Here is a 115,343-nt window from a genome sequence, read left to right as displayed (position 1 = left end):
CAGCCCGGCCCGTACTGCGCCGACGGGGCCGGGAGCGCCAGGCCGCCGCCCACGCAGAGCCGCGCGGCCGAGCCGGGCGGGTCGGCCGCACGGCCCCCAGGTGAACGCGCCCAGCGCGATCCTCGCGTTGAATCCTGCTTCCCGTAGGGGAGCCGGACCTAGTGCCGGGCCCGGTCTTCTGCGAGCGGCCCCAGACGGTCCCGGTCGGCCGGGACCGCCCGTTCGCGCCGCTCGCGCAGGTGACCGCGGCTCGGGTGGCGGCGGCTCCGTTGGTCAGGGCAGTCCCCGGTCCCCGCCCACCGGCGGACCGCCCACGCCCCGTCCGCCGTGCCTGGCCCGGCGGTGACCACCCTCCAACAGGGCCCGCCCCAGGTCGCCACCGGCCGTGCCGCCGTGCCGCCGTGCCGCCGTGGTGAGTGTGAGTGAGTGCCGGTACTGCCGACGAGGGGACGCAGACGGCTTCGGAGTCAGGGGAACGGAAGTTTGCCTGTCGAATGTGTGACCTTTGCAGGTGGGGCTCGTTGGATGCGATGACGGATCTTCGACACCGGGCCGGGGGGACGGGGTGGGCGGGCTGCGGAAGGTGGCGGCGCCGTTTGTGGTGCCCGGCCCTTCGGGGGTGGCGATCCGGGCCCGGCTGCGGGTCTCGGACACGGACGCGGCCGTATTGGCCGAGGTCGGTACGTTCCTGGGAGCGCTGGCGTCCCGGGATCTCGCAGCACGCTCACGGCAGGGTCTGGCTCACGATGCCACCGCGTGGGCTGCTCGTAAGCGGGAGTTGACCGGGTCCTCGTCGGCGCGGTGGGCAGGCAGCATCACAAAGGCCACCCATGACCAGTAGGCGCTGGCCCGGCGCGGCCAGATGGCGGAGATGGCCTGGCTGCGAAGGCAGATCACGCGGATCGAGGCCCGGCTGGCCCGCCCGCTGGGCGCCAAGGCGCACAAACGCGAAGGACTGGTACGCGGGTACGGCTCGCGGGCGGAGTGGCACGCCAAGTCCCGCCGCCGGCACACGCTGAAGGACCGGCTCGCCGGTCTGGAGGCGGACTGGGCGGCGGGCCGGGTGCACGTGGTGCGGGGCGGCAAGCAACTCGCTCATCTGCGTCACCGCCTGGGCCAGGCCGGGCTGGAGGAGGCGGCCTGGCGGGATCGGTGGCGGGCGGCGCGGATGTTCCTGGCCGCCGACGGGGAGTCCGGCAAACGCTTCGGAACGAGACCATCCGCATCACCGACAGCGGGCAGGTCTCGATCAGGCTGCCCGCCGCCCTGGCCCATCGGGCCAACGCCCCGCACTGCCGCTACGTCCTCGACGTCACCGTGGTGTTCAGGCACCGGGGCGAGGAATGGGCGGACCGGATCAGCGCGAACCGGGCGGTGGCCTACCGCATCCACCACGACCCGGTCCGCCGCCGCTGGTACATCACCGCCTCCTGGCAGCGCGCGGCTGTCCCGGTCCTGCCGATCGGCGCGGCCCTGGCCCGGGGGGTGGTGGCAGTGGACATGAACGACGACCACCTCGCCGCCTGGCACCTCGACGTCCACGGCAATCCCGTCGGCGAACCGCAGCGCTTCTTCTACGACCTGTCCGGCACCACCGCGCACCGGGACGCCCAGATCCGCCATGCGCTGACCCGGCTGCTGCACCACACCCGCCGCCGCGCAGCCGAGGCGATCGCGATCGAGGACCTGGACTTCACCGACGGAGCCAGCCGGGAGCAGCACGGCCGTAACAAGCGGTTCCGGCGTCTGGTCTCCCGCTTCCCCACCGCGAAGCTGAAGGCGCGGCTGGCGTCGATGGCTGCCGAGCAGAACATCGCGATCGTCGCGGTCGATCGGGCGTACACCTCCCGGTGGGGTGCCCAGCACTGGCAGCAGCCCCTCACCACACCCAACCGTGACACCACTCGCCACGACGCGGCTGCCGTGGCGATCGGACGGCGCGCCCTTGGGTATCCGATCCGGCGACGGACGGCACCGTCCCGTAACGACCAGAGCGATCGTTACGGGCATCGGACGGTCCAGGCCCGACCGGAGACCCGACGGCGCGAGGAAACCCGCCCCCGCCTACCCGGACCACGATCCCGAGTCGTGCTGCCCGGACGCGGAGCGAAAGCGGGCGACCAGCGTGCCCAACACCGTTCGGAGCACGCGGCTGAGCATGAGCCCTGGCAACAGGACTCACCCCCGCTCAGTCTTTAGGAACGGTACCCCCAGGAGAAACCCAGGTCGTCGCCTGATGCGAGGCTGCCGTGGAAAGATGGCGCAACCCACCCATACCGAGGAGATGACCGCGTGCCTGGCACAAACCTGACCCGCGAAGAGGCGCAGCAGCGGGCGAAGCTGCTCGCCGTTGACTCGTACGAGATCGAACTCGACCTCTCCGGCGCGCAGGAGGGCGGCACCTACCGGTCCGCGACCACGGTGCGCTTCGACGTCGCGGAGAACGGGGCGGAGTCGTTCATCGACCTGGTGGCCCCGGCCGTGCACGAGGTGATCCTCAACGGGGACTCCCTCGACCCCGCCGAGGTCTTCGCGGACTCCCGGATCGCCCTGCGCGGCCTGCTGGAGGGCCGCAACATCCTCCGGGTGGTCGCCGACTGCGCGTACACCAACACCGGTGAGGGCCTGCACCGTTTCGTCGACCCGGTCGACGACCAGGCCTACCTCTACACCCAGTTCGAAGTGCCGGACGCCCGCCGGGTGTTCGCGAGCTTCGAGCAGCCGGACCTCAAGGCGACCTTCCAGTTCACCGTGAAGGCGCCGGAGGGCTGGACCGTCATCTCCAACTCGCCCACGCCCGAACCGCAGGACAGCGTCTGGGTCTTCGAGCCGACGCCGCGCATCTCGACGTACATCACGGCGCTCATCGTCGGCCCGTACCACTCGGTGCACAGCGTCTACGAGAAGGACGGCCAGTCCGTCCCGCTCGGCATCTACTGCCGTCCCTCGCTCGCCGAGTACCTGGACTCGGACGCCATCTTCGAGGTGACCCGGCAGGGCTTCGAGTGGTTCCAGGAGAAGTTCGACTACGCGTACCCGTTCAAGAAGTACGACCAGCTGTTCGTGCCGGAGTTCAACGCGGGCGCGATGGAGAACGCGGGCGCGGTGACCATCCGCGACCAGTACGTGTTCCGGTCGAAGGTGACGGACGCGGCGTACGAGGTGCGCGGGGAGACCATCCTGCACGAGCTGGCCCACATGTGGTTCGGCGACCTCGTGACCATGGAGTGGTGGAACGACCTGTGGCTGAACGAGTCGTTCGCCACGTACACCTCCATCGCCTGCCAGGCGCACGCGCCCGGGAGCCGGTGGCCGCACGCGTGGACCACCTTCGCCAACTCCATGAAGACGTGGGCCTACCGGCAGGACCAGCTGCCGTCCACGCATCCGATCATGGCCGAGATCCGGGACCTGGACGACGTCCTGGTCAACTTCGACGGCATCACGTACGCCAAGGGCGCCAGCGTCCTGAAGCAGCTCGTCGCCTACGTCGGCATGGACGAGTTCTTCCGGGGCGTGCAGGCCTACTTCAAGCGCCACGCCTACGGCAACACGCGCCTGTCCGACCTGCTGGGCGCCCTGGAGGAGACCTCCGGCCGGGATCTGAAGACGTGGTCGCAGAAGTGGCTCCAGGCGGCCGGGATCAACATCCTGCGCCCGGAGATCGAGACGGACGCGGAGGGTGTCGTCACGTCCTTCGCCATCCGCCAGGAGGCCCCGGCCCTGCCCGCCGGCGCCAAGGGCGAGCCGACGCTGCGCCCGCACCGGATCGCCGTCGGCCTGTACGAACTGGACGACGCCAGCGGCAAGCTGGTCCGCGAGGAGCGGATCGAGCTGGACGTGGACGGCGAGCTGACCGCCGTACCGCAGCTGGCCGGCAAGCGCCGCCCGGCCGTGATCCTGCTCAACGACGACGACCTGTCGTACGCGAAGGTCCGCCTGGACGAGCAGTCCCTGGCCTTCGTGACGGAACACCTCGGCGACTTCGAGTCCTCCCTGCCGCGCGCCCTGTGCTGGGCGTCGGCCTGGGACATGACCCGCGACGCCGAGCTGGCCGCCCGCGACTACCTCTCGCTGGTGCTGTCCGGCATCGGCAAGGAGTCCGACATCGGCGTCGTGCAGTCGCTGCACCGCCAGGTGAAGCTGGCGGTCGACCTGTACGCCGACCCGGCCGCCCGCGAGGCGCTGCTGGCCCGTTGGACCGACGCGACGCTGGCCCATCTGCGGGCGGCGGCGCCGGGCAGCGACCACCAGCTGGCGTGGGCGCGCGCGTTCGCCGCGACGGCCCGCACGCCCGAGCAGCTGGACCTGCTGGACGCGCTGCTGGAGGGCTCGCAGACGATCGAGGGCCTGGTCGTCGACACGGAGCTGCGCTGGTCGTTCGTCCAGCGGCTCGCGGCGGTGGGCCGGTTCGACGAGACGGAGATCGCGGGCGAGTACGACCGTGACCGTACGGCCGCCGGTGAGCGTCACGCCGCCACGGCCCGGGCGGCCCGTCCGACCCCGGAGGCCAAGGCGGAGGCGTGGGCGTCGGTCGTCGACTCCGACAAGCTGCCGAACGCCGTGCAGGAGGCGGTCATCGCGGGCTTCGTCCAGACCGACCAGCGTGAGCTGCTCGCCCCGTACGCGGACCGCTACTTCGAGGTGGTCAAGGACATCTGGGAGTCCCGCTCCCACGAGATGGCCCAGCAGATCGCGGTCGGCCTCTACCCGACGGTCCAGGTCTCCCAGGAGACCCTGGACAAGACGGACGCCTGGCTGGCCTCCGCCGAGCCGAACGCGGCCCTGCGGCGGCTGGTGTCGGAGTCGCGCGCGGGCGTGGAGCGCGCGCTGCGGGCACAGCGGGCGGACGCGGCGGCGGAGTAGCCGTTGGCTCATCACGGCTGTGGGGGCGCCCGGCACTGTGCCGGGCGCCCCTTCCTTTTTCGGAGGCTGATGAGAAGTCAGAGGCTAATGGCCGATTCAGGGACTGATGAGAAGTCAGAGGCAGATGGCGCGTCAGAGGCTGATGAAGGGCGAGTGCTCGATGAGCAGGAGCCCACGCAGGTACGAGCGGATGCGCGCCAGGCCTCGGAGTCGCGTCGGTACGGGTGCGGGCATGGTTCCCCCAGGAGTAAGGTACGTCTCATGGCGTACCTGAGGGAAGGTACGTCACGAGGCGTACCTTGTCGAGAGGTGGAGTGATGGGGTCGAGCGAGCTGCCGCACCCGCGCGCCGATGACCTGGAGGTGGGGCCGGTCCTGCTGGCGCTCGCCGACGACAACCGGCGCCGGGTCGTGGCCGAACTCGCCGCACGGCCGGACGAGGAGCGGCTGTGCGCCTCCTTCGAGCTGCCGGTGAGCAAGTCCAGCCGCACCCATCACTGGCGAGTGCTGCGGGAGGCCGGCCTGGTGTATCAGCGCGACGCCGGCAACCGGCTGTACATGCGCCTGCGCAAGGACGACCTGGACCGCAGGTTCCCCGGCCTGATCCAGGCCGTCATCGCCGCGGACCAGGGCCCGCGCTGACGTATCCCTCGGGCCTGGTGTCGCGCCGGGAAGCAGCAGGCCGTGGCGCCCGGCCGAAGGCGAGGAGGCTCGGGGCCGCCGCCTTCCGCCGCGGGCCGAGCTGTCCCGCCACCGTCGCCCCGAACGCCAGCGCCATGCCCGCCAACTGCACCGGCGTCAGCGCCTGGCCGAGCGCCGCCCAGCCGACGACGGCCGCGGTCAGCGGGGAGAGCGGGCCGAGGAAGGTCACCTGGGTGGCGGTGAGACGGCCGATGCCGCGGAACCACAGCCAGTAAGCGATCGCCGTGTTCGCGACGGCGAGATAGAGGTAGCCGCCGATCGCCCGGCCGTCCAGCGCCGGCGGCGCGCCCTCGACGAGGAAGGCGAGGGGCGCGATCAGCAGGCCGCCCGCGGTCAGCTGCCAGCCGGCGAGGGCCAGCGGGCCGACACCTTCGGGGCGCCCCCACCGCTTGATGAGCACGGTGCCGGTGGACATGGACGCGGTGGAGGCGAGGGCCGCCAGCACGCCCAGCACGTCCAGCGCCCCGGCCGCCTCGAACACGACCAGGCTGACACCGAACGCGGCCGCGACCCCCGTGAGCAGCGTGCGCGGCGTCGGCCGCTGCCCCAGCAGCAACGCCGCGAGGCCGACCACGAACAGCGGGCCGACGGAGCCGACGACCGCCGCCATACCGCCGGGCAGCCGGTACGCGGCGAGGAACAGCAGCGGGAAGAAGGCGCCGATGTTCAGCGCGCCCAGCACCACCGACTTCCACCACCAGGCACCGCGCGGCAGCACCCGGGCGAGGGCGAGCAGCAGCAGACCGGCCGGCAGGGCGCGCAGGAGGCCGGTGAACAAAGGGCGGTCGGCCGGGAGGAACTCGGTGGCGACAGCGTAGGTCGTGCCCCAGGAGATGGGGGCGAGGGCCGTGAGGGTGATGAGAGCCGGGCGGGAGGTGGCCATGAGAGCACCCTTCAAGTAGGTCGATGGAAAGTAGCTTAGCTCTAAGCAACTTTCCGTCAAGCTACTTTCTTGCGGGTGACCCGGAAGGGCCGGATACTCGTGCCATGAGCGAACGCCCCGAGCAGCACAGGGACCCCGTCGACGCGATCATCGACCAGTGGGCGAGGGTGCGGCCCGACCTCGACACCGCCGCCATGGAGGTCTTCGGCCGCATCTACCGGCTCTCGCGCGCGATGGGCGACCGGACGGAGAAGGCGTACGCGCAGTTCGGGATCGGCCGCGGGGAGTTCGACGTCCTCGCGACACTGCGCCGCGCCGGTGAGCCCTACACGCTCTCGCCCCGCCAGCTCTCCGCGACGCTGATGCTCACGACCGGGGGCATGACGGGGCGCCTGGACAAGCTGGAGCGCGCGGGCCTGCTGCGCCGCTCCCCCGATCCGCACGACCGGCGCGGCCTGCACGTCACCCTCACCGACAAGGGTCTGGAGCTGATCGACGAGGCGGTCGGCGCCGGACTCGCCGTCCAGACGGAGGCACTGTCCGGCCTCGACGCCGAGCAGGCCGGACAGCTGGCGGAACTGCTCAGGGAGCTGCTCCGGACGACGGAGGGCCGGCAGGACTGAGCCGGCGCCCGCCCACGCCGCGTAGCCGTGGGGCCGCACCGGCACGGTCGTACGGCGGTCGCTCGCCCAGCAGGGAGCCGCGAGGAGCAGGACGGCGGTAGCCGATGCCGGTGACCTGGCCGAGCGCCTCGGCGGGGGTCGTGCATGCCCAAGTCGCGGCCGAGGGCGCCGCCCCGGTCGCCGTACGGCCGCATGCGCGGCGTGCGTACGACGGGGACGGCGCCCTCGGAAAAGGTGCGCGGCGGACTCGAAACGAGCCCTGGTCAGACCTTCGCGTCGGCCTCGGTGCCGGTCTTGGTCGTGATGTTGGAGCTGGTCGGGTCCTTCTTCTTGTGCGACTTGTCCCCGACCATCACCAGACCGGCGATGACCAGGTACAGCACGATCGGGGCCACGACGAAGAGGCCCAGCGTCTCGATGACGCTCAGGCCCGGGCCGGGGTCGTCACCGTCGTCGCGCGTGAGCGCGGAGGCGGGCGACGACATGAGCAGCATCATCAGCGTCGTACCGGCGGCCAGGGCGCCGGCGCGCAGGGCGTTCTTCTTGTCCACGGTGCCAAAAGTATCCAACGCCGGTCGGGGCCGCGCGGCCGGGGTGCCGTAAGAGGCGCTGTATGAGGTGCCGCGAGAGCCGTCCTCAGGCGCCCGACCCGTCGGCCGGCTGCCGCAGTACCTCGATGAGGGCGTGCAGCCGGGGCGAGGCGGCCAGATCCTCCAGGGTCACGGGGCGTCCCTCCGCGTCCGCGATCGGCAGCCGCCAGTTCGGGTACTGGTCCCACGTCCCCGGGAGGTTCTGCGGGCGGCGGTCGCCCACCCCGTCCGGGAGCCAGACGCCGACCATGCGGGCCGGGGTGCGCAGCAGGAAGCGGTGGACGGCCTGGATCTCGGCCTCCTCCGAGGAGGTGTCGGTGCCTCCGGTGCCGTCCAGCAGGCCGAGCTCGGTGAGGAGGGCCAGCCACTCGGCGGTGTCGGAGGCGGCCTCGGCGCGCTCCTCCTCCAGGGGGCGGGTCAGCAGGCCCAGGCTGTCGCGGAGTTCGACGTGCTCGCCGGTGAGGCGGGCGGCCGTGGAGGGCAGGTCGTGGGTGGTGGCGGTGGCCAGGCAGTCGGCGCGCCAGCGGTCGGGGGGCAGGGGGCGGCCGTCGCCCTCCCAGTCGCGTTCGAACCACAGCACGGACGTGCCGAGCACTCCGCGCTCGCGCAGCGCCTCGCGCACGCCCGGTTCGACGGTGCCCAGGTCCTCGCCGATGACCAGCGCCCCGGCCCGGGAGGCCTCCAGGACGAGGACGGCGAGCATGGCCTCGGCGTCGTAGCGGACGTAGGTGCCCTCGGTCGGGGGCCGGCCCTGCGGCACCCACCACAGGCGGAACAGGCCCATGACGTGGTCGATGCGCAGGGCTCCGGCGTAGCGGAACAGGGCGCGCAGCAGCTCGCGGAAGGGGGCGTAGCCCGACTCGGCCAGGCGGTCGGGGCGCCAGGGCGGCAGGCCCCAGTCCTGGCCGCGGGCGTTGAAGGCGTCCGGCGGGGCGCCCACCGACATGCCGGCGGCGAAGTACTCCTGCTGGGCCCAGGCGTCGGCGCCGCCGGGATGGACGCCGACCGCGAGGTCGTGCACGATCCCGACCGGCATCCCGGCCTCGCGTCCGGCGCGCTGCGCGGCGGTCAGCTGGCTGTCGGTGAGCCAGGCGAGCCGGGACCAGAAGTCCACCCGGTCCATCAGGCCGTTGCGGGCCCGGGCGGTCTCGGACGAGCGCGGGTCGCGCAGGCCGGTCGGCCAGCGGTGCCAGTCCGAGCCGTGCACCTCGGCGAGCGCGCACCAGGTGGCGTGGTCCTCCAGGGCCTGGCCCTGCTCGGCGAGGAAGTCGCAGTAGGCGGCGCGTCTGCCGGGGCCGAGCGGCACCTCGCACAGCAACTCGAGCGCCTCCCGCTTGAGCTCCCACACGGCGTCCCGGTCGATCAGGGCGCCCTGCTCCAGCACGGCTTCGCGCAGCCGGCCGGAGCGCTCCAGCAGCGCGCGCAGCCGCTCGCGGTCCTCGACGTACGCGGATTCGGGGACATCCTCGATGCGCAGGTGCACCGGGTCGGGGAAGCGGCGGGAGGAGGGCCGGTACGGGGAGGGGTCGGTGGGGGCGCCGGGCACGGCCGCGTGCAGCGGATTGACCTGGACGAATCCGGCGCCGAGCGACCGCCCGGCCCAGCCGGCCAGCTCGCCGAGGTCGCCCAGGTCGCCCATGCCCCAGGAACGGCGGGACAGCAGGGAGTAGAGCTGGACGAGGAGTCCGTAGGAGCGTCCGGTGGGGGTGGGCAGCCGGGCCGGGGCGATGACCAGGTGGGCGGTGGCCGTGCGGCCGTCGGGGACGGTGGCGGTCAGCCGGTGGACCCCGGGCGGGAGGTGCTCGGCCGAGGCGCGGGTCTCGCCCTGCTCGGTCTCGATGAGCAGCCGGCTTCCGTCGGGGAGCGCGGCCAGGGCGGCCGGGGGGCCGGCGCCCCAGCCGACCACCGTGGGCGGCAGCAGCCTGATGCCCTGGTCCCGCTCCCGGGCGGCGAGCGCGGCGCGGACGGCGCCGGGCGTGCTCGCGTCCACGCCGAGAGCGGCCAGGGTCAGGGTGACCGCGGCGGCCGAAGCCGCGACCGTACGGTCCGGGGACGGGCTGTACGAGGTGGCGACGCCGTGCAGTTCGGCGAGGCGGGACAGGTCCTCGGAAGGCGGTTCGGCCGGCCGTTCGGTCATCTACGACCTCGAGAAGTCCGGGACGAAGGTGAAGGCGGAGGGTTCGCTGGTGAGGGGGGCTGATTCGGCGAGCGGCGGCTCGCTGGTGAGGGGCTCGGCGTCGGGCAGCGGCGTCTCGCTGGTCAGCGGGGGCTCGGCGCAGGTGTTCTCGGAGCTGAAGACGCAGTAGTGGGGGTCTTCGTAGCGGGGATCGTCATAGTGGGGGTCGAGGTCGGCGGACGTGTCCGCCACGGGTTTGGACGGGTCCGCCACGGGTTTGGACGGGGCCGGGAGCGGAAGGAAAGTCATCGCAGCCACGGGGGGCCTCCTTGTCGGGTACGACATTCAACGGTTATCGCAGCCCTACCCAGTCGGCGCGAAGGCAGACACCCCAGGCCGGACATCGTGCTTCTGCTCACATTCCACTGCCCTCCACTCCTTCCAGATTCCGGCAATCCAGTGATAACGGCCACTCTCGTTGACACCTTCACCGGGCGGGTGGTGGGCTCGTTCTCCCGGTCGAACACACCTGGAGGGGGCCTGTGGGACTGCGGCGTGGGAAGCGGGCGGTGGCTCTCGCCGTCGCCGTCGTCGCCGGAACCCTCGGCTCGGTGCCCGCCGCGGTGGCGGCGCCGCCGGTCCCGGGCACGACCGCGACACCCACCTCGGACACCGCCGGGCCGGACCTCTCCGTCTGGCCGCGCCCCCAGTCCCTGCGCGCGAACGGCGCACCGGTCGCGGTCACCGACGAGGTCGCCCTGATCACCGGCCCGTCGGCGGACAGGTACGCCCTCGAAACCCTGCGCGAGCTGCTGCGGCAGGCCGGAGCCCGTCGCATCACCGACTCCGCCCGGCCCGGGGCGCTGGTCGTGCGGCTGCGCACGGAGCCCGTCCGCCGGGGCGACCGCCACGCCCTCCCGGCCGGGGGGTACGAGCTGTCCGTGGGCGGGGACGGCGTCCTGCTCACCGGCACCGGCAACGACGGCCTGTTCCACGCGGTGCAGACGCTGCGGCAACTCGTGCGTCCCGACGGCACGATCACCGCCGCCGTCGTGCGCGACTGGCCCGGCACCGCCGTGCGCGGCATCACCGAGGGCTTCTACGGCACCGCGTGGACGCACCGGCAGCGGCTGGAGCAGCTCGACTTCATGGGGCGCACCAAGCAGAACCGCTACCTGTACGCGCCGGGGGACGACCTGTACCGGCAGGCGCGCTGGCGTGAGCCGTACCCGGCGGAGCAGCGCGCCGGGTTCCGGGAGCTGGCCGAGCGGGCGCGCCGCAACCACGTCACACTCGGCTGGGCGGTGGCCCCGGGCCAGGCGATGTGCTTCGCGTCGGACGCCGACGTGCGGGCGCTGACCCGCAAGCTCGACGCGATGTGGGCGCTGGGCTTCAGGGCCTTCCAGCTCCAGTTCCAGGATGTCAGCTACAGCGAATGGCACTGCGACGCGGACGCCGACCGGTTCGGGTCCGGCCCGCGGGCGGCCGCGCGGGCGCAGGCCCGGGTGGCGAACGCGGTGGCCCGGCACCTGGCGGAACGGCACGCCGGCGCCGCCGGTCTGTCGCTGATGCCGACCGAGTACTACGAGGACGGCACGACCGACTACCGGCGGGCCCTGGCCGGCACGCTGGACCCGGGTGTCGAGGTGGCGTGGACGGGCGTCGGGGTGGTGCCCCGCACCATCACGGGCGGTGAACTGGCCGACGCCCGGGAGGCGTTCCGGCATCCGCTGGTCACGATGGACAACTACCCGGTCAACGACTACGAGCCCGGCCGTCTCTTCCTCGGCCCCTACCGGGGCCGCGAGCCGGCGGTCGCCACCGGTTCGGCGGCCCTGCTCGCCAACGCGATGCAGCAGCCCGAGGCGTCCCGCATCCCGCTGTTCACCGCCGCCGACTACGCGTGGAACCCGCGCGCCTACCGCCCCGGTGAGTCCTGGCGCGCCGCGATCGCCGACCTGGCGGGCGGGGACCGGCGCCGCGAGGAGGCCCTGACCGCGCTCGCGGGGAACGACGCCTCGTCCGTCCTCGGCGAGGAGGAGCCGGCGTACCTGCGCCCGCTGACCGAGGCGTACTGGCGGGCCCGCACAGCCGGTGGCACCACCAGTGACGGCGCCGCGAGGAGGCTGCGCGAGGCGTTCACGGTGCTGCGCGAGCTGCCCCGGCGGCTCACGGGCACCGCCCTCGCCCCGGAGGTCGCCCCCTGGTCTCGGCAGCTGGCCCGCTACGGCGAGGCGGGCACGGCGGCGCTCGACATGCTGGACGCGCAGCGCGCCGGGGACGCGGCGGCGGCCTGGACGGCGTACCGCAGGCTCGGCGCGCTGCGGGACCGGCTGGAGCCGGCACCGGTCGAGGTCGGCACGGACGTCCTGGACGCCTTCCTGCGGCGGGCGCAGAAGGCGTACGCGGCCTGGTCGGGCATCGACCACGAGCCGCCCCCGAGCCCCGGCGACCCGGGCGACGGCCGTACCCTGCGCTTCCTCGGCCCCCGGTCCCTGACGGCCGTGACGGCGCTCACCGACCCCGGCACCGAGGGGGACGTCGAGGTGCACGTGCCGGGCCGGGGCTGGCGGCGGGCCGGCCGGCTGGCCGCTTCGGGCGCGACCGAGACGCGGGTCGGACAGCGGGTGGACGCCGTACGGGTCACCGGTCCCGCGCCGTCCCGCGTAAGCCACCTGGTGCCGTGGTTCGCGGACTCCCCCGCCACCTCCCTGGAGCTGACGCGGGACCGGGTGGACGCCGAGACCGGCAGGACGCGGCGGCTGACGGCCGGGCTGGGCTCGCTGCGCCCCGCCGACGCCCGCGGCAGGCTCACCGTCGAGGCGCCCGAGGGCGTGCGGGTGAAGGTGCCCGGGACCGAACTGGCCGTGCCGCGCGGCACGAAGGTGGAGGTCCCCGTAGAGGTGACCGTGGAGCGCGGTGCGCCGAAGCGGTCCTACGACATCCGGCTGGGGTTCGCGGGAGCGACCCGCACCCTCACCGTCCGGGCGTTCCCGCCCACCGGCGGACCCGACCTGGCCCGCACCGGCACGGCGCGTTCCTCGGGTGACGAGACGCCCGACTTCCCCGCGTCGGCGGCGAACGACGGCGACCCGGGCACCCGCTGGTCGTCCCCGGCCGACGACGGCGCCTGGTGGCAGGTCGAGCTGCCGCGCCCGGCGCGGCTCGGTCGGGTCGTGCTTCGCTGGCAGGACGCCCACCCCTCGGCGTACCGCGTCCAGGTGTCGCCGGACGGCCGCCGCTGGCGCACGGCGGCGGCGGTACGGGACGGCAGGGGCGGCCGGGAGAGCGTCCGCATGGACGAGCGCGACGTGCGCTTCGTACGGGTGCAGGGCGAGAAGCGGGCCACGCCGTACGGGTACTCGCTGTGGTCGGTGGAGGCGTACGCCGTCACGGATTGAACCCCACCCTTCGGTTCCGGGTGAGAAAGAGGGGCGCCGACTATGTACTCAGTACATATACTGAGTACATAATGATCGGCATGAGCACCCGCCACATCCTGCTGGGCCTGCTCGCCACGGGTCCGAGCCACGGCTACGACCTCAAGCGACGCCACGACGAACGCTTCCCGCAGGCCCGCCCGCTGGCCTACGGGCAGGTCTACACGACCCTCCAGCGCCTCGTCCGGGACGGCCTCGCCGAGATCGAGGGCACCGACTCGGACGGCGGCCCGGAGCGGACGATGTACCGCACCACGGACGAGGGGACGCGCGAACTGTCCCGCTGGGCCGGGGACATCACGCCGCCCGCGCCCTTCGTGGCGAACGAGATCTTCGCCAAGGTAGTCGTCGCGATCCTCTCGGGCGGCGACCCGGCCGCGTATCTGAGCGCCCAGCGTGCCGCCCACATGGAGCGGATGCGGGAGCTCACCGCCCTCAAGGCCGCGAAGGGCGCGGACCTGGCGACCGTGCTCGCGGCGGACTACGCCCTCAACCACCTCGACGCCGACCTCCGCTGGATGAGCACCACGGCGGCCCGGCTCACCACCCTGACCGCGGAGGTCGACGCAGCATGAACAGACCCGTGCCTCTTCTCACGGCCAGTGGCCTCACCAAGGCGCACGGCAGGACGCCCGCCCTGCGCGGGGCGTCGGTCGAGCTGCACGCCGGTGAGATCCTCGCCGTGACCGGCGCGAGCGGCAGCGGGAAGTCGACGCTGCTGCACTGCCTGGCCGGGATCGTCCGACCCGACGAGGGCTCGGTGACGTACGACGGCCGGCGGCTGGCGGACCTGCCCGAGAAGCGGCTGAGCGAGCTGCGGCGGACCGAGTTCGGCGTGGTGTTCCAGTTCGGGCAGCTCATCCCCGAACTGACGGCCCTGGACAACGTCGCCCTGCCGCTGCTGCTGGCCGACACCGGCCGAGCCCGGGCCCGGACTCTGGCCGGTGAGTGGCTGGAGCGGTTCGGCGTACGCGGGCAGCAGGACCTGCGGCCGGGCGAGATGAGCGGCGGCCAGGCCCAGCGGACCGCGTTGGCCCGGGCCCTGGTCACCGGCCCGAGGGTGGTCTTCGCCGACGAGCCGACGGGGGCCCTGGACTCGCTCGCCGGCGAGCAGGTCATGACGGCCCTGGTCACCACGGCCCGCGAGTCGGGCACGGCGGTCCTGCTCATCACCCATGACGCCCAGGTGGCGGCGTACGCGGACCGGGAAGTCCAGCTGCGGGACGGCGCCGTGGCACCGCTGGGGGTGACGGCATGAGGGCTCTGCGCGCCGATCTGCGTCTCGCCTGGGAGCTCACCCGTGGTTCCGACCGCGGGGAGTGGTGGCGGGTGACGCTGACGGCGACGGGCGCCGCGCTCGCGACGGGTTTCGCGCTGGCCGCCGTCGCCCTGGCCTCGCTGCGGGGCAGCTACCGGGTGCCCGTCGCCGCGGGCCTGCTGGACGAGCCCGGTACGCGGTCCGGTGTGATCGTCGGCCTGCTGCTTCTGCTCGTGCCGGTGCTGGGGTTCCTCGGCCAGTGCGCCCGGATCGGCGCCGTGCACCGCGACCGGCGGCTGGCCGGGCTGCGGCTGGCCGGGGCGACGCCCTGGCAGGTGCGGCGGATCGCCGCGCTGGAGACCGGGCTGGCCTGTCTGCTGGGCTCGGCGGTCGCCACCGTCCTGTCGGTCCTGGCCCTGCTGCGCCAGTGGGACCGGCCGCCAGCCCTGGCCTGGGTGGGGATCGCTCTGGTCGCCATCGCCGTACCGGGGCTGGGTGCGACGGCGGGCGCACTGGCGCTGCGCCGGGTCGTGGCCTCCCCGCTCGGCTGGGTGCGCCGGGTCGGGCCGCGCAGCGGACGGGGGCCCGGGCTGCTGTTCCTGGCCGGGGTGCTGCTCGTCGGCGTGCTGGCGCTGCTGACCGTCGGCACGACCTCCCCGGCCGCCTCCAACCGGCCGAACGGCGGGCTGCCGCTGACGATGGCGGGCGTGGTCCTCGCGGTCGGCGCGGGCGCGGTGTGGCTCTCCGGGGCCACCGCGAAGGCGACCGGCCGGATCCTCGCGGCCCGGGCCAGGTCGGCGGCGACGCTGATCGCGGCGGAACGACTGCGCGACGACCCCTGGTCGGCCGCCCGCACGCACGCGGCGGTACTGCTGGTGACGGTCGTGGGCACCGGCTTCCTGGGCATCCGGCAGGTCATGAGCGACGTGCTGCGCACCCAACGCTTCTCCGAACCCGCGTCCTACTACACCACCGGCCTCGACCTCACCGGCGCCGCGATCGCCATCGCCCTCGCGATCACCCTGACCGGCCTCGCCGTCGGCACCGCCGAGTCCCTGGCCACCCGCCGCCGGGGCCTGGCCGCGCAGGCCGCCGCCGGGGTGCCGCGCACGGTGCTCGGCCGGGCCCTGCTGCTGGAGACCGCGCTGCCGCTCGCCCCCGCCGTGCTGCTCTCGGGCCTGGGCGGGACGGCCATCGGCACCTGGTACGCCCTGCTCGCCGGCCGGCCGGTGCCCTGGGCGATCACCCTGGTCCCGGTCGCCGTCTACGCCGCCTGCCTGCTGGCCGCGGCCACCTCACTGCCCCTGCTGCGCCGATCGGTACGCCCGGGGGAGCTGCGGTACGCCTGAGCGCCCCTCCTCATGACGGTCCGGCCCGGGGGAACGGGGGTTCCCCGGGCCGGTCGGCCGGCCGCACGCGGCAATACGAAGGCCCGGATCCTCGTCAGGCGGAAATGCCGTCGATCCGGGCCAAGGCGTCGTCCGCGCCGTACGGCTGCAAGTACGGCAGCCAGCGCGGGTCCCTATGGCCGGTCCCGATGATGCGCCAGGCCAGGCCGGAGGGCGGAGCGGGTTTGTGGCGCAGCCGCCAGCCGATCTCGAAGAGGTGACGGTCGGCCTTCACGTGGTTGCAGCGGCGGCAGGACGCCACCACGTTGTCCCAGACGTGCTTGCCCCCGCGGCTGCGCGGGATGACGTGGTCGACGCTGGTTGCGACGCCACCGCAGTACATGCACCGGCCCCCGTCACGGGCGAACAGCGCCCGGCGGGTCAGTGGAACGGGCCCCCGATAGGGAACCCGGACGAATCGCTTGAGCCGGACCACGCTGGGTGCGGGGACTGTGACGGTCGCGCTGTGCAGAAAGGCGCCGGACTCCTCGAGGCATACGGCCTTGTTCTCGAGGACGAGGACGAGCGCGCGGCGGAGCGGTACGACACCTAGCGGCTCGTACGACGCGTTGAGGACCAGGACGTGCGGCACGGATGCCTCCTTGGACGCCGGCGGCGCGTGGCTCGCGCCGGGACGATTCGTAGCCAGTCTCCCCTCATGCCTGGTGAAAGCGCCACCATGTCCCCGTAACGGGCTGGGAGTGTTTTCGACCACATCCCATTCATCCCCAGGATCATGGCGTGTTCAAGCCCAGGTGAGCACGGTCTCTCCTTCACACATCCCGTGGGAGCACACACAATGCCCCGTTAGTGTGGTGGTTCTGCCCTTTCGGTGACCCAGTCGTGACCTTGACCCCCTGAACCACCGCACCGGGGCGGACCGCTGTACTTGGAGGTACCTGCCGTGTCCCTGTCCGCTGTCCTGCTCGCCGTCGGCCCGTCGCCGTCGCCGACCCCCTCGGTTACGGAGACCCCGAGAGTGCCCTCCCTCCAGGACGCTCAGGAGAAGGCGACGAACGCCGCCGGCTGGGTCGAGCAGAACTGGTCGACGTGGCTCGCGATCGGCCTGCGGGTCCTGCTGATCGTGGTGATAGCGGCTGTGCTGAGGGTCGTCGTCCGGCGTGCGATCACCAAGCTGATCGACCGCATGAACCGGACCGGCCAGTCCGTGGACGGCTCCGGGCTCGGCGGGCTGCTGGTCAACGTCGAGCGCCGTCGCCAGCGCTCGCAGGCGATCGGCTCGGTACTGCGCTCGGTGGCGTCGTTCCTGATCATGGGCACGGCCGCGCTGATGGTCCTGGGCACCTTCCAGATCAACCTGGCCCCGCTGCTGGCCTCGGCCGGTGTGGCCGGCGTGGCGATCGGTTTCGGCGCCCGCAACCTGGTGACGGACTTCCTCTCGGGCGTCTTCATGATCCTGGAGGACCAGTACGGCGTCGGCGACACGATCGACGCGGGGGTCGCCTCCGGCGAGGTGATCGAGGTGGGCCTGCGCGTGACGAAACTGCGCGGCGACGGCGGCGAGATCTGGTACGTCCGCAACGGTGAGGTCAAGCGCATCGGCAACCTCTCGCAAGGCTGGGCGACGGCCAACGTCGACGTCACGGTGCACGCGGGCGAGGACCTGGACAAGGTCAAGGCCACCCTGGACGAGGTCGCCGGGAAGATGAGCGCCGAGGAGCCCTGGAACGAGCTGCTGTGGGGCCCGATCGAGGTGCTCGGCCTGGACAGCGTCCTGCTGGACTCCATGGTCGTGCGCATCTCCGCCAAGACCATGCCCGGCAAGTCCCTGACCGTGGAGCGCGAGCTGCGCTGGCGCATCAAGCGGGCGTTCGACGCGGCGGACATCCGCATCGTCGGCGGGGCCACGGCCACGGCCGAGGAGACGCCCGCCGACCCGACGGCGGGGATGGCGCCCCCGTCGGTGTACGCGAACTCGTCGTCCCCGCAGTCGGCGGCGGCGTCCCCGCTCACGCCCGTCGCACCGCCGACGAGCACCACGAAGTAGCCGACCCGCCGCACGAAGAGGGCGGCACCCGGGTTTTCCGGGTGCCGCCCTTTCGCATGCCCGTCGCATGCCCGGATGCGCATGCCCGCGTTGGCAAGCCCGGGTAACGACTGCGTTGCCTGGACTGTCCCCTATTGACGCCCGCGCGGCGCCGGGCTTACCTTCCTCCCCACCGATAGGAAACTTTCCTAACAGTGATCAGCCGCAGGTCGGCCAATGGACTTCCCCGCCTGATCACTGAGAAGCTGAGCAGCCGAAGGGCAGGTGTGGACACGCATGGCAGGAACCGCCGGCACGCCGGGCACCCCGCGCGTCCTGCGCGCCATGAACGACCGGGCCGCCCTCGACCTGCTGCTGGAGCACGGACAGCTGTCCCGCACCCGGATCGGCAAGCTCACCGGCCTGTCGAAGCCGACCGCCTCCCAGCTCCTGGCCCGCCTGGAGGCCGCGGGCCTCGTCCTGGCCACCGGCACCACCGAAGGCCGGCCGGGCCCGAACGCCCAGCTGTACGAGGTCAACCCGGCGGCCGGTTACGCCGCCGGACTCGACGTCACCCCCCAGCGGATCCTGGCCGCTGTCGCCGACATCACCGGCCGTACGGTCGGCCGCCACGAACTGCCCACCCCCGGCAGGCGCACCGGCACCCCGGTCGTCCAGCAGGTCACCGACGCCCTGGACGGCGCGGTGAAGGCGGCGGGCCTCGCCCGGGGCGACATCCATCGCCTCGTCATCGGCACACCCGGCGCCTTCGACCCCACCACCGGCCGCCTGCGCTACGCCTCCCACCTCCCCGGCTGGCACTCCCCCACCCTGCTGGACGAGCTCGCCGCCGCCCTGCCGATGCCGTTCGAATACGAGAACGACGTCAACCTGGTCGCGCTCGCCGAACAGCGCCTCGGCGCGGCCCGGGACCACACGGACTTCGTGCTGCTGTGGAACCAGGAGGGCCTGGGCGCAGCCCTGGTCCTGGGCGGCCGGCTGCACCGCGGCTGGACCGGCGGCGCCGGCGAGGTCGGCTTCCTGCCGGTGCCGGGCACGCCCCTGGTCCGCCAGGTCACCAAGGCCAACAGCGGCGGCTACCAGGAGCTGGCCGGTTCCCAGGCCGTCCCGAGGCTGGCCCGCGAACTCGGCATCGAGGACATCCCCGCGGGCCCGTACGCCGAGGCCGCCGCACACCTGGTGGCCCGGGCCGCGCAGACCGACGACGAACCGCACCGCCGTCTCCTCCGGACCTACGCGACCCGGCTCGCCACCGGTCTGGCCTCCCTGGTCTCGGTCCTCGACCCCGAGCTCGTCGTGCTGAGCGGCGACTCCCTCACCTCGGGCGGCGAGACGCTGCGCGCCCTCGTCCAGGCCGAGCTGGAGGAACTGGCCGCGTCCCGCCCACGCCTGGTCGTGGGCAACGTCCGTGAACACCCCGTGCTGCGCGGCGCACTGGAGAGCGCGCTCGCGACCACGCGCGACGAGGTCTTCGACACCTCCCGCTGACCCCACCCCCCTCCCCGGTATTTCCCTTCTTCCCCGTACCCCAGGGAGCTCTGCCATGCCCGGAATATCCAGAAAAGCGGCTATCGCCCTCGCCGTATCCGCTTCCATCGCCCTCCTCGCCACGGCCTGTACGGGCCAGGCGGACTCCGGCGCCTCCGACGACGCGTCCAAGGAGACGACCCTCAACTTCTGGCACGCCTGGAGCGCGCCCTCCGAGGTGAAGGCCGTCAAGGACCTGGTCGCCGGCTTCGAGAAGACACACCCCAACATCCATGTGAACGTCGTCGGCAACATGACCGACGACAAGATCAACCAGGCCCTGCGCACCGGCGGCGGCAAGGCCCCGGACGTGATCTCGTCCTTCACCACGAACAGCGTCGGGAAATTCTGCTCCTCCGGTGCCCTGGTGGACCTGAACCCGTTCTTCGAGAAGTCGGGCATCGACCCGGAGAAGACCTTCCCGAAGGCGATGAACCAGTACACCCAGTTCGAGGGCAACCGCTGCGCGGTCCCGCTCCTCGGCGACGCGTACGGCCTCTACTACAACAAGACGGCGTTCGAGAAGGCGGGCATCGCCGGCCCGCCGAAGACCTGGTCCGAGCTCGAGAAGGTCGCCGAGAAGCTGACGATCCCCCAGGGCAACACGTACAAGCAGCTCGGCTTCATGCCGAACTACCACGGCTGGGAGACCACCACCGAGCACTACCTCGGCCAGTTCTCCCCCACGTACTTCGACAAGGACGGCAAGTCGAACGTGGCCAAGGACCCGGCTTTCGCACAGGCCTTCACGGTCCAGAAGAAGCTGGTCGACGCCCTCGGCGGCTACCGCAAGCTGGAGACCTACCGCTCCAGGCTCGGCGACGAGTGGGGCCCGAAGCACCCCTTCCACACCGGCCAGGTCGCCATGCAACTCGACGGCGAGTGGCGCCTGGGCATGGCCCTGGACACCAAGCCGAAGTTCGAGATCGGCGTGGCCCCGCTGCCCGTCCCCGACGACCAGGCCGACCAGTACGGCAAGGGCTACATCACCGGCACCATCGCCGGTATCGCGGCGACCAGCACGAAGCAGAACGCGGCCTGGGAGCTGGTGAAGTACATGACGACCGACACGGACGCGGTGGTGAACTTCTCCAACGCCATCCACAACGTGCCGTCGACGCTCGCGGCGCTGAAGTCCCCGAAGCTGAAGTACGACCCGCGCTTCAAGACGTTCCTGGAGATCGCCGCGAACCCGGACTCCACCACGGCCCCCGCCTCCGTCAACGGCGGCGTCTACCTCACCACGATCCAGGAGTTCGGCTACGACTACGAGAGCGGCAAGGCCACCGACCTCAAGGCCGGTCTGAAGAAGACGGCCCAGCAGATCGACACGGACATCGCGCAGGCGAAGTAGGCCATGAGCACCGTGAACACCGTGAGCACCCACGCATTGCGCGCGAAACACCGCCGTTCGACGCTGCGCACCCTGGCCTTCCTCTCCCCCTGGCTGATCGGCTTCTCGGTCTTCTTCGCCTACCCGCTGCTCTCCACCGTCTACTTCTCCTTCATGCACTACGACGGCTTCAAGCCGCCGACGTGGTCGGGCACGAAGAACTGGACGTACGTCTTCGAGCACTACCCCTTCTTCTGGCCCGCCCTGCGCAACACCGTGTGGCTGGTCCTCGTCATGGTCACGCTCCGGGTCGCCTTCGGCCTGGGCGTGGGTCTGCTGATCACCAAGATCAAGACGGGCACGGGTGTCTTCCGCACCCTCTTCTACCTGCCGTACCTGGCCCCGCCCGTGGCGGCCACCATGGCCTTCGCCTTCCTCCTCAACCCCGGCACGGGCCCGGTCAACTCGATCCTGGAGAAGACCGGGCTCCCCGCCCCCGGCTGGTTCAACGACCCCACCTGGTCGAAGCCGGCCCTCACGCTCCTGGCCCTGTGGGGCATCGGCGACCTGATGGTCATCTTCATGGCCGCGCTGCTGGACGTACCGAAGGAGCAGTACGAGGCGGCCGAACTTGACGGCGCGACACCCTGGCAGCGCTTCCGGTACGTCACGCTCCCGAACATCTCCCCGATCGTCATGTTCGCGGTCGTCACCGGCGTGATCCAGACCATGCAGTACTACACACAGCCGCTGATCGCCGGAAAGGTCGCCTCGGGCGTGATCCAGGGCGCGGGCACCCAGTTCGAGCCCGGCTACCCGGACAAGTCGACCCTCACCCTCCCCCAACTCGTCTACAACCTGGGCTTCCAGCGTTTCGACTACGGCTCCGCCTGCGTGGTCGCCCTGGTCCTCTTCGCCCTCTCCATGGCCTTCACCGCACTTCTGATGCGGCGCAAGGGCGGTCTGATCCAGGCAGGTGACCGATGACCCAACTACTCGACAAGCCGGCGGAGCTGAAGGCACCGCCCTCCCCCGCCCAGCGCACGGCCCACCGCAGGGCCTTCCTGGAATGGATCGCGATCCACTCCCTGGGCATCGCGGCGGCCCTGTTCTTCACCCTCCCTTTCGTCTTCGTCGTCCTCACCTCACTCATGAGTGACAGCCAGGCGCTCAGCCGCGACCTGATCCCGCACACCTGGGAATGGGACAACTACCGCAGGGTCTTCGACACCCCCGGCTTCCTCACCTGGTGGCGGAACACCCTGTTCTACGCGGTCGTGGGCACGGCGCTCACGGTGGTCTCCTCGATCCCGGTGGCCTACGCGCTGGCGAAGTTCCGCTTCCGGGGCCGCAACCTGGCCCTGATGCTGGTCATCTCGATGATGATGCTGCCGCCCCAGGTGATCATCATCCCGATGTACCTGTTCTGGGCGAAGCAGCTGGACCTGTCCGGCACGCTGTGGCCGCTGATCGTCCCCATGGCGTTCGGCGACGCCTTCTCGATCTTCCTGCTGCGCCAGTTCCTCACCACCATCCCCGACGAGTACCTGGACGCGGCCAGGGTGGACGGCTGCGGCGACCTGCGCACCCTCCTGAAGGTCGTTCTCCCGATGGCGAAACCGGGCATCGCCGCAGTGGCCCTCTTCCAGTTCTTCTACGCGTGGAACGACTACTTCGGACCCCAGATCTACGCCTCGGAGAACCAGGGCGCCTGGACCCTCTCCTACGGCCTGGAGTCGTTCAAGGGCGCCCACCACACCGACTGGAACCTCACCATGGCCGCCACCGTGCTGGTGATGGCCCCCGTGATCCTCGTGTTCTTCTTCGCCCAGAAGGCGTTTGTAGAGGGAGTCACGCTCACAGGAGTAAAGGGTTAGACACATGAAACTCACCGTGGTCGGCGGAGGCTCGACCTACACCCCCGAACTCGTGGACGGCTTCGCCCGCTTGCGGGACACCCTGCCCGTCGAGGAACTGGTCCTGATGGACCCGGTGCAGGACCGCCTTGACCTGGTGGGCGGCCTCGCCCGCCGCATCTTCGCCCGCCAGGGCCACCCCGGCCGCATCACCACCACGACCGACCTCGACCAGGCGGTCGACGGCGCGGACGCGGTCCTCCTCCAGCTCCGCGTGGGCGGCCAGGCGGCCCGGGAACAGGACGAGACCTGGCCCCTGGAGTGCGGCTGCGTGGGCCAGGAGACGACCGGCGCCGGCGGCCTGGCGAAGGCCCTGCGCACGGTCCCGGTGGTCCTGGACATCGCGGACCGGGTACGCCGTACGAACCCCGACGCCTGGATCATCGACTTCACCAACCCGGTCGGCATCGTGACCCGCGCCCTGCTCCGGGCGGGCCACAAGGCGGTGGGCCTGTGCAACGTGGCGATCGGCCTCCAGCGCAAGTTCGCGGGCCTGCTGGGCGTCGAGCCCCCGGAAGTCCACCTGGACCACGTGGGCCTCAACCACCTCACCTGGGAAACGGGAGTACGTCTCGGCGGCCCGGAAGGCGAGGACGTCCTGCCCAAACTGCTGACCGACCACGGCGACACGATCGCGGCGGACCTGCGCCTGCCCCGCCCGCTCCTCGACCGCCTGGGCGTGGTCCCCTCGTACTACCTGCGCTACTACTACGCGCACGACGAGGTCGTACGAGAACTCGGGACGAAGCCCTCCCGCGCGGCCGAAGTGGCCGCCATGGAACGTGAATTGCTCACGCTGTACGCCGACCCGTCCCTGGACGGGAAGCCGGCCCTGCTCGCCAAACGCGGCGGTGCCTACTACTCGGAGGCGGCGGTGGACCTGGCGGCGGCCCTGCTGGGCGGTGGCGGCAGCCCGTACCAGGTGGTGAACACGTACAACCGGGGCACGCTCCCCTTCCTCCCCGGCGACGCGGTGATCGAGGTCCAGGCGGCGGTGGGCCCGCAGGGCGCCTCCCCCCTCCCGGTCCCGTCCGTGGACCCCCTCTACGCGGGCCTCATGGCGAACGTGACGACGTACGAAGACCTGGCCCTGGATGCGGCTCTGCACGGCGGCCGGACCCGCGTCTTCCGCGCCCTCCTCTCGCACCCCCTCATCGGCCAGTACGAGTACGCCGAGCCGCTCACCGACCGACTGATCGCACACAACCGGGAGCACCTCGCGTGGGCCTGACCGCACGTGTCCTCGCCATCGACGCCGGCAACAGCAAGACGGACGTCGCGATCGTGACGGCGGCCGGAGAGGTCCTGTCCACGGCACGCGGCGGCGGCTTCCGCCCGCCCGCGGTGGGCCTGGACACGGCGATGACCACGCTCACCCACACGGTCACCCAGGCCCTGACCAGCGCCGGACTCACCACCGTCGACCACGTCTCGGCGTGCCTCGCCAACGCCGACTTCCCGGTCGAGGAGGACCAGTTGGCGGCAGCGCTGCACGCGCGCGGCTGGGGCCGGACGGTGACGGTCCGGAACGACACCTTCGCCATCCTCCGGGCCGGTGTGACGGAACCTCGGGGTGTCGCGGTCGTCTGCGGCGCGGGCATCAACTGCGTCGGCATGCGCCCCGACGGCCGCACGGCCCGCTTCCCGGCACTGGGCAGGGTCTCGGGCGACTGGGGCGGCGGCTGGGGCCTGGCGGAGGAGGCCCTCTGGCACGCGGCACGCGCGGAGGACGGCCGTGGGCGCCCCACGGCCCTGGCCCGCACCCTCCCCGCCCACTTCGGCCTGCCGTCCATGTACGCCCTCGTCGAGGCGCTGCACCTGGGCGCCGTGGAGCAATCCCGTCGCCACGAGCTGACGCCGGTCCTCTTCGCGACGGCGGCGGACGGCGACCCGGTCGCCCGCACGATCGTCGAACGGCAGGCGGACGAGGTGGTCGCGATGGCCGTGGTGGCCCTGACCCGACTGGACCTGCTGGACGAGCCGACGCCCGTCCTCCTGGGCGGCGGGGTCCTGGCCGCCCAGCACGCGCAGCTCAACGGCAGGATCGCCGAGGTGCTGTCCGACAGAGCGCCCAAGGCGACCCCGCAGGTCGTCACGGCCGGCCCCGTCCTCGGGGCGGCGCTGCTGGGGCTGGACGAGATGGGCGCCGGGGAGGGGGCACAGGAGCGGTTGCGGGCGCACCTGGGGGCGTGAGAGAGGCTCGTTCACGGGCCCGGCCAGAGCCCTGTGGGACAGCGGAGATGGACAGACGAAGGCACCCGAACACGCGAGGGCGCATACTAGGGGCAATGACAAAGCCTGCTGCACCGAAGCGCCATCTGCCCACCAGCCCCTTCAGGGCCCCGGTCATTCCAGCTCCCAAGCACTTCGCTGTGGGCGACCAGGTCACACACGACATGTACGGCCTCGGCCGGGTCATCGGCATCGAGGACGGCATCGCGGTCCTCGTGGATTTCGGCTCTGCCCAGCACCGGATCCTGAGCCCGTACGCCAAGATGACCAAGCTCTGACACCGCTGTGCCCGGTCACGGCACACCAGGTCCCTCCCGGGCCCTGGCACCAGAAGGAGACCTCCCATCGATCTGACCTCGCTCTTCTCCGCCCCGGAAGGGGCACCCCGCAGCACGGCCACGGCCTCGCCGCCGCCCACCACGAACCCCTTCCAGGCCCCGGACTTCGGAGAGGACGACGGCGCGACAGCACCGGAGCCCCTCAACGGCGACCGGCACTGACCCCAAACCTGTCACGCGAGGGCATGAAAGCGCCCCTCACCAGCGGTTTCCTTGCCGATGAGGGGCAGTGCCAGGCGAGCTGCGTGCAGAGCGTGAGCCCACGATCACCGTTCCGGGTGGTCAGAGGTTCGCAGTAATGGCGCGGAAGACGGCAGGGGTGACCCGTTCTTCGACGATCTCGTCGAAGGCGGCACTGTCCTCGTCGGCGCCCTCGAAGTCGATGTAGTTGAAGCCCACGCCCTTGCTCTGTAACGCGAGCGGGCCTTTGCGACAGACGACGGTCGGTATCTCGTTCTTGGACCTCGTATGGGAGTAACACTCATCGGCTCCGAACGTCCTGGCGTCCGTTTCTAGGACGACCGCCTGTCTCCGGTGCGCGGCCCTGGACTCGGCGACGTACCGGGTGAGCAGTTTCGGGTCGGCCACTGCGAGGATCTCGACGGCGAAGGCGCCCCAGCCTTCGATGTGCCCCTCGTACCCGCCGTTCTGCGGCAGCTCGAACGAGTAGTCGCACTTGCCGTCGGAGGCGAGCCCGGCGCCCGCCTTCCCGCCGAGGGCGCCCTCCTCGGAGAGCTTGACCCAGTCCGACTCCCGGCTGAACTCCTTCGCCTGCGGCAGTATCGCTTTGATCTCGGCGTCAGTGACGAACGAGCAGGCGTCCGGCCGGCGCGCCGGATCGAGCACCGTGCCGGCGGGCATCGATGACGGTTTCCTCCTGTCCGGGTGCCGCGTTCCGTACCTCGATCTCGGCCCCGCAAGCCGCCAGCGCGAGGCACGCCAGCACCGTCACCACGCCCGCCCCGGTCCGCCGTGCACACATCGCACTCCTTGACTGAGCCATGGCCCCCCTCGATCACCAAGCTGCCTACCCCCGGACACGGGAGGCCAGGCGATAGCGAGGTCATGCTTGCATGACGGGTGCACCTTGATGCGCGTCAATTCCGTGACACCGGACGCGCCCGGCGCTTCGAGGACTCCGTACGGCCTCCGCCAACCGAAGATCGCTACGTCAGGCCTCCGCCCCCCAGTCCCACAAGGCCTGGAGGACAGGCCCGAGGCGGTGTCCACTCCGGGTGAGCGCGTAGCGCACGCGCGGCGGCCACCCCGGTCGACGGTCGCGCTCCACGACTCCGGCCTCGCACAGCTGTGCCAACCGGTCGGACAGCACCTTGTCCGACAGCATGGGCAAGGCCGCACGCAGCTCGCTGTAGGAGCGGTCACCACGCAGCAGCTCGCGAACCACCAGCGTCGTCCAGCGGCCGTGCAAGGCCGCCAGCGTGATCTCCACCGGGCACTCCGGAGTAGGCGCGGTGACGTTCGCGCGCGGGTCGTCGGGGAGCCCTGCCCGGTGACCAACCGTTCGGTGAGTCACGACGTCGCCTCCTAACGTGTCGGGCACTTGGATTCTCCCAGCCCGGAAGGACGTCTGTCGATCATGCGAGAACTGGCCGATCGGCCCGAGGAAGTGCCCGCGGTGTTCGCCGAACGGTTCAACAGCGGCGACCCCACCGCGTTGGCGCAGGTCTACGAGGACACGGCTGTGCTGATCCCGCAGCCGGGAACGCCGGTGACCGGCCCGGACCTGCACGCCGCCAACGGTCACCTGCAGAAACTCGGAGTTCCCATCTCGGTCCGTCCGCGGCACGTGTACCGCAACGGAGACCTGGCGCTGCTGATAGTCGACTGGGTCATCGACGGGACCGACGGGGATGGACAGGCCGTGCACGTCGAGGGCACTGCCACCGATGTCGCCCGGCAGGGCCCGGACGGTCGTTGGCGGTACGTCATCGACAACCCCTTCGGCACCCGTACACAGCAGTTCACGCCGCGAGAGGCACCTGCTCGCCCTCTTCCGGGACCTGGTAGTGAGCCCAGATCTGGTTCAACTCGTGCTGGTAGTAGAGCGGGTACAGACCGGCCACGATGAGAAGGATGAGGCCGATCCACGGATTGCAGCTCCGCTCCATCCCGGCCGACTGCTGCATGCGTGCAATGCGCAGACCGGTGTTGTAGACCGACACGAAGGGGGGAATGATCAGCAGCCAGCCGACCGTCAGAGCCAGGAGCGCCGGCACCGGATTGACCTCGATCCGGTGATCGAAGTCCTGGGCTTCGCGATTCGCCTTGTCTTGCCTTTGTTCTCTCGGTTTCTACGCCCACCGATGCGAACGCTGATGTGGGGCGGCGCAGGGTAGGCGGGACGTGTGGGCGGCGCCCGAGAAGTGATGGGAGCGAATGCTCCCCCGAAAGGGGCAGGCGTGGGGTGAGTGATCCTCACCGGTGGAACATTCGCTCCGATCACCCTCCGGACAGCCACGGTGAGGAGCGAAGAATGAACACGTCCGTCTCTGTGTACGGTGGTCCGACCGCGCTGATCGAGTACGGCGGCCTGCGCTTCCTTACCGATCCGACATTCGACTGCCCCGGCTCCTACGACCAGGGGCTGACGAAGACGGCCCCCGCCGCGGCCGCCCCTGCTGACCTGGGCCGAATCGATGTGGTGCTGCTCTCACACGACGAGCACATCGACAACCTGGACTGCTCCGGTCGGGCACTGCTGGGGTACGTCCCCCTCACGCTCACGACTCCGAGCGGTGCGCTCCGCCTGGGCGGCGCCGCGCGGGGCCTGAGCGACTGGGAGTCGATGGAACTGGACCGCCCGGGCGGAGGCAAGCTCACGGTGACGGGCGTCCCGGCGCTGCACGGCCCCGGCAAGAGGGAGGAGCTGGAGCCGATCGTCGGCCAAGTGGTCGGGTTCGTACTGACCGGCGAGGGCCTGCCCACCGTCTACGTCAGCGGGGACAACGCCCAGCTGGACTTGGTCAGGGAGATCGCCGACCGCTTCGCCCCGGTCGACACGGTCGTCCTCTTCGCGGGGGCTGTCCGCACGCCTCTTCTCGGCCGTCAGCTCCTCACCCTCGACAGCGCCCAGGCGGTGGAAGCCGCCCGCATCCTCGGCGCCCGCCACATCGTCCCCGTCCACTACAGCGGCTGGTCCCACTTCACGGAGGGCCGTCAGGAGCTGGTGGCGGCGTTCACGGCGGCGGGGCTAATTGATCGCGTACAGCTGGATTGATTGAACACTGAACCGCGTTTGCGTAATGAAATAGTCGTAATGGGTTCTCACTCTCGTCAGGCTGGCATATGCAAGAGTCTTGCGCATATGCGGAGTCGCCGTCCGTTGCATGTGGATCGGATCATCATGCGCACAGCCCTGCTCCCGCCCTGATGCCCACTTCCATGCAACAGCGCTGCTCACATGGGTGACTCGGAGGCACGCGCGGGCGCACTGAAAGATCCGGCCGTGCTTCCGCTTCCTGCCTGAGGGGGATTCGGGTCCCGTTTGGGTGGATCTTCCTGGACACAGGCATATTCGAGCGGCAAGCCTGTAGTGGCTGTCGATCATTCGGGACAGCGAACGTTTCCTCTGATTCCGGAGACCTTCCTTGACGGATTCCCGGTGCCCCGAGCCCGTCCTTACCGCCATTACGGACGTGGCCTGTCCGTCGCCGTTCCCGGACGGTGACTTCGTCGCTACATTCGATCCTCGACTGTTCCGCGAGGGTTCAGACACCGCCCTGGCCCTGCTGGAAGAGCATCTCGCTGACCACTCCGTGCGCGGGTTGAACCTCACCGACCCGGCCGTGCTCCTGGGAGCCGCCCGCGCATTGATGACCACCGAGTCCAGGCACGTCGCAAAGTTCGACGCAAAGCGGCTCGGCGCCATTCTCGACCTGTACATCAGAACCGGTATCCCGGTGCACTCGCCGGGTTACATGGGACGTCAGTTCTCCGGGGTCGTGCCCCTCGCCGCGGTTGTCGACCTGGTCAGCTCCGTCGTCAACCAGCCTTCCTCCTTCTACGAGGCCGGCCAGCTGCCCAACGTCGCGGAGCGGATCATGGCGGAGGAGCTGAACCGGTTCATCGGCTGGGAGCCGGGCACCTTCGCCATGGTGACCACCTCGGGCGGGTCGCTGGCCAACCTCACCGCCCTGCTCGCGGCACGCAACCAGCACTTCCCCTCGTACTGGACGGAGGGAACCGCGGCGCAGGGTGGTGGAGGCCGACCCGCGATCGCAGTCGGCGCTGACGTGCACTACAGCGTGGAGCGGGCGGCCGGGGTGATGGGCATCGGCGCCGGGCAGATCGTCCGGCTGCCACTCAACGCCCGGCGTCAGATCTGCGTGGAGCGCGCCCGTGCCGCTCTCGACGAGGCCAGGGCGCGTCGGCTCAAAGTGTTCTGTCTCGTGGCCTCGGCGGGTACCACGGCCGTCGGCGCCTTCGACCCGCTCGACGAACTCGCCGCTCTCGCCCGGGAGCGGAACCTGTGGCTTCATGTGGATGGCGCGCACGGGGCGAGTCTGCTGGTGTCGGACCGGCTCCGGGACCGGCTGCGCGGAATCGAGCAGGCCGACTCTCTGACCTGGGACGCGCACAAGATGATGTACGTGCCGGCCCCGTGCACCATGCTCTTCTACCGGGACCGGCAGCACAGCCTCGGCGCGTTCCGCCAGAAGGCGAGCTACGTGTTCGACGAGAAACCCGACATCTACACCGAACTCGACAGCGGCGACAAAAACTTCGAGTGCACCAAGCGTCCGATGATCATGACGCTCTGGACCCTCTGGGCCATGTTCGGGCCGTCCCTCTTCGCGCAGAAGACTGAGTATCTATGTCGGCTGACCAAGGAAGCCCACCGCATTCTTGAGAGCGAGCCGGATTTCCGTACGCTCCACGTCCCCGAAGCCAACATCCTCTGCTTTCGGCATCATCCGGCCGAACTGGAAGACAAAGACGTGCACCGATTCCAGGTGGCGATCCGCGACCGCGTCAAACAGCGCGGCACCTTCTTCGTCTCCAAGGTCGATGTGGACGATGTCGCCGCCTTGCGCGTCGTCATGATGAACCACCAGATCACGACCAGGCATTTCCGTATGCTGCTCGACGAGATCCGCCGTGCCGGGCAGGAACTGCTCGGCACCGAACGGACGCCGCACCAACGAACAGGGCATGAATGATGACCACCACTGCCGTCCCGCAGGCCATCACGGCTCCCGGGAACGCCGATAATCCCGTTGAATTGATCAACTGGCTCATCCCGGACTGGGAATGGAAGCCCGAATCCGTCACCGCCGTGACGAATCTCCCGTCCTTCGCGAGTAAAATGCGGGAGTGCGCGCGCGTCCTCGGGACGCCGTACAGCGAACTCCCGCACGAGGTGCAGGACGCCCTGGTCCTGCGCCGGCTTCAGCAGATGGTCCACACCGTCCAGCTCAATCCGCTCTGGCGCAGCAGGCTGCACGGCGCCGGGGTCACGGGAGCGCCGCAGAGCTTCGAGGAATGGCAGGCGATTCCGCTCGCCGACAAGAACGTCCAGCGCGACTTCTTCATGGGCGGCCGAGAGGGCATGGTCGTACCGCTCGACCACGGTGGTTTCGAGATCGTGGCGAGCGGCGGCACCTCCAGCGGCAGCCCGCTGGAGACGGTGTACTCGCTGCGGGAGCTGTGGGACACGTACCAGGTCGCCGGTCATTTCATGGGCACGTACCAACTCGCCTCCCGGCTCACCGGTGCCGGGCCGAAGTGGCTGTACACCACGCTGGCCGACTACCAGATGTGGAGCAGTGGGACCATGGTCGGCGGGGTGCTGCAGAACGTGCCCGGCGTCAACTACGTCGGCGCAGGGCCCGTCACCGCGCCGGTCCTGGAGCACATGTTCTCCTACCCGGGGCCCAAGGCCCTGATGGGGATCACCGCCGGTATCGCCGTCCTCAGCGATCTCGGCGCGGGCATGAACCAGGCGGCGCGGGAGAGTTTCCGCCTCGCCCTGTACGGCAGTGGGGTGCTGCCCGAACGCAAACGAGCCGACCTTCGGGCCGTCTACCCGAACGTCGAGATCCTCAGCTACTTCGCGGCCACCCAGGCGGAGACCATCGGGCTCCAGCTGGACCCCGCCGCGGCGGAGCTGTCCGCCGTGCCCGGCCTGCACCTGGTGGAAATCGTCGACGAGCAGGGGCGCTGGGTCGCCGAGGGCTCCGAGGGCGAGCTGGTCGTCACGCGGCTGCACGCCCACGAGGCGCCACTGCTGCGGCTCAAACTGGGTGACCGGATGATGCGCAGACCGCGGCGGGACGGCCCGGGGCTGAAGGCGCAGCAGTTCGAGTTCGCGGGCCGCACCGGTGACGTACTGCACCTGAACGACAGCCAGTACTCGGCCTCACGGGCCCTTACCGCGCTGGGCGAGGACCTGCGGGTGGCCGGTGCCGTGGATCTGGACGCCGTGGCGCACGAGATCCAGTTCGTCAATCACCGCGAAGCGAAGATCCTCACGCTCCTCGTGTCCGTGGACGACCCGCAGGGTGCGGCATTCCGTCTGGACTCCGCCCTCGGTCCGTATGGCCTGCGGCACGTCTTCCTGAACGCGCTGCCCCACGCCCTGTCGCTGTTCAACGACGGCGAGGCGAATCCGGTGTCCATCGAGAAGACCGGATACGACTTCCGTGTCCAGTTCGTGTTCAAGGGGTCATCCGAGATCGAACGCACCGAGGTCGGAAAGGTGCCCCTGGTCCGGGACCGTGGGCAATAACCGCAGGGCAACAGCGAAACATCTGTCAGAACAGGAGTGAGAAATGAAACCGCAGGTGAACATCATCGCCCTGGTGGACAGTATCGGGGCGCTCTCCGACCGTACTTTGCACAACGGCAATCTGTCGCTCATGGACGACGGTCCTTTTCAGAGCACCGGCCAGGGAACTCCGGACCTGTGCACCGTCGTACGGCCGGGCCAGATTGTCCAGTGGCAGGCCCTCGCCGTCGACCTCCAGACACCGGTGGAGATCAAGAGCATCACCTTCCTCGATTCATCAAACGGACACGGCGAGTCCCGGCCGTCCGACTGGTCCGGTGAAAGCGAACAGCTCGATCTCGACGTCTGGGCCGGGATCGTTCCGCCCTTCATGGGCATCGGCGTGCCCTACAAGTACCGCCTGGAACTCCAGATGTACGAGGGAAAGAACAGTGTCCTGTTCATCGATTCGCCCGCATTGATGTGCGCGTGACCGACCACTCGACGAGAAAGGCAGGTTCATGCCTCAGCAGCTAGGCATCATCGTGCTCGTGGACACCGCCAACGCGCTGGCGGAACGGACGCTGAGCGGCAACACCTACTGGTTCGACAACGCGAAACTGTACGGTTCCGAGAACCAGGGCACAGAGAACCTGGTCACCGCCATTCACGGCTCCTACTGGCAGGACGGCTCGCAGGCGACGGAGCAGGTCCTCAACTGGCTGCCCTACAGCCTCGGTTCCATTCCCCCGAGCGTGCCACGCGGCTACGCGGCCGATCGGTCTCAGCGCAGCGACGAGGAGGTGCTGGCCAACCTGCAGTCCTTCGCCAACGGCTCCGGCGCCCCTGACGTCGCCGAACTGGAGCACATCCGCAAGGCACTCGGCATGCGGGCCAACACTCACGGCCGCGGCAGCCGCGGCCAGAAGGTGCTTGACGTCACCGGAAACATCGTCACCGAGGGCAGCAGCCAGGCGCACAGCTACCCGCCGCCGATCATCACCGACGTCTTCGGCCAGGCCGTCGAGGAGAAGATCATGTATCCCGCCGAATACGGCTCTCCCGACCTGGTGACCGACGGCTGGTACTGGGCGGCCTCCGTCGACACCTCGCGGCCCGGCACTTACACGTACGAGATGCGGATCCAGCTTCACGACCTGGTGCAGCGCGGCCGTGAGGTGATCTGGGAACCGGTGAACTTCACCTGTCGATCCAGCCTGAAGATCACCAGCGAGCCGAAGCGCAACGCCTTCACCAAGGCGGGCATGGGCTATCTCCCCATCGCGCCCATGCAGGCCCCGACCACCATGCCACCCACTTCGCCCAGGGCACCCCACGGATCCACAGCACCTACCTCACCCATGGGACCTGCGACACGCACGGCCCCCACGGCGCCCACCACTCCTACAGCACCCATGGCCCCCCAGCACTGAGGAGCAGCAGATGGCCACGTCCACCAAGCACAAGCGGACGACCACCGCCCGGCCGATCACCATCACGGCTGTGGTCGACGTCGTCGGCGTACTGGCAAGCGACAGCACCAGCGGTGAGGTCTATTTGTACGACACCAACAAGGCCAGTGGCTCGACGGGTTTCGGTACGGAGGAGCTGAAGACCAAGGTCAAGCGCGGAGACCAGGTGCTGTGGACCACGATCGCGCTGGAGTGTGAGGCACACGTCGCGATCCACGGAATCGACATCGACAAGAACGTGTGTGAACCGGAGCGCATGGTGTATCCGGACACCGACGTCACCTACTGGACGGGCACTGTGAAGAAGGACATCGACGGTGCGGTCCCCTACCGGATCACCTTTCAGGTGGGGACGAGGAACGAACCCATCATCGCCGCCCTCTCGCCCGCCCTGGTCGGTTAGCCAGGGTGAGCGGCGGGCCAGACGGTGCACCCGAAGGAGACACGCTGATGAGCACCACCCCCAACCCCGCGGAACAGAAGCAGAACCCCGGCCAGCTGAACTCGGTCCAGCTCAACATCGTCACGCTCGTCAACATGGAAAAGGCCGTCGCGATGGGGACCCTGCGCGACGCGATGTACATGATGGACAACAGCATCGGCGGCGAGGGCCAGGGCACACACAAACTGGAGACCGTCTGCAAGCAGGGCCAGGTCCTCAACTGGATCATCCGCCCCATCGACATGCAGAAGCGACTGGACGGAAGCTGGCCGCCCATGCCCAAGATCAACAACATCGTCGTCCTGGACATCGAGAAGGGCGACGAGGATGACGTCGCCGAAAACAAGCTGCTCACCGAACTCAAGATCTACGGCGGCCCGGACCGCATGCGTTCCCCGATGACCCCGGTCTACTACTACTGGGCCGGCGTCGTCCTGAGCACCGCGAAACCCGGACTGTACCGGTACCGCTTGGTGGTGGAACTGGAGCAGGAGGGCGGGAAGGAACGGGTGTACCTCAACACCGAGGAACACCCCGCCCTGCGTGTGGTGGCGGTATGACGGCGCCCCCGGTCCACGACTGGCAGTGAGGATGTGACGTGGTGGCGCTGCGGGTGGGTCTGACCCGCCGACTGACGTCTCGACTGTCCTTGTTCGGGATTTGTCGGCCCGCCGAGTGTCACCACTGACCAGCACCCAACACCAACCACCAGACCAGCACCACCGACGCTCACCTCCACCGACACCAGCCCGAGAGATCGCACACAGGCACTCGTGCTGTCGGCGTCTCGTGGACTCCCCCGCTTACCGTGGGAGCCGTGACGCCGCCTTCCGATGACGCTTCCGGGCCCGAGCTGCTGCCGGTTCCGGTGCGTGTCGTACTGCCCGCCGACCCAGTGCTGCGGCAGCCGCAGCAGGAGGTGTGGCTGAGTTCACATGCAGCCCGGACATCGTCGTGCCCGCCGCTCACTGTGAGATCGTCTACGAGATCCCGATCAACCGGTAGGCACAGGCTTTCGCGTGGGCGGGCTGTCCCGGTGCTTCGGTGCGTCCACGTCATGCGAGCGGTGAGGGCGGTCAGCCCTGCCGTTCACGTCGTGACAGTGGCCCAACCCCGTAGAACGCTGCCATTGACTGATCACCCCTGGGCCGTCCCTGGGCCGTGCGAGGGTGCCCGAGGTCGACCAACGGCGACCGGCAGTGACAGTCGAGTCTCAGCCGCTCACCACGAACCCCCAGGTCACAGCCCCCCACCCCTACGCGTTTCCACCCAGGGGTAGCGGTACGGCAAGATGGGGTGTATCTGCCCACTGCCGTATTCAAGCTGCCGGACGGTTTCTCTTGGCTGAGTTCATTTACACCATGCGCAAGGCGCGTAAGGCGCACGGCGACAAGGTGATCCTCGACGACGTGACGACCAGCTTCTACCCGGGAGCGAAGATCGGCGTCGTCGGCCCGAACGGCGCCGGCAAGTCGACCATCCTCAAGATCATGGCCGGGATCGAGCAGCCGTCCAACGGTGACGCCTTCCTCAGCCCCGGCTACACGGTCGGCATCCTGCTCCAGGAGCCCCCGCTGACCGAGGACAAGACCGTCCTGGAGAACGTCCAGGAGGGTGTCGCCGGGATCAAGGGCAAGCTCGACCGGTTCAACGAGATCGCCGAGCAGATGGCGACCGACTACACCGACGAGCTCATGGACGAGATGGGCAAGCTCCAGGAGGACCTCGACCACGCCAACGCGTGGGACCTCGACGCCCAGCTGGAGCAGGCCATGGACGCCCTGGGCTGCCCGCCCGGCGACTGGCCCGTCGTCAACCTGTCCGGCGGTGAGCGCCGCCGCGTCGCGCTGTGCAAGCTGCTGCTGGAGCAGCCCGACCTGCTGCTGCTCGACGAGCCCACCAACCACCTCGACGCCGAGTCCGTGAACTGGCTGGAGCAGCACCTGGCCAAGTACCCGGGCACCGTCGTGGCGGTCACCCACGACCGGTACTTCCTCGACAACGTCGCCCAGTGGATCTGCGAGGTCGACCGCGGCCGCCTCTACCCCTACGAGGGCAACTACTCGAAGTACCTGGAGACCAAGGCCGCCCGCCTCAAGGTCGAGGGCCAGAAGGACGCCAAGCGGCAGAAGCGCCTCAAGGAGGAGCTCGACTGGGTGCGGTCGAACGCCAAGGGGCGGCAGGCCAAGTCCAAGGCGCGTCTCGCCCGTTACGAGGAGATGGCCGCCGAGGCCGACAAGATGCGGAAGCTGGACTTCGAGGAGATCCAGATCCCGCCGGGCCCGCGCCTGGGCAACGTCGTCGTCGAGGTCAACAACCTCACCAAGGGTTTCGGCGAGAAGCTGCTCATCGACGACCTGAGCTTCACGCTGCCGCGCAACGGCATCGTCGGCATCATCGGCCCGAACGGCGCCGGCAAGACGACGCTGTTCAAGATGATCCAGGGCTTCGAGGAGCCCGACTCCGGTTCCATCAAGGTCGGCGACACCGTCAAGATCTCGTACGTCGACCAGAGCCGCGAGAACATCGACCCGAAGAAGACGCTGTGGGCGGTCGTCTCCGACGAGCTGGACTACATCAACGTGGGCCAGGTCGAGATGCCGTCGCGCGCGTACGTCTCCGCCTTCGGGTTCAAGGGACCGGACCAGCAGAAGCCGGCCGGTGTGCTCTCCGGCGGTGAGCGCAACCGGCTGAACCTCGCGCTCACCCTCAAGCAGGGCGGCAACCTGCTGCTCCTCGACGAGCCGACCAACGACCTGGACGTCGAGACCCTCTCCAGCCTGGAGAACGCGCTGCTGGAGTTCCCCGGCTGCGCCGTGGTCGTCTCCCACGACCGGTGGTTCCTGGACCGCATCGCCACGCACATCCTCGCCTACGAGGGCGAGTCCAAGTGGTTCTGGTTCGAGGGCAACTTCGAGTCGTACGAGAAGAACAAGATCGAGCGGCTCGGCCCGGACGCCGCGCGTCCGCACCGCGCCACCTACAAGAAGCTGACCCGGGGCTGATCTTGCGGCACATCTACCGCTGCCCGCTGCGCTGGGCGGACATGGACGCGTACGGCCACGTGAACAACGTGGTGTTCCTCCGCTACCTGGAGGAGGCCCGTATCGACTTCCTGTTCCGTCCGGAGAAGGACTTCAAGCAGGGGTCCGTGGTGGCACGCCATGAGATCGACTACAAACGGCAGCTGGTCCACCGGCACACCCCGGTGGACATCGAGCTGTGGGTCACGGAGATCAGGGCGGCGTCCTTCACCCTCACCTACGAGGTGAAGGACGACGACCTGGTCTACGTCCGGGCCTCGACGGTGATAGTGCCGTTCGACTTCGAGGCCCAGCGCCCGCGCCGGATCACCTCGGAGGAACGCGAGTTCCTCCGGGAGTACATGGACGACGACGAGGAGGAGGCCGTCGCCGCATGACGGTGCTCCACCTCGCCGACGAGGGGGAGGCGGCGGATCTCGCGGCCTTCCTCTCCCGGCTGCTCCACTACGACCGCGGGGCCGCGGTGCGCCTCCAGGCGGCCGGCACCGCCCTGGCCGTGTTCGGGCGGCCGCCGTCCTTCGAGGTGCTGGCCGTGCGCGCGGTGCGGCTGTCGAAGCCGTACGAGGACGGCCTCGACGTCACCCTTGACGTGACCGTGTCCGCCGGTGAGCTGCTGGAGTCGGTGGACGAGAAGGGCGCCACGGCCGTCGTGCCGGGCGCGGTGACCGGGCCGCCGTGGGCGGGCGTGCTGCCGCCGCGCGGCGGCTGGCGACCCGAGCCGGGGCTGCCGGCGCCCGAGGCGCTGCGGACCCTCGTGGCCGCCGCCGTCGCCGAGTTCCGCTCCCGTACGCAGGAGTTGCCGGACGAGCGGCGTACGAGGGCCGAGCTGGACCGGATCGGGCGGGACATCTGGTCCCGTACGGTCGGCGACACCCGGCTCCCGGTCCGGGCCGTGCACGCGGCACAGTCGCTCGGCTTCCTGCGGCCCGGAGTGCCACTGGGCCTGTTCTCGTCGGGCGCGTGGCTCAGGCTGCGCACGCCGTACGGGTCGGTCGCCGTACGGCGGGCCGGGCTGGGGGCGCTGGACGTCAGCGTCCGCTGACCGTCACCGCGCCCCTGCGTGTCAGGTCAGCCCGGGCTGTTCACCATCGAGGCCGCCGCGTACGTCAGGTAGTTCCACAGCGTCTGCTCGTGTTCCTCGGAGAGCCCGAGCTCCTCGACGGCGGCCCGCATGTGCTTCAGCCAGGCGTCGTGCGCCGCACGGTCGACCGTGAAGGGCGCGTGCCGCATCCGCAGGCGCGGGTGGCCGCGGTTGTCGCTGTACGTCGTGGGGCCGCCCCAGTACTGGATGAGGAAGAGCGTGAGGCGCTCCTCGGCCGGGCCCAGGTCCTCCTCGGGATACATGGGCCGCAGCAGCGGGTCCTCGGCGACTCCCTCGTAGAAACGGTGGACGAGCCGACGGAAGGTCTCCTCCCCGCCGACCTGCTCGTAGAAGGTCTGCTCCTGAAGCGTGCCGCGCCGAATCTCTCTCACGCTCTCCATGCTCTCAGACGCGGGGACATAGGACTCAAGGCCTAGGACCGGCCCCGTGCCCTTACTGTGGGGGTATGGGCGGGCATGCACCCGACAGGGAAATGGACGATCTCGCCGCCTCCGCGCGGGCGGCGTTGGTGCGCCGGATCGAGGCGAGCGGAGCCTTGGCCGCCGACCCGGTGTGGCGGGAGGCGTTCGCGGCGGTCCCGCGTCACCTCTTCGTGCCGTACTACTACGTCGGGGTCGCCGGCGGCTACGAACGCCGGTGGGGCCAGAGCCCCGACCCGCGGGGACGGGAGCGGTGGATACGGGGCGCCTACGAGGACACCCCGCTGGCGACCCGGCTGCGCGACGGCGAACTGCTCTCCTCCAGCAGCCAGCCGTCCCTGATGGCGGACATGCTGGCCGCGCTGCGCGTGGAGGACGGGAACACGGTCCTGGAGATCGGCGCCGGCACCGGCTACAACGCCGCGCTGCTCGCCCACCGGCTGGGCGACGACCGGGTCACCACCGTCGATCTCGACCCGGAGATCACCGAGTCGGCCCGCCGGCACCTGGCCGCGGCCGGGTACCACCCGGTCGTCGTCACCGGCGACGGCTCACGGGGCGTGCCCGAGCGCGCGCCGTTCGACCGGATCATCGCCACCTGCGCGCTGAGCACCGTGCCGCGCGCCTGGCTCGCCCAGAGCCGCCCCGGTGGCCGGATCCTGATACCGCTCGCCACGGGCCTGGTGGTGCTCACGGTGACGGACGCCGACCACGCCGAGGGGCGCTTCCTGCACACGCCCGCCTACTTCGTGCCGCTGCGCGGCGGGAGCCGGCCCGGGGGCGAGCCGCTCCAGCTGGGCGGCGTACCGCGCCGGGCCAGGGAGGACGACCTGTTCCGGTTCCTGCTGGGCCTGACCCGCGGCACCCTCGACCCGCAGGAGGCGCACTCACTGTGGGAGCAGGAGGGCAGGCCGCAGCGCGAGCGCTACGGCATCACCGTCAGCGGGGACCGGGAGTGGGCCTGGCTGGACGACCCGGAGGGGCCGTACGCCTGGCCCCTCCCGTCCTGAGCCCGGCTCGTGTCCTGAGCGGGGCTCAGCCGCGGCGGATCGTGATCGTCGTCCAGGCGCCCACGTGCACCCGGTCGCCGTCCTGGAGCGGCACGGGGACGAACGGCTGGATCGGGTCCTCCGAGCCGTTGACCGTCGTGCCGTTCGTCGAGTTCTGGTCGACGACCGCCCAGCTGCCGTCGGGCTGCTGGACCAGCACCGCGTGCTGGTGCGAGACGCCCGGGTCCTCCGGCGGCACCGAGAGATCGATGTCCGGGGTGTCGCCGGTGGAGTGCCGACGGCGGCCGATCGTGATCTGGTTGCCGGTGAGCGTGCGCTGCTGCTCGGGCGAGTACGCGGGCAGGTTCAGGCCCGCGGCCTCGGGGCCGGAGCGCTGCATCATCGCCATGAAGTACTCACGGTCCGGGCCGATGGTCGCGGTCCAGGTCGCCGGTCCCTGAGGAGCCTGGGGCTGCTGCGGGAAGCCGCCGGGGCCGGGCGGGGCCTGGGTCGCGCCGGGCTGCGGGTAGCCGTAGCCACCGCCCGGACCGCCGCCCGGACCGCCACCGGGGCCGGGCGGGGCCTGGGTGGCGCCCGGCTGCGGGTAGCCGTAGCCACCGCCCGGACCGCCACCGGGACCGCCGGGGCCACCGGGTCCGCCAGGGCCGCCACCCGGGCCGGGGGACGACGGCGGGGAGATCACCCAGTCGTCAGCGCCACCGCCGAAGGACTGACCGCCCTGCTGCGGACGCTGGGTCTCCTGCGGGAACCGGGGCGGAGCCGGCGGGCCGGACTGCTGGAAGCCCTGCGGAGCACCGCCGGGGCCACCCGGACCACCGGGACCAGGACCACCGGGGCCGGGCGGAGGCGGGACCGGCCGCGAGGGGTCGGGGCCGAATCCGGGCGGACCGGGAGGACCGCCGGGACCACCAGGACCGGGACGACCGCCGGGGCCGGGGTGGCCCGAGGGGTCGCTGCCGAACGGCGGGATCGGCTCGGCCGGGCGGTTCACCTGCGACGGGCGGGAGCCCTGGTACTCGTACGAGTCACCGCCGCCGTACGAGGGACCGGACGGGCCGGGGGGACCAGGAGGACCGGACTGACCGGGCTGGCCCGGCGGCTGGAAGCGCACGCCCGGGCCGGGCGGCGGCGGGGGCGGTGCGGCGGGGGTGTACGAAGTCGCCGTGTTCGTCAGGAAGTTCCACCGGCACTCCTCGCAGAACGGCGCGCCGCCCTCACGCGGCGTACGGCACTGCGGGCAGAGCTCCGGCTCGGCGTTCGGCACGGCGGACAGGTGCGGAGGACGCCCACCGGGCTGACCACCGGGTCCGCCGGGAGGGCCACCGGGGCCGCCCGGGCCACCAGGGGGCGGGAAGCCGTAGCCGCCGGGCGGGGGCGGCGGTGGAGGAGGCGGAGGCACGGCACCCGCCATGCGGTGACCGCAGACCTCGCACCAGTCGTCGGAACCCGACTGGTGTCCGTTCGGGCAGGTCGGCATGTCGGCGCGTCCCTCCTTCGATCTCTTCTAGGTCACTTCTTCACGCGAACAGTCTTGGTGGACCGGGTCTCGAGCGTCATCTCGTCGGCCTCTTCGACCTTCGCCTTCAGTCGCACAGTACCGGTCGCGGCATCGACCACGTCCACCACCTTCGCAAGCAGTTTCGCAGTATCGGCGTTCCCGGAGGCACTCGCGAGCTGAACGGCCCTGCCCAGTTTGGCCGTTGCTCCATCCATATCTCCCGACTTACGAAGATCCAGCCCTTGTTGGATGACCTGTGCCAGTTCCGCCTGCCCGGTGTAATGGGCGACCTGAGGGTTGATCGACGTGGAGGCGACCATGTCGTCCGTCCACACGGCACGGACCAGGCCCTGCGCGCCGAGGTTCTGGGCGGTGCCGTCGGGCTGCGGAATGACCAGCGAGATCCGGGCCGCCAGCATCTCCTGACCGATGTTCGCGGCCGGGACCTCGACGCAGACGTGGTAGTCACGGGACTCGTCTCCCCAGGAACCCAGGGGGTAGTCGCCCGCACGCGGCCCCGCCTCGGTGCGCCGGCCGGTCAGTTCCTCGACCGTGGGCGCGACCTGCTTGACGAACTTCACAGTGGTGTCGACCGGGGTCCACAGCCGCAGGGAGACGTCCGCGACCTCCTTGCCCATCGCCGTCTCCATCATCTGCGTGAAGTCGGCGGCGAGCCCGGCCGGGTCGGCGACGATGTCGGCGGTGCCGAGCAGGGCGGAGGCGATCCCTGTGACTTCTTTCACTTCCCAGTCGGTGCCCACGCCGCGCGCGTCACAGGTGAAGCGCCCTGCGCACGCGTCGAGCGCGGCCTTCAGGTCCTGGGGTGACTCGTGTTCGTTGCGGCCGTCGGTGAGCAGGATGCCGTGCCGGATGGCGACGTCCGCGGAGGACAGCAGGCGGTCGGCCAGTCTCAGCCAGGTGCCGATGGCCGTGCCGCCGCCCGCGCTGAGCGAGCGCAGCGCGCGTTTGGCCTGCTCGCGGGTGGTGGCGTCGGCGACCGCGAGGCGACCGCCGCCCGGGTAGACCTCCTTGGCCACGTGTGTCCCGCCGATCACGGCGAAGTGCACGCCGTCGCGCAGGGTGTCGATCGCGGCGGCCGTGGCGTCGCGGGCGTTGCGCATCTTGGTCGCCGGGTAGTCCATCGATCCGGAGCAGTCGACCATGATCGCCACGGCCGCGGACGGGCTCTGGCCGGGCGAGAAGAGGTGGGGCGCCGAGACCGCGGTGCCGATCGTGCCGCCGCCGGTCGCCGTCACCGTGACGATGGCGTTGACCTCGCCGGCACCCTCCGGCAGGTACTCGTTCTGATAGACGTCCACCGAGAACTGGGGCACGTTCGACTTCGAGAAATTGGCCATGCCTGCTTCTCTCCCCCTCGAAAACCCCCGCCGGAGCAGGGTGATGACGGTAGGCGGACCGGTCCCCTCCGGTCCGCTGAGGCATCCCCGTAACGCGGCCTCAGGCCGATCCTGCCCCCTGGGAGACGGCCGGGAACGGCACGAGGGCCACTGTTACGTTGTCGTGGCCCCCACCGTCCAGGGCGTGACCGACGAGCACCCGGGCGCTGTGCAGCGGTTGCGCGGCGGCGTCGAGCGGGACGACCCGGGCCATCTCGTCGGCCGCCTCCGCGTAGTTCCACAGGCCGTCCGTGCAGACCACGACCACGCCGGGCCGGTCGGGCTTGAACGCGGCGGTGTGCGGCTCCAGTTCGTAGGCGTCCGCACCGAGCCAGCCGGTGATCGCGTGGGCGCGCTCGTCGGCGTAGGCCTCGGCCTCGTTCATCAGGCCCGCGGCGACCATCTGCGCGGCCCACGAGTCGTCCTCGGTGAGCCGGGCGGGGGGTGCGCTCCGGTCGACCGGGACCCAGTAGGCGCGGCTGTCGCCGACCCAGCCGACGATCAGCAGGCCGGAGGTGACCACGGTGCCGACGATGGTGCACGCGGGCGCATTCTGGTGCGGGGCCTGTTCGCGGGCCGTGGCGGGTTCGGCGGCGAGCGAGTTGACCGCGCGCGAGGCGGCGATGATCGCGTCGTGCATCGCCTGCTGCGGGTGCGTGCCGCGTGGCAGGGCGTCCAGCAGTGACTCGCTCGCCGCCTTCGACGCCGCCATCGAGGCGTCGTCGGGGCGGGTCGCCGAGGAGACTCCGTCGCAGACGATCGCCACGGAGGCGGGTGAGCCGTCCGGCAGGGCGGTGCTGCCGATGGCGAACGCGTCCTCGTTGCGGTGGTGGCGCAGGCCGCGGTCGCTGACCGCGGCCACCGGGCCGGACTCCTGCTCCATGTGGTCCCGTTCGCGCGGCTGGGCGTGGCCGCAGTTCTCGCAGTAGCCGTCGTCGTCCACGCGGCCGGCCCGGCAGGCCACGCAGGCCTTGCCGCCGGCGCCCGCGGCCTGGGCCGCCGGGTCGGCGGACACCCGTGGGTCCGGTGCCTGGAGGAGGTACTCGTCGGGCTGCTGTGCCTGGTAGGTCTCGGACTGTGCCGGATACCCCTCCGGCCGTGGGGCGTAGCCGCCGGGCGGGGCGGCGTGCCCCTCGGTCCGGGGCGGATGGTCGAAGCGGACCCCCTCGGCCGGCGGGGCACCGGGGAGCGGGGGTGCGTCCGGCCCCGGGGCGGGCCAGGGCGCGCCGGCGGGCGGCACCGACGGCGGCTCGGGATACGCACCGGCCGCAGCGCCCTGCGCGGGCACCGAGCCGTTCATGGTGATGGTCGGGTTGTCCTGAGGCCGTACCGGCACGGCGGACAGGTCATATCCGCACGCGCCGCAGAAACGGTCACCCGATTCGAGGGGTTCCTCGCAACTCGGGCAGGCGGACAACTGGGGCATCTGCGACATCAACTACACCCACGTCCGGGGGCGGTAACGATTGGCACGTTCCACCAGGTCGATCCTCTCCTCGCCGCCGCGCGCCAGCCGGGCCAGCGTGCGATACGAGCGTTCCAGGCCGAAACGCAGGCCCCGCTCGTCCAGGCCGCTGCCGAGCAGCGTCCGTCCTCCGGCGGCGGGAGGGGCGGAACCCTGGCCCCCGGAGAGTACCCAGTCCAGCGCGCAGCCGAGGACTTCGGCCGACAACTGCTCCCGGCGCGCCGGGTCCAGACCGTACGCGTCCAGGGCCTCGACCTGCGCCGCGGCGGCCGTGAGGTCCTCCAGGAACGGTACGTCGGAGGCGGTCGCCGTGCGCTGCCGCAGCCGCGCCCGGACGGCGGCCACACGGGCGGCCGTGTAGTGGATGGAGGACTCCGGGACCGACTCCAGCGTCCGTACGGCGCTGCGCCGGTCCCCGGTCGCCAACTGCACGCGGGCCAGGCCGAACGCGGCGCTCACATAGCTCGGGTCCGTCGACCACACCAGCCGGTAGTACTCGGCGGCGTTGTCGAGCTGGCCCAGCACCTCCGCACACAGGGCCAGCGCCAGCTTGGGCGCGATCTCGCCGGGAAAGGCGTCGTAGATCGCGTCGAAGGCGAGCGCGGCGCCCTCGTCGTCACCCGTGACCAGCGCGGCCACGCCCCGGTACCAGACCACCCGCCAGTCGTCGGCCCGTTCGCCCTCCAGCGTGACCAGCGCCTCCAGCGCGGCGGCCGGATCACCGGTCTCCAGCCAGCCCCGGATCTGCCGCAGCCGCGTCTCGATCGACGGGGCCGGAGCCGCCGCGAGGGCGCCGAGCAGCTCGGCCGGGGCGGAGGTCATCAGGCCCGCCAGGAAACCGGCGTTGGGGTCGGACGGGTCGACGCGGGGCACGGGGAGGGCGAGGGAGGCGGCGCGGGTGTCGACAGGTTTGACGAGGCCGTGGAGGCTGGGCAGGCCCGGCGCACTGCCGGGGACCGGCCCTGTCGCGGCTCCTCCGGGCCCGGCGGCGAGCTGGGCGGCGTGGGGTTGGGCAGGGACGGCCGGCAGCGTCGCCGCCGTAGCGGAGTTGCGCCGTTTGCGCACCACCCTCGCCCCCAGCCGGGACACCTCACCGTCCAGCTTCGGGAACAACTCCGTGTCCGTGACCCGCAGCTCGGGCCCGAACAGCGTGGACAGGGCGGGCCGGGCACGGCCCGTCTGGAGGGAGACGACCTCCCGAAGGACGCCCGTCAGCTGCTCGGTCATCTCCTGCGCGGAGGCGAACCGGCGGGCCGGGTCGGGGTCCGTGGCGCGGACCAGGAGGCGGTAGAACGACTCGTACTGCCGGAACACCTCGATGTTGTCCGGGTCGGGCAGGGAGTCGACGTAGACGTTCGTATAGCCCTGGAAGTCGAAGGTCAGGACCGCGAGCGTGCGGGCGACGGTGTAGAGGTCGCTCGCCACCGACGGGCCGGCCTCGGCGACCTCCGGCGCCTGGTAGCCGACCGTGCCGTAGATGGCCGACTCCTCGTCGTCCATCCTGCGCACCGCGCCCATGTCGATCAGCTTGAGCTGGTCCTCGGTCTGGATCGCGTTGTCGACCTTGAAGTCGCAGTACAGCAGGTTGCGGCTGTGCAGATGACCGAGCGCCTCCAGGGCCTCCAGGCCGTACGCACAGGCTTGCTCCACCGGCAGCGGATCGCGCCTGCCGTGCGGGGTGCGACGGGCGTTGGCGATCTCCTTCAGCGACTTGCCGCCGACGTACTCCATGACGATGTAGCCGTCGAGGGAGCCCGTGCGCTGGTCCAGGTGCTCCACGAAGTTGTAGATCCGCACGATGTTGGCGTGCTCGATCTCCGCGAGGAAGCGCCGCTCGGAGATGGCCGCGGCCATCGCGTCCTGGTCACCGGTGTCCAGCAGGCCCTTGAGGACCACCCAGCGGTCGGAGACCGCCCGGTCGACGGCCAGGTAGACCCAGCCCAGCCCGCCGTGCGCGAGGCAGCCGACCACCTCGTACTGGCCGTGCACGACGTCCCCGGCCTTCAGCTTCGGAACGAACGAGTACGGATGCCCGCACTTGGTGCAGAAGCCCTCCGTACGCCCCGGCCGGTCGCCGCGCGCCCGGCCCACCTGAGCGCCGCAGTCGGAGCGCGAGCAGAACCGCTTCCGCTCGGGCACTTCGGGGTTGTCCAGGACCATTTCGCGCGGGTCGGGCCGCGGGATCGGCGGGACCTGGACCAGTCCCGCGCCCAGTCGGCCCCGCGACGAGGAACCGGCGGCGGAACCGGAGCTGCGCACCGACACCGAGCGGCCCGTCGCCTTGCCCGACAGGGAGCGCGAGAGGCGTCCCGACACCGAGCGGCGGGACTTCGACGACTGGGACGACGTACGGGAACTGCGGCTGCTGGAGCGGGAGCTGCCGCTGCGCCCCGAGCCGTGTGAGCCGCCCTTGCCGCCGGCGGTGATGCCGGTGGGGGGTGACCCGACCATGCCTCCCCCAGAGGGGGGACCCCCAGCGGCGACGACCGGGGCGAGGCCGCAGGTGTCGCAGTACAGTTCGCCGCCGCCCACGTCCTCGTAGCTGCCGCCGCAGGCGGGGCGCTGACAGGTGCGCTGCGGCTCGCCCGGTGTTCCGCCCGGTGCCTGGCCCGGTGACCGGCTCGGCGGTTCGTTGGGTGGTTCGTTCGGTGCCTGACTCACGGACTCCCCCTTGTCGCTCATGCGCCCGGCCCCCTCCGGTCGTCCTCCGGCACACCCTGGTCCGGCACCCGCGGGCCGCCGAGCAGATCCGCGGCGGCCTGCTGGTAGCGCAGCACGGCCTGTTCGGCGGCGCGCAGGTCGCAGGGGGCGCTCCACAGCATGCGGCGGGCCTTCTCGTACCGCTCCACCAGCAGCGTGTCCTCGGCGAAGCCGTGCCGGGCGACCTTCGCCTTGTACGCGTCGAGCCGGCCGCGCAGTTCGGCACGGACCGCCAGGGGTGCGGTGACCGCGGTCAACGACTCGCGGGCGCGCAGCAGTTCTTCCTCCGCCTTCTGCTCCAGCGACTCCAGGAGCGGGGACAGGCGGTGCCACTGGGCCTGTCTGCGGTACTCCGCGGCCGCGGCCAGCTGCTCCTGCAACGCCGTCGGCGGTCCGCTGACGACCGGCACCTCCGTCGCGGCGATCTTCGCGAGGACCTCGCCGCGGGCGGTGCGCGCCTCGGCGAGCGTACGGTCCGCGCGGCTGAGGACGTCGCGCAGTCTGACGATCCGCTTCTCGGCGTCCTGGCGCACCGTCAGGACGGCGTCGATCTCCCGGCGCACGTACTCCAGGGCGCGTGCCTCCCGGTCGTACACCGTCGTGTCGGGCCTGCCGCCGCCCGGAGCCGAACTGCCCTCCGAGGCCTGCCAGAACGCCAGCGGGTCCGACACGACCTGCTCGCGCAGTTTCGTGAGCGTGCGGGTGATGCGCTCCAGGTCGTCACCCGCCGGGTGCTCGCCGGGGCGCACGCCGACCGAGTGCGCGAGCCTGCGGGTGCGCTGGAGCTCGGCGGCCAGCAGGTCGATCCGGGCCGGCAGCGCCGACCAGACCGCGTCGGCCGCGACGACCATGTCCAGGCTCGTCGCGTACAGCTCGTTCATCCGGTCGACGAGGGTGGCGAGCGAGTAGCGTTCGCTGAGCCTGTTCCCCGTGCCGTGCAGGGTCGGGGCGTTGGCCGTTGCCGTGGCGCTGCCCGCGACCGTGACCGAGTCGCCGCTCAGCAGCTCGGTGAGCTCCACCAGGTCCTCGCGACTGGACCAGCGGCGGCGGGCCCGGATCTCCCGGGCGGTGCGCAAGGCGGCCGTGTACGCGTCGAAGTACGTCCACAGCAGCGTGATCGACGCCTCTGTGGACGTCCAGCGTTCCTGGGTGACGCCCGTGAGCTCGGCGCCTTCCAGGAGTCTGCGGCCCGCGTGGTCCTGGAGGGCGAGGAGCGAGGTCTCGATCGCCTCGTGCTCCGCGCCGAGCCGCGCCAGCGCACGGTCCACCTCGTCCCGGTCCATCACCGGCCCGGTGGATCCCGTGACGCCCATCGATCACCTCTCGCTGCGGTTGTGCCGGTTGGGGGGTCGGTGCGGTTGTCAGGTCGTGCGCAGGTACTGCGGTGCCGGTGGTTCCGACTTCTCCGAATTCTTGCCCAGTGTCGCCGACAGCCATTTGTCGTACGACGCCTGCCAGCCGGTCGCGGTGTCCTTGCGGTAGTCCACCAGGATCTGGTTGACCCGGCGTACCAGGTCGTGGGCGTCCTTCTTCATCGCCACGCCGTAGTACTCGGCAGTGAAGGCATCGCCCTTGAGCTCGACCGTCGGATCCTGTGCCGCCTGGCTCGCGGCGAGCGCGCCGTCGGTGACCACCGCGTCGGCCTCGCCGAGCTGGAGCCTGACCAGGCAGTCGAGTTGGTTCGGGACGGTCTCGGAGATGTCGGTGGTGGCGGGGAGTTTGCCGCTCTTCTTGTCCGCTTCCAGCGTGGAGTACGCCGTGGAGCCCGTGGCCGTGCAGATCCGCTTGCCGGCGAGCGTGCCGTCGTAGCCCTTGATAGGCGAGGACTTGGGGGCCAGGACCTGCTGTCCGGTCTTGAAGTACGGCGCGGAGAAGGCGACGTCCTCGATGCGCTCGCAGTTGATCGTCATCGTGCGGACGACCATGTCCACGCGGCCGTCCCGGATCGCCGGGATGCGCTCGTTGGTGGGGATCGCCTTGAACTGGACCGCGTTCCGGTCACCGAGTATGTCCTCGGCGATGCGGTGGACCAGGTCGATGTCGAAGCCCTCCAGCTCCCCGCGCTTGCCGCTGTTGGGGTCGCGGTAGCCCCAGCGGTAGCTGTTCTGGTCGACGCCGACGATCAGCTTGCGCTTCCCGCCCTGGCGGTTCTTGATCGCCTGGATGGTGTCGCCGTCGGCGGAGGAGGGCGGCAGGGTCTGCTTCTCGGGGTCCTCGCAGTCCGCTTCGGCCTTCTCGGCCTTGATCGTGGCCGACTGGGCGACGGCCTGGTCGGCCACGCTCCTTGGTCCGGACAGCGGGACGCACAGGGCGAAGACCGCCACCAGGGCGCAGACGACCGCCATCGCGGCCACCCCGCCCCAGCCCTTCAGACTGGCCCGCAGACGTCGTGCTCGCATGGTCGCGCCCCCTTTCACCCGTGTCCCGTTCATCGGTACTCCGACAGCCTGCGGCCGATACCGAGCACCGCGCCGGCGGCGCCGAGCACCGCGAGGACGGCCGCGCCCGCCGACAGGCCCGTCAGGGCGTCCCGGCCGTCGTCGGCCGCGCGCTTGAACTCGGCTTCCTCGTGCGCGAGTGCCCTGCGCAGGTTCGCGTCGACGCTGTCGAAGCACTCGCCGGTCGTCTTCCCGGTGCCGACGACCTTGTCCAGCGCCTGCTGGTAGTTGCCGTTCTCGTCCTGCTCGCGGGCCGCGGTGTGGCGCTTCTTCCACTCCGCCATGTTGCCCACGGCAGCCGTGACGGGGTTTGCGCCCGATGGGTCGTCGGCGAGCTTCCGGGCGGCCGCCAGCTGCTTGCCCAGGGCGTCGATGTCCGTGCGGAAGTCGTAGTCGTAGGCGTCGTAGGTCTGTTCGCCGACCTTCTTCGTCTCGGCGCCGCGGGACACCAGGGTCAGGTTCTCGTTGCCCCGTGCCTTGAGGGAGGCGATACGGGCGTCGTGCAGCACGTTCAGGGAACGGACGCCGTGCTCGTAGGAGTCGTTGAGTCCCGCGCGGGCGACGCTGTGGCCGACGACCAGCCAGAGGAGGACCACGGTCGCGGTGGCCGTGGCGGCGACCAGGCCCTGGTTCAGGACACGGTTCGTGCGCTGGTAGTTGCGGTGCTGGGCCCAGGCGAGGGCGGCCAGGGCGGCGAGGCCGAGCGCGATGGCGGCCCAGGGGTAGGGCGTGGCGTCCGCGTAGTCCGCGCGCAGGCGCTGGTTCTCCTTCGTGTACAGGTCCTCCGCCGCCGGGAGCATCTGCTCCTGCATCTTCTCGTTGGCGTAGCGGAGGTAGGCGCCGCCGACCGGGAAGCCCTGGCGGTTGTAGGTGCGGGCGCGCTCGACCAGGCCCTTGTACTCCGGGAGGAGTCTGTTGAGCTTGGCGATGGTCGCCGCGGACGGGGAGTCCGGGTCCGAGTTGGCGGCGGCGTTGACGAGTTTCTCCGCGGCCGTGCGGATGTCCTTCTCGTAGCGGTCGCGGGAGGCGGCCGTCTCCTGGCCGCCGGCGAGGAAGCCGCTGGAGGCGGCGGTGTTGGCGTCCGCGAGGGAGCGGTAGATGTCGGCCGCGTCCGAACTGAGGGGCTGACTGCTGGTGAGGACGTCGTCAGCCGCTGCCGCGCGGTCGGTCATCTGCCAGGCGGTGACGGCGCCGAAGGCGACGACGAGAAGCGCGAGGAGGGCGCCGACGATACGGAGGCGGCCGGGCTCCGTGATGGCGGCGGCGCGGAGTCGGTCCAGGCCCTCGGCGAAGGCGGTGCGGCGGGGCTGGGGCTCGGTACCGCCGTGCGGAGCTTGCGGCGGTTGCGTGGCTTGCGCGGGTGCTGGTTGCGCCGGTACCGCCGGGAGGGTGGGCAGGCCCGGGCCTGTTGGTGGTGTGCTGCTCGTCGGCAGGTGTGTCACTGTGACCTCCCCCATGGTCATCCGTCGCCGCAAGTATCCCTTCCGGCACTGACATCCGCACCGCCCTTGCCTCGATCTTGATCTGATCGCAGCGCGAGGCACCACCCCTTGCCCGGATACACGTCGCGGGCGTCGGTTCGGTTCCCGCCGGGCATGCGCGCGGCTACTCCACGTAGCGGCGAAACCCTTGCGCCGCCGCCGTGAAGCCGCACGCTGCGTAGAAGCGGTGGACGTACTCGTCGTCCGCTGCGAGCAACTGCACCTTGTAGCAGCCGGCCGACTCCCCCAGCCGCACGGCGGACTCCATGAGCCGACGCCCGACGCCCCGCCGCTGGAAACGGCCGGCCACCACGACGTTCTCCACGAACAGGATGGCCCGGCCACCACGGGTGAGGTTCGGCATCACGATGCAGTCCGCCGTCCCGGCCACGGCACCGTCGGCCTCGGCGACCAGGACGGTCCGCCCCTGCTGACCGGATATCGCCGCCCAGACGGCGTCCGCTGCCGCCTGGGACAACGGCGCGTCGTCCGGGTTCAGTTCGCCGTAGAGGCCCAGCAGCCCCGCCAGGTCCGCCTCGGCCGCCGCCCGCACCGTGATCTTCATGCACTGAGCCTAGAACCAGGGCCGGCCTGGGACGTGGCCTTCCGTGGAGCGTGAGCCTCAGCGGGGCGTGAGCCTCAGCGGGGCGTGAACTTCACTCACCCGTCGGAGTCTCCCTGCGGCGGAGCACGATCAGGGTCGTTCCGCCGATCAGGACCAGGGTGATGGCTATGCCGGCGATGAGGGGCGTGACGCCCGAGCTGCCGGTTTCGGCGAGGTTGGTGTCCGTCGCCGTGCCGCCCACCGAGGCCGGGCTCGGTTCACTGAGGGTCTGCGTGGCCGTGCCGGTCCCGCTGCCCTGGACCTGGCAGTCCAGCATGCCGGTGAAGCGCTGGGTGAAGCCGCCCGGGCCGCGGATCGTGAAGTCGTACGCCTGGTCCTCCTGGAGCGGAACCGTCACCGTGCGGGACTCGCCCGCGGCGATGGTGTGCTCGAGGCCCGCCAGTTCGAAGGTGAACGGCTCGTCGCCCTTGTTGGACGCGATGATGTCCACGCCGCCCTCGGCGCAGTTCTTCGCCGCCGACAGCGCCGGGATCGCGCCCTTCTTCGCCCAGGTCGCGCCCGCCGTCGCCGATACCGTCGACTCGCTGGAACCGGCCAGGATCTGCGTCTGGCTCCGGCTCTCGGAGGCGAAGGCACGGCCGACCGGCACGGTCGTCGAGGCCTGCACGGTCAGTTCCGCGGTGCCGGCCGCCGCGTCCTCGGGCACCTCGAAGAACACCTGTCCGCCGTCGGACGTGGAGGTGACGGCCTTGCCCTGCCTGTCGACGATCCGGACCCCGCTCGTGGCGGCGTCCGCGGGCGGGCTCACCGTCACACTGCCGGCGTTGGTGTGCACCGTCACCGGGCCCAGACGCTCCCCCGGCCGACCGGAGACCGCCGGCGGGTCGAGGGTGAGCGAGGCCCGGGGTTCGGGCCGGCTCCGGGCGGTCTTCTCCAGGTAGTCCGCGAGCTGTTCGGCCTGCGGGTCGAGGGCGTCGACCGCCACGTCGTCCGAGTGACGCCAGATCGCCACCTGCGTGCCGGCCGCCGCGTCCTGCTCGGTCAGCGCACCGCGAACGCCCGCCTTCCGGGCCAGCGCCGCGAGGTCGTTCACCTGCGGGTAGGAGTTCTGCAGGATCCAGTGGATCCGGCCGGCGTCCTTGTTGGCGCCCAGGGACGTGCCGCTCCAGGGCGTCTCGTGGTACTCGGCGTCCCGCTGCGTCGGGTTGTGCAGGTCGACGCAGTACGTCTGGAGCATGCCGCCGCCCTCGACGGACATCTCGAACAGGCCCGCCGACACCTGCTGGTCCCCGGAGGCGCCGTGTATCACCGCGGTGCCGTACGTCTTCAGCCCGGCTATCGTCGCGGTCGCTCCGCCCTGACTCGGCGTCGTCTCCTCGGCGGTCGCCTGGCCGGCGCCGGCCAGCACACCCGCGGCGACGAGCCCGGACACGAGCGTCGCGGCACCGAGGCGGACAGCCCCTCGCCTGCGTACGAACACCGCAGAGAACGAAGCAAACACCAAATTCCCCTTCGAGCAGGACCCGTCGATGTGGGGGGTACGGTCCCACCAGCAGAATCACAAGCCTCACGGGCCGCAAGAGCCCCGAAAGCCATGCCCGGCATCCTAGGTACGTGGCGGACGCCGCTCGCCGGTGAGGCAGTCGGACGAGTGATCCGACTCGGAATCGTTATCGCCAAGAACCCTTGTGAGCAGGGCTTATCGACAAGTCCACCCCGATTTTTGGTGCGCACTCGCCGATAAGCCGCAGTTCGGGCAGGCTGGCGGGTGATTGACGTCACGTCAATGCAGCAGGCTCCGGCGGTTGTTGAGCCGAGGCACCGGCCCGGTCCGGTGAATCCTCCTGCGGCGTCTCCCAGTTGGGCTCCGACTGGGTCGGTGCCGGTGCCGTTTCCGGCTTTCCTCCGCGGCGGAACGCCGAGGTGCCCCACGCCAGGTCGTGCCCGATCGCCACCGCGTCGATGTCCGCCGACGTCCAGCTCTGCCCCTCGCGCACGTCGGTCCGCACCTTCAGCCTGCCCTGGACGATCACGGGCTCGCCGACCGTCAGCGACGCCGCCGTGTTCGTGGCGAGCTGGCGGTTGGCCCACACCGTGAAGAAGTTGGTGTGCCCGTCGGTCCACATGTTCTTCTCGCGGTCCCAGTAGCGCGCGGTCACCGCCAGCCGGAACCTCGCCGACGGGCCGGACGCCATCTCCCGGTACACCGGCTGCGTCGCCACCCTGCCGACCGCGCAGACCATCGTCTCGTTCATCGCGAACCCCTCCCTCGCCCGGATCTGCGACACCGGGCCGACGCGTACGGGCCCGTCCCGTACGGCTGTGTCCGCCAGACTGCCGCCGCCGGGCCGAGCCCGCTGAGCGCTGTGGACCACCGCCCGCCTGTGGACAACGCCGCCACCCGAACGGGTGACACCGAGCCGTGTGTGACGCGGAGCGGCGAGGGACGCCACGTTCCGAATGACGCCGGCCCGGCGTCAGCTCCCCGCCCCCACCACCCTCCCGTACTGCTCCCGAACCTCCCGGTACCGCAGCAGCTCCGCCGCCACCGGATCCAGCACCCGGGCCCTCCCGCACCCGGCCGCCGCCTCCCGCAACCGGCGTTCCGCCTCCAGGCCGTAGCGCCGGGCCGGCCCCCGCGCCGCCATCCGGCAGCTCCACTCGATGAGCGGCCCGCCGACGATGCCGATCAGCATCAGCAGCACCGGTACGCCCAGGTTCGGCGACATGACCCCGACGATCTGGCCCACCAGCCACAGGCCGCCGAGGAACTGGAGGATGGTCATGGACGCCTGGGACAGGACGGCCATCGGCCACCACCCCGGCCGCGGCGGCCGCCCCGTCGGCACTCCCGCGCGCACGCTCAGCTCGTCCAGCGCCTCGGGCAGCCCCTGGGAACCGCGGACGGCCGCCTCACGCACCGCCTGCGCCCAGGGCGCGGGCAGACCGGCCGAGGCCCGGTCCGCCACCGTCCGTACCGCCTGCTCGACCCGCTGCCGGGCGGTGGCCTCCTCGTCGGCCTGCGTGCGCGAGGGGAGCCGCCCCGTGGCCGGCTCGCCGCGGTCCTGGTACCAGCGCCACAACCGCAGCCAGGGCGTGCCGCAGGCGCGGTTGGCGTTGCGCAGCCACGCGCGTTCGGCGGCCTCGCCCGCCGCCGTGGCGCCCACGGCGTCCGCGAGCCGGTCCGCGAACTCCTCCCGGGCCTGTTCGCTGAGCCCGGTCCGGCGCTGCGTGGCGTAGACGGGCCACAGCCGGGCCGCCGCGATGTCCACGTCGGCCGAGATGCGGCGGGCCGGCGCCGTGCGCTCCGCGACGAACTGGCCGAGCGCCTCGCGCAGTTCACCGACGCCGTCCCCGGTGAGCCCGGACAGCGCGAGCACGGTCGCACCCGGTTCGCCGTACTCCCCGAGGACGATGCCGTCCTCGTCGAGGAGCCGCCGCAGATCGTCGAGGACCTGCTCGGCGGCCTCCCCGGGCAGCCGGTCGATCTGGTTGAGGACGACGAACATGACCTCCGCGTGGGCCGCCATGGGCCGTAGATAGCGCTCGTGGAGGACGGCGTCGGCGTACTTCTCCGGGTCGACGACCCAGATGACCGCGTCGACGAGCGCCAGGATGCGGTCCACGTGCTCCCGGTGCTGTACGGCCGCGGAGTCGTGGTCGGGCAGGTCGATGAGGACGAGTCCCTGCAGCTGGGACTCCCCGCCCACGGTCGGCAGCGGACGCCGACGCAGCCGGGGCGGGATGCCGAGCCGTTCGATGAGGCCGGCGGCGCCGTCGCTCCAACTGCACGCGATGGGCGCCGCGGTGGTGGGACGGCGTACTCCCGTCTCCGAGATGGCCACCCCGGCAAGGGCGTTGAACAGCTGCGACTTGCCGCTGCCCGTGGCACCCGCGATGGCGACGACGGTGTGCTGACCCGAGAGCCTGCGCCGCGCTGACGCCTCGTCGAGCACCCGGCCCGCTTCCGCCAGTGTCCGGCTGTCGAGCCGGGTGCGGGAGAGCCCCACCAGTTCGCGCAACGCCTCCAGCCGGGAGCGCAGCGGCCCGTCGTACACCAGCGGGGACACCGCCAGTGGGACGGCGGGACGGCTGTCCCTCACGGCGTACTGGTTTCCTCCAGTGGTCTCGTCGACCCGCCGCGCGATGAGCCCGTCGTCCCAGGCACCCGTGGAGTCCGTACGGGGATCCGTACGCGCATCCGTACGCGCATCCGTACGGGAGGAGGAATCGCCGTCCGGCACGCGCGCGTGGGCGTCGTCCGCGCTCTCGCCCTCGGAGGCGTTCCCGGGGCCCTTCTCCGATGGGTTCTCGGCGGCTCCCGCCTTGTCCGCGTCGCCCGGCTGGTCGGCGCGCTCGGTGTGGTCCTGGTCAGTGACGGCGGTCACCGGTCACCTCTCCTTCTGCAGTACGGACAGGGCGGCGATGAGTTCGGCCTGGGGCTCCGGATGGATGTCAAGGGCGTCGAGCGGGGCGAGCCGGCGCTCGCGCTCGGCGTGCAGGACCCGTTCGACGTGCTCGGTGAGCAGCCGTCCGGCCCGGTCGCGCAGCCTCAGCGCGCCGTGGGCGCCGATCCGCTCGGCGAGCCCCTCCCCGGCCATCCGTCCCCGGCGGCCGCCCAACAGGGAGGTGGCGACCAGGGCGGCGACCAGCTCGGGGTCGGGCGCGAGGTTCCGGTCGAGCTCGCGCACCTCGTCCTCGGCGTACTCCTCGAGCTCCCGCCGCCACCGCCGAACGGCGAGACCGATCCGGTGCTCGGCGCTCTCCGCGGCGGGTTCGCGGTCGGCGAGCCCGGGTGCGGCCGCCGCGGGTTCGCGCCGCCAGGCGCCGTCGATGCGCTCGTCGGCGGCGGTGACGGCGCACAGCAGCAGCGCGCTCAGGTTCTCCGCGAGCGCGTCGAGGAGTTCGCCGGCGGTGCAGTCCAAGGGGAAGGCGCGCCACCGCTTGAGCGCGTCCCCGGCGAGCACCGCCCCGGCCTGCAACCGGCCCCGCACGCGCGTGTGCTCGCTGTCGTACGCCCCGTCGACGGCGGCGGTGAGTCGCAGCGCGGCGGCGTACTGCGCGGCGGCGGCACCGGCCAGCTCGGGCATCCGGGACTTGAGGGAGTCGAGGACGCCGTACGCGGTGCGGGCCATGACCTGCTGCCGGGCCGCCGGATCCTGGGCCTGGTGGAGCAGCCAGGTGCGCAGCTGGGCCACGGCGCTGGCCGGCAGGAGCCCGCCGCCCCAGGCCGACTCGGGCAGTTCGGGCACGGTGAACCGCGGCACCTCGCCGAGTCCGGCCTTCGTGAGCAGGGCCCCGTACTGCCGCGACACCTCGGCGACCACCTGGTGGGGCACCCGGTCCAGGACCGTGACGAGCGTGACGTCGTACTCCTTGGCGGTGCGCAGCATGTGCCAGGGGACGGCGTCTGCGTAGCGGGCGGCCGTGGTGACCATGATCCAGATGTCGGCCGCGCAGATGAGCTCGGCGGCCAGGACGCGGTTGTCGGAGACCAGGGAGTCGATGTCGGGGGCATCGAGGAGAGCGAGGCCAGGCGGCAGCGTCTCGGTGGTCTCCACGCGCAGCACGCGCGCGGGGTTCTCGCCCGGGAGCAGCAGATCGTCCGTGGGGTCCTGCTGGGGTACCCACACGCGTGTGAGGTCGGGCAGCACCCGCATCCCGCTGAACCAGTGATGGTCCTCCGGATGGCAGACCAGCACGGGCGTCCGTGTCGTCGGCCGCAGCACCCCGGCCTCACTGACCCGGCGCCCCACGAGGGAGTTCACCAGCGTGGACTTCCCGGCTCCGGTGGAGCCCCCCACGACGGCAAGAAGTGGCGCTTCGGGGTCTCTCAGCCGGGGCACCAAGTAGTCGTCGAGCTGGGCGAGCAGTTCGTCGCGGCTGGCACGCGCGCGTGGGGCCCCCGCCAGGGGCAGCGGGAAGCGTGCGGCGGCGACACGGTCGCGCAGGGCGGAGAGTGCGTCGAGCAGCTGAGGCCGTACGTCCAAGGTCACCACATGCGAAGAATGCCCAATTTTAGGGGAATTCTGAAGCATATGAGCATGTCTGCGCGCCGATAGAACACAAGGGACGGAAGGGACTACTGGGACACGGGCCCACGCGAGGCATAACGAGTGCACAACACCCGATGCGTCTGGAGCCAAAAGCGGTGCACGATTCGTACCTGCCTGCGATTATCAGGACCGCTTCACCGAACCTCCACATCGAGCCACGGAGGCGAAGCAACAGGGACAAGGACGCGGGAGCCCTATCCTTGTCCCCGGCAACGTCACGGATCGGCCCACACCAGGGCACCACGACAGAGGCCACCACACCGGCCCCCGTAGCTCAGTGGATAGAGCAGGCGCCTTCTAAGCGCTTGGCCGCAGGTTCGAGTCCTGCCGGGGGCGCAAGTCTCCGCCCTCCCATCGGGAGGGCGTTTTCGCGTCCGCGCTCCCGTTGCCGCTGAGACACCTTGTTACGGGTTGCCAGGCCCCCGGAATGCCGACCCAGGTGTCGTGGAAGAAGCCGTACGGCGCAGCGGTGGTCGGGTGACTGGGGCAGGCTTCCCACGTCACCACCCGAGCGCGATCATGACCCCTGGAACCGAACCGTGGACCGAACCACGGGCTGTGAAGGGGGCATGCCGTGCGGCTGCGCTGCGCTGTGCTGGACGATTTTCAGAAGGTGGCGACCGAGGTCGCCGACTGGTCGGTGATCTCGGACGACGTGGAGGTCGTGTCCTTCGACCGGCACATCGACGGCGAGGAGGCCCTGGCCGCCGCCCTGGCCGACGTCGACATCGTGGTGACCCTGCGCGAGCGCGTGCCGTTCCCCGGGTCGCTGATCGCCCGGCTGCCCCGGCTGAAACTGCTCATCGCGTCCGGCATGCGCAACTCGGTCATCGACTACGCGGCCGCCGAGGCGCACGGTGTCACGGTGTGCGGCACGGCCAGTTCCTCCACCCCGCCCGTCGAACTGACCTGGGCGCTGCTGCTCGGCCTCGCCCGCGGCATCGTCGAGGAGAGCGGCGCCCTTCGCTCCGGCGGCCCCTGGCAGAGCACGGTCGGCGCCGACCTGCACGGCCGACGCCTCGGGCTTCTCGGTCTGGGGAAGATCGGCAGCCGCGTCGCACAGATCGGCCTCGCCTTCGGCATGGAGGTCCACGCCTGGAGCCAGAACCTCACCCGCGAGCGCGCCGACGAGGTCGGCGTGGAACTCGCTCCCTCCCAGGCCGACTTGCTCGCGAACAGCGACTTCGTGTCGGTCCACCTCGCCCTGAGTGACCGCACCCGCGGCCTTCTCGGCCCCGCCGAACTCGCCCTCCTGAAGCCGACCGCCTATCTGGTCAACACCTCGCGCGCGGCGATCGTCGACCAGGACGCTCTGCTCGGCGCCCTGCGCTCGGGCCGTATCGCGGGCGCCGGCGTCGATGTCTTCGACGTCGAGCCCCTCCCGGCCGACCACCCGATGCGCACGGCCCCCCGCCTCCTCGCCACGCCGCACCTCGGCTACGTCTCCCGGGCCAACTACGCGACGTACTACGGCCAGGCGGTCGAGAACATCCGGGCCTTTCTGGATGGTTCACCCGTACGGCTCCTGGCGCCCCGCTGAGGTGTGCGGCCTGGTGACACCCTGCCCGGCGGTCACGGCCCCTGCGTCGGCGGCCGCAACCGGCCAGGGGTCCGCAAAGGTCCTGTGGTCCGCCCGGTGCGGCGAGAGTGGGGGTCCCCCTGCTCGAAGAGCTTCGGGAGGTGCCGGGCGCCGCAGGGCAGGCGAGGCGTGCGGACAACCTCTTGGTCCGCGCGGTACGCGCCCCCGGGCCTTGCCGTGCCCGTTCGTGTGCCGCGCGCAAGCAGCCGCACCTCTACACGGCTCGTACGGACTACGCGTACCGGTAGATCCGGCTTTGGTCCTCCAACTCGGCCGGTGTGACGTCCCACGGCGGCATCCTCTGGTGCCGCGCGACGACTCGGCCGCGTTGTGCGTCCCCTCGGGCGAGCGGCTTCGCGGGGAGATAGCGGGCGCCCGGGTGCCGCCGCTGCCAGCGGAACCAGAGAAGATCCACGAAGGCGTGGTGAAACCAGAAGACGGGGTCGTTGACGGATGCGCCGCCCGTCATGTGGCCGCCGACCCAACGGTGGACCCGGTTGTGGGTGCGCCACGAAGCGGGGCCCCTCCCGGGCCCCCACCCCTCCACCTTGTTGCGGAACCCTTTGGTCGATGCGGAGTTCCACGGTGCCGTGTCGTAGACGGGATCGTTGAGGACCCCCTCCAGATCCTTGGCCGTGGGCAGCGTGATCGGATCCCGGGGACGGCCCAGGTCCCGCATGAGGAACTCCGTGTCGGTGATCCCCACCTTGATCGTCCATTTGCCGTTGCGGTGGGCGAAGGGGCCGGACATCACCTGCCGGTCGGAACGCCGCCCGGTGCCGCCGAGCAGGTCATCGGTCCACGGTACGGCCGTCCGCCTGCGGTTGCGCGTCCAGTCCCAGTACGGCAGGGTCACCGACTCGTCCACGCGGCGCAGTGCGTTCTCCAGGTCCAGCAGGAACCTGCGGTGCCAGGGCAGGAAGGAAGGTGCCATGTGGGCGGCGCGCAGGCCGCCCTCACCGTCGGGGGCGTAGAACTCGATGTGGGTGCGCACGAACTCGTCGTACTCACCGCGTCGCTTGAGCTCCAGCAGTGCGTTGACGAGCCGGCGCCGTTCGGACCGGGTGAGCGTGCTGATGTCCTTACGCGTGTACACCATGGCGATGCTCCCCCTTGGCGTCCTTGTTCCCGTTCGCCGTACGGCTGTCCTTTGTGTGACTGCTCCGCTCTCCCGGCGTGCCCAGCCGTGCGCCGGGGCCGAGTTCGTCGACGGCAGCACGCGCGGCGGCGAGCGGGGTCGCGTACGACTGGTAGTGGTCGACCATGCTCATCCAGCTGCCGTCCGCCCGGCGCATCAGATGCAACGGCCGCCCGTCCACGGTGACGTGCCACGCGCTCGGGCCGCCCTCCCCGGGCCGCCCGGCGTCGTACCTGACACCTGCGATGCGGCGTCCGCGGTACGTCTCGTCGAACCGTTCCCCGTCTCCGGCCGGTCCCGGCGCCTTCCCCTCCGATCCCGACGCCTTCGGGGTCGTTCCCGACGCCACCAGGACCGGGGCGAGAGCCACCGTGAACGCCGATGCGAACAGCCCCCACAGCACGCGGCGTCGCGCCGTGGCCCTGGCGTGGTGGACGGCGGGCGGCTTCGCGGGGTGCGCGGAGCCGGCAGCCGCGGGCGCGACCGTCGTGGGCGCCGCGGGCGCCGCGGGGCGCGCTGGTTGTGACTGCGGTGGTTTGCCGGTTCGCAATGCCTGCCTCCTCCTCGCCTTGAAAAGGCGGTTCACGTGACACACGCTCGACGGGCCGATCCCATGCGCGGTGATATCGGCGCGGGAATCTCGCTCAGCCCTGCGCCTTCAGTCCCGGAGCCAGTCGAGCGCTCTCGTGGCCGAGGGCGTTCTCGGTTCCCTTGAGGGTGCTGGGCAGGAAACCCTTGTTCTCCGTTTCGAGCGCTTCCGGCCGGTGGTTCCGCCAGCCACTGGTCAACATGCTTCCTGACCTCGGTCGCGTCTCCGGTGAGGCCGACGGCCTTGAGCGGGAATCACTTCACAGCCTTCAACGAGCCCCGGATCGAGTGGAAACCCCCGCACTCAGAAAAATGCGGCGGCCCACACCGAAGGTCACCCGAATGAGGGGCATGTCTTATCCGCCTTTCCCGTCCTCGCATTTGCGGGGGAAAGGCATGGTCCAGCCGTCAAAACACGTCGTACCGGCCCGCCGCACGGCAACTCCGGCTGGTGTTGCGCCACATGTCCGTCGACTGCGACGTCGTGACGCTCACCAACCCCGGCCCGGTCGCCGAGGGTCTGACGGCGGACCCGTCCGCCCTGCCCCGTCTGGTCCGCCTGATCCCGACACGCGAACGGACCAGGGATGGGTCGGCCTGGGGCCGGGAAAGCACTCGGGTGCCGGACGCGGTACGTCCGGCACCCGGAGCAGAGCACTACCGACGGTACGCAGCCCTGCCTCGTCGGTACAGGACCACACCGCTCGTCAGCAGCAGCGCCGCGGCCCCCGATGCCGCGATGGCCTGCTTGTCGAGGCCGGTGTCGGGGAGGTGGGGCGGCTCCCCCGGGACGGGCGGCTTCGCCGGGGGCTCGGAGTGCCGAGGCGGCTCCTTGGTCGGCGGAGTCGTGGCAGGAGGCGACGATGTGGGTGGCTTCGTCACCGGCGGCTTCGTGGACGGCGTGTCGCCGTAGCCGCTGTCGTCGCCGTAGCCGCCGTCCTTGCCGTAGCCGCTGTCGTCGCCGTAGCCACTGTCCTTCCCGTAACCGCTGTCCTTCCCGTAACCGCTGTCCTTCCCGTAACCGCTGTCCTTCCCGTAGCCACTGTCCTTCCCGTAGCCACTGTCCTTCCCGTAACCGCTGTCCTTCCCGTAGCCACTGTCCTTCCCGTAGCCACTGTCCTTCCGGTAACCGCTGTCCTTCCCGTAGCCACTGTCCTTCCCGTAGCCGGTGTCATGACCCGAGTCGGCGTCCTCACCGTAACCATCGTCATGACGCGAGCCGGCATCCTGATCACTGCCTGCATCCTCGCCGTAGCCACCGTCCTGACCGGAGCTGGTGACCTCACTGCCGGCGGCCTCACCGGAGCCGGTGGCCTCACCACTGTCGGCGGCCTCAGCGCTGCCAGTGGCCTCACCGGAACTGGCGGCCTCACCACTGTCGGCGGCCTCACCACTGCCAGTGGCCTCAACGGAGCCGGCGGCCTCACCGCTGCCGCCATCTTCGCCATAGCCACCGTCGGCCTCGGCCCCGACCTCGTCGCCGTACCCGCTGTCACTACTGGGGGCACTACTGGGAGCGCTACTGGGAGCGCTACTGGGGGCACTGTCGCCGTACCCACTGTCACTGACGGAACCGGGCACATCGACATCGACGCGGTCGGTGTTGTTGTCGAGGCCACCGGGCCCGCGGTCCTCGCTCTGGGCAGCGACGTGCGGAATGGCTGACGATCCGCGCGGGTTCGGGCCGCTGGTGAAGGAGCTCCCGACGGGCGGGGCGGTCGCGGCACTCATGTCGCTGGACTTGTCAGAGGCGCTGACGGACATGTCGGCGTGCGAGTCCGCGAACGCCGTGATGCCGTACAGGGGCAGGATGCTCGTCGCGGCGGCAGCCACGACCATTCCCCTACTCAGGTTCTTTCGCAATCTAGTCGTCTTCCTGTTCGAAGAAAAGGGGAAACCACAGGCCGGAATCGCGCGGGATTGCGTGCATCAGATCACACGCATCGCGTCAGCGATTCCTTCTCTTCTTGCGGCTGCGACCTGGGACGGCTTCTCGCCTCCCGTAGTTCCGCCTCCGCTGGATCTTCCGGCTGGTCCAGTAATGAGAACCGGTGAAGTGCCAGTATCGACAGTCCGAGCACCGGTAGATGCGGTCGGGGATTTTCTCCAACAACGGCTGCTTGATCAGCCAGAGCCTCGCCTCGGATTCGGTACGGAACGACGCTTTCCCGGTTTCCGGACAACGCGGCAGGATAATCGTATCAGTCATATTCCCTCCGAGGCGCGATGCTATTCGCATCTCTCTGGGTGTAACTGATACTGCATCGGCAGGAAACCCTCCATCAAGTAGGTGACACCCTTCCGGGCGAACAGTCATTGAATTTAATCCGAACGGCCCTGTGTGGCGACTGATGTGAATTGCACTGATCAGACGGTACTGGGGACGGCTACACCATCTGCGCCACCCAGCACGCATACGTTCGAACACGTTGGCCGAGCCCACTGGCCACGGAAAAGAAAGAGCGGCCATCGGAATGGATGGCCGCAGCCGACATGGCGCCGGCTCATCAGCGACTGTCATATCGCCGGTGACGTGACGTCACGTTGCTCAATAGCTGTGAAACGGAAAGCGTCTCTCTCTCGGCGGATCGGGATGCCACTTCATCCGCCCATAGGGAAAGACGCTTTCAGTCGGGCCCCGATCCCAAAGGGATCGACGGCAAAGGCTCTGACCGCGCCGACCAGTAGTCGAACGATCAAAGCCAGGGCCCAGAAGGACTCAGGCCATTCAGAGCGCGACCTCGACCGTGGCCGTGGCCGTGGCCGTGTTGGTGTTGGTGTTGGTGTTGGTGTTGGAGTTGTTGTTCTCGTTGACGATGATGATGTCGTCAACGCTGTCGTCGTTGTCCCCGTCCCAGCAGGAGGCGCTGGCAGCCGAGGCGGAACCCGCGAGGAGGGCCACCGCGGCGAGGGCCGACGCAGCACCCAGCTTCATGCTCTTGCGCATTTGAATCTCCATTCTGATTCTTCCCCACTGGAAGAACGGAACCGATACTGCCGCGACACCGAAGGTCACACAACTTGGAATCACCCAAGGGCAGGAAGTTCATCCATATGGCCCTGTACTACAGGTGATGGTGATTAACGAGTGCGCAGACCACATCTAGTCGGCCACCCAAGGAGCAATGACCGACGAGCCAGAGAGATAAACCGATCAGCAGCGGGCCCCGGTGGGAAGGTCCAACACCTGACAGCCGGTCCGCGCGCAACGTCGCCCCCCGTGGGCGAGGTCACGAACCTGTTGCTCCGACTCAGATCCTGCACCTGCCCTCCCGGGTATCAAAAGGGCCGACCGCCATAGGCGGTCGGCCCTAGATTCCAGGCATCCAATATTCTTAGATGCCTTCGGGAAGATGTGATCGGGCGTGCAGACCCTGCAACACTCGTGCGCTGCCCAGCCATGAGTCACCGGAGTTGTGGCACGGCACAACCCGGCTTCAGAGAGCTCAGCCCACCCCGTCACTACCCCGGAAACCGCCGAGCAGCGAAATGCGCGGCTCGATGCCGCGCATTCGCCGTAGTTTGCGGCCGCTCGAGCGGAACGCCCCTCCCTCGGCGGATGAGGTTGTCCCCTCATCCGCCCGCCAGGGAAAGACGCTTCCAGGTCGGGTCACGATCCCCAAGAGAATCGGGTGACCGCCGGACTGGAATCGAACGATCGCAAGCCGGCCCCCTAGGGCTCAGCCCCTATCAGAGACCGATGACGCCCAGGAGGGTGGGCGCGACGGCCTGCTGGGGAGCGGCGGCCGCCGGGGCCGCAGCCGCACCCGCGGCAGCCTCGTCCTCGGGAACCGTCACGGTGACGTTAGCGGTGGCGGTGGCGTCGTTGTCGTTGGTGTTCGTGTTGTCATTGTCGTTGTTGTTCTCGTTGACAATGACGATGCCCGACTCGTCGCTCACCGGCACGTCCTCGACAGCGCTGGCAGCAGAGGCGGAACCCGCGAGGAGGGCCACCGCCGCGAGGGTCCCCGCAGCACCCCGCTTCATGGTCTTGCGCATTTGATATCTCCGTTCTGTCTCTTCCCGGTTGGAAGAACGAGACAGATATTGCCTCAACGCGGAACCGGGCACCACTTGGAATGCCTGTGACTCCGGAACTTCATCCACATGGCCCTCTGGGGGCAGCTAATATGAAGTGCGAGATCCCCAGGTCATGCCTTATCCATGGCCCGACGGAGTAACGACACACCGACTGCGCAACAGAGTTGAATCACCGTTTCATTTCGAACCACCGACCGAATGCACGCTCGATGGGGAGGCCTTCGGCCGTGTTCCCGGCATCGGCCCGAGGTGCCTCGAGTTGCAACGGAATCGCCGTCGGTGAGGGCGGGTGTCCGTGGTGCTCCGACAAGGCCAAATCCCCCCGTCAGCAAGGCAGTCAGTTCCGGCTGAGTGGAGGAGGTTCGTTCTCAACTCGTCGGCCTGGGCCTGGAGGTGCCGGATGCGCTGGGCAGTAGAACGCAGAGCGCGGGTAGTCATGCGGTGCTCGCCCGACGGCGGCGGGGTGGCGGAGGCCGGCACAGCGCGTGATCCGCTGTGGTCGGCCCAGGCGGCGCAGTTCGGCACGGAGGTCATTCCGGTGCGGACAACAGCACGCGCAGCGCCTCGCGTTGCCCACGGCTTCAAGGCTGGATGACCTGCTCGGCGGCCAGGGCCTCACCAGCCGCGCAGACATGGCTCGAGCACGTCCGTCTTGCGTCTCCGTGGACCGGCATGCGCTTTGGGCGGCAGACTTCGACGACGCGTCCACCAGCACCCTCAAGGAGACGGCGAGAGCAGCGCTGTAGCTGTCGATTCCTTCGAGTGCCCGGCAACGGTTCTTCGCGGCCTGCACGAGGGCCACTGGAGATCTTCGAGGACGCGGGGTATGTGGGGCCGCGATGGCTTGCGTGGGCTGCGCTGTGCGGCGGGACGAGGTATCCCGACGGTCATAGTCCTGCGGTGCGCCCGTTGCAAGCTCGGTATGAGTGAACTGCGTCTGCCAGGAACGGCGTTGGCTGTCAATCCGACCGTCGTCGGCGGGCAGCCGGTGCTGGATCTTTGGCGAGGATCGCCGACGTCGCGCGCCACCGGTTCGGCGTCGAGTGCGTCATGGGCCGGGCTGGATCTGCTGCTGCACGGCATCGGCTGACGCGTGCAGGCCCCGTCCCGCAGGGCCACCGAGCGCGACGAGGAGAAGATCGCCACCGGAAGGACGAACAGTGGCCTGCACCAAGCGAGTGCTGGAGTTCGCGCTGGACGGCAAGAGCACCGGCCATGCCGGCTGGGAGAAGCACGATCCGACCGGGAAAACGGGCCGCTCCACGGTGCCTCTCAGCGTTCGTGGACGCCTCGCCGACGAAACCTCAACCGCCTGCCCGGGGCGGGAGGAGGGGCCGGTCGAGAGGGTGCCGCCGGACGGGTACGACAGATCGTGTACGGCAGCGAAGACGGTGCCGTGTTGTCACACTCGTGCTCTTCGGGCCGAGAGCCCTACTCACACAGCACGGCGCCAAGTCCACAGGGTGCTGAGCGAGCCCCGACCGAGACGACGCCGGGCATCCATCTGCTCGCGGGCCATGTGCGAGGTCTTGAGCTCAACTGCAGGGCGGGGCGCCGCAGACGCTGCGGCCACTGCAGGAGGGGCGACTTCGGCGGTGATGGCCTCGTTGCACGCGCGGAGTTGGACTCCGCTTCCAGATCCGTACCGATGCCGGTGCATGACCGACGATGTGCCGGCGGTGGCCGCCGTCCACCCGGACCCTGCGGATCACGGAATGGGCGGCGACCGTATCCATCAGACTGCTGCCGGCGAGGGAGTGCCGTCAGCAGTCGCCGATCTGGGTGCTCGCACCGTCGGTCTCCAGCGTGGCGCAGACCCCGGTCGTTCTGGGCAAGGTGGCGGTGAAGGTTCCTTCGACACCGGCCTCAACGGTCTTCTGGGCGCTCATACGCACACTGCCGCTGCCATCGGTGATGTGCACACTCACGGTCCGCTCCTGGTCACAGGTGACGCCGATGCTGACCGCGGTGGTCAGCTGGCTGCTGACCGTGCTGAGGTTGACGCCGCAGGGGAAGTTCTGCTGGGCAGCGGCCTGCGCGGGCGCTGCGGCGACGATCGGTGCGGAAGCCAGCAACACGGTGGCCGCCGAACGGAGCATGCGATGAGGCATTGGTTCTCCAGGGTGTCAATCGTGCCGACCGCCCTTGGGCGGCCGGCCTTTCCATCGCGGCGCCCAAATTTCCCTTAAGCGCCATTCGGGGTAGATGTGACCATGGTTCGCACGATGCCTGCAACACGGCGCGCTTCCATCTGAGGACCCCGTCCGCCAGTCGGGTGGACTGCGGTTCGCGCCCCCGCGTCCGCCTGTGCGGAAGCGTCAACTTCCGTACACTGCGTCGGTTTCGGCCACCTACGCCGCCGCCGTCACCTCGTGGAGGGGACAGCGGGCAGGACGGTCTGCGCCTGATGCGTGTCGTCTGCATACGCGCGCAGAATTCACCAGTACGTGGACTTTGGTGCGCATTCAGGGTGAAAAGTGATGATAGGGCAGTTCCGTGATGAACCGTCTGGTCATCATATGATCAGCAGCTTTAGCGAGCGGCGTCACAGGTCCCCCGAGGAAGGTTCTTCAGGATGCGAGAGAAGTTCACCGCCCGTCGGCGGATCGTCGCAGCGATCGTCGCGACGGCCGCGACCGCCGCGATCGGGTGCGGTAACGCCCTGCCCGCCCAAGCCGGTCCGGCCACCGCAAGGATTCTGGACGAGGATTCCGCCGACTCCATCGACGGCAGCTACATCGTCGTTCTCAAGGATTCCGCCGGGTTCAAGGCGAAATCGGCGGAAGGAGAACTCTTCGCATCCAAGTACGGCGCCACGGTGGAGCAGACCTACGACGCCGCACTCAATGGCTACGCGATCCGTATCGGCGCCGCCGGAGCGAGGAGTCTGGCGGAGGACCCGGCCGTCGAATTCGTCGAGCAGGACAAGAAGGTCCACCTCGACGCAACCCAGTTCAACCCGCCGTGGAACCTGGACCGGATCGACCAGGCCCGCCCTCAGCGCAGCCTGACGTACACCTACCCGGATACGGCGGGCGGTTCCGCGACCGTGTACGTGATCGACACCGGAGTGCGCATCACTCACACGGAGATCGCCGGGCGCGCCAGACACGGCTATGACTTTGTCGACCGTGATGCCAACGCCTCCGACGGCAACGGTCACGGAACGCACGTCGCCACCACGGTCGCCGGCAAGACGTACGGCGTGGCGAAACGCACCAGGATCGTGTCAGTTCGGGTGCTGAACAACAGCGGGGCCGGCACCCTCGCCAACGTCGTCGCGGGCGTCGACTGGGTCACCTCGCGCCACGTCGGGCCCGCGGTCGCCAACATGTCGCTGGGCGCCGGCGCCAGCACGGCGCTGGACACCGCGGTGAGGAACTCCATCGCCTCCGGTGTCACCTATGCGGTGGCCGCCGGCAACTCCAACGCGAATGCCGCCTACTACTCACCCGCCCGGGTGGGCTCTGCCCTCACCGTGGGAGCCAGCACCTGGATTGACGAAAGGTCCAGTTTCTCCAACTACGGTTTCATGCTCGACATGTTCGCCCCCGGCTCGTCGATCACCGCCGGCTGGCACACCAGCGACACCGCGTCGGCCACGCTCTCCGGCACGTCGATGGCGGCCCCCCATGTCGCGGGAGCCGCGGCCGTCTACCTCAGCTCGCACCCCACCGCCAGTCCGGCGACCGTGCGCGGCGCACTCGTCAACGGGGCCACGACCGGAGCCCTGAGCAACGTCGGAACCGGCTCACCCAACAGGCTCCTCAGACTCGTACCCTGACGAGCTTGTGCACGGTAGGCCCACGGCTGGGCACATTACTTGTCCGATAAACCCGTGGCCGCGAACGAGGAACGCGTTCTTCTCCGATGCGGGTTATGCCCCGGGGCGGGAGCCGTACCACCCGACTGCACACGGGCATTGACCGAAACGTGAATTGCATTCTCAGGAAGCCTCCGCCGCGAACGCGGGACCAACCAGCGCCACACGCTTTGCGTGGCCCCGCCCTACTGATGGAATTCCGCCGTCGGTCTGGCTCGGGGAGCCATGCCGACGTGGTGCCCGCACGTCGAAGGCGTGCCGTCCCCGGGCCCTGTCGCCCCCACTGCGCGGCGTCGGTGGCTGCGACCAGGCCCGTGATGGTCATCCGGACCGGCCGGCGCCGCGAAGGCGGGTTCCAACGGTCGCGCTCCACACACCGGACACCGCCGCCGCGTGGCGGCCTGGGCCGCGAGGGTACCAAGGGCCTGCTGGAGAGCCGCTTCCACGGCGTTGGGAACAAACAGCGTCCTCACACCGTCGGGTGGGACCAGCCAGTGAAGACGTCCTGAGTTCCGGTGCGGAGCGGGCGCCGTGACCCATGCCCCCTTGCCCAGGTACCGGACATCCGTGCCGACCCAGCGGCCCGCGGGATCCGGTGGCAGGAAGAAGCCCACTCTGCGGGCGACCGCATCCGCCAGTACGGGGCCGGGCGCCTGCGGAATGCGTAAGAGGGCGTCCAGGGCGAGGGCACCCAGTTCCTCCGGCACACTCAGGACATCCCAGTACCGTCCGCAGGCCAGCACCGCGACGCCGCTTTCTCCGTACCACTGCCGTTTGCAGTCGCGCTGATCGGTCGCGGCGGCGGCGAGCCACTCCGTGGCCTGCCTCCTGATGGTTCGCATGAGCATCCTCCGGGTCCATTACGAACGGCGTTTCCCCCCTTGCCACCATGGCTGGTCAGGCCCGGCTCGCTCATGATGATGGATTTCTCGATTCCGGGGAAGGGGTGGCGCACCATGGCGAATTCCCCCCTGACGTGTTCGATACCGAGCTACGCGTTCTCTGGGTTCCGAAAAACTCCCAAGAATATGAACGGGGATTCCACCGCGCTCTCGTGAGGGGCGGTCAGCCGGACATTGACGTGAGGAGACACCACTGCGCGAGCCCGGCATCATCCCGGTTCGCTTCAGTCGGTTCGCTTCAGGCGCATCGCCGTGTCGATCGCCTCCGCGAGGCGGCGTGTCTCCTCGTCCTCCCTGCGGTCCGCCAAGTCGTCGGCGTGCTCGGCGAGTTCTCCGAGCTCCGGGGCGCCCGGCAGCAAGGGCTCGTCGTGGCGCAGGGCGTCGGCGAAGTAGGCGGCCGTCGCGGTGACCTGGAAGGAGCGGTTCGCGCTGTGGACGGAGTCGTCGAGATCGTCGGACTCCAGGTCGCCGGTCTCCTCGTGCGGGTCGCGGGTGTCGGGGTCCAGCCACCGGACGGTGGCGGTGGCGAGGTGGCCCTCGGCACCGGGCCTGACGCGGACGGCGTACAGGGCGGTGACGGTGTGGCCGGGGCCGACCTCGCCGCCGTCGACGCGGTCGTCCCGGAAGTCCTCGTCGGCGACCCGGCGGTTGTCGTAGCCGACCAGGCGGAACTCCTCGACGGTCTCGGGGTCGAAGGCGACCTGGGCCTTGGCGTCGCGGGCGGTGAGGTCGATGTTGCGCGGGAGCTCCTCGCAGAACACCTTGCGGGCCTCGTCCTCGTCGGCCACGTAGACCGTGTGGCCGTCGCCCTTGTCGGCGAGGCGTTCCATCAGGGCGTCGCCGTAGTCACTGCCGACTCCGACGCCGAAGAGGGTGATGCCGTGCTCGCGGCGTTCGCCGGAGATCCGCTCCAGGATCGTGTCGGCGTCGGTGTCACCGGTGTTGGCGAGGGCGTCGGAGACGAGGACGACCCGGTTGGTCGCGCCCTCGCGCAGGCCCTCGACGGCCGTCTCGTAACCGGTCTCGACACCCGCGCCGAGGTTGGTGGAGTCGCGGGTGTCCAGCTCGGAGATGACGTCGTGGACCTCGTCGCGGTTGCCGTCGAGGCGGGTCATGGGCAGGACGGTCTCGGCCTCGTCGCTGAAGGTGACGATCGCGACCGAGTCGTCGTCGCGCAGCCGGTCCGTCATCACCGAGAGGGACTCCTGGGCGAGGTCCAGGCGGCCCGGTTCGGCCATGGAGCCCGAGACGTCGATGACGAAGGTGAGGGCCGCGGGGGGGCGTTCGCCGGTGCGTTCGGTGCCGCGGGTGGCCAGGCCCACGCGGACCAGGGACCAGTCCTCGTCGTCGGTGCGGGCGCCGTCGACGGTGACCGAGAAGCCGTCGCCGTCGGGGCGTTCGTAGTCCTGGCGGAAGCTGTTGACGAACTCCTCGGGGCGGACCGTCGACGGGTCGGGGAGCCGGCCGTCGGCCAGGGCGCGGCGGGCGTAGTCGTAGGAGGCGGTGTCGACGTCGAGGGCGAAGGTGGAGAGGTGGTCGGGCTCTTCTCGGCGGTCTTCCTGCTCGCTGGTGCCCTGACTGCGGGCGGGCGCGGGCAGACCCGAGGTGTCGCGGTCGGCGGCCTTGCTGCCCTCGCCGCTGTCGGCTCCCCCGCTGCACGCGGTGAGCAGCAGCCCGCCCGCCGCCGTGAGCGCCAGCAGCAGCCTGCGTGTCCGGTACCGCTCGTACGGCTTCATCGTCCGTGCCCCCTGGGTCCGTTGGCGTCGGCTTCTTGCGACTGTGACGGCGCAGAGGGCCGGAGCGTGCGGTACGGGGGGTTGCGGATGCGTCTCGAAGCGGCCACGGAGGCAGCCCGTCGAGACCGGTGGGTGATCCTCCGTTGACCTAGGAGACGACGTCCTTGCGGGCGAAACCGCGGAAGGCCAGGGCGAACAGCACGAGCGCGTACGTTACGGAAATCGACGTGCCCTGGATCATGTCCGTCCACTGCAACTGCGGCTGGACGGCGTCGAGCCAGGCGTACTGCCAGTGCGCGGGCAGGAAGTGCCGCCAGTCGCCGAGGGCCGTCACCTCGTCGAGGACGCTGCCGATGATGGTCAGGAACACCGCGCCGCCGACCGCGCCGAGCGGTGCGTCCGTCCGGGTCGACAGCCAGAACGCGAGGGCCGCGGTGACCAGTTGGGACACCATGATGTACACGACGACGATCAGCAGGCGCTGGGCCGCGGTGCCGGTGGGCAGGGTGCCGCCGGTGGGCAGCTCGAGCGGGCCCCAGCCGTAGGCGGCCGTGCCGACGACGAGGGCGACGATCGGGAGCAGCACCAGCGCGGCCAGGCTGAGGCTGAGTCCGACGGCGAGCTTGGACCACAGCAGCCGGGTCCGGGGCACGGGGGCCGCCAGCAGGTAGCGCAGGGACGACCAGCTGGCCTCGGAGGCGACCGTGTCGCCGCAGAACAGGGCGACGGGGATGACGAGCAGGAAGCCCGCGGCGGAGAAGAGGTTGACCGCGGCGAAGTTCGCTCCGGAGGCTGTCGCCGTGTCCATGAGGTTGACACGGTTGTTGTTGCCGCCCGGGTCGCCGCCGACCTGGAAGGCGATGAGCAGGATGAGCGGCAGGGCGAACAGGACGCCGCCCATGACCATCGTGCGGCGCCGCTTGAGCTGCCGGACCAGCTCGACGCGGAAGGGCAGGGTGCGGCCCGCGCGGTAGCCGTCGGCTACCTCGACGGGCTCGGCCCGGTCGGCGAGCTTGCTCATGCTTCGGCTCCGATCAGGGTGAGGAAGGCGTCCTCCAGGCGGCGGTGCGGGCCGACCGACCGCACGGGCACGTCCAGCCGTACGAGTTCGGCGACCAGGCGCTGCGGGGTGCCGTCGGCGTCGAGCTGGACGAGGAGGCCCTCGTCGACGGGCAGGGCCGAGGCGACGCCCGGCAGGGCGGCGACCTTCTCGACGACGGGCTCGTCCACGGGCGTGGCCGTGCCCACCAGGAGGGTGTCGCCCGAGCCGACGATGTCCTCGACCGGGCCCGCCTGGACGAGCTGCCCGTGGTCCATCACGACCAGGTGCGTGCAGGTCTGCTCGACCTCCGCGAGGAGGTGGCTGGAGACGATGACCGTGCGTCCCGCGGCGGCGTAGCGGATCATCACCTCGCGCATCTCGCGGATCTGGGGCGGATCGAGACCGTTGGTCGGTTCGTCGAGGATGAGCAGGTCCGGCATGCCGAGCATGGCCTGGGCGATGGCCAGGCGCTGACGCATGCCCTGGGAGTAGGTGCGCACCGCGCGGGCGAGCGCGTCGCCGAGGCCCGCGATCTCCAGGGCCTCCTCCATGTGTGCGTCCTCGGCCGGGCGGCCGGTGGCGCGCCAGTACAGCTCCAGGTTCTCCCGGCCGGACAGGTGCGGCAGGAAGCCCGCGCCCTCGACGAAGGCGCCGACCCGGGACAGGACCGGGGCGCCCGGGCTGATGGCGTGGCCGAAGACGCGGACCTCGCCGCCGTCCGGCTTGATCAGGCCCATCAGCATGCGCAGGGTCGTGGTCTTGCCGGCGCCGTTCGGGCCGAGCAGGCCGAGGACCTGGCCCTTCTCCACGCGGAAGGACAGGTCCTTGACGGCGTACCGGTCGGAGGACTTGGCGTACCGCTTGGTCAGGTCCGTGATCTGGAGGGGGACTTCGGCGAGTTCGGGGTCCGGCGGGGCGGGCGCGGCCGTGCGGCGGCGTCCCGTGATGATCAGCGCCAGGGCGATCGCGGCGCCGGCGAGCGGCATCCACCACACCCAGGCGGGCAGCGGGCCCTGCGCGTTGCTCCCGCCGAGCGCCGACGGGACCTTCAAGTCGCCCTTGAGGGAGACGGTGTACGTGGCCGGGGTCGCCGGGGAGGCGTAGCCGAGGTCGGTCGAGGCGAGGACCAGACGCAGCCGGTGGCCGTCGTCGACCTCGTGGTCGATCGCCGGGAGGGTGATGGTGACGTCCTTGCCGGCCTTGGCGCCCTCGACCCTGATGGGCGTGACCAGCTGGGAGGGCAGCACCGGCTGGGTACGGCCCGGGCCGACGTCGTAGACCTTGGCGAAGAGCACGGCGTCGTCGCTGGTGGACTTCACGTGGACCGTGGCCGTCGGGGAGCCGGTGATCTGGACGTCGTCCGGGAAGGGGGCCGACTCGAACGCGGCGAACTGGCCGGGGAAGTCCAGGGAGACGCCGACACCGAGCGTGGAGAGCTGGCTGAGGCCGCCCGCGCCGCCGAGGCCGGGGAGGGCGGAGACGCCGGGCGGGCTGGCGCCGGGCGGGTTGTCGAAGCTCTGCTCGCGGCCGGCCAGGGCGATGGAGCGCTGCTTGCTCTCCAGGCCGGGGTAGCGGTCGGAGGTCACGCCGGTCAGGCGAGGTTCGCCGTCGCCGGAGCCGAGGCCGAGGGTGCGGGTGACGCGGAAGGCGGGGCCGGTGTCGACGCCCTTGTCGTCCTTCAGGTAGCGGTCGAACCAGCTCTGCACACGGTCCTGGACGCGGCTCGTCTCCATGTCGCCGCCGTCGTGGCCGCCCGCGATCCAGTCGACGTCGACGGGGGCGCCGCCCGCGCGGATGGCCTTCGCCGCCTGGTCGGCCTGGCCGAGCGGGAAGAGGGAGTCGGACTGGCCCTGCATCAGCAGCGTCGGCACCTTGATGTCCTTGCCGACGGCGGAGGGTGAACGCTCGTCGAGCATCTTGCGGGCCTCGGCGTCCGGTTTGCCCGACTCTGCGACCCGCTCGTACATCCGGCACAGCGCGGGCTCGAACCGCTCGCAGCCGCCGCCGGAGTTGACGAAGATGCCGGCCCACAGCTTCTTGAACACGCCGTTCGGGAACAGCGCGTCGGCGAGGTTCCAGTACGTGATGGCCGGGGCGATGGCGTCCACCCGGGGGTCGTGTCCCGCCGTGAGCAGCGCGATGGCACCGCCGTAGGAGGCGCCGGCCATGCCCACGCGGGGGTCGCCGGGCTTGTCGAGCTCGACCTGGGGCTGCTTGGCCAGCCAGTCGATGAGCTTCGAGACGTCGGCGACCTCGCCGTCGGGGTCGTTCAGCCCGATCTTCCCGTTGGACTTGCCGAAGCCGCGCGCCGACCAGGTCAGCACCGCGTAGCCGTCTCTGGCGAGATCCTCGGCCTGCTGCCGTACGTCGTTCTTGCTGCCGCCGAAGCCGTGGCCGAGCAGGACGGCGGGGCGACGGCCGTCACCGCCGGAGGTGAAGTACGAGGTGTCGATCCGTACGCCGTTCCCCGTGTCCAGGACCCGGTCGGTGCGGTCGACCGGGGGCACCTCGTCGGACGCGACGGCCGTCCACGTCCCCGCTCCCGCGAGCACGACGACGGCGGCCCCGGCGGCGAGGAGCCTCCGGGGCCTCCGAAGCAGCCCGTTCAGTCCGGGCAGTCGAAGATCCATGCGTCAACGGTACGGGGTGAACCTGTCGATGAGTTGTCGACCGGAGACCGAAGTGCAAGGCATTCCAGGGGTGTACACGGAGTTTCGGCGTACTGCGGGTGGTGTACGGGATGGAGCTCGGGCCGTCCTTGGTGAGTGGCCGTCTGCGGGTCCGTTGTGGCTTGTCGCGCGGTTCCCCGCGCCCCTGAGCCTCAGTGGTTGCGTGGGAAGCCCAGGTCCACGCCCGCCGGGGCGTCGGCCGGGTCCGGCCAGCGGGTGGTGACGACCTTGCCTCGCGTGTAGAAGTGCGTGCCGTCGTTGCCGTAGATGTGGTGGTCGCCGAAGAGGGAGTCCTTCCAGCCGCCGAAGGAGTGGTAGCCCACGGGGACCGGGATCGGGACGTTCACGCCGACCATGCCGGCCTCGACCTCCAGCTGGAAGCGGCGGGCGGCGCCGCCGTCCCGGGTGAAGATCGCGGTGCCGTTGCCGAACGGCGAGGCGTTGATCAGGTCCAGGGCTTCCTCGTAGGTCTCCGTGCGCAGCACGCACAGCACCGGGCCGAAGATCTCGTCCTGGTAGGCCTTCGCCGAGGTGGGCACCTTGTCGAGCAGCGAGATGCCGATCCAGTGGCCGTTCTCGAAGCCGTCGACCGTGTAACCGGTGCCGTCGAGGACCACCTCGGCGCCCTCGGCCGCCGCGCCCTCGACGTAGGAGGCCACCTTGTCGCGGTGGACCTTGGTGATCAGCGGGCCCATCTCGGAGGTGGGGTCGTTGCCGGGGCCGATCTTGATCTTCTCGGCGCGCTCGCGGATCTTCTCGACCAGTTCGTCACCGACGGCGCCCACCGCGACGACCGCCGAGATGGCCATGCAGCGCTCGCCCGCCGAGCCGTAGGCGGCGGACACGGCGGCGTCGGCCGCGGCGTCGAGGTCGGCGTCCGGGAGGACCAGCATGTGGTTCTTGGCGCCGCCGAGCGCCTGGACGCGCTTGCCGTTGGCGGAGGCCGTGCTGTGGATGTAGCGGGCGATCGGGGTCGATCCGACGAACGACACCGCCTTCACGTCCGGGTGTTCGAGCAGCCGGTCCACGGCCACCTTGTCGCCGTGGACGACGTTGAAGACGCCGTCCGGCAGGCCCGCCTCGGCGAGCAGTTCGGCGAGCTTGACCGACGCCGACGGGTCCTTCTCGGACGGCTTCAGCACGAACGTGTTGCCGCACGCGATGGCGAGGGGGAACATCCACATCGGCACCATCGCCGGGAAGTTGAACGGGGTGATGCCCGCGACGACACCGAGCGGCTGGCGGAGCGAGGACACGTCCACGCGGCTCGCCACCTGCGTGGACAGCTCGCCCTTCAGCTGGACGCTGATGCCGCAGGCCAGGTCGACGATCTCCAGGCCGCGCGCCACCTCGCCGAGCGCGTCGGAGTGCACCTTGCCGTGCTCGGCGGTGATCAGCTCCGCGATCGCGTCCCGGTTGGCGTCCAGCAGCGCGCGGAACTTGAAGAGGATGGACGTGCGCTGGGCCAGGGAGGACTGGCCCCAGGTCGCGAAGGCCTCCTTGGCGGCGGCCACCGCCGCGTCCACCTCGTCGACCGAGGCGAACGCGACCTTCGTCGTCACCTCGCCGGTCGCCGGGTCGGTCACCGGCCCGTGTGTGCCCGAGGCGCCTTCGACGGACTTGCCGCCGATCCAGTGGTTGACGATCTTCGTCATGGCCGGGAACTCCTTCACAGATGGCGGCGTCGGGTGGAGACGTGCCGTTCGTACAGCTCGCGTGCCTTGACCGCGGACGGCCGTGTCGCGGTCTCGGCCACGGGTACATCCCACCAGGCCTGTGCGGGAGGCGCGCCCGACACTGTGTCTGCCGTTTGGGTCTCCACGTAGACACATGTGGGAGTGTCGGCGGCCCGGGCCTCGGCGAGCGCCGCTCCGAGGTCCCGCACGGTCTTCGCGCGCAGCACGCGCATGCCGAGGCTGGCCGCGTTGGCCGCGAGGTCCACCGGCAGCGGCGGCCCCGTGTACGTGCCGTCCTCGGACGGGAAGCGGTAGGCGGTGCCGAACCGCTCGCCGCCCACCGACTCTGACAGCCCGCCGATGGACGCGTAGCCGTGGTTCTGGATGATCAGGACCTTGATCGCGACGCCCTCCTGCACGGCCGTCACGATCTCCGTCGGCATCATCAGGTACGTGCCGTCGCCGACCAGCGCCCACACGGGACGGTCGGGGGCGGCCATCTTCACGCCGATGGCGGCCGGGATCTCGTAGCCCATGCAGGAGTAGCCGTACTCCAGGTGGTACTGGTCGCGGGACCGGGTCCGCCACAGCTTGTGCAGGTCGCCGGGGAGGGAACCGGCGGCGTTGATGAGGATGTCCGACTCGTCGACCAGGGCGTCCAGGACGCCGAGGACCTGCGGCTGGGTCGGGCGGGTGTCCGGCTCGTCCACCTCGTAGCAGGCGTCGACGCGCTGCTCCCAGCGCTCCTTGTCCTCGGTGTACTCGGTCGCGTACAGCGGCGCGACCCGGTGGCCGTGCATCTCCAGCCGCTCGGTCAGCTCCTCCAGGCCGGTGCGGGCGTCCGCGATCAGGGGCTGCCCGGCGAGCTTGTGGCCGTCGAAGGAGGCGATGTTGAGGTTGAGGAACCGGACGTTCTCGCCGGTGAAGAGGGTGCCGGAGGCGGTGGTGAAGTCGGTGTAGCGGGTGCCGACGCCGATCACCAGGTCGGCGGTGCGGGCGAGCTCGTCCGCGGTGGCGGTGCCGGTGTGGCCGATGCCGCCGACGTCCTGGGGGTGGTCGTGGCGCAGGGAGCCCTTGCCCGCCTGGGTGGAGGCGACCGGGATGCCGGTGGTCTCGGCGAACTCGGCGAGCGCCTCCTCGGCGCGGCTGTGGTGGACGCCGCCGCCTGCGACGACCAGGGGCCTCTTCGCCGCGCGGATGATCCGTACCGCCTCGGCGAGCTCCGCCGGGTCGGCGCCGGGACGCCGTACGGTCCAGACACGCTCGGCGAAGAACTCGTCGGGCCAGTCGTACGCCTCGGCCTGCACGTCCTGGGGCAGCGCGAGGGTGACGGCGCCGGTCTCGACGGGGTCGGTGAGCACGCGCATCGCGTTCAGCGCCGACGGGACCAGCGCCTCCGGGCGCGTGATCCGGTCGAAGTACTTCGACACCGGGCGCAGACAGTCGTTGACCGACACGTCGCCCGCGTACGGCACCTCCAGTTGCTGGAGGACCGGGTCGGCGGGGCGGGTGGCGAAGATGTCGCCGGGCAGCAGCAGCACCGGCAGGTGGTTGATGGTCGCCAGGGCGGCACCGGTGACGAGGTTGGTGGCGCCCGGGCCGATAGAGGTCGTCACCGCGTGCGTGGAGAGGCGGCCCGACTGGCGCGCGTAACCGACCGCGGCGTGCACCATGGCCTGTTCGTTACGGCCCTGGTGGTACGGCATCGCGTCGGTGTGCTCCAGGAGCGCCTGACCGATGCCGGCGACGTTGCCGTGGCCGAAGATGCCCCAGGTGGCGCCGATGAGCCGCTGCCGTACGCCGTCGCGTTCGGTGTACTGCGCGGACAGGAAGCGTACGAGCGCCTGAGCGACCGTCAGCCTCGTCGTCGAGGTCATCGGTATCCCCCTACCTGTGGATGGACACGGATACGCAGGGGCCGCCGCGGGCGTTCACCGCCGGGAGTGAACGCGCGGTCTCCCGGCAGGACACGACGAGGCGGCCTGCGCCTCGCGTGGGGAACCTCCGGCGCGGGGCCGTAGCGGGCGGGGAGTTGTCGCTCGCACTTCGCTCCTGCCAAAGCAAAGCGGCCTCCCGCGCCGGAGGCGATCTGGACCCGGGCGTCACGCACGCCCGGGAGGGGCGGCACGATCCGCACGCCGGTCGTGGTGCCCTCGGGGATGTACGGCTCACTGCTCATGAAGCGGCCCTCACAGCAGTCCTACGGCGGTGTCCACGGCGGCGGCCACATCGCCGTCCGCCGGGTACAGCAGCGAACGGCCGACCACCAGCCCGCGCACGGTGGGCAGTTGGAGAGCGCCGCGCCACTTCTCGTACGCCCCGTCCTGGTCGTCGCCCACCTCGCCGCCCAGCAGTACGGCGGGCAGCGTGGAGGCGGCCATGACCTCGGCCATGTCGTCGGGGTTGTCGGTGACCGGCACCTTCAGCCAGGTGTAGGCCGAAGTGCCGCCCAGGCCCGAGGCGATGGCGATCGACCGGGTGACGGCCTCGGCGGACAGGTCGTTGCGCAGCCGGCCCGTCTCGTCGCGGCGGGAGATGAACGGCTCGACGAAGACGGGGAGCCGGCGCGCCGCCATGTCGTCGATGGCGCGGGCGGTGGACTCCAGGGTGGTGAGGGAGCCCGGGTCGTCGTAGTCGATGCGCAGGAGCAGCTTGCCCGCGTCGAAGCCGAGGCGCTCGATGTCCTCGGGGCGGTGGCCGGTGAAACGGTCGTCGAGTTCGAAGCGCGCGCCCTGGAGGCCGCCGCGGTTCATCGAGCCCACGACGACCTTGCCGTCGAGGGCGCCGAGCAGGAGCAGGTCGTCGAGGATGTCGGCGGTGGCGAGGACGCCGTCCACACCCGGGCGGGACAGCGCCAGACAGAGGCGTTCGAGCAGGTCGGCGCGGTTGGCCATGGCCATGCTGCGGCCGCCGACGCCGAGGGCGCCGCGGGCCGGGTGGTCGGCGGCGACGATCATCAGCCGGCCGTTGTCGTTCAGCAGGGGCCGGCGGGGGCGGCGGGCGGCGGCCTCGGCGATCGCCTCCGGGCGGTGGCTGCGCAGGCGCACGAGTTCGCAGACGTCGACGGTCACTTGACGGCCCCCGCGGTGACGGCCGCCTCGATCTCGTCCGCGGTGGGCATCGCGGACGAGCACTCCAGGCGGGAGGCGACGATGGCGCCGGCGGCGTTGGCATGCCGCATGGTCTTCTCCAGGTCCCAGCCGGCCAGGAGGCCGTGGACGAGACAGCCGCCGAAGGCGTCTCCGGCGCCGAGGCCGTTGAGGACGTTCACCGGCAGCGGTGGGACCTCGGCGCTCTCACCGTCGCGGTTCACGGCCAGGACGCCCTTCGGGCCCTGCTTGACAACGGCCAGCTCGACACCGGCGTCCAGGAGGGCCCGGGCGGCGGCGTGCGGCTCGCGCACCCCCGTGGCGACCTCCACCTCGTCGAGATTGCCGACGGCGACGGTGGTGTGGCGCAGGGCCTCCTGGTAGAAGGGGCGGGCCGCGTCGGGGTCGGTCCAGAACATCGGGCGCCAGTCGAGGTCGAAGACCGTCGTGGCGGACTTGGCGCGGTGGGCGAGGGCCGCGAGGGTCGCCGTACGGCTCGGCTCCTCGCTCAGGCCCGTGCCCGTGACCCAGAAGACGCGGGCGTCACGGATGGCGTCCAGGTCCAGCTCGTGGGCGTCGATCTCCAGGTCGGGGGCCTTGGGCCGGCGGTAGAAGTACAGCGGGAAGTCGTCCGGCGGGAAGACCTCGCAGAACGTGACCGGGGTGGGCAGGCCGGGAACCGGGGTGACCCAGCGGTCGTCCACGCCGAAGCCCTTCAGGGCCTCGTGCAGGTAGGTGCCGAAGGGGTCGTCGCCGGTGCGGGTGATCACCGCCGTGCCCCGCCCCAGGCGGGCCGCTGCGACCGCGACGTTCGTGGCCGAGCCGCCGAGGAACTTGCCGAAGGACGTGACCTGCGGCAGCCGGACGCCCGTCTGGAGCGGATACAGATCCACTCCGATGCGCCCCATGGTGATCAGGTCGTACCCCATCGGCTTCCCCTCGGTGTCGGCTCTCCCCGGCTTTGTAGTCCCCTTCCCGAAGCCCTGTCAATGTTTTGTCCGGACATTCGGACCAGATCATGACAGCGCTTTCCGGTGTCGTGCCCATGTGTCCCGCTGTGTGCGCCCGCTCGCCCCTTCAGTCTTCGCCCGGTGCCGCGTCAAGGCACCCCGCCGGAGCTCCGGCGGGCACTTTTGCCCCGGCTGTGTCACAAACGCCCCCTTCCTGTCACAGGTGTCCCGCGTACGCGGACCTTCCGTCACACCCGGCGCACAAGCCCTGCCCTGTGTCACGGGAGCGTCGTTGACCGGACACAGGCTTGTTGATCGCCAGCGCAGCGCCCGGCTCCCCCAGACGGCCGTCCCCGGCCGCCGTCGTGGTGCGCGCGGGGAGGTGCACGTCATGACCGACCGAAGGCTCTGGTCCTACAAGGAGATCGCGGCACACATCCGGGTGCAGCCGGACACCGTGCGGTCCTACCGCAAGCACGGACTGCTGCCGCCGCCCGACCACGTCGAGGGCGGCAAGCCCTACTGGTACGCCGACACGGTCCGGGCCTGGGTGGCGTCCCGGCCCGGCAACCGCGCCCGAAGAGCCGACTGACCATCCCGGCCCGATCCCGTGCCCCACCGCCGCGTGGGGCACGACTGCCTTCGGGGGAGGATCAGCGCCACGGCTCGATGACCGTGGCGCCCGCCGGTGGCGCCGTCCCCATCGCCGCCAGGGCGGGCGGGGCCCCGTCCAGCGGGATCGTGGACGTCACGAGCAGGTCGGGGCGCAGGACGCCGCTGCGGACCAGCTCCAGCATCGGTGGGTAGCCGTGCGCGGCCATGCCGTGGCTGCCGAGGAGTTCCAGCTCCAGGGCTATCGCGCGGGCCATCGGCACGGGTGTCGTGCCGGTCGGCGAGGGCAGCAGGCCGACCTGGACGTGCCGGCCGCGGCGGCGCAGGCCGTTCACGGAAGCGGCGCAGGTGGCGGGGGAACCCAGGGCGTCCAGGGAGAGATGGGCACCACCGCCGGAGAGGTCACGAACCGCCGCAGCGGGGTCCGGCACGGCCGACGCGTCCAGGCACTGCGCCGCCCCGAACGTCCGCGCCAGGTCCAGTGCCCGGGCCGACACGTCGACGGCCACGACCCGCGCGCCCGCCGCCGCCGCGATCATCACCGCCGAGAGACCGACTCCCCCGCAGCCGTGCACCGCGACCCATTCTCCCGCCGCGACCCGGCCCTGCCGCACCACCGCCCGGTACGCCGTGGCGAACCGGCAGCCCAAGGAGGCCGCCGTCGCGAAGGACAGCTCCCCGGGGAGCGCCACGAGGTTGACGTCGGCGTGATCCAGGGCCACGTACTGGGCGAAGGAGCCCCAGTGCGAGAAGCCGGGCTGGGTCTGCCGCTCACACACCTGGTGGTCCCCCGCCGCGCAGGACGGGCAGGTGCCGCAGGCGCAGATGAACGGCACGGTGACCCGGTCGCCGGGCCGCCAGCGGGTCACCCGGTCGCCCACCGTCTCGACGACCCCGGCGAGTTCATGCCCGGGCACATGCGGCAGCGCGATGTCCGGGTCGTGGCCCTGCCAGCCGTGCCAGTCGCTGCGGCACAGCCCCGTGGCCTCGACCCGCACGACGACCCCGTGCTCCGCGGGCTCGGGGTCGGCGACGTCCCGCACCTCGGCCGGCTCCCCGAACCGCTCGAACACCACGGCCCGCATGATCCACCCGCCTTCCGTTCGTGCCCGGGATCGCCGGTGGCCCTCGCGCCCCGGGCAGTCAGCGTCTCGGGGAACGCTAGCCCGTGCCGTGCGGGCCCATGCCGTCCGGGCCTGTGCTTCAGCCCGGGGCTCCCACCTTGTCCCGGGCCGGTTCCTCCGGTGCTCCGGCCGGTTCCGGGCCGGACTCGCTCAGGCCGAAACGCTCGTGGAAGCGGCGCAGGGGGCCCGGGGCCCACCAGGTGGCGCGGCCGGTGAGGCGCATGACCGCGGGGACCAGGAGGCTGCGGACGATCATCGCGTCCATCAGGACCGCCAGGGCGATACCCAGGCCGAGCATCTTGGTGTTGGTGACCCGGGACGTGCCGATCGCGACCATGACCACGGCCAGGATGACCGCCGCCGCCGTGATCAGCCCGCCGGTGCGCTCGAGGCCGTGGCGGACGGCCCCGTCGTGGTCGCCGGTGCGGTCGTACTCCTCCTTGATGCGGGAGAGCAGGAACACGCCGTAGTCCATGGACAGGCCGAACGCCACGCAGAACATCAGGACCGGGAGGGTCGTCTCGATGGACCCGGGACTGGTGAAGCCGAGCAGGCCGGAGAGATGGCCGTCCTGGAAGATCCAGACGACCGCGCCGAACATGGCCGTCAGACTGAGCGCGTTGAGGACGACCGCCTGGATCGGTATGAGCACGCTGCCCGTGAGGAGGAAGACCAGGAGCAGCGTGACGATCGTGATGAAGACGGCCGCGAGCGGCAGGCTTTCCCCTATGGCGTCCTTGGAGTCGACCAGGACGGCCGCCGTGCCGGTCACCTTGGTGTCGAAGGGTGCCCGGACCTCGCGCAGGTCGCCGACGAGGCGCTGGGCCGGGTCGTCGACCGCCTCACCCTTCGGCAGCACCGTGAAGTACGCCGAGTCGCCCTTCACGAGCGGCCCGTCGACCCGCAGCACCTCGGGCAGTCCGGCGATCCGCTCCTTGTAGGCGCCGTACTGCGCCTCGGTCGCGCGGCCCTCGGCGAGCACTTCCAGGCCGCCGCCGGGGCTGCCCGGGAAGCCGTCCCGGATGTGCTGCTGCACGACATGGGACTCGGACGTCGAGGGCAGCTGGCGGTCGTCGGCGGTGCCGAACTTGACGCCCAGGAAAGGCAGTCCGAGCAGGACGAGGACGGCTGTGGTGCCCAGGGCGAAGAACGGGGCGCGGCGCATGACGAGCGACGCCGAGCGCGCCCAGGCCCTGCCCTCCTCCTCGGCGGGATTCGGCCGGTGTCCGCGCCGGAAGACGCGGCGCAGGTCGAGGGAGTTGACCCGGTGCCCCAGCAGCGTCAGGGCCGCCGGGAGCAGGATCAGCGCGGCGGCCGCGGCCAGCAGCACGACGGCGATCCCGGCGTAGGCGAAGGACCGCAGGAAGTACTGCGGGAAGACCAGCATCGCCGCCAGGGACACCGCGACCGTGAGGGCGGAGAACAGCACCGTGCGGCCGGCGGTGCGCAGCGTCGTGCCGATCGCGGTCAGAGGCTCGGCGCCGGTGGACAGTTCCTCGCGGAAACGGCGGACGATGAACAGCGCGTAGTCGACGGCGAGGCCGAGACCGAGGGCCGTGGTGAGGTTGATCGCGAACACGGACACGTCGGTGAGCTCGGTGAGACCGCGCAGGATCGCGTTCGTCCCGAGGATGGCGACAATGCCGATGCCGAGCGGCAGCAGGGCCGCGACGGCACTGCCGAAGACCATCACCAGCAGCACGAGCGTCACCGGCAGGGCGATGAGCTCGGCCCGGGTCAGGTCCTCCTGGATGATCGTCTGCATCTCGTGCCGCACGGCGACCGGGCCGCCGACGGTGACCTCCACCGCGCCGTGCGCGCCGCGGTAGTGGGGCGCTATGCGCTCCAAGGTCTCCCCGGCGGTCTTCTCGTCGCCCGTGATGCGGGCGGCGATCAGCGCCTCATGACCGTCCTCGGCGCGCAGGGCCGGGGTGCCGGACTGCCAGTAGGAGCCGACGCCGGTGACGCCCCGCTCGCCGGCCAGTCGCTCGGCGAGACGCTTCGCCCGGGCTGCGACGGCCGGGTCGTCGACCGAGGCGTCGCCCGCGTCAACCAGGAGCAGCAGGTTGGGCTGGGAGCCGGGGAACTCGCGCTCCAGTGCCTTGGTCGCGTACGTGGACTCGGCGGCCGGGTCCTCCCAGCCGCCGGCACCGAGCCGGTCGGCGACGCCGCTGCCGGCCAGCACCGCGAGCGCGGTGAGGACCAGCGCCACCAGCAGCGACAGTCTGGGCCGGGAGGTCACGAAGCGGGTCCAGCGGCCGATGCGTGGTGGCGCTCCGCCTGGTGGTGTTCCGGCGCGCGTTGATGTTCCGCCGCGTGGTGGTGTGTTGACTTCGGTCATCGTGCGGTGTCCCCTTCACCGGTGACCCGTGTCCAGGCGCAGCCTGACAGCACGGGGCTGCCATAGACTGGCAAACACGAGAGATCGCTCGCATTTCTGCCGACCTCCAGAATGCGAGCGACCACTCGCGTTTGTCAATCGCGTGCTGAGACCTGGGGATAACGCGTGCCCGAGAAGACCGAAAAGCCCGGAACCGAGAAGCCCGGAACGGAGACGACGGCGACGGCCGAGGACCGGCCGCGCCGCCGTCAGGCGCGCGGCGAGCGCCGGATCGCCCAGCTCCTCGACGCCGCCGCCACCGTCTTCTCCACGACCGGCTACACGGCCGCCAGCACCAACGCCATCGCACGCGAGGCGGGCGTCTCACCGGGGACGCTGTACCAGTTCTTCCCGAACAAGGAAGCGATCGCGATCGAGCTGGGCAGCCGGCTCATGCACGAGATGCGGCAGTCCTACGACGAGGTCCTCGCCCCGATCGACCCCGCGGCGACCCCGATCGAGGAGGTGGTCGCCGGCACCGTCGACCGCTTCATCGAGTTCAACTGCCGGCACCCGGCCTTCTTCGCGCTGATGCACGGGTCCGACATCCCGGGGCGCATCGCCGAGGAGCACGACGCGCTGCACCGCACGCTGGCCACCCGGGTGGAGACGATTCTCGCCCCGTTCGCGCCCGGCGTCCCCGCCTCGGAGATCACCCGCACGGCCCAGATGTGCGTCGGCATCTACAAGGCGGGCCTAGAGCTGGTCCTGGCCCATGAGGGCGCCGAACGCGAGGCGTACGTCCAGGAGCTGAAGACCGCTCTCCTGCGCTACCTGGGGCCGCTGACCGGGGGCGTCGTGAACTGATACCCCCTAGGGGTACAGTTGGGTGATGCGGACCCCAAGGGTCCCCATCGCCCCACCCGCCTCGACGAGGAGTAACGAGATGACCGCCCAGACCGACACCACGGGCCCCGTCACCACCGTCTACAAGGTGAGCGGCATGAGCTGCGGACATTGCGAGGGCGCCGTTTCCGGCGAGATCTCCCAGATCTCCGGCGTCAGCTCGGTGACGGCCGTCGCCTCGACCGGCGAGGTCACCGTCGTCTCCGCCACCCCGCTCGACGACGCGGCCGTGCGCGCGGCCGTAGACGAGGCCGGTTTCGAGCTGGCCGGCCGGGCCTGAGACACCCAGCCCCTGGCACTCGTACCGGTGTACGGGCCGTACGCCGCCACCTCCGGCCCGTACGGCCCGTCCCGCTTCCCGGGCGCACCGCAACTCCTGGAGTACGGACATGACCAGCACCACCGCCAAGGCACCGGCCGACCGCGAGCCGGCGCTCGCCGAGGTCGAGCTGCTCATCGGCGGGATGACCTGCGCCTCCTGCGCGGCCCGCGTCGAGAAGAAGCTCAACCGCATGGACGGCGTCACCGCCACGGTGAACTACGCGACGGAGAAGGCCCGGGTCACCTACCCCTCGGGCACCGAGGTCGCCGACCTGATCGCGACCGTGGTGAAGACCGGATACACCGCCGAGGAGCCCGCGCGCGAGGAGGAGCCCGCCGACGGCACGCACGCCGCCGGGGAGGACCCCGAGCTGTCGGCCCTGCGCCGCCGCCTCGTCGTCTCCGCGGCCCTCGCCGTGCCGGTCATCCTGCTGGCCATGATCCCGGCGCTCCAGTTCGACAACTGGCAGTGGCTCTCGCTCACCCTCGCCGCCCCGGTCGTCGTCTGGGGCGGGCTGCCCTTCCACCGGGCGGCCTGGACGAACGTCCGGCACGGCGCCGCCACCATGGACACGCTGGTCTCCCTCGGCACGCTGGCCGCGTTCGGCTGGTCCCTGTGGGCGCTGTTCCTCGGTGACGCGGGCATGCCCGGCATGCGGCACCCCTTCGAACTCACGGTCTCGCGCGGTGACGGCGCCTCCTCGGTCTACCTGGAGGTCGCCTCCGGCGTCACGGCGTTCATCCTCCTGGGCCGCTATCTGGAGGCGCGCTCCAAGCGCCGTGCGGGAGCGGCCCTCAAGGCGCTGATGGAACTGGGCGCCAAGGAGGTGGCCGTCCTGCGGGACGGGCGCGAGGTGCGCATCCCGGCGCAGCGGCTGGCCGTCGGCGACCGGTTCGTCGTACGACCCGGCGAGAAGATCGCCACCGACGGCACGGTCGTCGAGGGCGCCTCCGCGGCGGACGCCTCGATGCTGACCGGCGAGTCCGTGCCGGTGGACGTGGCGGCCGGGGACGCGGTCACCGGCGCCACGGTCAACGCGGGCGGCCGGCTCGTCGTCGAGGCCACCCGGATCGGCGCCGACACCCAGCTCGCGCGGATGGCGAAGCTGGTGGAGGACGCGCAGAACGGCAAGGCCGAGGTGCAGCGGCTCGCCGACCGGATCGCCGGGGTCTTCGTGCCGGTGGTCCTGCTGATCGCCGCCGCCACGGCCGGGGCCTGGCTCGGCCTGACCGGTGACGGCGTCACCGCGTTCACCGCCGCCGTCGCCGTCCTGATCATCGCCTGCCCGTGCGCCCTGGGTCTGGCCACGCCGACGGCGCTGATGGTCGGCACCGGCCGCGGCGCCCAGCTCGGCATCCTCATCAAGGGCCCGGAGGTCCTGGAGTCAACGCGCCGGATCGACACGGTCGTCCTGGACAAGACCGGCACGGTCACCACGGGCCGGATGACGCTCATGGAGGTCCATGTCGCCGAGGGCGCCGACGAGAAGGAGGTGCTGCGGCTGGCGGGCGCCGTCGAGCACGCCTCCGAGCACCCCGTGGCCCGGGCGATCGCGCTGGGCGCCGCGGACAGGGCCGGACAGCTCCCGGACGTCGGGAACTTCGAGAACGTCCCAGGGCGGGGCGTACGGGGGCGCGTGGAGGGCCGTGAGGTCGCCGTGGGGCGGCTCTTCGACCACGTACCGCCGGAGCTGGCCCGCGCGCGGGACGAGGCCGAGCGGGCCGGCCGTACGGCCGTCCTGGCCGGCTGGGACGGGACGGCGAAGGCCGTCCTGGCCGTGGCGGACGCGGTCAAGGAGACCAGCGCCGAGGCGGTGCGCGAGCTGCGCGCGCTGGGGCTCACGCCGGTGCTGCTGACCGGGGACAACCGGGTCGTGGCCGATGCGGTGGCCGAGGCCGTCGGGATCGACCGGGTGATCGCGGAGGTCCTGCCCGAGGACAAGGTCGACGCCGTACGGCGGCTGCAGGCCGAGGGGCGGGTCGTCGCCATGGTGGGCGACGGCGTCAACGACGCGGCCGCGCTCGCCACCGCCGACCTGGGCCTGGCCATAGGCACCGGCACGGACGCGGCGATCGAGGCGGGCGATCTGACGCTGGTGCGCGGCGATCTGCGGGTGGCCGCGGACGCGATCCGGCTGTCCCGCCGGACGCTGGCCACGATCAAGGGCAACCTCGTCTGGGCCTTCGGCTACAACGTGGCCGCGCTGCCGCTGGCCGCCGCGGGACTGCTGAACCCGATGATCGCCGGGGCCGCGATGGCCTTCTCGTCGGTCTTCGTCGTCACGAACAGCCTTCGACTCCGGACATTCCGGTGAAGTCGCCCGAATTCGCCCTAAGTTCGCGGCGAACGTGATATGAGCCCCTCTGGAGTCCCGGGCCCGGCTCACATAAGCTCTTCACAAGGCTCGCGCATCATCCTTACGCTTGAGCCCCGGACGGCATATCCGGGCTCTTGCGTATCTACCGGACATACGCAAGAGACGCAGATCACAGTGATGTGAACGTAACCATCGAAGGGGTTCGAAGGTCTAAGTTGACGATGTCAGGGAGCGTCTTGGGGGGCGCCACCTGGCATCTGGAGATGTCTTGGGGGACTTCTCCAGAGATGCGTTGCCGGGGCACGTACACCGGGAAGCTTTGAGCGGCCCTCCCGGTCGTGCGTTGTCCCGGCAGACCGCACACCGCAGCACGGCGAGTTTTGCTCGTTGTGCTCACAGCGATTCAGGCGCTGTCCTCACAGACGCCCGGCCGGATCCCGTGGGGGGAATCCGAACCGGGACTGGGAAGGCGCCCTGGTCGTCGGCCCGTGGGGGGACCGGCGACAGGGCGCCTTCTTTCTTGCCTGTCCGCCTCTCGAGGCCTTCTCGCCGCGTCCTTACGCCAGAGCCCCCGCACATACGCCAGGCCTCCGCACATACGCGAGAGCCCCCGCACCCGCACATCAGCGGATACGGGGGCCGAACGGCACTACGACGCCGGCGGCTGACGGCCGCTCGCCTCAGCGCTCCTCGACGGGCACGAAGTCGCGCTCGACGACGCCCGTGTAGATCTGGCGCGGGCGGCCGATGCGGGAGCCCGGCTCCTTGATCATCTCGTGCCACTGGGCGATCCAGCCCGGCAGCCGGCCGAGGGCGAACAGGACCGTGAACATCTCGGTCGGGAAGCCCATGGCCCGGTAGATCAGGCCGGTGTAGAAGTCGACGTTCGGGTAGAGGCTGCGCGAGACGAAGTAGTCGTCGGAGAGCGCGTGCTCCTCCAGCTTCAGCGCGATGTCCAGCAGCTCGTCGGACTTGCCGAGGGCGGACAGCACGTCGTGCGCGGCGGCCTTGATGATCTTGGCGCGCGGGTCGAAGTTCTTGTAGACCCGGTGGCCGAAGCCCATCAGGCGGACGCCGTCCTCCTTGTTCTTCACCTTGCGGATGAAGGAGTCGACGTCACCGCCGGAGTCGCGGATGCCCTCCAGCATCTCCAGCACGGACTGGTTGGCGCCGCCGTGCAGCGGGCCCCACAGCGCGTTGATGCCGGCGGAGATCGAGGCGAACATGTTCGCCTGCGAGGAGCCGACCAGGCGGACGGTGGAGGTCGAACAGTTCTGCTCGTGGTCCGCGTGCAGGATCAGCAGCTTGTCGAGCGCGGAGACCACGGTCGGGTCAAGCTCGTACTCCTGCGCCGGGACCGAGAAGGTCATGCGGAGGAAGTTCTCGACGTAGCCGAGGTCGTTGCGCGGGTAGACGAACGGGTGACCGATCGACTTCTTGTACGCGTACGCCGCGATCGTCGGGAGCTTGGCGAGCAGGCGGATCGTGGAGAGGTTGCGCTGGCGCTCGTCGAACGGGTTGTGGCTGTCCTGGTAGAACGTGGACAGCGCCGAGACGACCGAGGACAGCATGGCCATCGGGTGGGCGTCGCGCGGGAAGCCCTTGTAGAAGTTCTTGACGTCCTCGTGCAGCAGGGTGTGCTGCGTGATGTCGTTCTTGAACGTCGAGAGCTCGTCGACGGTCGGCAGCTCGCCGTTGATCAGCAGGTAGGCGACCTCCAGGAAGGTGGAGCGCTCGGCCAGCTGCTCGATCGGGTAGCCGCGGTACCGCAGGATGCCCGCTTCGCCGTCCAGGTAGGTGATGGCGGATTTGTAGGCGGCGGTGTTGCCGTACCCGCTGTCCAGCGTCACCAGACCGGTCTGGGCGCGGAGCTTGCCGATGTCGAAGCCCTTGTCACCGACGGTGCTGTCGATCACCGGGTAGGTGTACTCGCCGTCGCCGTACCGCAGTACTACAGAGTTGTCGCTCACGTCATCCCTCACCGACGTTGTGCCTCTTCTTCGAGGTGCCCTGACTGTCTCTACCATCCCCCATTTGGCGCAGGAGAGTGCACTCGGGGTCGACCATTGGGCCTATTGGCGGCACTGAGTGCCGCCAACCTGTCCATCCTGCCCCCTCCTGCCCTCCCGAGGAAAGCACTGTGTGACCTTTGCGACTTGTTTGATCGATCATTTTTCGGGGCGCTGCTGTACGGGCCCGTCTACTGGTGGCACGAGTTCCCCCGGGCAGCGCGTGAACGCGTCGGTGTCAGTGCGACCCGTCCGGGACCCGGCCCCCGGCCAGGCGGAAGTCCAGCGCCGTGCACCGCCGCCCCGCGGACACCGTGCGGACCGCCTGGCCCAGGGCCTTCCGCGAACCGACCAGCACCACCAGCTTCTTCGCCCGGGTGACCGCCGTGTACAGCAGGTTGCGCTGGAGCATCATCCAGGCGCCGGTGGTGACCGGGATGACGACAGCGGGGTACTCGCTGCCCTGGGAGCGGTGGATCGTCACCGCGTACGCGTGGGCGAGCTCGTCGAGTTCGTCGAACTCGTACGGCACCTCCTCGTCCTCGTCCGTCCGCACGGTCAACCGCTGGTCGTCGAGGTTGAGGGAAGTGACCACGCCGACCGTGCCGTTGAAGACGCCGTTCTCGCCCTTCTCGTAGTTGTTGCGGATCTGCGTGACCTTGTCGCCGACGCGGAAGACGCGACCGCCGAACCGCTTCTCGGGAAGGTCGGGGCGGGCCGGTGTGACGGCTTGCTGGAGCAGGCCGTTGAGGGTGCCGGCCCCGGCCGGGCCGCGGTGCATGGGCGCCAGGACCTGCACGTCCCGGCGGGGGTCCAGACCGAACTTGGCGGGGATCCGCCGCGCCGCCACGTCCACCGTGAGCCGCCCCGCCTCCTCCGTGTCGTCCTCGACGAAGAGGAAGAAGTCCTTCATGCCGTCGGTGACGGGGTGTTGGCCGGCGTTGATCCGGTGGGCGTTCGTCACCACTCCCGACTGCTGGGCCTGGCGGAAGACCCGGGTGAGGCGGACGGCGGGGATCGGGCCCCCGTCGGCCAGGAGGTCGCGCAGCACCTCCCCCGCGCCGACGCTGGGCAGCTGGTCCACGTCCCCGACGAAGAGCAGATGCGCCCCCGGGGGGACGGCCTTCACCAGCTTGTTGGCGAGGAGGAGGTCCAGCATGGACGCCTCGTCGACCACCACCAGGTCGGCGTCCAGCGGGCGGTCCCGGTCGTAGGCCGCGTCACCGCCGGGCTTCAGCTCCAGCAGGCGGTGGACCGTGGAGGCCTCGGCGCCGGTGAGCTCGGACAGGCGCTTGGCGGCCCGGCCGGTCGGGGCGGCGAGCACCACCTTCGCCTTCTTGGCGCGGGCCAGCTCCACGATGGAGCGGACCGTGAAGGACTTGCCGCAGCCGGGGCCGCCGGTGAGGACCGCGACCTTTTCGGTCAGGGCGAGCTTGACGGCGGCCTCCTGCTCCGGAGCCAGGTCAGCGCCGGTGCGTGTCTTCAGCCAGCCGAGGGCCTTGTCCCAGGCCACCGCCCGGAAGCCCGGCATCCGGTCCTCCTCCGTGCGCAGGAGGCGCATCAGCTGGGCGGAGAGGGAGAGTTCGGCGCGGTGGAAGGGCACGAGGTAGACCGCGGTGACGGGCTCGCCGCCGTCAGGGCCCGGGACCTTCTCCCGTACGACGCCGGGTTCCTCGCCGTCCTCCGAGGGCTCGGCCAGCTCGGCGAGGCACTCGATGACGAGGCCCGTGTCGACCTGGAGGAGCTTGACCGCGTCCTTGATCAGCTGCTCCTCCGGCAGGAAGCAGTGGCCCTGGTCGGTGGACTGCGACAGCGCGTACTGCAGGCCCGCCTTGACGCGCTCCGGGCTGTCGTGCGGGATGCCGACGGACTGGGCGATCTTGTCGGCGGTGAGGAAGCCGATGCCCCAGACGTCGGCGGCGAGGCAGTAGGGCTGGTTCTTCACGACGGAGATGGACGCGTCGCCGTACTTCTTGTAGATCCGCACCGCGATGGACGTGGACACCTCGACGGTCTGGAGGAAGAGCATGACCTCCTTGATGGCCTTCTGTTCCTCCCAGGCGTCGGCGATCTTCTTCGTCCGCTTGGGCCCGAGGCCCGGGACCTCGATGAGCCGCTTGGGCTCCTCCTCGATGATCTGGAGGGTGTCCAGCCCGAAGTGCTGCGTGATCCGGTCGGCGAAGACCGGGCCGATGCCCTTGACCAGGCCGGAGCCGAGGTAGCGGCGAATGCCCTGGACGGTGGCGGGCAGGACGGTCGTGTAGTTCTCCACGTGGAACTGCTTGCCGTACTGGGGATGCGAGCCCCACCGGCCCTCCATGCGCAGGGATTCCCCGACCTGGGCGCCGAGCAGCGCGCCCACGACCGTGAGCAGATCGCCGCCGCCTCTGCCGGTGTCGACCCGGGCGACCGTGTAGCCGTTCTCCTCGTTGGCGTACGTGATCCGCTCGAGAACGCCTTCGAGCACGGCGAGTCGCCGTTCGCCGGTGGGGGTTCCCATCTGGTTGGGCATGATCCGACCGTACCGCCGGGGTACGACAGTCAGGCCTGCATGTGACCTTCCTTGACGGCCGTCACGAATGCCGTCCAGCCGTGCGTGGAGAAGACCGGGGTGGGGCCGGGGGTGGTCTTGCTGTCGCGGAGGTGAGCGCGTGACGGCCGGGCGGCTGCTGCCTTGGACGACTGTCGATGGCAGACCGTGCTACCTCGTGGGCGGCGGACCGGATACGTCTCACGCCTGGCCGACGACATCGAAGCAGTGCGGCTGGACATGGCGGACGACCTTCTCTGCCACGCCGCCGCACTCCTCGCGGAACACCGCGTGACGAGCGCGGAGCTGCGCTATCTGGCCCTGCGGCTCGCCGAGTTCCTGCGGGACGTCAAGCGGGTGGCGGAGAACAGAGGGGCACGGCTCGACCCGTCACCATGATCCTGACCAAGGGTCAGAGTCACTCTCCGGACTGCCGCTCGTGCCGGTGGGTGCCGCGGGCCAGTTCCTGGAGCAGCTCGTGCTCGGTCTTCCCGACATCCCGGGCCATCTTGCGCAGCAACAGGGCACAGAGGGCCGCCGCCCCGTCCATCAGGGCCTCGGTCGCCATGGGGTCCTCGCGCCGTCGCTCTGTCACGTAGGCCGTCAGCAGGTCGTTGCCGGAGACATAAGCGGTCATGAACTCGATGCCGTTACGAAGACGGTCGTAGTCGCTGGTCATGGTCGAACCGTCCCACACGAGTGAAACGAACGAGTCATCGCGGGTTGCTGCGGCGGGCATAGGCACGCGCCGCGCGGGCGCGGTCGCCGCAGCGGGTGGAGCACCACTGGCGGCGGCCGTGGCGGAGCAGGTAGCGGCTGCAGGGCGGGGAGCCGCAGGCGGTGAGGCGTTCGGCGTCGGGGGACGTGAGCAGGTCCGCGGCGTCGGCGGCGAGAGTGGCCAGGGCCAGGTCGACGATCGCGGTGGTGGGGTGGGGGGCCGTGCGGTAGGGGCCGGTCTCGTCGTCCCACCGCAGCAGCGGGGCCGTGGGGACCCGGGTCATCGCGTCATTGACGGCCGCCACGGCCGCGGGGAGGGCGGGCAGGCCTTCGGCCCGGGCGGCGAACAGCGACCTGATCTGTTCGCGCAGGGAGCGCAGTTGGGTCGCGCACATCTCCCGCATGCCGGCGTCGACCGGGGCGAGGCCGCGCTGGGTCAGCCAGTGGTTCGTCTGCGCCGGGGTGCCCAGGAGGTCGACCGTGTGCCCGCCGGGCAGCGCGATCGCGCTGTTGACGAGGGCGAGGGAGGGGTGCTCCTCCTCGCCCTGCGCGGGTAGCGGGGTGGGCTGGTCGATCACGGGCTCCTGCATATCTCTCATGGTACGGCTTGCCTGTATCCGTGAGAAGCGACTACGGTCATCTCACGGTTCGAACGCATCTATCCGTGAGGATTCCTTCATGTCTGCGCTTTCCGCGACGTCCGCCCCGTTCCCCGTCCGCGTGTTCGGCGGCCCGACCGCCCTCTTCGAGTACGGCGGCCTGCGCTTCCTGACCGACCCGACCTTCGACGGCCCCGGCGACCACCAGGCACCGGCCGTCGTGCTGACCAAGACCGCCCCCTCCGCCGGCTCGCCCGCCGAACTCGGTCCCGTCGACGTGGTGCTCCTCTCGCACGACGAGCACGCCGACAACCTCGACACCTCCGGCCGGGCCCTGCTCGCCGAGGTCCCGCTCACCCTCACCACCCCCGGGGGCGGACAGCGCCTCGGTGCGAAGGCCACGGGCCTGGCCGACTGGCAGTCCGTCGAGCTCGACCGCCCCGACGGCGGCACGGTCACCGTCACGGGCGTGCCCGCCATCCACGGCCCCGGCTCCCGCGAGGAGGTCGAGCCGATAACCGGCCAGGTCGTCGGGTTCGTCCTGACCGGCGAGGGCCTGCCCACCGTCTACGTCAGCGGCGACAACGCCTCACTGGACGCGGTGAAGGAGGTCGCCGAGCGCTTCGCCCCGGTGGACACCGCCATCCTGTTCGCCGGCGCCCCGCGCTTCGCCGACATCTTCGACGGAAAGGTCGTCGTCCTGGACAGCGCCATGGCCGCCGAGGCCACGCGGATCCTCGGCGCCCGCCGGGTCGTCCCCGTCCACTACGACAGCTGGGCCCACTTCACCGAGGGCCGTGACGAGTTGGAGGCCGCTTTCACCGCCGCCGGGCTCGTCGACCGGCTGGACTGGAGCAAGGACGCCTGACCTGCCGTCACTTCCTCCAGAACAGGTGATGGACCACCCCACTGGGGCTCGGCACCACATCGCAGTGGAAGCGGTCGAACAGCTCCTCGGGGGACTCCCAGAGCCGTGAGCCGGACCCGATGACCACGCCGGGCGAGACCGCCACGTGCAGCGTGTCCACCAGGTCGGCGTCGAGGAACTCCCGGATGGTGGCCGCCCCGCCGCCGAGCCGGACATCCTTGCCGCCGGCCGCCTCGCGCGCCTGCTCCAGGACGTCGGCCGGGTCGCCGCCGACGAAGTGGAACGTGGTGTCGGACAGCGTGAACGAGGGGCGCTCGTGGTGGGTCATGACGAACACCGGCGTATGGAACGGCGGCTCGTCGCCCCACCAGCCCCGCCACTCGTGGTTCTGCCACGGCCCGCGATGGGGGCTGAACTTGTTGCGGCCCATGATCTCGGCGCCGATGTTGTTGGCGAAGTCGCGTGTGAAGTAGTCGTCGAGACCGCGGCTCCCGCCGGGGTCGGTGCGGTTCGGCCAGCTCGCCGTGGCGCCGGCCCAGGCGAACATCTGTCCCGGGTCGGCGTGGCCGAACGGGCGCTCCAGGCTCTGGTGCTCACCGGCACCGAACCCGTCGCTCGAGACGTTGAAGTTCTGTACTCGCAGTAGCTGGTGGGGCACGGGGTTCCTCCTGTTGTCGACGAGAGGTGGACCGCCCGGGCCGGCGAAACTCATCGGGGGACCGGCGGTTTCCTTCGCTCATCGACGGTCCGTCAGCCCTCGCTCTCGGCTCATCGGTGGCCCGTCGCCCCCGGCTCACCCGGCCTGCGCGACCACGTGCTCGATCACCTGGTGGAAGTCCTCGCTCGGCGAGAACTCCACGAACTCGCTGTCCTCCAGGGCGACCGGCACGTGACCGGGGCCCCAGTAGTACGCCTGTCCCGCCTCGTACTCCTCCTCGCCGGAGGCCGTGCGCATCCTGATCCGGCCCTTCAGCAGATAGCCCCAGTGGGGGCACTGGCACGCGTCGTCGGGCAGGCCCTTGAGGGCCGGGCCCATGTCCGTGCCCTGGGGCAGGCTGATATAGCCCACCGACATGCCGCCCCCGAACGGCATGAGGCGCAGTTCCACGCCGTTGCCCTCGAGGGCCACGGGTACGTCGTTGCGAGTCGCCGCCGTCATGTCTCCTCCGCTCCGGCCCGCCCGGGCCTCGCGACAACGGATCTCCTCCCTCCACCCTGAACCGCCACGGAGCGGCCCGCGACATCACGATCCGGTCAAGAGGCCCCGTCGGGGTCTTGATTTACCGGCGTGTAATCGATTCCATCCACCCGTCGATGTAATCGATTCCACGCGTACTTCGGCGCGTGCCTCCACACCTGAGGGCACGTGCTCCCACGACTGATCCACAAGGAGGTGGAGCGGCGGTGGCCAGCATCAAGGACGTCGCTGCCGAGGCCGGCGTATCCGTCGCCACGGTCTCGCGCGTCCTGAACGACCACCCGTCGGTCAGCGCCGACGCACGCACCCGCGTGCTGGCCGCCGTCGAGTCCCTGGGCTACCGCCCGAACGCCGTCGCCCGCTCACTGCGCACCGACCAGACCCACACCCTCGGCCTGGTCATCAGCGACGTACTGAACCCGTACTTCACCGAACTGGCCCGCTCCGTCGAGGAGGAGGCCCGCGCGCTGGGCTACAGCGTCATCATCGGCAACGCCGACGAGCGGCCCGACCTCCAGGACCACCACGTGCGCAACCTGCTGGACCGGCGGATCGACGGGCTGCTCGTCTCCCCGACGGACGGCGGCTCGCCGCTGATGCTGGACGCGGCCCGGGCGGGAACGCCCATGGTATTCGTGGACCGGTGGATCCCGGGCGTGGACGTGCCGGTGGTCCGGGCGGACGGACAGACCGCAGTCCGGGACCTCGTGGCGCATCTGTACGGGCTCGGGCACCGGCGGGTCGCGATCATCGCGGGCCCGGCGGCGACCACGACCGGACGCGAGCGTGTGGAGGCCTTCCGGGACGCCCTGAAGGAGTACGGGCTCGGCCTCCCCGACGCCTACATAGGGCAGGGCGACTTCCAGGCCGAGAGCGGGCGCCAGGTCACCGAGGGGTTCCTCGACCTGGCCGAGCCGCCCGAGGTGGTGTTCGCGGCCGACAACCTGATGGCGCTCGGCGCGCTGGACGCCGTACGCGCGCGTGGCCTGCGCGTGCCGGACGACATCGCGCTGGCCGCGTTCGACGACATCCCCTGGTTCGTGCACACCGATCCGCCGGTCACCGCGATCGCCCAGCCGACCGGCGAGCTGGGGCGCGCCGCCGTGCGCGCGCTGGTCGACCGGATCGAGGGGCGGCCCGGCGAGTCCGTCACCCTTCCCGCCCGGCTCGTCGTACGCCGCTCGTGCGGCGAGCCGCATCCGGCCTCCCCGGAGCCGGACTCTGCACAGGCCCCCGCTGTGCAGCCCCCCGCAAAGAACAGGAGCCATTCGTGAGCAACGCGGACGAGTTGCTGCGCATCGAGGGCATACGCAAGACCTTCCCGGGTGTGGTCGCGCTGGACGGCGTGGACTTCGACCTGCGCCGGGGCGAGGTGCATGTGCTGCTCGGTGAGAACGGCGCGGGCAAGAGCACCCTCATCAAGATGCTCTCCGGCGCCTACACGCCCGACGCCGGGCGGATCCTGGTCGGCGGCGAGGAGGTGCGCATCCAGGGTGCGCAGGACTCCGAGCGGCTCGGGATCGCCACCATCTACCAGGAGTTCAACCTCGTTCCGGATCTGACGGTCGCCGAGAACCTCTTCCTGGGGCGGCAGCCGCGCCGGTTCGGGGTGATCGACCGGAAGCGGATGGAGTCCGACGCCGAAGCCCTCCTCGCGCGCGTGGGCGTAGCCGTGTCGCCCCGCGCGCGGGTGCGCGACCTCGGCATCGCGCGCCTGCAGATGGTCGAGATCGCCAAGGCGCTCAGCCTGGACGCGCGGGTGCTCATCATGGACGAACCGACCGCCGTGCTCACCGCCGAGGAGGTCGACAAGCTCTTCGCGATCGTGCGCGCGCTGCGCGGGGACGGCGTCGGGGTCGTCTTCATCACGCATCACCTGGAGGAGATCGCCGCCCTGGGTGACCGGGTGACGGTCCTCCGGGACGGCAGGAGCGTCGGGCAGGTGCCCGCCGCCACGCCCGAGGACGAACTCGTCCGGCTCATGGTGGGGCGCTCGATCGAGCAGCAGTATCCGCGCGAACGGGCCGATCGCGGCCCCGCGTTGCTGTCCGTCGAGGGACTCACCCGCGACGGCGTCTTCCACGACGTCAGCTTCGAGGTGCACGCCGGCGAGGTCGTCGGCATCGCCGGACTGGTCGGCGCCGGCCGAACTGAGGTCGTGCGGGCCGTGTTCGGGGCGGACCCGTACGACAAGGGGGCCGTGAAGGTCGCCGGTTCCGCCGTCCGCAAGTACGACGTCAACGCGGCGATGACCGCGGGCATCGGGCTCATCCCCGAGGACCGCAAGGGCCAGGGCCTGGTGCTGGACGCGTCGGTCGAGGAGAACCTCGGTCTGGTGACGCTGCGGTCCGCCACGCGTGCGGGGCTCGTCGACCTCAAGGGGCAGCGCGAGGCCGCCGAGCGGATCGCGGGGCAGCTCGGGGTACGGATGGCCGGGCTCGGCCAGCACGTGCGCACGCTGTCCGGCGGCAACCAGCAGAAGGTCGTCATCGGCAAGTGGCTGCTCGCCGACACCAAGGTGCTGATCCTCGACGAGCCGACGCGCGGCATCGACGTCGGCGCCAAGGTCGAGATCTACCAACTGGTCAACGAACTCACCGCCGCAGGCGCGGCCGTCCTGATGATCTCCAGCGACCTGCCCGAGGTGCTCGGCATGAGCGATCGGGTGCTGGTGATGGCCCAGGGCCGGATCGCCGGCGAACTCTCGGCCGACGAGGCGACCCAGGACGCCGTGATGGCACTCGCCGTCAGCACTCCGACGAGCACGACCACGACCTCGACCACGACCACGACCGGAACGGAGGCCTCCCGTGGCCACTGACACGCTCAAGAGCACGACGGGCGCGGGTGACGCCTCGGCCGGCCTGCGCCGTCTCCTGCTCGACAACGGCGCGCTCACCGCGCTCATCGTCCTCGTCGTCGCGATGTCGGCGCTGTCCGGCGACTTCCTGACGACGGACAACCTCCTGAACGTCGGCATCCAGGCGGCCGTCACCGCCATCCTCGCCTTCGGCGTCACCTTCGTCATCGTCTCGGCGGGCATCGACCTGTCGGTCGGCTCGGTCGCCGCGCTCTCGGCCACGGTCCTCGCGTGGAGCGCCACCTCGGCGGGCGTCCCCGTGTTCCTCGCCGTCCTGTTCGCCCTGGCGACGGGTATCGCGTGCGGCCTGGTCAACGGCATCCTGATCTCCTACGGCAAGCTGCCGCCGTTCATCGCGACGCTGGCCATGCTGTCGGTGGCCCGCGGTCTGCTGCTGGTCATCTCCGAGGGCTCGCCGATCGCCTTCCCCGACTCCGTCTCCCGCCTCGGGGACACGCTCGGCGGCTGGCTGCCGGTGCCGTTGCTCGTCATGGTCGTGATGGGCCTGATCGCCGCGTTCGTGCTCGGCCGGACCTACATCGGCCGCTCGATGTACGCGATCGGCGGCAACGAGGAGGCCGCGCGGCTGTCCGGCCTGCGCGTGAAGAGGCAGAAGCTCGCGATCTACGCCTTCTCGGGCGTCTTCGCCGCCGTCGCCGGTGTCGTCCTCGCCGCCCGGCTGTCCTCCGCACAGCCGCAGGCCGCCGACGGCTACGAGCTGGACGCGATCGCCGCGGTCGTCATCGGCGGCGCCTCCCTCGCGGGCGGTACGGGCAAGGCGTCCGGCACGCTGATCGGCGCGCTGATCCTGGCCGTGCTGCGCAACGGGCTGAACCTGCTGAACGTGTCGGCGTTCTGGCAGCAGGTCGTCATCGGCGTCGTCATCGCGCTGGCCGTGCTGCTCGACACCGCGCGCCGCAAGGCCGGAGTGCCCCCGGTCGCGGCCGGCGCCGGCGGCGACAAGGGCAGGCAGGCGGTGACGTACGCGCTCGCGGCCGTCGTCACCGTCGCGATCGTCGGCGCCACGTCCTTCCTGCACAACGGCTCCTCCTCGGCGAGCACGCCGAAGATGGGCCTGTCGCTGTCCACCCTCAACAACCCCTTCTTCGTGCAGATCCGGGCGGGTGCCCAGGCCGAGGCGAAGAAGCTGGGCGTGGACCTGACCGTCACGGACGCGCAGAACGACGCCTCCCAGCAGGCCAACCAGCTCCAGAACTTCACCACGTCCGGGCTCGGCGCGATCATCGTCAACCCGGTCGACTCGGACGCGGCGAGCAACTCGGTGAAGGCCGCCGGCCAGGCGAAGATCCCGGTCATCGCCGTCGACCGCGTCGTCAACAACGCCAGGACCGACACCCTGGTCGCCTCCGACAACGTCACCGGCGGTGAACTCGCCGCGAAGACCATCGCCGACAGGCTGGGCGGCAAGGGCAAGATCGTGATCCTCCAGGGCCAGGCCGGCACCTCCGCCGCCCGTGAGCGCGCCCAGGGCTTCGCGAACGGCCTCAAGGCCTACCCGGGCATCCAGGTGGTGGCCCAGCAGCCCGCGGACTTCGACCGCACCAAGGGCCTCGACGTGATGTCGAACCTGCTCCAGGCCCACCCGGACGTCCAGGGCGTCATCGCCGCCAACGACGAGATGGCGCTCGGCGCGATCAAGGCCCTGGGCTCCAAGGCCGGCAAGTCGGTCTCGGTGGTCGGCTTCGACGGCACGCCTGACGGGCTGAAGGCGGTCGAGGGCGGCACGCTGTACGCGTCCGTGGCGCAGCAGCCGTCCCAGCTCGGGAAGATCGCCGTGGACAACGCGCTGAAGGCACTCCAGGGGAAGAAGGTCGAGGAGACGGTGAAGGTGCCGGTGAAGGTGGTCACGAAGGAGAACGTGGCCGGCTTCAGCGGCTGACATCGGGGAACGGCGGGCGGTCACCCACGGTTGGTGGGGCCGCCCGCCCATGTCACTCACGTGGGGAGACAACTCATGTACGACTACGACCTCCTGGTCGTGGGGTCGGCCAACGCCGACCTGGTGATCGGTGTCGAGCGCCGGCCCGGTGCCGGCGAGACCGTGCTCGGCTCCGACCTGGCCGTCCACCCGGGCGGCAAGGGCGCGAACCAGGCGGTCGCGGCCGCCCGGCTCGGAGCCCGTACGGCTCTGCTGGCCCGGGTCGGCGACGACGCCTACGGCCGGCTGCTGCTCGACTCGCAGCGCTCGGCCGGCGTGGACACGGTGGGTGTCCTGGTGGGCGGTGCGCCGACCGGGGTCGCGCTGATCACGGTCGACCCGTCCGGGGACAACAGCATCGTGGTCTCGCCGGGCGCGAACGGCCGGCTGGCCCCGGAGGACGTCAGCGCCGCCGGGAGCCTCTTCCATGCCTCCCGGGTGGTCTCGGCGCAGTTGGAGATCCCGCTGGAGACGGTGGTGGAGGTCGTACGGAACCTGGCGCCGGAGAGCCGTTTCGTGCTGAACCCCTCGCCGCCGCGGCCCCTTCCGCGGGAGGTGCTGGCGGCGTGCGACCCGCTGATCGTCAACGAGCACGAGGCGAAGGTGATCCTGGGCTCGGCCGCCGTGGGGGACAGCCCGGAGGACTGGGCGCGGATCCTGCTCGCGAAGGGCCCGCGGTCGGTGGTGGTGACGCTGGGTGCGGAGGGCGCGCTGGTCGCCTCGGCGAAGGGTGTCTCCCGGGTGCCGTCCGTGAAGGTGAGCGCCGTGGACACGACCGGCGCGGGGGACGCGTTCACCGCCGCGCTGGCCTTCCGGCTGGGGGCGGGTGAGTCCCTCGCGGAAGCGGCCGCGTACGCGGCGCGGGTCGGGGCGGTGACCGTGACGAAGGAGGGCGCGCAGGCGTCCTTCCCGACGGCGGCGGAGGTCGCCGCACCGTGAAGCGGAACGGAATACTGAACCGTCATCTCGCCGGAGCGCTGGCCGAGCTGGGCCACGGGGACGGGGTGCTGGTGTGCGACGCGGGCATGCCCATTCCCGACGGCCCCCGGGTGGTGGACCTCGCCTTCCGGGCCGGGGTGCCGGCGTTCGCCGAGGTGCTGGAGGGGCTGCTGGCGGAGCTGGTGGTCGAGGGGGCGACGGCGGCGACGGAGGTGAGGGAAGCGAACCAGGAGGCTTCGGACCTCCTGGACGGGCACTTCCCGTCACTGGACCTGGTGTCGCACGAGCGGCTCAAGGAGCTGTCGGCCGGGGCCCGGCTGATCGTCCGCACGGGCGAGGCACGGCCGTACGCCAACGTGCTGCTGAGGTGCGGCGTCTTCTTCTGAGGCTTCCTCTGTATGAGGCTTCATCTCATGACGCTTCTTCTTCAAGGGGGCCCGGTCCGTCGACCGGGCCCCCTCGGCTTTCCCCTCCCGTCAGAACCCCCGCGATCCCCCCAGATCCCCTCCCAGAAAGCCCTGACGCCATGTACGACCCGCGGAGGACAGAAAGGGTTGCACGGCTGGACAAGATTTTCTTGCCGGATTCTTGCCGGATACTTGGAAAGATCACCGCGCCGGCCGCGTCAGCACGCGGGTGAGGCCGCCGTCGTCCTCCTCGACGTCCCTGACGTGCGCGAATCCGGTCCGGCCGAGCAGGCGCAGGGAGGCCTCGTTCTCCGCGGCGACGGTGGCGTGCACCTCGGTCAGCCCGAGCGTGTCGAAGCCGTACCGGACGAGCGCCTCCGCCAGCTCCGTCCCGAGTCCGCTCCCCCAGACCTCCGGGGCCAGGGCGTAGACGATCTCGTGACCGTCGACCGCGTCCGTCCGCTTGATCTCCGCGTGCCCGACCAGTCGCCCGCCACGCCGGACCGCCCACACGTCGAACAGGTCCTGGGCGTAGACCTTGGTGAAGATCCGCCCGAACAGGGCCCGGTCGTCCGCCTCGGCAGCGGGGCCGTCCCCCATCCACCGGGAGACCCTGGTGTCCTGGAAGAGGGCGACGAAGTCCTCCTCGTCCTCCCATGTGTAGGCGTCGAGGAGCAGGCGGGCGGTGCGCAGGGTCGGGGGCATGGGGGGTGACGCTAGCCATGCGGGCAGGGGGGTGCAACGCACTTTCCGCGGGAACGTCACGGGGTGCGGAAGCCGCGGAACGTCACCTGCTTCCGGCTGGTGAAGCCGAGTCGTTCGTAGAGGGCGATCGCTTCGGTGTTCGCGTCGGCCACGTGCAGGAAGGGGCGTCGGCCTTGGGCCAGGATCCGGGTGACGAGGCCGGTGACCAGGCGGTTGGCGTGGCCTCGCCCGCGTGCCTCGGGGGCCGTGCAGACGGCGCTGATCTCGGTCCATTCCGGCGGCCGGAGCCGCTCGCCCGCCATGGCGACCAGCCTTCCGCCGTCGCGGACGCCGAGGTAGGTGCCGAGGTCCCGGGTACGCGGCCAGAACGGCCCCGGCCGGGTTCGTGCGGCCAGGTCGAGCATCTCGGGCACATCGGCTTCGCCGAGTTCGACCACGCCGGGGCCGGTCGCCGAACGCGTCTCATCGGGCCGGCGGCCGGCGGGCCAGATCATCTGGCGGCCTTCCAGGACGAAGACCGGCTCCCAGTCCGGCGGTGGGGTCGCCGGGCAGCTGAACATGTCGGCGAACGCGTCCCGGCCGAGGAGCCGTGCGAGATCGGCCCAGTCCGCCGCGTCGGCTTCGGCGGGTACCGCCGAGAAGGTCGCGACCTCCGGCAGGTAGGTGGCGGCCCGGCCGGCCCGGCGTCCGAGCTCCGCGTGGCGGCCGCGCAGCGACTCGCCCACCGGGTCGTCGAGTGCCGTGGTGTCACCGCTGTCGCCGTTCGTCATCGTGAACCAGGCTACCTTTCATTTCGTCGTGAGTTCGGGGCGCGGGGTTCGTCTCGTCGGACCGAAACGGCGTCGCAGTAAAGGAGTTGAACGTGGACGCGCAGGACACCGCCAAGCGACTGCGGCTGATCGGCGACGAGATGGCGGAGCGGTTCTACGAGCGGGCCGATGTCGTGCGGACGCTGGTGGTGACGCTGCTGGCCGGGCAGCACTCGCTGGTGCTCGGGCCGCCCGGGACGGCGAAGTCCGAGATGGCGCGGGAGCTCACGGGCCGGATCGAGGGCGCGGCCTACTGGGAGATCCTGCTGTCGAAGTTCACCGCGCCGACGAGGATGTTCGGCCCCATCGACGTCGCCGCGCTGGCCCGGGGCGAGTACCGCCAGGTCTACGACGGCCGCGCCACCACCGCGCATGTCGCGTTCATCGACGAGATCTTCAAGTGCTCCACCGCGGCGCTGAACGAGACGCTGGGTTATCTCAACGAGCGGATCTACCATCCCGAGAACGGTGGCGAGCCGATCCGCTGCCCCCTCATCGGTGCCATCACGGCGAGCAACGAACTGCCGAGTGAGGACGACGCGGCGGCGATCTACGACCGGCTGCTGGTGCGGATCGAGGTCGGGTACCTGGAGAATCCGTCGAACTTCGCCGCGCTCGTACGGTCCGCCGTCCGGCAGCCGGCGGCACCGGCCAGGACCACCGTCGAGCTGGCCGCGTTGGAGCACGCGGTGCGCGAAGCCGTCCCGGCCGTGGACGTCCCGGACGCGATCGTGGACGCGGTGTGCACGCTGCGCGCCGCCCTGCGCCGCAAGGAACTCGTCGCCTCAGACCGCCGCTGGCGGCAGTCGGTGGGGCTGCTCCAGGCCTCCGCCTACCTCGACGGCCGCCCGGCGGTCGACGAGAGCGACCTGTCGCTGCTGACGCACGTGCTGTGGGACTCCCCCGCCGACCGCCCCACCGTCGAACGCGAGGTGCTGCACCTGGTCAACCCCGACGCCAAGGAGGCCCTCGACCTGGCCGACACCATCGACGAGCTGGAGGCGCAGCTCGACGCCATGGCCGGGCAGTCCCGCGAGGCGCTGAGCGACTGGGTCATCAAGAAGGCCCACAACAGGCTCGCCACGGCGGGCAAGAGGCTGGAGAAGCTGCGCGATGAGGCCGTGGCAGCGGGCCGCTCCACCGCCGCCATCGACCGGGTCACCGGCCGCCAGCGCGCCGTCCGCGCCCGGGTTCTCACCGAGGCCCTCGGTGTGGACGCGAGCACGGTGCAGGCGCAACTCTGAATCCGGGAGTGACGGGCGACCGTGGACGGGGCTTCGAGCGGGCCGGAGGAACTGGGCGGGCTGGACGGGCTGGACGAACTGACGAGCCTGGCCGGGAAATGGCTGGGGCTGTCCTCCGCCGTGCCCGGGCGGCACACCGCGGTCGTGGTCGCGGACCGGTTCGACCGCATGACCTGGCGCGACACCTACGAGCAGTCGGCCGCGCTGCGCGAGCTGGCCGAGGAGCTGGACGGGTGCCACGCCCACGCCACGGACCTGCTGACGGATGTGTTCCTGGCCGCCTACAAGTCGGTCCCTCGGTTGCGCGAGCCCGCCGAGATGGCTCCCTCCCGGCTGGCCGACCACCAGGTCGTCACCGCGCTGGTGGAGTCACCGGGGTTCACCGAGCTGCGCCGGGAGACGGCGGGCGACCCCTACGCCGCCGCCATGGCCGTACTCGCCCAGGCCGCCGCGGGGGCTGCTGGAGCGCACCCGTGGGGCCCGGGAATGGGCAGGGCAGGCGGAACAGGGACGGCAGGCCGCCGAAGACGCGGCGTCCTCCGTGGCCGAGGCGCTGCGGCACGCCGCCGAAGAGGCCGGGCAGGACGGCAGCGTGCCCGCTCCGGCCGTCGAGGCCGTACGCCAGGCTGTCGAGACCGCCGAAGCCGCCGAGGCCGCCGCGCGGCAGGCCACCCGGGACGCCGCACGGGCCCTCGGGGTGGCGGCCCCCGGCGTCCGGGCGGGTGCGCGGAGCGCGGCGGCGAAGGCCGCGGAGGCCGTGCGGCAGGAGTCCTCGCTGATGCGGGCGTGGGGCGTCGGCCCCGGTGAGCTGGAGCGGATGCCGTTCGACGAGCGCGCCCGGCTCGCCGAGCGGTTGCGCACCGGCCGGCTCGCGCGGTGGGCCGAGCTGATCGGCCGCTTCCGGCAGATGGCCCGTGGCGAACGCGCCCGCAAGGTGGAGAACACCACCGGGGAACTGGTCGGCGTGACACTCGGCAACGACCTCTCCCGGGTCATCCCCTCCGAGCTGGCGGGCCTCGGTGTGCCCGAGCTGCGTGCGGTGTTCGCCGTGCGTTACGCCGCCGGGGAACTGATGCTCTACGACAGTCAGGGGGAGCAGTCCACCGGCCAAGGCGCGATCATCGCGTGCGTGGACACCTCGCACTCGATGTACGAGGCCGGGCCCGGCGGGATCACACGGGAGGCCTGGGCCAAGGGGTGCGCCCTGGCGCTGCTGGACCAGGCGCGCGAGGCGGGGCGCGACTTCGTCGGCATCCTGTTCTCCGCCCCCGGCCGGATCCAGGTCTTCCGCTTCCCGGCCGGCCGGTCCGCCGGCACGGGCCGGGTCGTCGACTTCGCGGAGACCTTCCTGGGCGGCGGCACGAGCTACCAGACGCCGCTGTCGGCGGCCGGCGAGCTGCTCGAGCAGGAGTTCGGCGACACGGCCCGCAGGCGCGGCGACATCGTGATGATCACCGACGACGACTGCGGCGTCACGGAGGAGTGGATGCGCCGCTGGAACGACGCCAAGCGCCGGCTGGGCTTCCGGGTGTTCGGCGTGGTCGTCGGCGCCCCGCGCGTCGGCGAGGCCGGCTCGGTGCTGGAGGCGCTGTGCGACAACCTCCGCTCCGTCGAGGACCTCACCGACGTCCACGCCGCCGCGGACCTGTTCCGCGTGATCTGACCCCGCCGGGCGGTTGCCGAGCCGATCCGGGCCGCCGCAATCCCGAATCCCGGCCGGGCCTCCCGGGCCCGTTCGGGGGCTGCCGCAATGCGGCCGAGCCGTCCGGGCCCGAGTGGCTGGGCGGTCGCGACGTGAACGAGCCGGTCAGGGGCTGTCGCGATGCGGGCGGCCGTCCGTCCCCGAGCCCGGTCACACGCTCCGCGGAACAGGCGCGCCCCCGTCACGCCGATTCGTTCAGCAAGCGACTCAGATGTTCGCGGCCCGGGCCCAGCAGGTCGGGCAGGTCGGGGACCGACTCGTACCAGCGCTTCTCGTACTCCCAGCACAGCCAGCCGTCCCAGCCGTGCCGGGAGAGGATCTCCACGCACTCGGCCAGCGGCAGGACGCCCGCGCCGAGCGGCAGCGGGGTCGTGTCCTCGGCGGAGGCGATGTCCTTGACCTGGACGTAGCCGAGGTGCGGGGCGAGCGCCGCGTAAGTCTCCGAGGGCTGTTCGCCGCCCAGCCAGGTGTGCATCACGTCCCACAGCGCGCCCACCTGGCGGTGGCCGACCAGCCCGAGGACCCGCATCGCGTCGGCGGCGGTGCGGTGCGAGTCGTGGGTCTCCAGGAGGATGCGGACGCCCAGGTCGTTCGCGTACTCGGCGGCCGTGCCCAGCCGCCGGGCGGCCGTCGCGTCGGCCTCCTCGGGGGTCTGGACGTCCAGGTCGCCGCCGGGGAAGACCCGGATGTACGGGGCGCCGAGATCGCGGGCCAGGTCGAGGAGGGAGCGGATCTCGGCCAGGACGGGTTCGTCGTCGCCCGGCGCGGCGACGCGCGCGTAGCCCGCCAGGCCCAGGAGTTCTACGCCCGACCCCTTGAACTCTGCCGCGACATCGGTTCGTTCAGCGGAGCCGAGGCCGGGGTGGACCGGTTCCTCGGGGTGGGCGCGCAGCTCCACGCCGTGGTAGCCGTGCGCGGTCGCGAGCCGCAGGACGTCGGGCAGGGGCAGGCCGGGGACACCGAGGGTGGAGAACGCCAGCTTCATGTGGACGGACCCTACCCGGCACCCCTGCCGGCGACTCCCCTTCGTCACTCGGGTGTTGCGAGAAGATCCAGCCGCCAGTCCTGGCCGACCAGGTCCTGGCCGAAGGAGCGGTGCGGTTTCTCGGCGACCAGCACGAAGCCGTGGCGCTGGTAGATGCGTCGGGCCGCGGTGAGGATGTCGTTGGTCCACAGGACGACCTCGCGGTAACCGGCCTCGCGCGCGAAGGCGACGACGGCCCCGACCAGCCGGTCCCCGATGCCCAGGCCGCGCGCGTCCGGCTCGACGAGCAGCAGCCGGAGCCGGGCGGCACCCGGCGCGTCGTCCCGTACGACCATGACGCACCCCACCGGACGGCCGTCCAGCTCGGCGATCCACGTCCGCTCCAGATGCGGGTCGTGGTTCTCGGCGTACTCGGCGACGATCCGGGCGACCAGGCCCTCGTAGTCGAGGTTGAAGCCGTACTCGGCGGCGTACACCGCGGCGTTGCGCTGCACGATCCAGCCGAGATCGCCGGGGGCGGGATCGCGCAGGACGACGTCCTCGGGGCGTGGTGCCCGGCCCTCGCCCAGGATCGTCCGGACGGTCCGCATCGCCTCCGCCAGCCGCGGCCGGTCCTCGGAGCGCACGGTGTCCAGCATCGCCCCGACCGTCTCCCGCGCCCGCTCGTCGAGAAGCGCGGCGGCCTCCCGGCCGCGTTCGGTGAGGGAGACACTGCGGCGGCGCGGGTCCGTCTCGGACGGGCCGCGCTCGACCAGCCCGTCCTCCTCGAACTTGTTCAGGATGCGGCTCAGGTACCCGGCGTCCAGGTGCAGCTGCGTCCGCAGGTCGGCGGCGTCCGTGCGCGGCGCGTGCGCGAGTTCGTAGAGCACGCGGGACTCGGTGAGGGTGTAGGGCGCGTAGAGGTGACGGCCGTAGTCGAGCGCGCCGATGACGTTCGTGTAGAAGCGGTTGAAGGAGCGGATGTCCTGGACGGTCATGGCCACGACCCCCGATGTTTGACTCAGTCAGAGCTTCCCGTCGAGGTCGAGCCTAGACTTCCAGGACAGCCGGCGCCAGGCAGGGTGACGGCCGATGAGTTTCCCGGTGATCCGCAGTCAGAGATCATGGTTGGTGCGTCGCAGCCGCGAGTGCGGTGGGAGCGTACCGGCTGATTCCGTCGCGAACCGGACACGAGACACCGAGGAACCTAGATGCGTACCCTGATCAGCACCGCTTTCATCTCGCTCGACGGTGTCGTGGAGGCCCCGGGCGGCGAGCCCGGTTACCGGAACTCCGGGTGGACCTTCAAGGGCATCGAGTTCCTCCCCGAGGCATTCGAGATCAAGGGCCGGGAACAGAAGGAAGCCACCGCCATGCTGATGGGCCGGACCAGCTACGAGGCGTTCAGCCCCGTGTGGCCCGACATGGAGGACTTCGCCGACTACAAGGTGATGCCGAAGTACGTCGTCTCCACCACCCTCACCGAGGACGACCTGGTGTCGAACTGGGGCGAGACGACGATCCTGCGCTCGCTCGACGACGTCGCCGCGCTGAAGGAGACCGAGGGCGGTCCGATCATCGTCCACGGCAGCGCCTCCCTGAACCAGGGCCTTTCGGACGCCGGTCTGATCGACCGTTACCACCTGCTGGTCTTCCCGCTCCTGCTCGGCGCGGGCAAGCGGCTCTTCAGCGCCACGGACAAGGACACCCAGAAGCTGAAGCTCGTCGAGCACGAGGTCTATGCCAACGGTCTGCAGAAGAACGTCTTCGACGTCGTCCGCTGACGAGGCTCCCGCACCCGCCCTGCCGTAGGCCTTTTCCGCCAGGACGACGTCCGGCCTGGTGCGCGGACGCCCCGTCGCCGGGGAACGCGCAGACGGCCATGACGTCGGTGAAGGCGGGCGCATCACCGGCCTGTCGGCGGTGAGAAAGAACGCGGAGGGGTGGCAGCGGGCATCGGCTGCGAGGTGGATCCCGGTGGTCGGCCGACCGCGGGACCGGCCGATGGCGTGGTCGGCCCCTTCGCGGACCGGGCCCCTGAGGGCCCCGGCCGCGTGCTGGTGAGCGCGCACGATCGTGGCGTCCACCACGGCCCAGGTCGGTTTCGACTCCTGGAACACCACCGGCGTCCGCGCCCGCCCAGCCCGGAGGTCGCGGCCCCCAGCAGGCCCGGGCGGGAACGCCGAGGTCAGGAAACCCGCGGCACCCCGGAGGAACTCCGCACCATCAACTCCCCCCGCACCGACGCGATCCCCCCGGGCGGCGCCTCCTCCCGCCCCATGGCGATCCGGCCGGCCCGCGCCCCGGCCTCCGCCAGCGGCAACCGCACCGTCGTCAGCGCGGGCACCGCGTCGATGCTGAACGGCAGATCGTCGAACCCGGCCACCGACACGTCCTCCGGAATCCGCAGCCCGGAGTCCCGCAGCGCGGCGCACGCCCCCAGCGCGACGGAGTCGTTCGCGGCGACGACCACCGTCAGCGACGGGTCGCGCCGCAGCAGTTCCAGCGTCGCCTCATAGCCGGACCGCCGGTCGTAGCGCCCGTGCACCGTCCACCGGGGGTCCTCCTCGATGCCGTGCGCGGCGAGGGCGGCACGGTGCCCCTCCAGCCGGTGCCGGGTGGTCGTCCGTTCCTCCGGGCCCGCGATGTAGCCGAGCCGCCGGTGCCCGAGCCCGATCAGGTGCTCGGTGAGCTCCTGCCCGCCTCCGCGGTTGTCGAAGGTCAGGGCGATCGCCCCGGTCCCCGGCGCCGGCGGGCGTCCGCACAGCACGACCCGCGTTCCGGCGTCGGCCAGCTTCCGCACCTTGGTATCCATGGCCGCCTGGTGCGCCGCGTCCTCGATCGCCCCGCCGGTCAGCACCACGGCCGCCGCCCGCTGCCGCTGCAACAGCGTGAGATACGTCAGTTCCCGCTCGGGAGAGCCCCCCGTGTTGCAGACCACCGCGAGTCTCTCCCCGCCCGCGCGGCCGCCCGGCCCGCCGATCTCGGCCTGGATCGCGCTCGCCATGATCCCGAAGAACGGGTCGGCGATGTCGTTCACCAGGATCCCGACCAGGTCGGAGGTGGCGGCGGCCAGGGCGCTCGCGGGCCCGTTGAGCACGTAGTCCAGCTCGTCCACGGCCTTCAGCACCCGCTCCCGGGTGGATGCGGCCACGGGGTAGTTCCCGTTCAGCACGCGCGACACCGTCGCGGGCGAGACCTGCGCGCGGGCCGCCACGTCCGCCAGGGTCACCGTCATCTCGTCGTCCTCCGGTCGCGCATCTCGTCGTCCGCCCTCGTCCACATACAGAGTCGCCCTCGTACACATACAGACCTGTGGCCTTGGTTCCGCCAGACCTGTGGCCATGGTTCCGAGCAGACCTTAAGCCCCCGACCCCGGGTTGTTCGCCCCCTCGAACAACTCGTCCTGGTCACGGTCTTGTCCGGACCGCGGTTCAGAGGCTAGCTTCTTCATGTATAGAAAGCGCTTGCTGTAACGCTCATCAGTGGGGCGTACGCGGCGCGACGACCGCGTACGAAGGGAACGACGTGACACGCAAGACGGTGCGTATCGCCATGAACGGCGTGACCGGGCGCATGGGCTACCGCCAGCACCTGGTCCGCTCCATCCTCGCCCTCCGCGAGCAGGGCGGCCTCGACCTCGGCGACGGCACCGTGCTGTGGCCCGAGCCGATCCTGGTCGGCCGCCGTGAGCACGCGCTCAAGGCGCTGGCCGAGCAGCACGGGCTGGAGCACGTCTCGACCGACCTGGACGCGGTCCTCGCCGACGAGACGGTGGACATCTACTTCGACTCCCAGGTCACCTCCGCCCGCGAGGAGGCGCTCAAGAAGGCCATCGCGGCCGGCAAGCACATCTACACCGAGAAGCCCACGGCCACCTGCCTCGACGGCGCCCTGGCCCTGGCCCGCCTGGCGAACGAGGCCGGCATCAAGCACGGCGTCGTCCAGGACAAGCTCTTCCTCCCCGGCCTGCTCAAGCTGAAGCGCCTCATCGACGGCGGCTTCTTCGGCCGGATCCTGTCCGTGCGCGGCGAGTTCGGCTACTGGGTCTTCGAGGGCGACTGGCAGGCCGCCCAGCGCCCGTCCTGGAACTACCGCGCCGAGGACGGCGGCGGCATCGTCGTCGACATGTTCCCGCACTGGGAATACGTCCTGCACGAGCTGTTCGGCCGCGTGAAGTCCGTCCAGGCCATCGCCACCACCCACATCCCGCAGCGCTGGGACGAGAACGGCAAGCCCTACGACGCCACCGCCGACGACGCCGCGTACGGCATCTTCGAGCTGGAGGGCGGCGCGATCGCCCAGATCAACTCCAGCTGGGCCGTGCGCGTCAACCGCGACGAGCTCGTCGAGTTCCAGGTGGACGGCACCGAGGGCTCGGCCGTCGCGGGCCTGCGCAACTGCCGCGTCCAGCACCGCTCGGCCACGCCCAAGCCCGTCTGGAACCCGGACATCCCCGCCACCGAGGTCTTCCGCGACCAGTGGCAGGAGATCCCGGACAACGCCGAGTTCGACAACGGCTTCAAGGCGCAGTGGGAGCTCTTCCTCAAGCACGTCTACGCCGACGCCCCCTACCACTGGGACCTGCTGGCCGGTGCCCGTGGTGTCCAGCTCGCCGAGCTGGGCCTGAAGTCCTCGGCCGAGGGCCGCCGTATCGACGTACCGGAGATCCAGCCGTGACCATCCGACTCCCGGACAGCAACGGGGCGACGCGGACGTACGAGCCGCGCACCGAACCGCTCCTGGTGAGCCCCGGCACGCCCTTCACCTCCCGCACGGTCTACTCGGCGGCACACGTCGTCGCCGACCCGTACGCGGACGTCTCGCCCGACTCGCCCGCCGCCGTCGACTGGGACGCCACGCTGGCCTTCCGCCGCCACCTGTGGTCGCACGGGCTGGGCGTCGCCGAGGCGATGGACACCGCCCAGCGCGGCATGGGCCTGGACTGGGCCGGCGCGGCGGAGCTGATCCGCCGGTCGGCGGCGGAGGCGAAGTCGGTCGGCGGCCTGATCGCCTGCGGTGTGGGCACCGACCAGCTGTCGGCCACCGAGATCGGCTACCCGTACAGCCTGGCGGAGATCCGCGCCGCGTACGAGGAGCAGCTCGCGGTCGTCGAGGAGTCCGGCGCGCGGGCGATCCTGATGGCCTCCCGGGCCCTGGCGGCGGTCGCCAAGGGGCCGGAGGACTATCTGGAGGTCTACGGCCACCTGCTCCGCCAGGCGTCCGAGCCGGTGATCCTGCACTGGCTCGGCCCGATGTTCGACCCGGCGCTGGAGGGCTACTGGGGCGCGACGGACCTGGACGCCGCCACCCACACCTTCCTGGACGTCATCGCCGCCCACCCGGACAAGGTCGACGGCATCAAGGTCTCGCTGCTGGACGCGCAGCGCGAGATCGACATCCGCCGCCGTCTGCCGCAGGGCGTGCGCTGCTACACGGGCGACGACTTCAACTACCCCGAGCTGATCGCCGGCGACGAACAGGGCTTCAGCCACGCCCTGCTGGGCATCTTCGACCCGCTGGGCCCGCTGGCGGCGGAGGCGGTCCGGGTGCTCGACACGGGGAACACGCAGGGCTTCCGCGATCTGCTGGACCCCACGGTCGGACTCTCCCGGCACCTCTTCCAGACCCCGACCCGCTTCTACAAGACGGGCGTGGTGTTCCTGGCCTGGCTGGCCGGCCACCAGTCCCACTTCACGATGGTCGGCGGCCTCCAGTCGGCCCGTTCGCTGCCGCACCTCGCGAAGGCGTACGAACTCGCCGACGGTCTGGGCCTGTTCCCCGACCCGAAGCTGGCGGAGGAGCGGATGAAGAACCTGCTGAGCGTGTACGGGGTGGACCAGTGAGCGCCGCGGAGCTGGAGCGCTTCTCCATCAACCAGATGACGGTGAAGCAGCTGTCGATTCCGGAACTGGTCGAGTGCTGCGGCCAGTTGGGCGTCACCAACGTCGGTCTGTGGCGCGAGCCGGTCCAGTCGTACGGCCTGGAGGCCACGGCCAAGCTGGTGCGGGACGCGGGCCTGACGGTGACAACGTTGTGCCGGGGCGGCTTCTTCACGGCGATCGACCCTCAGGAGCGCGCCGAGGCCCTGGCCGACAACCGCCGGGCGATCGACGAGGCGGCGACGCTGGGCACCGACACCCTGGTCCTGGTCTCGGGCGGACTCCCGGCGGGTTCGAAGGACCTGCACGGGGCCCGCGAACGCATCGCGGACGCCCTGTCGGAGCTGGGCCCCTACGCGGAGCGGCACGGCGTCCGCCTGGCCATCGAGCCGCTGCACCCGATGTACGCCTCCGACCGCTGCGTGGTGTCGACGCTGGGCCAGGCCCTCGACCTCGCCGAACGCTTCCCGGCGCACCAGGTCGGGGTCACGGTCGACACGTACCACATCTGGTGGGACGACACGGCTCCCGCGCAGATCGCCCGGGCGGGCGCGGGCGGCCGGATCCACACCTTCCAGCTCGCCGACTGGACGACTCCGCTCCCGCAGGGCGTGCTGACCGGCCGCGGCCAGATCGGCGACGGCTCGATCGACATGCGGGAGTGGCAGCGGTACGTGGAGGCCGCGGGCTACACCGGTGCCATCGAGGTGGAGTTGTTCAACGACGGGCTGTGGGCGAGGGACGGACGGGAGGTGCTGGCCGAGACGGCGGAGCGGTTCGTCGAACACACCTCGTGAGCCGAGCACACCCTGTGAGCCGAGCACACCTGTGATCCGTCACGGTCGTAGGCCACGCCCCCGCCGGCCTACGACCGTGCCAGGAACCCGTTCACCCGTTCCTCAAGCCGCTGCCGGCACCGCGGCCATTCCGGTGCCGTCACCGAGAAGATCGCCGAGTCGCGCAGCCGTCCTTCCTCACCGGGAGCCCATGACCGGGACCAGTTCCGCAGCACGCCCTCGAAGCGGGCTCCCACACTCTCGATGGCCGCGCGGGAACGGCTGTTGCGGGCATCGGTCTTCAGGTCGACGCGCGACACGCCCCACTCCTCGAAGGCGTGCCGGAAGAGGAGGAGCTTCGCCTCGGCGTTCACGCCCGTGCCCTGGGCCGAACGGGCGAGCCAGGTGAAGCCGACCTCCACGGCGTCGAGTCGGTCGTCGGTGAGCCAGGAGCGTGGCTCCCAGTAGGCCGTGGCGCCGACCGCCCGTCCCGTGGCCGTCGAGATCTGCGCGTAGGGCGCGAGCCGCCCCGTCGCCGCGCGGGCGAGTTGCGCGTCGATGTAGGCGTCCACCTCGTCGGCAGCCGGTACCCAGGTGAAGGCGTAGGTCTCCCGGTCCTCCGTCGCCGCCATCGCCAACTCGGCGGCGTGCCGGTGGCCCAAGGGCTCCAGACGGACCAGAGCACCCTCCAGGACGGGTCCTTCCAGTGCGAAGCTCACGCGGGCAAGCCTTCCGTACGCGGCCCGGACCGTCGAACGAATTACCCGGCACCCCGCAGCCGGAGGCTCGGCGAGCAGTGGCCGGAAGCGGTGGCTCATCCGCCCCGTCGAACCCCTGCTTCACCCGCGTACCGACTTCCGGAAATCCGGCCCGCGCCGGGAACCCGGCCCGGACTCCCGTCGTCCAATCGCAGGCCGCCGGAGAGTCACCACGGTGCGGTGTCGGCCCTCGCTGCTGGCTGCGATCGCTGACCACCCTCTCCGCCGTACCGCGGCCGGCGGCACCGCCGCCATCGGCGCGTCCCCCTCCAACCGCGCCGATGGCGGCCCCTGCGCGGTTAGTGTGCGTTCCCTTGACTGGCAGAAACTTCCCGGTTACTGGTGACCAGTTGGAAGTTTCCTTCAGCGGATCCCAGTGGATCACCTCCGGAAGGAGCGCACGTGCACGACACCGGCACGGGAAGCACGGGAAACACCGCACAGCCCTCCAGACGCACCGTCCTCGCCGCCACGGCCGGCGCCGCCACCGCCCTCGCGGCCGCCGGCCCTTCGTACGCCGCCATCGCCCCCGACGACAGGCGACTGCGCGCCCTCATCTCCCGCATGA

General features: G+C 70.8%; 95 protein-coding genes, 1 tRNA gene and 7 pseudogenes (1 of these 103 cut by a window edge). 51 read left to right on the top strand and 52 right to left on the bottom strand.

Features of this window, described 5'->3' with window-relative positions; genetic code table 11:
- The first annotated feature begins 862 nt into the window (after positions 1–862).
- The 3 genes and pseudogenes from AC07F0_RS12820 (at position 863) to AC07F0_RS12810 (ending at position 5,507) form a co-directional block, all read left to right on the top strand.
- A pseudogene (locus AC07F0_RS12820) lies at positions 863–2,199 on the top strand (nuclease/transposase family protein).
- 93 nt (positions 2,200–2,292) lie between these two features.
- Positions 2,293–4,866 carry an aminopeptidase N gene (gene pepN, locus AC07F0_RS12815; protein ID WP_478977829.1) on the top strand — a complete coding sequence of 858 codons (2,574 nt, stop codon included), beginning with the start codon at positions 2,293–2,295 and terminating at the stop codon, positions 4,864–4,866.
- A 317-nt stretch (positions 4,867–5,183) separates the two neighbouring features.
- Entirely contained in the window at positions 5,184–5,507 is a 324-nt protein-coding gene (locus tag AC07F0_RS12810) for an ArsR/SmtB family transcription factor (protein WP_478977826.1), read from the top strand.
- Here AC07F0_RS12810 and AC07F0_RS12805 read toward each other — a convergent pair.
- Positions 5,479–6,450 carry an EamA family transporter gene (locus AC07F0_RS12805; RefSeq protein WP_478977823.1) on the bottom strand — a complete coding sequence of 324 codons (972 nt, stop codon included), beginning with the start codon at positions 6,448–6,450 and terminating at the stop codon, positions 5,479–5,481. The two genes, AC07F0_RS12810 and AC07F0_RS12805, sit on opposite strands and share 29 nt — an antisense overlap.
- A 104-nt stretch (positions 6,451–6,554) precedes the next feature.
- Here AC07F0_RS12805 and AC07F0_RS12800 point away from each other — a divergent pair, with 104 nt between their 5' ends.
- Positions 6,555–7,073, top strand: coding sequence for a MarR family winged helix-turn-helix transcriptional regulator (locus AC07F0_RS12800; protein ID WP_478977820.1), 519 nt, complete (start codon positions 6,555–6,557; stop codon positions 7,071–7,073).
- Positions 7,074–7,336: 263 nt separating this feature from the next.
- On the opposite strand, the gene AC07F0_RS12795 is transcribed toward AC07F0_RS12800, so the two are convergent.
- From AC07F0_RS12795 to AC07F0_RS12785, 3 genes are all read right to left on the bottom strand, one after another.
- Complete coding sequence (locus AC07F0_RS12795) at positions 7,337–7,624, bottom strand: hypothetical protein (protein ID WP_478977818.1); 288 nt, start codon at positions 7,622–7,624, stop codon at positions 7,337–7,339.
- Positions 7,625–7,709: 85 nt separating this feature from the next.
- Positions 7,710–9,800 (bottom strand): 4-alpha-glucanotransferase, encoded by a 2,091-nt coding sequence (gene malQ, locus AC07F0_RS12790; protein WP_478977815.1) that lies wholly within the window; start codon positions 9,798–9,800, stop codon positions 7,710–7,712.
- Positions 9,801–10,097 carry a hypothetical protein gene (locus tag AC07F0_RS12785; protein WP_478977812.1) on the bottom strand — a complete coding sequence of 99 codons (297 nt, stop codon included), beginning with the start codon at positions 10,095–10,097 and terminating at the stop codon, positions 9,801–9,803. It lies immediately after the preceding gene.
- 224 nt (positions 10,098–10,321) lie between these two features.
- Between AC07F0_RS12785 and AC07F0_RS12780 the strand changes: the two genes are divergently transcribed.
- The 4 genes from AC07F0_RS12780 (at position 10,322) to AC07F0_RS12765 (ending at position 15,826) form a co-directional block, all read left to right on the top strand.
- Complete coding sequence (locus AC07F0_RS12780; RefSeq protein ID WP_478977810.1) at positions 10,322–13,180, top strand: beta-N-acetylglucosaminidase domain-containing protein; 2,859 nt, start codon at positions 10,322–10,324, stop codon at positions 13,178–13,180.
- A gap of 80 nt (positions 13,181–13,260) precedes the next feature.
- Positions 13,261–13,794: a PadR family transcriptional regulator gene (locus tag AC07F0_RS12775; protein ID WP_478977807.1), complete on the top strand. Its 534-nt coding sequence runs from the start codon at positions 13,261–13,263 to the stop codon at positions 13,792–13,794.
- Positions 13,791–14,477, top strand: a complete 687-nt coding sequence (locus AC07F0_RS12770; protein ID WP_478977804.1) for an ABC transporter ATP-binding protein — start codon at positions 13,791–13,793, stop codon at positions 14,475–14,477. The genes AC07F0_RS12775 and AC07F0_RS12770 overlap by 4 nt, the downstream gene beginning before the upstream one ends.
- A complete protein-coding gene (locus tag AC07F0_RS12765; protein ID WP_478977801.1) occupies positions 14,474–15,826 on the top strand; it encodes an FtsX-like permease family protein in 1,353 nt (450 codons plus the stop codon). Before AC07F0_RS12770 ends, AC07F0_RS12765 begins: the two co-directional genes overlap by 4 nt.
- A 94-nt stretch (positions 15,827–15,920) precedes the next feature.
- Here the strand turns inward: AC07F0_RS12765 and AC07F0_RS12760 are convergent, their stop codons facing one another.
- Positions 15,921–16,457: an HNH endonuclease gene (locus AC07F0_RS12760; RefSeq protein ID WP_436727605.1), complete on the bottom strand. Its 537-nt coding sequence runs from the start codon at positions 16,455–16,457 to the stop codon at positions 15,921–15,923.
- 312 nt (positions 16,458–16,769) lie between these two features.
- Between AC07F0_RS12760 and AC07F0_RS12755 the strand changes: the two genes are divergently transcribed.
- The 8 genes from AC07F0_RS12755 (at position 16,770) to AC07F0_RS12720 (ending at position 25,159) form a co-directional block, all read left to right on the top strand.
- Positions 16,770–17,873 (top strand): mechanosensitive ion channel family protein, encoded by a 1,104-nt coding sequence (locus AC07F0_RS12755; RefSeq protein ID WP_478977798.1) that lies wholly within the window; start codon positions 16,770–16,772, stop codon positions 17,871–17,873.
- 276 nt (positions 17,874–18,149) lie between these two features.
- A complete protein-coding gene (locus tag AC07F0_RS12750; RefSeq protein ID WP_478977795.1) occupies positions 18,150–19,361 on the top strand; it encodes an ROK family transcriptional regulator in 1,212 nt (403 codons plus the stop codon).
- 55 nt (positions 19,362–19,416) lie between these two features.
- Complete coding sequence (locus tag AC07F0_RS12745; protein ID WP_478977792.1) at positions 19,417–20,754, top strand: ABC transporter substrate-binding protein; 1,338 nt, start codon at positions 19,417–19,419, stop codon at positions 20,752–20,754.
- A 21-nt stretch (positions 20,755–20,775) separates the two neighbouring features.
- A complete protein-coding gene (locus AC07F0_RS12740; protein ID WP_478977789.1) occupies positions 20,776–21,720 on the top strand; it encodes a carbohydrate ABC transporter permease in 945 nt (314 codons plus the stop codon).
- Positions 21,717–22,610, top strand: a complete 894-nt coding sequence (locus AC07F0_RS12735) for a carbohydrate ABC transporter permease (protein WP_478977786.1) — start codon at positions 21,717–21,719, stop codon at positions 22,608–22,610. Before AC07F0_RS12740 ends, AC07F0_RS12735 begins: the two co-directional genes overlap by 4 nt.
- A 4-nt stretch (positions 22,611–22,614) precedes the next feature.
- Positions 22,615–23,880, top strand: coding sequence for a 6-phospho-beta-glucosidase (locus tag AC07F0_RS12730; protein ID WP_478977784.1), 1,266 nt, complete (start codon positions 22,615–22,617; stop codon positions 23,878–23,880).
- Positions 23,871–24,842 carry an N-acetylglucosamine kinase gene (locus AC07F0_RS12725; protein WP_478977781.1) on the top strand — a complete coding sequence of 324 codons (972 nt, stop codon included), beginning with the start codon at positions 23,871–23,873 and terminating at the stop codon, positions 24,840–24,842. Before AC07F0_RS12730 ends, AC07F0_RS12725 begins: the two co-directional genes overlap by 10 nt.
- Before the next feature lie 95 nt (positions 24,843–24,937).
- Positions 24,938–25,159, top strand: coding sequence for a hypothetical protein (locus AC07F0_RS12720; RefSeq protein ID WP_029181646.1), 222 nt, complete (start codon positions 24,938–24,940; stop codon positions 25,157–25,159).
- 342 nt (positions 25,160–25,501) lie between these two features.
- On the opposite strand, the gene AC07F0_RS12715 is transcribed toward AC07F0_RS12720, so the two are convergent.
- Positions 25,502–26,080, bottom strand: a complete 579-nt coding sequence (locus AC07F0_RS12715; RefSeq protein WP_478977778.1) for a hypothetical protein — start codon at positions 26,078–26,080, stop codon at positions 25,502–25,504.
- Between the two features lie 310 nt (positions 26,081–26,390).
- The gene (locus AC07F0_RS12710; RefSeq protein WP_478977777.1) at positions 26,391–26,753 is read right to left on the bottom strand and encodes a winged helix-turn-helix transcriptional regulator; all 363 of its coding nucleotides are present in this window, start codon (positions 26,751–26,753) and stop codon (positions 26,391–26,393) included.
- Positions 26,754–26,816: 63 nt separating this feature from the next.
- On the opposite strand from AC07F0_RS12710, the gene AC07F0_RS12705 reads away from it, so the two are divergent.
- Positions 26,817–27,308 (top strand): YybH family protein, encoded by a 492-nt coding sequence (locus AC07F0_RS12705; RefSeq protein ID WP_478977774.1) that lies wholly within the window; start codon positions 26,817–26,819, stop codon positions 27,306–27,308.
- Here AC07F0_RS12705 and AC07F0_RS12700 read toward each other — a convergent pair.
- Positions 27,202–27,456, bottom strand: coding sequence for a hypothetical protein (locus AC07F0_RS12700; RefSeq protein ID WP_478978254.1), 255 nt, complete (start codon positions 27,454–27,456; stop codon positions 27,202–27,204). The two genes, AC07F0_RS12705 and AC07F0_RS12700, sit on opposite strands and share 107 nt — an antisense overlap.
- A gap of 257 nt (positions 27,457–27,713) precedes the next feature.
- Here AC07F0_RS12700 and AC07F0_RS12695 point away from each other — a divergent pair, with 257 nt between their 5' ends.
- The 10 genes from AC07F0_RS12695 (at position 27,714) to AC07F0_RS12650 (ending at position 37,946) form a co-directional block, all read left to right on the top strand.
- A complete protein-coding gene (locus tag AC07F0_RS12695; protein WP_478977771.1) occupies positions 27,714–28,457 on the top strand; it encodes an MBL fold metallo-hydrolase in 744 nt (247 codons plus the stop codon).
- 370 nt (positions 28,458–28,827) lie between these two features.
- On the top strand, positions 28,828–30,399 hold the full coding sequence (locus AC07F0_RS12690; RefSeq protein ID WP_478977769.1) for a pyridoxal phosphate-dependent decarboxylase family protein: 1,572 nt from the start codon (positions 28,828–28,830) through the stop codon (positions 30,397–30,399).
- Positions 30,399–31,967 (top strand): phenylacetate--CoA ligase family protein, encoded by a 1,569-nt coding sequence (locus AC07F0_RS12685; protein WP_478977767.1) that lies wholly within the window; start codon positions 30,399–30,401, stop codon positions 31,965–31,967. Before AC07F0_RS12690 ends, AC07F0_RS12685 begins: the two co-directional genes overlap by 1 nt.
- Positions 31,968–32,010: 43 nt before the next feature.
- Positions 32,011–32,439 (top strand): hypothetical protein, encoded by a 429-nt coding sequence (locus tag AC07F0_RS12680; RefSeq protein ID WP_478977764.1) that lies wholly within the window; start codon positions 32,011–32,013, stop codon positions 32,437–32,439.
- A gap of 28 nt (positions 32,440–32,467) precedes the next feature.
- The gene (locus AC07F0_RS12675; protein ID WP_478977761.1) at positions 32,468–33,379 is read left to right on the top strand and encodes a hypothetical protein; all 912 of its coding nucleotides are present in this window, start codon (positions 32,468–32,470) and stop codon (positions 33,377–33,379) included.
- Positions 33,380–33,389: 10 nt separating this feature from the next.
- Positions 33,390–33,821, top strand: a complete 432-nt coding sequence (locus AC07F0_RS12670; protein ID WP_356926524.1) for a hypothetical protein — start codon at positions 33,390–33,392, stop codon at positions 33,819–33,821.
- 47 nt (positions 33,822–33,868) lie between these two features.
- Positions 33,869–34,420, top strand: coding sequence for a hypothetical protein (locus AC07F0_RS12665; RefSeq protein ID WP_478977758.1), 552 nt, complete (start codon positions 33,869–33,871; stop codon positions 34,418–34,420).
- 780 nt (positions 34,421–35,200) lie between these two features.
- Positions 35,201–36,865, top strand: coding sequence for an energy-dependent translational throttle protein EttA (gene ettA / locus AC07F0_RS12660; protein ID WP_478977756.1), 1,665 nt, complete (start codon positions 35,201–35,203; stop codon positions 36,863–36,865).
- A gap of 2 nt (positions 36,866–36,867) precedes the next feature.
- Complete coding sequence (locus tag AC07F0_RS12655) at positions 36,868–37,281, top strand: acyl-CoA thioesterase (RefSeq protein ID WP_355859252.1); 414 nt, start codon at positions 36,868–36,870, stop codon at positions 37,279–37,281.
- Entirely contained in the window at positions 37,278–37,946 is a 669-nt protein-coding gene (locus AC07F0_RS12650) for a DUF8185 domain-containing protein (RefSeq protein WP_478977753.1), read from the top strand. Before AC07F0_RS12655 ends, AC07F0_RS12650 begins: the two co-directional genes overlap by 4 nt.
- 26 nt (positions 37,947–37,972) lie before the next feature.
- On the opposite strand, the gene AC07F0_RS12645 is transcribed toward AC07F0_RS12650, so the two are convergent.
- The gene (locus AC07F0_RS12645; protein ID WP_478977750.1) at positions 37,973–38,386 is read right to left on the bottom strand and encodes a globin; all 414 of its coding nucleotides are present in this window, start codon (positions 38,384–38,386) and stop codon (positions 37,973–37,975) included.
- Positions 38,387–38,451: 65 nt separating this feature from the next.
- Between AC07F0_RS12645 and AC07F0_RS12640 the strand changes: the two genes are divergently transcribed.
- Positions 38,452–39,435 (top strand): methyltransferase domain-containing protein, encoded by a 984-nt coding sequence (locus AC07F0_RS12640; RefSeq protein ID WP_478977747.1) that lies wholly within the window; start codon positions 38,452–38,454, stop codon positions 39,433–39,435.
- A gap of 25 nt (positions 39,436–39,460) precedes the next feature.
- Here AC07F0_RS12640 and AC07F0_RS12635 read toward each other — a convergent pair whose 3' ends face one another.
- The 12 genes from AC07F0_RS12635 to AC07F0_RS12580 form a co-directional block, all read right to left on the bottom strand.
- Positions 39,461–40,912: an FHA domain-containing protein gene (locus AC07F0_RS12635; RefSeq protein WP_478977744.1), complete on the bottom strand. Its 1,452-nt coding sequence runs from the start codon at positions 40,910–40,912 to the stop codon at positions 39,461–39,463.
- A gap of 32 nt (positions 40,913–40,944) precedes the next feature.
- Complete coding sequence (locus tag AC07F0_RS12630) at positions 40,945–42,291, bottom strand: vWA domain-containing protein (protein ID WP_478977741.1); 1,347 nt, start codon at positions 42,289–42,291, stop codon at positions 40,945–40,947.
- Positions 42,292–42,391: 100 nt separating this feature from the next.
- Positions 42,392–43,765 (bottom strand): PP2C family protein-serine/threonine phosphatase, encoded by a 1,374-nt coding sequence (locus AC07F0_RS12625; protein ID WP_478977738.1) that lies wholly within the window; start codon positions 43,763–43,765, stop codon positions 42,392–42,394.
- A 3-nt stretch (positions 43,766–43,768) separates the two neighbouring features.
- Positions 43,769–46,456 carry a serine/threonine-protein kinase gene (locus tag AC07F0_RS12620; protein ID WP_478977735.1) on the bottom strand — a complete coding sequence of 896 codons (2,688 nt, stop codon included), beginning with the start codon at positions 46,454–46,456 and terminating at the stop codon, positions 43,769–43,771.
- Positions 46,457–46,473: 17 nt separating this feature from the next.
- Entirely contained in the window at positions 46,474–47,808 is a 1,335-nt protein-coding gene (locus AC07F0_RS12615; RefSeq protein ID WP_478977732.1) for a coiled-coil domain-containing protein, read from the bottom strand.
- Positions 47,809–47,856: 48 nt separating this feature from the next.
- Positions 47,857–48,894, bottom strand: a complete 1,038-nt coding sequence (locus tag AC07F0_RS12610) for a glutamate ABC transporter substrate-binding protein (RefSeq protein ID WP_478977730.1) — start codon at positions 48,892–48,894, stop codon at positions 47,857–47,859.
- Positions 48,895–48,923: 29 nt separating this feature from the next.
- Positions 48,924–50,375 (bottom strand): hypothetical protein, encoded by a 1,452-nt coding sequence (locus tag AC07F0_RS12605; RefSeq protein WP_478977727.1) that lies wholly within the window; start codon positions 50,373–50,375, stop codon positions 48,924–48,926.
- 163 nt (positions 50,376–50,538) lie between these two features.
- Positions 50,539–50,979: an N-acetyltransferase family protein gene (locus AC07F0_RS12600; RefSeq protein WP_478977724.1), complete on the bottom strand. Its 441-nt coding sequence runs from the start codon at positions 50,977–50,979 to the stop codon at positions 50,539–50,541.
- Between the two features lie 91 nt (positions 50,980–51,070).
- The gene (locus AC07F0_RS12595; RefSeq protein WP_478977721.1) at positions 51,071–52,480 is read right to left on the bottom strand and encodes a Cys-Gln thioester bond-forming surface protein; all 1,410 of its coding nucleotides are present in this window, start codon (positions 52,478–52,480) and stop codon (positions 51,071–51,073) included.
- 277 nt (positions 52,481–52,757) lie between these two features.
- Positions 52,758–53,234, bottom strand: a complete 477-nt coding sequence (locus AC07F0_RS12590; protein WP_478977718.1) for a single-stranded DNA-binding protein — start codon at positions 53,232–53,234, stop codon at positions 52,758–52,760.
- A gap of 222 nt (positions 53,235–53,456) precedes the next feature.
- The gene (locus AC07F0_RS12585; protein ID WP_478977716.1) at positions 53,457–55,367 is read right to left on the bottom strand and encodes a YfjP family GTPase; all 1,911 of its coding nucleotides are present in this window, start codon (positions 55,365–55,367) and stop codon (positions 53,457–53,459) included.
- A 3-nt stretch (positions 55,368–55,370) separates the two neighbouring features.
- Positions 55,371–56,978: a dynamin family protein gene (locus tag AC07F0_RS12580; protein ID WP_436727111.1), complete on the bottom strand. Its 1,608-nt coding sequence runs from the start codon at positions 56,976–56,978 to the stop codon at positions 55,371–55,373.
- A gap of 320 nt (positions 56,979–57,298) precedes the next feature.
- Here AC07F0_RS12580 and AC07F0_RS12575 point away from each other — a divergent pair.
- Together AC07F0_RS12575 and AC07F0_RS12570 are read left to right on the top strand one after the other, a co-directional pair.
- Positions 57,299–57,371 (top strand) — tRNA-Arg (locus AC07F0_RS12575).
- A gap of 238 nt (positions 57,372–57,609) precedes the next feature.
- Positions 57,610–58,575, top strand: a complete 966-nt coding sequence (locus tag AC07F0_RS12570) for a D-2-hydroxyacid dehydrogenase family protein (RefSeq protein WP_478977713.1) — start codon at positions 57,610–57,612, stop codon at positions 58,573–58,575.
- A 271-nt stretch (positions 58,576–58,846) separates the two neighbouring features.
- Here the strand turns inward: AC07F0_RS12570 and AC07F0_RS12565 are convergent, their stop codons facing one another.
- The 3 genes from AC07F0_RS12565 to AC07F0_RS12555 all read right to left on the bottom strand — a co-directional run bounded on the left by AC07F0_RS12565 (position 58,847) and on the right by AC07F0_RS12555 (position 60,543).
- Positions 58,847–59,713 carry a tyrosinase family protein gene (locus AC07F0_RS12565; protein ID WP_399408683.1) on the bottom strand — a complete coding sequence of 289 codons (867 nt, stop codon included), beginning with the start codon at positions 59,711–59,713 and terminating at the stop codon, positions 58,847–58,849.
- Positions 59,697–60,155 carry a tyrosinase family oxidase copper chaperone gene (locus tag AC07F0_RS12560; RefSeq protein ID WP_478978224.1) on the bottom strand — a complete coding sequence of 153 codons (459 nt, stop codon included), beginning with the start codon at positions 60,153–60,155 and terminating at the stop codon, positions 59,697–59,699. Before AC07F0_RS12560 ends, AC07F0_RS12565 begins: the two co-directional genes overlap by 17 nt.
- Positions 60,156–60,396: 241 nt before the next feature.
- On the bottom strand, positions 60,397–60,543 hold the full coding sequence (locus AC07F0_RS12555) for a hypothetical protein (RefSeq protein WP_478977710.1): 147 nt from the start codon (positions 60,541–60,543) through the stop codon (positions 60,397–60,399).
- A 176-nt stretch (positions 60,544–60,719) separates the two neighbouring features.
- Between AC07F0_RS12555 and AC07F0_RS12550 the strand changes: the two are divergent.
- Positions 60,720–60,905 (top strand): annotated as a pseudogene (locus AC07F0_RS12550) (glycosyltransferase); the annotation flags it as partial.
- Positions 60,906–60,997: 92 nt separating this feature from the next.
- Here the strand turns inward: AC07F0_RS12550 and AC07F0_RS12545 are convergent.
- From AC07F0_RS12545 to AC07F0_RS12535, 3 genes are all read right to left on the bottom strand, one after another.
- Entirely contained in the window at positions 60,998–62,179 is a 1,182-nt protein-coding gene (locus AC07F0_RS12545; RefSeq protein ID WP_478977707.1) for an LPXTG cell wall anchor domain-containing protein, read from the bottom strand.
- An 889-nt stretch (positions 62,180–63,068) separates the two neighbouring features.
- Positions 63,069–63,287: a hypothetical protein gene (locus tag AC07F0_RS12540; protein WP_478977704.1), complete on the bottom strand. Its 219-nt coding sequence runs from the start codon at positions 63,285–63,287 to the stop codon at positions 63,069–63,071.
- Between the two features lie 743 nt (positions 63,288–64,030).
- On the bottom strand, positions 64,031–64,339 hold the full coding sequence (locus AC07F0_RS12535) for a hypothetical protein (RefSeq protein ID WP_478977701.1): 309 nt from the start codon (positions 64,337–64,339) through the stop codon (positions 64,031–64,033).
- A gap of 964 nt (positions 64,340–65,303) precedes the next feature.
- On the opposite strand from AC07F0_RS12535, the gene AC07F0_RS12530 reads away from it, so the two are divergent.
- The gene (locus AC07F0_RS12530) at positions 65,304–65,471 is read left to right on the top strand and encodes a hypothetical protein (protein ID WP_478977698.1); all 168 of its coding nucleotides are present in this window, start codon (positions 65,304–65,306) and stop codon (positions 65,469–65,471) included.
- 673 nt (positions 65,472–66,144) lie between these two features.
- Here the strand turns inward: AC07F0_RS12530 and AC07F0_RS12525 are convergent.
- A complete protein-coding gene (locus AC07F0_RS12525; RefSeq protein ID WP_478977696.1) occupies positions 66,145–66,492 on the bottom strand; it encodes a hypothetical protein in 348 nt (115 codons plus the stop codon).
- A 464-nt stretch (positions 66,493–66,956) separates the two neighbouring features.
- On the opposite strand from AC07F0_RS12525, the gene AC07F0_RS12520 reads away from it, so the two are divergent.
- Positions 66,957–68,165 (top strand): S8 family peptidase, encoded by a 1,209-nt coding sequence (locus AC07F0_RS12520; RefSeq protein ID WP_478977693.1) that lies wholly within the window; start codon positions 66,957–66,959, stop codon positions 68,163–68,165.
- A gap of 1,165 nt (positions 68,166–69,330) precedes the next feature.
- Here AC07F0_RS12520 and AC07F0_RS12515 read toward each other — a convergent pair.
- The 8 genes and pseudogenes from AC07F0_RS12515 to iolC form a co-directional block, all read right to left on the bottom strand.
- Entirely contained in the window at positions 69,331–70,842 is a 1,512-nt protein-coding gene (locus tag AC07F0_RS12515; RefSeq protein ID WP_478977690.1) for a vWA domain-containing protein, read from the bottom strand.
- Between the two features lie 148 nt (positions 70,843–70,990).
- On the bottom strand, positions 70,991–71,863 hold the full coding sequence (locus AC07F0_RS12510; RefSeq protein WP_478977688.1) for an ABC transporter permease: 873 nt from the start codon (positions 71,861–71,863) through the stop codon (positions 70,991–70,993).
- Positions 71,860–74,514 (bottom strand): CocE/NonD family hydrolase, encoded by a 2,655-nt coding sequence (locus AC07F0_RS12505; RefSeq protein WP_478977685.1) that lies wholly within the window; start codon positions 74,512–74,514, stop codon positions 71,860–71,862. Before AC07F0_RS12505 ends, AC07F0_RS12510 begins: the two co-directional genes overlap by 4 nt.
- A gap of 191 nt (positions 74,515–74,705) precedes the next feature.
- The gene (gene mmsA, locus AC07F0_RS12500; RefSeq protein WP_478977683.1) at positions 74,706–76,208 is read right to left on the bottom strand and encodes a CoA-acylating methylmalonate-semialdehyde dehydrogenase; all 1,503 of its coding nucleotides are present in this window, start codon (positions 76,206–76,208) and stop codon (positions 74,706–74,708) included.
- Between the two features lie 14 nt (positions 76,209–76,222).
- On the bottom strand, positions 76,223–78,106 hold the full coding sequence (gene iolD / locus AC07F0_RS12495) for a 3D-(3,5/4)-trihydroxycyclohexane-1,2-dione acylhydrolase (decyclizing) (protein WP_478977681.1): 1,884 nt from the start codon (positions 78,104–78,106) through the stop codon (positions 76,223–76,225).
- 119 nt (positions 78,107–78,225) lie between these two features.
- Positions 78,226–78,336, bottom strand: a pseudogene (locus tag AC07F0_RS12490) (5-deoxy-glucuronate isomerase); the annotation flags it as partial.
- 82 nt (positions 78,337–78,418) lie between these two features.
- Complete coding sequence (locus AC07F0_RS12485; protein ID WP_478977678.1) at positions 78,419–79,300, bottom strand: Cgl0159 family (beta/alpha)8-fold protein; 882 nt, start codon at positions 79,298–79,300, stop codon at positions 78,419–78,421.
- Positions 79,297–80,247, bottom strand: a complete 951-nt coding sequence (gene iolC, locus AC07F0_RS12480) for a 5-dehydro-2-deoxygluconokinase (protein ID WP_478977676.1) — start codon at positions 80,245–80,247, stop codon at positions 79,297–79,299. The genes AC07F0_RS12485 and iolC overlap by 4 nt, the downstream gene beginning before the upstream one ends.
- Before the next feature lie 412 nt (positions 80,248–80,659).
- Between iolC and AC07F0_RS12475 the strand changes: the two genes are divergently transcribed.
- Positions 80,660–80,860 carry a helix-turn-helix transcriptional regulator gene (locus AC07F0_RS12475; RefSeq protein ID WP_114252715.1) on the top strand — a complete coding sequence of 67 codons (201 nt, stop codon included), beginning with the start codon at positions 80,660–80,662 and terminating at the stop codon, positions 80,858–80,860.
- A 61-nt stretch (positions 80,861–80,921) separates the two neighbouring features.
- On the opposite strand, the gene AC07F0_RS12470 is transcribed toward AC07F0_RS12475, so the two are convergent.
- On the bottom strand, positions 80,922–81,965 hold the full coding sequence (locus AC07F0_RS12470) for a zinc-dependent alcohol dehydrogenase family protein (protein ID WP_478977673.1): 1,044 nt from the start codon (positions 81,963–81,965) through the stop codon (positions 80,922–80,924).
- A gap of 118 nt (positions 81,966–82,083) precedes the next feature.
- The gene (locus AC07F0_RS12465) at positions 82,084–84,345 is read right to left on the bottom strand and encodes an MMPL family transporter (protein WP_478977670.1); all 2,262 of its coding nucleotides are present in this window, start codon (positions 84,343–84,345) and stop codon (positions 82,084–82,086) included.
- A gap of 165 nt (positions 84,346–84,510) precedes the next feature.
- Here AC07F0_RS12465 and AC07F0_RS12460 point away from each other — a divergent pair, with 165 nt between their 5' ends.
- From AC07F0_RS12460 to AC07F0_RS12450, 3 genes are all read left to right on the top strand, one after another.
- Positions 84,511–85,191, top strand: a complete 681-nt coding sequence (locus AC07F0_RS12460) for a TetR/AcrR family transcriptional regulator (RefSeq protein WP_478977667.1) — start codon at positions 84,511–84,513, stop codon at positions 85,189–85,191.
- Positions 85,192–85,270: 79 nt separating this feature from the next.
- Positions 85,271–85,510 (top strand): heavy-metal-associated domain-containing protein, encoded by a 240-nt coding sequence (locus AC07F0_RS12455; protein ID WP_436727092.1) that lies wholly within the window; start codon positions 85,271–85,273, stop codon positions 85,508–85,510.
- 109 nt (positions 85,511–85,619) lie between these two features.
- Positions 85,620–87,866 carry a heavy metal translocating P-type ATPase gene (locus tag AC07F0_RS12450; protein ID WP_478977664.1) on the top strand — a complete coding sequence of 749 codons (2,247 nt, stop codon included), beginning with the start codon at positions 85,620–85,622 and terminating at the stop codon, positions 87,864–87,866.
- Between the two features lie 683 nt (positions 87,867–88,549).
- Here the strand turns inward: AC07F0_RS12450 and AC07F0_RS12445 are convergent.
- From AC07F0_RS12445 to AC07F0_RS12435, 3 genes and pseudogenes are all read right to left on the bottom strand, one after another.
- Positions 88,550–89,839: a citrate synthase gene (locus AC07F0_RS12445; RefSeq protein WP_059415773.1), complete on the bottom strand. Its 1,290-nt coding sequence runs from the start codon at positions 89,837–89,839 to the stop codon at positions 88,550–88,552.
- Between the two features lie 277 nt (positions 89,840–90,116).
- Complete coding sequence (gene recD2 / locus AC07F0_RS12440) at positions 90,117–92,390, bottom strand: SF1B family DNA helicase RecD2 (protein WP_478977662.1); 2,274 nt, start codon at positions 92,388–92,390, stop codon at positions 90,117–90,119.
- 29 nt (positions 92,391–92,419) lie between these two features.
- Positions 92,420–92,494: pseudogene (locus tag AC07F0_RS12435) on the bottom strand (DUF397 domain-containing protein); the annotation flags it as partial.
- A gap of 35 nt (positions 92,495–92,529) precedes the next feature.
- On the opposite strand from AC07F0_RS12435, the pseudogene AC07F0_RS12430 reads away from it, so the two are divergent.
- A pseudogene (locus AC07F0_RS12430) lies at positions 92,530–92,807 on the top strand (hypothetical protein).
- A gap of 19 nt (positions 92,808–92,826) precedes the next feature.
- Here AC07F0_RS12430 and AC07F0_RS12425 read toward each other — a convergent pair.
- Together AC07F0_RS12425 and AC07F0_RS12420 are read right to left on the bottom strand one after the other, a co-directional pair.
- Positions 92,827–93,087, bottom strand: a complete 261-nt coding sequence (locus AC07F0_RS12425) for a hypothetical protein (RefSeq protein WP_397623865.1) — start codon at positions 93,085–93,087, stop codon at positions 92,827–92,829.
- 34 nt (positions 93,088–93,121) lie between these two features.
- A complete protein-coding gene (locus tag AC07F0_RS12420) occupies positions 93,122–93,715 on the bottom strand; it encodes a CGNR zinc finger domain-containing protein (RefSeq protein WP_478977659.1) in 594 nt (197 codons plus the stop codon).
- 88 nt (positions 93,716–93,803) lie between these two features.
- On the opposite strand from AC07F0_RS12420, the gene AC07F0_RS12415 reads away from it, so the two are divergent.
- Positions 93,804–94,592 (top strand): MBL fold metallo-hydrolase, encoded by a 789-nt coding sequence (locus AC07F0_RS12415; protein WP_478977656.1) that lies wholly within the window; start codon positions 93,804–93,806, stop codon positions 94,590–94,592.
- A 7-nt stretch (positions 94,593–94,599) separates the two neighbouring features.
- Here AC07F0_RS12415 and AC07F0_RS12410 read toward each other — a convergent pair whose 3' ends face one another.
- A complete protein-coding gene (locus AC07F0_RS12410; protein ID WP_436731350.1) occupies positions 94,600–95,250 on the bottom strand; it encodes a dihydrofolate reductase family protein in 651 nt (216 codons plus the stop codon).
- 135 nt (positions 95,251–95,385) lie between these two features.
- Positions 95,386–95,751 (bottom strand): cupin domain-containing protein, encoded by a 366-nt coding sequence (locus tag AC07F0_RS12405; RefSeq protein WP_478977653.1) that lies wholly within the window; start codon positions 95,749–95,751, stop codon positions 95,386–95,388.
- A 245-nt stretch (positions 95,752–95,996) separates the two neighbouring features.
- Between AC07F0_RS12405 and AC07F0_RS12400 the strand changes: the two genes are divergently transcribed.
- The 5 genes from AC07F0_RS12400 (at position 95,997) to rbsD (ending at position 101,914) form a co-directional block, all read left to right on the top strand.
- Positions 95,997–97,064: a LacI family DNA-binding transcriptional regulator gene (locus tag AC07F0_RS12400; protein ID WP_478977650.1), complete on the top strand. Its 1,068-nt coding sequence runs from the start codon at positions 95,997–95,999 to the stop codon at positions 97,062–97,064.
- On the top strand, positions 97,061–98,611 hold the full coding sequence (locus AC07F0_RS12395; protein WP_478977647.1) for a sugar ABC transporter ATP-binding protein: 1,551 nt from the start codon (positions 97,061–97,063) through the stop codon (positions 98,609–98,611). Before AC07F0_RS12400 ends, AC07F0_RS12395 begins: the two co-directional genes overlap by 4 nt.
- On the top strand, positions 98,601–100,550 hold the full coding sequence (locus AC07F0_RS12390) for an ABC transporter permease/substrate-binding protein (RefSeq protein ID WP_478977644.1): 1,950 nt from the start codon (positions 98,601–98,603) through the stop codon (positions 100,548–100,550). Before AC07F0_RS12395 ends, AC07F0_RS12390 begins: the two co-directional genes overlap by 11 nt.
- A 75-nt stretch (positions 100,551–100,625) precedes the next feature.
- A complete protein-coding gene (locus AC07F0_RS12385) occupies positions 100,626–101,528 on the top strand; it encodes a ribokinase (protein WP_478977641.1) in 903 nt (300 codons plus the stop codon).
- Positions 101,525–101,914 carry a D-ribose pyranase gene (rbsD, locus tag AC07F0_RS12380; protein WP_436731344.1) on the top strand — a complete coding sequence of 130 codons (390 nt, stop codon included), beginning with the start codon at positions 101,525–101,527 and terminating at the stop codon, positions 101,912–101,914. The genes AC07F0_RS12385 and rbsD overlap by 4 nt, the downstream gene beginning before the upstream one ends.
- 222 nt (positions 101,915–102,136) lie before the next feature.
- On the opposite strand, the gene AC07F0_RS12375 is transcribed toward rbsD, so the two are convergent.
- Positions 102,137–102,640, bottom strand: a complete 504-nt coding sequence (locus tag AC07F0_RS12375) for a GNAT family N-acetyltransferase (RefSeq protein WP_478977639.1) — start codon at positions 102,638–102,640, stop codon at positions 102,137–102,139.
- A gap of 56 nt (positions 102,641–102,696) precedes the next feature.
- Complete coding sequence (locus AC07F0_RS12370; RefSeq protein ID WP_478977636.1) at positions 102,697–103,410, bottom strand: GNAT family N-acetyltransferase; 714 nt, start codon at positions 103,408–103,410, stop codon at positions 102,697–102,699.
- 86 nt (positions 103,411–103,496) lie between these two features.
- Here AC07F0_RS12370 and AC07F0_RS12365 point away from each other — a divergent pair, with 86 nt between their 5' ends.
- Entirely contained in the window at positions 103,497–104,693 is a 1,197-nt protein-coding gene (locus AC07F0_RS12365) for an AAA family ATPase (protein ID WP_478977633.1), read from the top strand.
- 168 nt (positions 104,694–104,861) lie between these two features.
- A pseudogene (locus AC07F0_RS12360) lies at positions 104,862–106,356 on the top strand (vWA domain-containing protein).
- Between the two features lie 220 nt (positions 106,357–106,576).
- On the opposite strand, the gene AC07F0_RS12355 reads toward AC07F0_RS12360, so the two are convergent.
- A complete protein-coding gene (locus tag AC07F0_RS12355) occupies positions 106,577–107,380 on the bottom strand; it encodes a sugar phosphate isomerase/epimerase family protein (RefSeq protein WP_478977630.1) in 804 nt (267 codons plus the stop codon).
- Positions 107,381–107,424: 44 nt separating this feature from the next.
- Entirely contained in the window at positions 107,425–108,357 is a 933-nt protein-coding gene (locus tag AC07F0_RS12350; protein ID WP_478978221.1) for a bifunctional helix-turn-helix transcriptional regulator/GNAT family N-acetyltransferase, read from the bottom strand.
- A 213-nt stretch (positions 108,358–108,570) separates the two neighbouring features.
- Between AC07F0_RS12350 and AC07F0_RS12345 the strand changes: the two genes are divergently transcribed.
- A complete protein-coding gene (locus AC07F0_RS12345) occupies positions 108,571–109,143 on the top strand; it encodes a dihydrofolate reductase family protein (protein WP_478977627.1) in 573 nt (190 codons plus the stop codon).
- A gap of 24 nt (positions 109,144–109,167) precedes the next feature.
- Here AC07F0_RS12345 and AC07F0_RS12340 read toward each other — a convergent pair.
- Together AC07F0_RS12340 and AC07F0_RS12335 are read right to left on the bottom strand one after the other, a co-directional pair.
- Positions 109,168–109,455, bottom strand: a pseudogene (locus tag AC07F0_RS12340) (transposase family protein); the annotation flags it as partial.
- Between the two features lie 92 nt (positions 109,456–109,547).
- A complete protein-coding gene (locus tag AC07F0_RS12335) occupies positions 109,548–110,597 on the bottom strand; it encodes a LacI family DNA-binding transcriptional regulator (RefSeq protein WP_478977624.1) in 1,050 nt (349 codons plus the stop codon).
- 290 nt (positions 110,598–110,887) lie between these two features.
- Here AC07F0_RS12335 and AC07F0_RS12330 point away from each other — a divergent pair, with 290 nt between their 5' ends.
- Genes AC07F0_RS12330 through AC07F0_RS12320 form a run of 3 tightly spaced genes read left to right on the top strand, consistent with a single transcriptional unit; the run spans position 110,888 to position 114,038 of the window.
- Positions 110,888–112,039, top strand: coding sequence for a Gfo/Idh/MocA family protein (locus tag AC07F0_RS12330; RefSeq protein WP_478977621.1), 1,152 nt, complete (start codon positions 110,888–110,890; stop codon positions 112,037–112,039).
- Positions 112,036–113,205, top strand: coding sequence for a dihydrodipicolinate synthase family protein (locus tag AC07F0_RS12325; protein ID WP_478977619.1), 1,170 nt, complete (start codon positions 112,036–112,038; stop codon positions 113,203–113,205). The genes AC07F0_RS12330 and AC07F0_RS12325 overlap by 4 nt, the downstream gene beginning before the upstream one ends.
- A gap of 35 nt (positions 113,206–113,240) precedes the next feature.
- A complete protein-coding gene (locus tag AC07F0_RS12320; RefSeq protein WP_478978218.1) occupies positions 113,241–114,038 on the top strand; it encodes a sugar phosphate isomerase/epimerase family protein in 798 nt (265 codons plus the stop codon).
- Between the two features lie 68 nt (positions 114,039–114,106).
- Here AC07F0_RS12320 and AC07F0_RS12315 read toward each other — a convergent pair whose 3' ends face one another.
- Positions 114,107–114,736: a GNAT family N-acetyltransferase gene (locus AC07F0_RS12315; RefSeq protein WP_436730018.1), complete on the bottom strand. Its 630-nt coding sequence runs from the start codon at positions 114,734–114,736 to the stop codon at positions 114,107–114,109.
- Between the two features lie 441 nt (positions 114,737–115,177).
- Between AC07F0_RS12315 and AC07F0_RS12310 the strand changes: the two genes are divergently transcribed.
- On the top strand, positions 115,178–115,343 hold the 5' end (the start) of the coding sequence (locus AC07F0_RS12310; protein WP_478977616.1) for a glycoside hydrolase family 3 protein. 1,670 nt of this gene lie beyond the right edge of the window; only the first 166 of its 1,836 coding nucleotides appear in the window; its start codon is at positions 115,178–115,180; its stop codon lies beyond the right edge, outside the window.

It is taken from the genome of Streptomyces sp. NPDC045955, assembly GCF_056430805.1.
The sequence above is the reverse complement of the archived record's forward strand: the minus strand, read 5'-3'. Positions and strand labels throughout refer to the sequence as shown.

Coding starts and splice junctions, on each gene's coding strand:
- AC07F0_RS12525 (WP_478977696.1), bottom strand. CDS start 66,492: ATGCCTCATCGCATGCTCCGTTCGGCGGCCACCGTGTTGCTGGCTTCC.
- iolC (WP_478977676.1), bottom strand. CDS start 80,247: ATGGGGTACGACCTGATCACCATGGGGCGCATCGGAGTGGATCTGTAT.
- AC07F0_RS12515 (WP_478977690.1), bottom strand. CDS start 70,842: ATGAAGCCGTACGAGCGGTACCGGACACGCAGGCTGCTGCTGGCGCTC.
- AC07F0_RS12775 (WP_478977807.1), top strand. CDS start 13,261: ATGAGCACCCGCCACATCCTGCTGGGCCTGCTCGCCACGGGTCCGAGC.
- AC07F0_RS12645 (WP_478977750.1), bottom strand. CDS start 38,386: ATGGAGAGCGTGAGAGAGATTCGGCGCGGCACGCTTCAGGAGCAGACC.
- AC07F0_RS12535 (WP_478977701.1), bottom strand. CDS start 64,339: ATGCGCAAGACCATGAAGCGGGGTGCTGCGGGGACCCTCGCGGCGGTG.
- malQ (WP_478977815.1), bottom strand. CDS start 9,800: ATGACCGAACGGCCGGCCGAACCGCCTTCCGAGGACCTGTCCCGCCTC.
- AC07F0_RS12425 (WP_397623865.1), bottom strand. CDS start 93,087: ATGACCAGCGACTACGACCGTCTTCGTAACGGCATCGAGTTCATGACC.
- AC07F0_RS12750 (WP_478977795.1), top strand. CDS start 18,150: ATGGCAGGAACCGCCGGCACGCCGGGCACCCCGCGCGTCCTGCGCGCC.
- AC07F0_RS12590 (WP_478977718.1), bottom strand. CDS start 53,234: ATGAACGAGACGATGGTCTGCGCGGTCGGCAGGGTGGCGACGCAGCCG.
- AC07F0_RS12465 (WP_478977670.1), bottom strand. CDS start 84,345: ATGACCGAAGTCAACACACCACCACGCGGCGGAACATCAACGCGCGCC.
- AC07F0_RS12415 (WP_478977656.1), top strand. CDS start 93,804: ATGTCTGCGCTTTCCGCGACGTCCGCCCCGTTCCCCGTCCGCGTGTTC.
- AC07F0_RS12765 (WP_478977801.1), top strand. CDS start 14,474: ATGAGGGCTCTGCGCGCCGATCTGCGTCTCGCCTGGGAGCTCACCCGT.
- AC07F0_RS12520 (WP_478977693.1), top strand. CDS start 66,957: ATGCGAGAGAAGTTCACCGCCCGTCGGCGGATCGTCGCAGCGATCGTC.
- AC07F0_RS12370 (WP_478977636.1), bottom strand. CDS start 103,410: ATGACGAACGGCGACAGCGGTGACACCACGGCACTCGACGACCCGGTG.
- AC07F0_RS12455 (WP_436727092.1), top strand. CDS start 85,271: ATGACCGCCCAGACCGACACCACGGGCCCCGTCACCACCGTCTACAAG.
- AC07F0_RS12345 (WP_478977627.1), top strand. CDS start 108,571: ATGCGTACCCTGATCAGCACCGCTTTCATCTCGCTCGACGGTGTCGTG.
- AC07F0_RS12720 (WP_029181646.1), top strand. CDS start 24,938: ATGACAAAGCCTGCTGCACCGAAGCGCCATCTGCCCACCAGCCCCTTC.
- AC07F0_RS12350 (WP_478978221.1), bottom strand. CDS start 108,357: ATGACCGTCCAGGACATCCGCTCCTTCAACCGCTTCTACACGAACGTC.
- AC07F0_RS12355 (WP_478977630.1), bottom strand. CDS start 107,380: ATGAAGCTGGCGTTCTCCACCCTCGGTGTCCCCGGCCTGCCCCTGCCC.
- AC07F0_RS12335 (WP_478977624.1), bottom strand. CDS start 110,597: ATGACGGTGACCCTGGCGGACGTGGCGGCCCGCGCGCAGGTCTCGCCC.
- AC07F0_RS12745 (WP_478977792.1), top strand. CDS start 19,417: ATGCCCGGAATATCCAGAAAAGCGGCTATCGCCCTCGCCGTATCCGCT.
- AC07F0_RS12320 (WP_478978218.1), top strand. CDS start 113,241: ATGACGGTGAAGCAGCTGTCGATTCCGGAACTGGTCGAGTGCTGCGGC.
- AC07F0_RS12375 (WP_478977639.1), bottom strand. CDS start 102,640: ATGCCCCCGACCCTGCGCACCGCCCGCCTGCTCCTCGACGCCTACACA.
- AC07F0_RS12640 (WP_478977747.1), top strand. CDS start 38,452: ATGGGCGGGCATGCACCCGACAGGGAAATGGACGATCTCGCCGCCTCC.
- AC07F0_RS12385 (WP_478977641.1), top strand. CDS start 100,626: ATGTACGACTACGACCTCCTGGTCGTGGGGTCGGCCAACGCCGACCTG.
- AC07F0_RS12405 (WP_478977653.1), bottom strand. CDS start 95,751: ATGACGGCGGCGACTCGCAACGACGTACCCGTGGCCCTCGAGGGCAAC.
- AC07F0_RS12450 (WP_478977664.1), top strand. CDS start 85,620: ATGACCAGCACCACCGCCAAGGCACCGGCCGACCGCGAGCCGGCGCTC.
- mmsA (WP_478977683.1), bottom strand. CDS start 76,208: ATGACGAAGATCGTCAACCACTGGATCGGCGGCAAGTCCGTCGAAGGC.
- AC07F0_RS12670 (WP_356926524.1), top strand. CDS start 33,390: ATGGCCACGTCCACCAAGCACAAGCGGACGACCACCGCCCGGCCGATC.
- AC07F0_RS12695 (WP_478977771.1), top strand. CDS start 27,714: ATGAACACGTCCGTCTCTGTGTACGGTGGTCCGACCGCGCTGATCGAG.
- AC07F0_RS12615 (WP_478977732.1), bottom strand. CDS start 47,808: ATGGGCGTCACGGGATCCACCGGGCCGGTGATGGACCGGGACGAGGTG.
- AC07F0_RS12635 (WP_478977744.1), bottom strand. CDS start 40,912: ATGCCGACCTGCCCGAACGGACACCAGTCGGGTTCCGACGACTGGTGC.
- AC07F0_RS12510 (WP_478977688.1), bottom strand. CDS start 71,863: ATGAGCAAGCTCGCCGACCGGGCCGAGCCCGTCGAGGTAGCCGACGGC.
- AC07F0_RS12470 (WP_478977673.1), bottom strand. CDS start 81,965: ATGCGGGCCGTGGTGTTCGAGCGGTTCGGGGAGCCGGCCGAGGTGCGG.
- AC07F0_RS12680 (WP_478977764.1), top strand. CDS start 32,011: ATGAAACCGCAGGTGAACATCATCGCCCTGGTGGACAGTATCGGGGCG.
- AC07F0_RS12800 (WP_478977820.1), top strand. CDS start 6,555: ATGAGCGAACGCCCCGAGCAGCACAGGGACCCCGTCGACGCGATCATC.
- AC07F0_RS12565 (WP_399408683.1), bottom strand. CDS start 59,713: ATGGTGTACACGCGTAAGGACATCAGCACGCTCACCCGGTCCGAACGG.
- AC07F0_RS12530 (WP_478977698.1), top strand. CDS start 65,304: ATGAGTGAACTGCGTCTGCCAGGAACGGCGTTGGCTGTCAATCCGACC.
- AC07F0_RS12665 (WP_478977758.1), top strand. CDS start 33,869: ATGAGCACCACCCCCAACCCCGCGGAACAGAAGCAGAACCCCGGCCAG.
- AC07F0_RS12545 (WP_478977707.1), bottom strand. CDS start 62,179: ATGGTCGTGGCTGCCGCCGCGACGAGCATCCTGCCCCTGTACGGCATC.
- AC07F0_RS12600 (WP_478977724.1), bottom strand. CDS start 50,979: ATGAAGATCACGGTGCGGGCGGCGGCCGAGGCGGACCTGGCGGGGCTG.
- AC07F0_RS12705 (WP_478977774.1), top strand. CDS start 26,817: ATGCGAGAACTGGCCGATCGGCCCGAGGAAGTGCCCGCGGTGTTCGCC.
- recD2 (WP_478977662.1), bottom strand. CDS start 92,390: ATGCCCAACCAGATGGGAACCCCCACCGGCGAACGGCGACTCGCCGTG.
- AC07F0_RS12735 (WP_478977786.1), top strand. CDS start 21,717: ATGACCCAACTACTCGACAAGCCGGCGGAGCTGAAGGCACCGCCCTCC.
- AC07F0_RS12630 (WP_478977741.1), bottom strand. CDS start 42,291: ATGGCCAATTTCTCGAAGTCGAACGTGCCCCAGTTCTCGGTGGACGTC.
- AC07F0_RS12475 (WP_114252715.1), top strand. CDS start 80,660: ATGACCGACCGAAGGCTCTGGTCCTACAAGGAGATCGCGGCACACATC.
- AC07F0_RS12715 (WP_478977778.1), bottom strand. CDS start 26,080: ATGCCCGCCGGCACGGTGCTCGATCCGGCGCGCCGGCCGGACGCCTGC.
- AC07F0_RS12610 (WP_478977730.1), bottom strand. CDS start 48,894: ATGCGAGCACGACGTCTGCGGGCCAGTCTGAAGGGCTGGGGCGGGGTG.
- AC07F0_RS12810 (WP_478977826.1), top strand. CDS start 5,184: ATGGGGTCGAGCGAGCTGCCGCACCCGCGCGCCGATGACCTGGAGGTG.
- AC07F0_RS12730 (WP_478977784.1), top strand. CDS start 22,615: ATGAAACTCACCGTGGTCGGCGGAGGCTCGACCTACACCCCCGAACTC.
- AC07F0_RS12540 (WP_478977704.1), bottom strand. CDS start 63,287: ATGCGCAAGAGCATGAAGCTGGGTGCTGCGTCGGCCCTCGCCGCGGTG.
- AC07F0_RS12685 (WP_478977767.1), top strand. CDS start 30,399: ATGACCACCACTGCCGTCCCGCAGGCCATCACGGCTCCCGGGAACGCC.
- AC07F0_RS12505 (WP_478977685.1), bottom strand. CDS start 74,514: ATGGATCTTCGACTGCCCGGACTGAACGGGCTGCTTCGGAGGCCCCGG.
- AC07F0_RS12805 (WP_478977823.1), bottom strand. CDS start 6,450: ATGGCCACCTCCCGCCCGGCTCTCATCACCCTCACGGCCCTCGCCCCC.
- AC07F0_RS12625 (WP_478977738.1), bottom strand. CDS start 43,765: ATGTCGCAGATGCCCCAGTTGTCCGCCTGCCCGAGTTGCGAGGAACCC.
- AC07F0_RS12770 (WP_478977804.1), top strand. CDS start 13,791: ATGAACAGACCCGTGCCTCTTCTCACGGCCAGTGGCCTCACCAAGGCG.
- AC07F0_RS12555 (WP_478977710.1), bottom strand. CDS start 60,543: ATGTTGACCAGTGGCTGGCGGAACCACCGGCCGGAAGCGCTCGAAACG.
- AC07F0_RS12650 (WP_478977753.1), top strand. CDS start 37,278: ATGACGGTGCTCCACCTCGCCGACGAGGGGGAGGCGGCGGATCTCGCG.
- iolD (WP_478977681.1), bottom strand. CDS start 78,106: ATGACCTCGACGACGAGGCTGACGGTCGCTCAGGCGCTCGTACGCTTC.
- AC07F0_RS12420 (WP_478977659.1), bottom strand. CDS start 93,715: ATGCAGGAGCCCGTGATCGACCAGCCCACCCCGCTACCCGCGCAGGGC.
- AC07F0_RS12675 (WP_478977761.1), top strand. CDS start 32,468: ATGCCTCAGCAGCTAGGCATCATCGTGCTCGTGGACACCGCCAACGCG.